At 61.0% G+C, this 114,018-nt stretch carries 103 protein-coding genes and 1 pseudogene (1 of these 104 only partly in view); 34 read left to right on the top strand and 70 right to left on the bottom strand.

Features of this window, described 5'->3' with window-relative positions; genetic code table 11:
- A protein-coding gene (locus KW846_RS15015) for a dermonecrotic toxin domain-containing protein (protein ID WP_218483110.1) crosses the window boundary here: on the top strand, nt 1–2,774 show its 3' portion. The gene continues 2,497 nt to the left of window position 1, outside the view; 2,774 of the gene's 5,271 nt are visible here — the last part of the coding sequence; the start codon falls outside the window, past its left edge; the stop codon is at nt 2,772–2,774.
- A gap of 66 nt (nt 2,775–2,840) precedes the next feature.
- On the opposite strand, the gene ureC is transcribed toward KW846_RS15015, so the two are convergent.
- From ureC to KW846_RS14985, 6 genes are all read right to left on the bottom strand, one after another.
- On the bottom strand, nt 2,841–4,541 hold the full coding sequence (ureC, locus tag KW846_RS15010) for an urease subunit alpha (RefSeq protein WP_218483108.1): 1,701 nt from the start codon (nt 4,539–4,541) through the stop codon (nt 2,841–2,843).
- Nucleotides 4,542–4,701: 160 nt separating this feature from the next.
- Nucleotides 4,702–5,007 carry an urease subunit beta gene (locus KW846_RS15005; RefSeq protein ID WP_007979653.1) on the bottom strand — a complete coding sequence of 102 codons (306 nt, stop codon included), beginning with the start codon at nt 5,005–5,007 and terminating at the stop codon, nt 4,702–4,704.
- Nucleotides 5,007–5,540 (bottom strand): GNAT family N-acetyltransferase, encoded by a 534-nt coding sequence (locus KW846_RS15000; RefSeq protein WP_218483106.1) that lies wholly within the window; start codon nt 5,538–5,540, stop codon nt 5,007–5,009. Before KW846_RS15000 ends, KW846_RS15005 begins: the two co-directional genes overlap by 1 nt.
- Before the next feature lie 6 nt (nt 5,541–5,546).
- Nucleotides 5,547–6,080 carry a GNAT family N-acetyltransferase gene (locus KW846_RS14995; RefSeq protein WP_218483104.1) on the bottom strand — a complete coding sequence of 178 codons (534 nt, stop codon included), beginning with the start codon at nt 6,078–6,080 and terminating at the stop codon, nt 5,547–5,549.
- 9 nt (nt 6,081–6,089) lie between these two features.
- On the bottom strand, nt 6,090–6,392 hold the full coding sequence (locus KW846_RS14990) for an urease subunit gamma (RefSeq protein WP_007979647.1): 303 nt from the start codon (nt 6,390–6,392) through the stop codon (nt 6,090–6,092).
- A gap of 155 nt (nt 6,393–6,547) precedes the next feature.
- Nucleotides 6,548–7,387, bottom strand: coding sequence for an urease accessory protein UreD (locus KW846_RS14985; RefSeq protein ID WP_218483103.1), 840 nt, complete (start codon nt 7,385–7,387; stop codon nt 6,548–6,550).
- Nucleotides 7,388–7,636: 249 nt separating this feature from the next.
- On the opposite strand from KW846_RS14985, the gene KW846_RS14980 reads away from it, so the two are divergent.
- A complete protein-coding gene (locus tag KW846_RS14980; RefSeq protein ID WP_218483101.1) occupies nt 7,637–8,992 on the top strand; it encodes a DUF4329 domain-containing protein in 1,356 nt (451 codons plus the stop codon).
- Here KW846_RS14980 and urtE read toward each other — a convergent pair.
- The 20 genes from urtE to KW846_RS14880 form a co-directional block, all read right to left on the bottom strand.
- Nucleotides 8,982–9,680, bottom strand: a complete 699-nt coding sequence (gene urtE / locus KW846_RS14975) for an urea ABC transporter ATP-binding subunit UrtE (RefSeq protein ID WP_007979642.1) — start codon at nt 9,678–9,680, stop codon at nt 8,982–8,984. The genes KW846_RS14980 and urtE overlap by 11 nt on opposite strands.
- 183 nt (nt 9,681–9,863) lie before the next feature.
- Nucleotides 9,864–10,733, bottom strand: coding sequence for an urea ABC transporter ATP-binding protein UrtD (gene urtD / locus KW846_RS14970; RefSeq protein ID WP_116582464.1), 870 nt, complete (start codon nt 10,731–10,733; stop codon nt 9,864–9,866).
- Nucleotides 10,730–11,809 (bottom strand): urea ABC transporter permease subunit UrtC, encoded by a 1,080-nt coding sequence (urtC, locus tag KW846_RS14965; protein ID WP_007979638.1) that lies wholly within the window; start codon nt 11,807–11,809, stop codon nt 10,730–10,732. The genes urtD and urtC overlap by 4 nt, the downstream gene beginning before the upstream one ends.
- On the bottom strand, nt 11,809–13,311 hold the full coding sequence (gene urtB / locus KW846_RS14960; protein WP_218483099.1) for an urea ABC transporter permease subunit UrtB: 1,503 nt from the start codon (nt 13,309–13,311) through the stop codon (nt 11,809–11,811). The genes urtC and urtB overlap by 1 nt, the downstream gene beginning before the upstream one ends.
- Nucleotides 13,312–13,541: 230 nt before the next feature.
- Complete coding sequence (gene urtA, locus KW846_RS14955; RefSeq protein WP_007979634.1) at nt 13,542–14,807, bottom strand: urea ABC transporter substrate-binding protein; 1,266 nt, start codon at nt 14,805–14,807, stop codon at nt 13,542–13,544.
- Nucleotides 14,808–15,124: 317 nt separating this feature from the next.
- Nucleotides 15,125–15,547, bottom strand: coding sequence for a hypothetical protein (locus KW846_RS14950; protein WP_218483097.1), 423 nt, complete (start codon nt 15,545–15,547; stop codon nt 15,125–15,127).
- A 201-nt stretch (nt 15,548–15,748) separates the two neighbouring features.
- Complete coding sequence (locus tag KW846_RS14945) at nt 15,749–16,759, bottom strand: iron ABC transporter permease (RefSeq protein WP_218483095.1); 1,011 nt, start codon at nt 16,757–16,759, stop codon at nt 15,749–15,751.
- Entirely contained in the window at nt 16,756–17,715 is a 960-nt protein-coding gene (locus KW846_RS14940) for an ABC transporter substrate-binding protein (protein ID WP_218483093.1), read from the bottom strand. Before KW846_RS14940 ends, KW846_RS14945 begins: the two co-directional genes overlap by 4 nt.
- Nucleotides 17,712–18,500, bottom strand: a complete 789-nt coding sequence (locus KW846_RS14935) for an ABC transporter ATP-binding protein (RefSeq protein WP_218483092.1) — start codon at nt 18,498–18,500, stop codon at nt 17,712–17,714. Before KW846_RS14935 ends, KW846_RS14940 begins: the two co-directional genes overlap by 4 nt.
- A 164-nt stretch (nt 18,501–18,664) precedes the next feature.
- Nucleotides 18,665–20,044 carry a PepSY domain-containing protein gene (locus KW846_RS14930; RefSeq protein WP_218483091.1) on the bottom strand — a complete coding sequence of 460 codons (1,380 nt, stop codon included), beginning with the start codon at nt 20,042–20,044 and terminating at the stop codon, nt 18,665–18,667.
- Between the two features lie 129 nt (nt 20,045–20,173).
- On the bottom strand, nt 20,174–22,243 hold the full coding sequence (locus KW846_RS14925) for a TonB-dependent copper receptor (RefSeq protein ID WP_371321751.1): 2,070 nt from the start codon (nt 22,241–22,243) through the stop codon (nt 20,174–20,176).
- Between the two features lie 160 nt (nt 22,244–22,403).
- Entirely contained in the window at nt 22,404–22,865 is a 462-nt protein-coding gene (locus KW846_RS14920) for a DUF2946 domain-containing protein (RefSeq protein ID WP_218483087.1), read from the bottom strand.
- Between the two features lie 21 nt (nt 22,866–22,886).
- Nucleotides 22,887–23,366 carry a copper chaperone PCu(A)C gene (locus KW846_RS14915; RefSeq protein WP_218483084.1) on the bottom strand — a complete coding sequence of 160 codons (480 nt, stop codon included), beginning with the start codon at nt 23,364–23,366 and terminating at the stop codon, nt 22,887–22,889.
- A 47-nt stretch (nt 23,367–23,413) separates the two neighbouring features.
- Nucleotides 23,414–23,812 carry a DUF2946 domain-containing protein gene (locus KW846_RS14910; protein ID WP_102700453.1) on the bottom strand — a complete coding sequence of 133 codons (399 nt, stop codon included), beginning with the start codon at nt 23,810–23,812 and terminating at the stop codon, nt 23,414–23,416.
- A 100-nt stretch (nt 23,813–23,912) separates the two neighbouring features.
- Entirely contained in the window at nt 23,913–24,203 is a 291-nt protein-coding gene (locus tag KW846_RS14905; RefSeq protein WP_007994260.1) for an addiction module antidote protein, read from the bottom strand.
- Between the two features lie 3 nt (nt 24,204–24,206).
- Nucleotides 24,207–24,509, bottom strand: a complete 303-nt coding sequence (locus tag KW846_RS14900) for a type II toxin-antitoxin system RelE/ParE family toxin (protein ID WP_218483082.1) — start codon at nt 24,507–24,509, stop codon at nt 24,207–24,209.
- Nucleotides 24,510–24,710: 201 nt separating this feature from the next.
- Complete coding sequence (locus tag KW846_RS14895) at nt 24,711–25,427, bottom strand: cobalt-precorrin-6A reductase (RefSeq protein ID WP_218483080.1); 717 nt, start codon at nt 25,425–25,427, stop codon at nt 24,711–24,713.
- Entirely contained in the window at nt 25,424–26,521 is a 1,098-nt protein-coding gene (locus KW846_RS14890; RefSeq protein WP_218483079.1) for a cobalt-precorrin-5B (C(1))-methyltransferase, read from the bottom strand. The genes KW846_RS14895 and KW846_RS14890 overlap by 4 nt, the downstream gene beginning before the upstream one ends.
- Nucleotides 26,514–27,725 carry a precorrin-6y C5,15-methyltransferase (decarboxylating) subunit CbiE gene (gene cbiE / locus KW846_RS14885; protein ID WP_218483078.1) on the bottom strand — a complete coding sequence of 404 codons (1,212 nt, stop codon included), beginning with the start codon at nt 27,723–27,725 and terminating at the stop codon, nt 26,514–26,516. The genes KW846_RS14890 and cbiE overlap by 8 nt, the downstream gene beginning before the upstream one ends.
- 158 nt (nt 27,726–27,883) lie before the next feature.
- The gene (locus KW846_RS14880; RefSeq protein WP_218483077.1) at nt 27,884–28,531 is read right to left on the bottom strand and encodes a hypothetical protein; all 648 of its coding nucleotides are present in this window, start codon (nt 28,529–28,531) and stop codon (nt 27,884–27,886) included.
- Between the two features lie 287 nt (nt 28,532–28,818).
- Between KW846_RS14880 and cobG the strand changes: the two genes are divergently transcribed.
- The 6 genes from cobG to KW846_RS14850 all read left to right on the top strand — a co-directional run bounded on the left by cobG (nt 28,819) and on the right by KW846_RS14850 (nt 35,001).
- Nucleotides 28,819–30,141 carry a precorrin-3B synthase gene (cobG, locus tag KW846_RS14875; protein ID WP_218483075.1) on the top strand — a complete coding sequence of 441 codons (1,323 nt, stop codon included), beginning with the start codon at nt 28,819–28,821 and terminating at the stop codon, nt 30,139–30,141.
- Nucleotides 30,134–30,760 carry a precorrin-8X methylmutase gene (locus KW846_RS14870; protein WP_007979603.1) on the top strand — a complete coding sequence of 209 codons (627 nt, stop codon included), beginning with the start codon at nt 30,134–30,136 and terminating at the stop codon, nt 30,758–30,760. The genes cobG and KW846_RS14870 overlap by 8 nt, the downstream gene beginning before the upstream one ends.
- Nucleotides 30,757–31,491, top strand: coding sequence for a precorrin-2 C(20)-methyltransferase (locus tag KW846_RS14865; protein ID WP_015093294.1), 735 nt, complete (start codon nt 30,757–30,759; stop codon nt 31,489–31,491). The genes KW846_RS14870 and KW846_RS14865 overlap by 4 nt, the downstream gene beginning before the upstream one ends.
- Nucleotides 31,491–33,197, top strand: coding sequence for a precorrin-3B C(17)-methyltransferase (gene cobJ / locus KW846_RS14860; RefSeq protein WP_218483073.1), 1,707 nt, complete (start codon nt 31,491–31,493; stop codon nt 33,195–33,197). Before KW846_RS14865 ends, cobJ begins: the two co-directional genes overlap by 1 nt.
- Before the next feature lie 214 nt (nt 33,198–33,411).
- Nucleotides 33,412–34,227, top strand: a complete 816-nt coding sequence (locus tag KW846_RS14855) for a hypothetical protein (protein ID WP_256356740.1) — start codon at nt 33,412–33,414, stop codon at nt 34,225–34,227.
- Between the two features lie 51 nt (nt 34,228–34,278).
- Nucleotides 34,279–35,001 carry a hypothetical protein gene (locus KW846_RS14850; RefSeq protein WP_218483071.1) on the top strand — a complete coding sequence of 241 codons (723 nt, stop codon included), beginning with the start codon at nt 34,279–34,281 and terminating at the stop codon, nt 34,999–35,001.
- A 48-nt stretch (nt 35,002–35,049) separates the two neighbouring features.
- Here the strand turns inward: KW846_RS14850 and KW846_RS14845 are convergent, their stop codons facing one another.
- The 14 genes from KW846_RS14845 to gcbA all read right to left on the bottom strand — a co-directional run bounded on the left by KW846_RS14845 (nt 35,050) and on the right by gcbA (nt 53,635).
- A complete protein-coding gene (locus tag KW846_RS14845; protein ID WP_102700461.1) occupies nt 35,050–35,646 on the bottom strand; it encodes a MarC family protein in 597 nt (198 codons plus the stop codon).
- Between the two features lie 66 nt (nt 35,647–35,712).
- A complete protein-coding gene (locus KW846_RS14840; RefSeq protein WP_218483069.1) occupies nt 35,713–38,490 on the bottom strand; it encodes a hybrid sensor histidine kinase/response regulator in 2,778 nt (925 codons plus the stop codon).
- Nucleotides 38,491–38,590: 100 nt separating this feature from the next.
- Nucleotides 38,591–39,886: a phosphoribosylamine--glycine ligase gene (gene purD / locus KW846_RS14835; protein WP_095964762.1), complete on the bottom strand. Its 1,296-nt coding sequence runs from the start codon at nt 39,884–39,886 to the stop codon at nt 38,591–38,593.
- A gap of 144 nt (nt 39,887–40,030) precedes the next feature.
- Complete coding sequence (gene purH / locus KW846_RS14830) at nt 40,031–41,638, bottom strand: bifunctional phosphoribosylaminoimidazolecarboxamide formyltransferase/IMP cyclohydrolase (protein WP_104451499.1); 1,608 nt, start codon at nt 41,636–41,638, stop codon at nt 40,031–40,033.
- 82 nt (nt 41,639–41,720) lie between these two features.
- Entirely contained in the window at nt 41,721–42,041 is a 321-nt protein-coding gene (gene fis / locus KW846_RS14825) for a DNA-binding transcriptional regulator Fis (protein ID WP_015093301.1), read from the bottom strand.
- Nucleotides 42,038–43,048, bottom strand: a complete 1,011-nt coding sequence (dusB, locus tag KW846_RS14820; RefSeq protein ID WP_218476145.1) for a tRNA dihydrouridine synthase DusB — start codon at nt 43,046–43,048, stop codon at nt 42,038–42,040. The genes fis and dusB overlap by 4 nt, the downstream gene beginning before the upstream one ends.
- Nucleotides 43,049–43,231: 183 nt before the next feature.
- Nucleotides 43,232–44,476, bottom strand: coding sequence for a DUF3426 domain-containing protein (locus tag KW846_RS14815; RefSeq protein ID WP_218483067.1), 1,245 nt, complete (start codon nt 44,474–44,476; stop codon nt 43,232–43,234).
- A gap of 30 nt (nt 44,477–44,506) precedes the next feature.
- A complete protein-coding gene (gene prmA, locus KW846_RS14810; RefSeq protein WP_007971366.1) occupies nt 44,507–45,385 on the bottom strand; it encodes a 50S ribosomal protein L11 methyltransferase in 879 nt (292 codons plus the stop codon).
- A gap of 200 nt (nt 45,386–45,585) precedes the next feature.
- Nucleotides 45,586–46,944 (bottom strand): acetyl-CoA carboxylase biotin carboxylase subunit, encoded by a 1,359-nt coding sequence (gene accC / locus KW846_RS14805; protein WP_007971365.1) that lies wholly within the window; start codon nt 46,942–46,944, stop codon nt 45,586–45,588.
- 17 nt (nt 46,945–46,961) lie between these two features.
- Nucleotides 46,962–47,423, bottom strand: coding sequence for an acetyl-CoA carboxylase biotin carboxyl carrier protein (gene accB, locus KW846_RS14800; protein WP_102700466.1), 462 nt, complete (start codon nt 47,421–47,423; stop codon nt 46,962–46,964).
- A gap of 24 nt (nt 47,424–47,447) precedes the next feature.
- Nucleotides 47,448–47,903 carry a type II 3-dehydroquinate dehydratase gene (gene aroQ / locus KW846_RS14795; protein ID WP_007971361.1) on the bottom strand — a complete coding sequence of 152 codons (456 nt, stop codon included), beginning with the start codon at nt 47,901–47,903 and terminating at the stop codon, nt 47,448–47,450.
- 132 nt (nt 47,904–48,035) lie between these two features.
- Nucleotides 48,036–49,784 carry a protein-disulfide reductase DsbD gene (locus KW846_RS14790; RefSeq protein ID WP_218483065.1) on the bottom strand — a complete coding sequence of 583 codons (1,749 nt, stop codon included), beginning with the start codon at nt 49,782–49,784 and terminating at the stop codon, nt 48,036–48,038.
- Nucleotides 49,785–49,965: 181 nt separating this feature from the next.
- Complete coding sequence (locus KW846_RS30465; protein ID WP_371321754.1) at nt 49,966–51,009, bottom strand: methyl-accepting chemotaxis protein; 1,044 nt, start codon at nt 51,007–51,009, stop codon at nt 49,966–49,968.
- Nucleotides 51,010–51,964: 955 nt separating this feature from the next.
- On the bottom strand, nt 51,965–53,635 hold the full coding sequence (gene gcbA, locus KW846_RS14780; protein ID WP_218483060.1) for a diguanylate cyclase GcbA: 1,671 nt from the start codon (nt 53,633–53,635) through the stop codon (nt 51,965–51,967).
- A 485-nt stretch (nt 53,636–54,120) separates the two neighbouring features.
- Here gcbA and KW846_RS14775 point away from each other — a divergent pair, with 485 nt between their 5' ends.
- The 6 genes from KW846_RS14775 to KW846_RS14750 all read left to right on the top strand — a co-directional run bounded on the left by KW846_RS14775 (nt 54,121) and on the right by KW846_RS14750 (nt 60,889).
- Nucleotides 54,121–55,188 (top strand): DUF2333 family protein, encoded by a 1,068-nt coding sequence (locus tag KW846_RS14775; protein WP_218483058.1) that lies wholly within the window; start codon nt 54,121–54,123, stop codon nt 55,186–55,188.
- Nucleotides 55,189–55,191: 3 nt separating this feature from the next.
- Entirely contained in the window at nt 55,192–55,749 is a 558-nt protein-coding gene (locus tag KW846_RS14770) for an NUDIX hydrolase (protein WP_218483056.1), read from the top strand.
- Nucleotides 55,750–56,035: 286 nt separating this feature from the next.
- A complete protein-coding gene (locus KW846_RS14765) occupies nt 56,036–56,407 on the top strand; it encodes a translation initiation factor Sui1 (protein WP_007991289.1) in 372 nt (123 codons plus the stop codon).
- Between the two features lie 219 nt (nt 56,408–56,626).
- Nucleotides 56,627–58,540, top strand: a complete 1,914-nt coding sequence (gene speA, locus KW846_RS14760; protein WP_007971353.1) for an arginine decarboxylase — start codon at nt 56,627–56,629, stop codon at nt 58,538–58,540.
- A gap of 232 nt (nt 58,541–58,772) precedes the next feature.
- Nucleotides 58,773–60,092, top strand: a complete 1,320-nt coding sequence (locus KW846_RS14755) for a type VI secretion system Vgr family protein (RefSeq protein WP_218483055.1) — start codon at nt 58,773–58,775, stop codon at nt 60,090–60,092.
- Complete coding sequence (locus KW846_RS14750; RefSeq protein ID WP_218483053.1) at nt 60,089–60,889, top strand: DUF4123 domain-containing protein; 801 nt, start codon at nt 60,089–60,091, stop codon at nt 60,887–60,889. The genes KW846_RS14755 and KW846_RS14750 overlap by 4 nt, the downstream gene beginning before the upstream one ends.
- A gap of 11 nt (nt 60,890–60,900) precedes the next feature.
- Here the strand turns inward: KW846_RS14750 and KW846_RS14745 are convergent, their stop codons facing one another.
- Nucleotides 60,901–62,250, bottom strand: coding sequence for an MATE family efflux transporter (locus KW846_RS14745; protein WP_218483050.1), 1,350 nt, complete (start codon nt 62,248–62,250; stop codon nt 60,901–60,903).
- Between the two features lie 65 nt (nt 62,251–62,315).
- On the bottom strand, nt 62,316–62,609 hold the full coding sequence (locus KW846_RS14740; RefSeq protein WP_007971346.1) for a hypothetical protein: 294 nt from the start codon (nt 62,607–62,609) through the stop codon (nt 62,316–62,318).
- 259 nt (nt 62,610–62,868) lie between these two features.
- Between KW846_RS14740 and KW846_RS14735 the strand changes: the two genes are divergently transcribed.
- The 5 genes from KW846_RS14735 to KW846_RS14715 all read left to right on the top strand — a co-directional run bounded on the left by KW846_RS14735 (nt 62,869) and on the right by KW846_RS14715 (nt 67,272).
- Complete coding sequence (locus KW846_RS14735; protein ID WP_126049043.1) at nt 62,869–63,171, top strand: MazG-like family protein; 303 nt, start codon at nt 62,869–62,871, stop codon at nt 63,169–63,171.
- On the top strand, nt 63,171–63,920 hold the full coding sequence (locus tag KW846_RS14730) for a methyltransferase (protein ID WP_218483047.1): 750 nt from the start codon (nt 63,171–63,173) through the stop codon (nt 63,918–63,920). The genes KW846_RS14735 and KW846_RS14730 overlap by 1 nt, the downstream gene beginning before the upstream one ends.
- 12 nt (nt 63,921–63,932) lie before the next feature.
- Entirely contained in the window at nt 63,933–64,541 is a 609-nt protein-coding gene (locus KW846_RS14725; RefSeq protein ID WP_218483044.1) for a DUF4136 domain-containing protein, read from the top strand.
- 37 nt (nt 64,542–64,578) lie between these two features.
- On the top strand, nt 64,579–65,142 hold the full coding sequence (locus KW846_RS14720; RefSeq protein ID WP_102700481.1) for a DUF4136 domain-containing protein: 564 nt from the start codon (nt 64,579–64,581) through the stop codon (nt 65,140–65,142).
- 147 nt (nt 65,143–65,289) lie between these two features.
- Nucleotides 65,290–67,272 (top strand): pilus assembly protein TadG-related protein, encoded by a 1,983-nt coding sequence (locus KW846_RS14715; RefSeq protein WP_218483042.1) that lies wholly within the window; start codon nt 65,290–65,292, stop codon nt 67,270–67,272.
- Here the strand turns inward: KW846_RS14715 and KW846_RS14710 are convergent.
- Both KW846_RS14710 and KW846_RS14705 read right to left on the bottom strand, forming a co-directional pair.
- Nucleotides 67,269–70,010: a PAS domain-containing sensor histidine kinase gene (locus tag KW846_RS14710; protein ID WP_218483040.1), complete on the bottom strand. Its 2,742-nt coding sequence runs from the start codon at nt 70,008–70,010 to the stop codon at nt 67,269–67,271. The two genes, KW846_RS14715 and KW846_RS14710, sit on opposite strands and share 4 nt — an antisense overlap.
- Nucleotides 70,007–70,447, bottom strand: coding sequence for a TadE/TadG family type IV pilus assembly protein (locus tag KW846_RS14705; RefSeq protein ID WP_116582433.1), 441 nt, complete (start codon nt 70,445–70,447; stop codon nt 70,007–70,009). The genes KW846_RS14710 and KW846_RS14705 overlap by 4 nt, the downstream gene beginning before the upstream one ends.
- A 75-nt stretch (nt 70,448–70,522) precedes the next feature.
- Here KW846_RS14705 and KW846_RS14700 point away from each other — a divergent pair, with 75 nt between their 5' ends.
- From KW846_RS14700 to KW846_RS14690, 3 genes are all read left to right on the top strand, one after another.
- Nucleotides 70,523–70,993, top strand: a complete 471-nt coding sequence (locus KW846_RS14700; RefSeq protein WP_218483039.1) for a prepilin peptidase — start codon at nt 70,523–70,525, stop codon at nt 70,991–70,993.
- A 114-nt stretch (nt 70,994–71,107) separates the two neighbouring features.
- Nucleotides 71,108–71,890 carry a response regulator transcription factor gene (locus tag KW846_RS14695; protein ID WP_218483036.1) on the top strand — a complete coding sequence of 261 codons (783 nt, stop codon included), beginning with the start codon at nt 71,108–71,110 and terminating at the stop codon, nt 71,888–71,890.
- Nucleotides 71,891–73,355: 1,465 nt separating this feature from the next.
- The gene (locus KW846_RS14690; protein ID WP_218483034.1) at nt 73,356–73,619 is read left to right on the top strand and encodes a DUF6124 family protein; all 264 of its coding nucleotides are present in this window, start codon (nt 73,356–73,358) and stop codon (nt 73,617–73,619) included.
- On the opposite strand, the gene KW846_RS14685 is transcribed toward KW846_RS14690, so the two are convergent.
- The 5 genes from KW846_RS14685 to cpaB all read right to left on the bottom strand — a co-directional run bounded on the left by KW846_RS14685 (nt 73,616) and on the right by cpaB (nt 78,937).
- Complete coding sequence (locus KW846_RS14685) at nt 73,616–74,506, bottom strand: type II secretion system F family protein (protein ID WP_218483368.1); 891 nt, start codon at nt 74,504–74,506, stop codon at nt 73,616–73,618. The genes KW846_RS14690 and KW846_RS14685 overlap by 4 nt on opposite strands.
- 2 nt (nt 74,507–74,508) lie before the next feature.
- Complete coding sequence (locus tag KW846_RS14680) at nt 74,509–75,393, bottom strand: type II secretion system F family protein (protein ID WP_218483032.1); 885 nt, start codon at nt 75,391–75,393, stop codon at nt 74,509–74,511.
- A gap of 9 nt (nt 75,394–75,402) precedes the next feature.
- Nucleotides 75,403–76,683 (bottom strand): CpaF family protein, encoded by a 1,281-nt coding sequence (locus KW846_RS14675; RefSeq protein WP_007980918.1) that lies wholly within the window; start codon nt 76,681–76,683, stop codon nt 75,403–75,405.
- The gene (locus tag KW846_RS14670) at nt 76,680–77,870 is read right to left on the bottom strand and encodes a pilus assembly protein (protein ID WP_218483031.1); all 1,191 of its coding nucleotides are present in this window, start codon (nt 77,868–77,870) and stop codon (nt 76,680–76,682) included. The genes KW846_RS14675 and KW846_RS14670 overlap by 4 nt, the downstream gene beginning before the upstream one ends.
- A gap of 119 nt (nt 77,871–77,989) precedes the next feature.
- Nucleotides 77,990–78,937 (bottom strand): Flp pilus assembly protein CpaB, encoded by a 948-nt coding sequence (gene cpaB / locus KW846_RS14665; RefSeq protein WP_218483028.1) that lies wholly within the window; start codon nt 78,935–78,937, stop codon nt 77,990–77,992.
- 323 nt (nt 78,938–79,260) lie between these two features.
- Here cpaB and KW846_RS14660 point away from each other — a divergent pair, with 323 nt between their 5' ends.
- Together KW846_RS14660 and KW846_RS14655 are read left to right on the top strand one after the other, a co-directional pair.
- Complete coding sequence (locus tag KW846_RS14660) at nt 79,261–79,470, top strand: Flp family type IVb pilin (RefSeq protein WP_218483027.1); 210 nt, start codon at nt 79,261–79,263, stop codon at nt 79,468–79,470.
- A 67-nt stretch (nt 79,471–79,537) separates the two neighbouring features.
- Entirely contained in the window at nt 79,538–79,951 is a 414-nt protein-coding gene (locus KW846_RS14655) for a response regulator (protein ID WP_007980910.1), read from the top strand.
- A gap of 405 nt (nt 79,952–80,356) precedes the next feature.
- Here KW846_RS14655 and KW846_RS14650 read toward each other — a convergent pair whose 3' ends face one another.
- Both KW846_RS14650 and KW846_RS14645 read right to left on the bottom strand, forming a co-directional pair.
- Nucleotides 80,357–81,211 carry a MaoC/PaaZ C-terminal domain-containing protein gene (locus tag KW846_RS14650; RefSeq protein ID WP_218483025.1) on the bottom strand — a complete coding sequence of 285 codons (855 nt, stop codon included), beginning with the start codon at nt 81,209–81,211 and terminating at the stop codon, nt 80,357–80,359.
- Nucleotides 81,212–81,213: 2 nt separating this feature from the next.
- Complete coding sequence (locus KW846_RS14645; RefSeq protein WP_218483023.1) at nt 81,214–82,566, bottom strand: 3-oxoacyl-ACP reductase; 1,353 nt, start codon at nt 82,564–82,566, stop codon at nt 81,214–81,216.
- A gap of 212 nt (nt 82,567–82,778) precedes the next feature.
- Here KW846_RS14645 and KW846_RS14640 point away from each other — a divergent pair, with 212 nt between their 5' ends.
- Nucleotides 82,779–84,056 (top strand): acetyl-CoA C-acetyltransferase, encoded by a 1,278-nt coding sequence (locus KW846_RS14640; protein WP_218483020.1) that lies wholly within the window; start codon nt 82,779–82,781, stop codon nt 84,054–84,056.
- An 84-nt stretch (nt 84,057–84,140) separates the two neighbouring features.
- Here KW846_RS14640 and KW846_RS30460 read toward each other — a convergent pair whose 3' ends face one another.
- Both KW846_RS30460 and KW846_RS30455 read right to left on the bottom strand, forming a co-directional pair.
- Nucleotides 84,141–84,869 (bottom strand): methyl-accepting chemotaxis protein, encoded by a 729-nt coding sequence (locus KW846_RS30460; RefSeq protein ID WP_371317838.1) that lies wholly within the window; start codon nt 84,867–84,869, stop codon nt 84,141–84,143.
- Between the two features lie 129 nt (nt 84,870–84,998).
- Nucleotides 84,999–86,087, bottom strand: a pseudogene (locus KW846_RS30455) (cache domain-containing protein); the annotation flags it as partial.
- A 446-nt stretch (nt 86,088–86,533) separates the two neighbouring features.
- On the opposite strand from KW846_RS30455, the gene KW846_RS14630 reads away from it, so the two are divergent.
- Nucleotides 86,534–87,427 carry a PA4780 family RIO1-like protein kinase gene (locus KW846_RS14630; protein WP_015093327.1) on the top strand — a complete coding sequence of 298 codons (894 nt, stop codon included), beginning with the start codon at nt 86,534–86,536 and terminating at the stop codon, nt 87,425–87,427.
- Between the two features lie 125 nt (nt 87,428–87,552).
- On the opposite strand, the gene cueR is transcribed toward KW846_RS14630, so the two are convergent.
- The 3 genes from cueR to KW846_RS14615 all read right to left on the bottom strand — a co-directional run bounded on the left by cueR (nt 87,553) and on the right by KW846_RS14615 (nt 90,935).
- Nucleotides 87,553–87,960 (bottom strand): Cu(I)-responsive transcriptional regulator, encoded by a 408-nt coding sequence (gene cueR, locus KW846_RS14625; RefSeq protein ID WP_116582417.1) that lies wholly within the window; start codon nt 87,958–87,960, stop codon nt 87,553–87,555.
- Nucleotides 87,957–90,350 carry a heavy metal translocating P-type ATPase gene (locus KW846_RS14620; protein ID WP_218483015.1) on the bottom strand — a complete coding sequence of 798 codons (2,394 nt, stop codon included), beginning with the start codon at nt 90,348–90,350 and terminating at the stop codon, nt 87,957–87,959. Before KW846_RS14620 ends, cueR begins: the two co-directional genes overlap by 4 nt.
- Nucleotides 90,351–90,551: 201 nt before the next feature.
- Nucleotides 90,552–90,935, bottom strand: coding sequence for a hypothetical protein (locus tag KW846_RS14615; RefSeq protein WP_102702253.1), 384 nt, complete (start codon nt 90,933–90,935; stop codon nt 90,552–90,554).
- Nucleotides 90,936–91,083: 148 nt separating this feature from the next.
- On the opposite strand from KW846_RS14615, the gene KW846_RS14610 reads away from it, so the two are divergent.
- Both KW846_RS14610 and KW846_RS14605 read left to right on the top strand, forming a co-directional pair.
- The gene (locus KW846_RS14610) at nt 91,084–91,281 is read left to right on the top strand and encodes a cation transporter (protein ID WP_007971846.1); all 198 of its coding nucleotides are present in this window, start codon (nt 91,084–91,086) and stop codon (nt 91,279–91,281) included.
- Between the two features lie 90 nt (nt 91,282–91,371).
- Nucleotides 91,372–92,568: a multidrug effflux MFS transporter gene (locus KW846_RS14605; protein WP_218483012.1), complete on the top strand. Its 1,197-nt coding sequence runs from the start codon at nt 91,372–91,374 to the stop codon at nt 92,566–92,568.
- A gap of 8 nt (nt 92,569–92,576) precedes the next feature.
- Here KW846_RS14605 and KW846_RS14600 read toward each other — a convergent pair whose 3' ends face one another.
- Together KW846_RS14600 and KW846_RS14595 are read right to left on the bottom strand one after the other, a co-directional pair.
- Nucleotides 92,577–92,750 (bottom strand): hypothetical protein, encoded by a 174-nt coding sequence (locus KW846_RS14600; RefSeq protein ID WP_007971850.1) that lies wholly within the window; start codon nt 92,748–92,750, stop codon nt 92,577–92,579.
- Between the two features lie 236 nt (nt 92,751–92,986).
- Complete coding sequence (locus KW846_RS14595; protein WP_218480702.1) at nt 92,987–94,000, bottom strand: zinc-binding alcohol dehydrogenase family protein; 1,014 nt, start codon at nt 93,998–94,000, stop codon at nt 92,987–92,989.
- A 127-nt stretch (nt 94,001–94,127) separates the two neighbouring features.
- Here KW846_RS14595 and KW846_RS14590 point away from each other — a divergent pair, with 127 nt between their 5' ends.
- The gene (locus tag KW846_RS14590) at nt 94,128–95,057 is read left to right on the top strand and encodes a LysR family transcriptional regulator (protein WP_218483010.1); all 930 of its coding nucleotides are present in this window, start codon (nt 94,128–94,130) and stop codon (nt 95,055–95,057) included.
- A 315-nt stretch (nt 95,058–95,372) separates the two neighbouring features.
- Nucleotides 95,373–96,107 carry a helix-turn-helix transcriptional regulator gene (locus tag KW846_RS14585; RefSeq protein ID WP_102702258.1) on the top strand — a complete coding sequence of 245 codons (735 nt, stop codon included), beginning with the start codon at nt 95,373–95,375 and terminating at the stop codon, nt 96,105–96,107.
- Between the two features lie 79 nt (nt 96,108–96,186).
- On the opposite strand, the gene KW846_RS14580 is transcribed toward KW846_RS14585, so the two are convergent.
- From KW846_RS14580 to KW846_RS14570, 3 genes are all read right to left on the bottom strand, one after another.
- Nucleotides 96,187–97,140, bottom strand: a complete 954-nt coding sequence (locus KW846_RS14580; protein WP_218483008.1) for an adenosine deaminase — start codon at nt 97,138–97,140, stop codon at nt 96,187–96,189.
- An 82-nt stretch (nt 97,141–97,222) separates the two neighbouring features.
- Nucleotides 97,223–98,188 carry an isopenicillin N synthase family oxygenase gene (locus tag KW846_RS14575; protein ID WP_218483005.1) on the bottom strand — a complete coding sequence of 322 codons (966 nt, stop codon included), beginning with the start codon at nt 98,186–98,188 and terminating at the stop codon, nt 97,223–97,225.
- A gap of 111 nt (nt 98,189–98,299) precedes the next feature.
- Nucleotides 98,300–99,382 carry a BMP family ABC transporter substrate-binding protein gene (locus tag KW846_RS14570; protein ID WP_218483003.1) on the bottom strand — a complete coding sequence of 361 codons (1,083 nt, stop codon included), beginning with the start codon at nt 99,380–99,382 and terminating at the stop codon, nt 98,300–98,302.
- A 278-nt stretch (nt 99,383–99,660) separates the two neighbouring features.
- Here KW846_RS14570 and KW846_RS14565 point away from each other — a divergent pair, with 278 nt between their 5' ends.
- The gene (locus KW846_RS14565; RefSeq protein ID WP_218483000.1) at nt 99,661–100,749 is read left to right on the top strand and encodes a calcium:proton antiporter; all 1,089 of its coding nucleotides are present in this window, start codon (nt 99,661–99,663) and stop codon (nt 100,747–100,749) included.
- A 125-nt stretch (nt 100,750–100,874) separates the two neighbouring features.
- Here the strand turns inward: KW846_RS14565 and KW846_RS14560 are convergent, their stop codons facing one another.
- The 3 genes from KW846_RS14560 to KW846_RS14550 all read right to left on the bottom strand — a co-directional run bounded on the left by KW846_RS14560 (nt 100,875) and on the right by KW846_RS14550 (nt 103,557).
- On the bottom strand, nt 100,875–102,233 hold the full coding sequence (locus tag KW846_RS14560; RefSeq protein WP_007971866.1) for an 8-oxoguanine deaminase: 1,359 nt from the start codon (nt 102,231–102,233) through the stop codon (nt 100,875–100,877).
- A gap of 258 nt (nt 102,234–102,491) precedes the next feature.
- Nucleotides 102,492–103,181: an SDR family oxidoreductase gene (locus KW846_RS14555; RefSeq protein WP_007971868.1), complete on the bottom strand. Its 690-nt coding sequence runs from the start codon at nt 103,179–103,181 to the stop codon at nt 102,492–102,494.
- A gap of 19 nt (nt 103,182–103,200) precedes the next feature.
- Nucleotides 103,201–103,557, bottom strand: a complete 357-nt coding sequence (locus tag KW846_RS14550; RefSeq protein WP_033047544.1) for a MerR family transcriptional regulator — start codon at nt 103,555–103,557, stop codon at nt 103,201–103,203.
- Nucleotides 103,558–103,639: 82 nt separating this feature from the next.
- On the opposite strand from KW846_RS14550, the gene KW846_RS14545 reads away from it, so the two are divergent.
- On the top strand, nt 103,640–104,131 hold the full coding sequence (locus KW846_RS14545; protein WP_218483367.1) for a hypothetical protein: 492 nt from the start codon (nt 103,640–103,642) through the stop codon (nt 104,129–104,131).
- Here KW846_RS14545 and KW846_RS14540 read toward each other — a convergent pair.
- The 6 genes from KW846_RS14540 to KW846_RS14515 all read right to left on the bottom strand — a co-directional run bounded on the left by KW846_RS14540 (nt 104,128) and on the right by KW846_RS14515 (nt 110,639).
- A complete protein-coding gene (locus KW846_RS14540) occupies nt 104,128–105,054 on the bottom strand; it encodes an ABC transporter permease (protein WP_116582405.1) in 927 nt (308 codons plus the stop codon). The genes KW846_RS14545 and KW846_RS14540 overlap by 4 nt on opposite strands.
- Nucleotides 105,054–106,160, bottom strand: coding sequence for an ABC transporter permease (locus KW846_RS14535; protein WP_218482999.1), 1,107 nt, complete (start codon nt 106,158–106,160; stop codon nt 105,054–105,056). The genes KW846_RS14540 and KW846_RS14535 overlap by 1 nt, the downstream gene beginning before the upstream one ends.
- Before the next feature lie 11 nt (nt 106,161–106,171).
- Nucleotides 106,172–107,737, bottom strand: coding sequence for an ABC transporter ATP-binding protein (locus KW846_RS14530; RefSeq protein WP_218482996.1), 1,566 nt, complete (start codon nt 107,735–107,737; stop codon nt 106,172–106,174).
- Nucleotides 107,738–108,318: 581 nt separating this feature from the next.
- Nucleotides 108,319–108,900 carry a YigZ family protein gene (locus KW846_RS14525; RefSeq protein WP_015093345.1) on the bottom strand — a complete coding sequence of 194 codons (582 nt, stop codon included), beginning with the start codon at nt 108,898–108,900 and terminating at the stop codon, nt 108,319–108,321.
- A gap of 6 nt (nt 108,901–108,906) precedes the next feature.
- Nucleotides 108,907–109,557, bottom strand: coding sequence for a TetR/AcrR family transcriptional regulator (locus KW846_RS14520; RefSeq protein WP_116582402.1), 651 nt, complete (start codon nt 109,555–109,557; stop codon nt 108,907–108,909).
- A gap of 161 nt (nt 109,558–109,718) precedes the next feature.
- Nucleotides 109,719–110,639 carry a LysR family transcriptional regulator gene (locus KW846_RS14515; RefSeq protein ID WP_007971880.1) on the bottom strand — a complete coding sequence of 307 codons (921 nt, stop codon included), beginning with the start codon at nt 110,637–110,639 and terminating at the stop codon, nt 109,719–109,721.
- A gap of 139 nt (nt 110,640–110,778) precedes the next feature.
- On the opposite strand from KW846_RS14515, the gene KW846_RS14510 reads away from it, so the two are divergent.
- Together KW846_RS14510 and KW846_RS14505 are read left to right on the top strand one after the other, a co-directional pair.
- Entirely contained in the window at nt 110,779–112,128 is a 1,350-nt protein-coding gene (locus KW846_RS14510) for an aspartate aminotransferase family protein (protein ID WP_218482994.1), read from the top strand.
- Between the two features lie 74 nt (nt 112,129–112,202).
- Entirely contained in the window at nt 112,203–113,696 is a 1,494-nt protein-coding gene (locus KW846_RS14505; protein WP_218482991.1) for a CoA-acylating methylmalonate-semialdehyde dehydrogenase, read from the top strand.
- Nucleotides 113,697–114,018: the final 322 nt, after the last annotated feature.

Below are 114,018 nucleotides of genomic sequence, written 5' to 3'. Positions count from 1 at the left end.
TGCGCGATGTACTCGGACAGCGGTACTCCGGGGACCGGCAGGTGCGTGTCGTAGCAATGCGCGAGCAACTGGCGGGGCAGGCACGCCTGCACAAAAGGCGTTTGTTCGATGGACTGTATGCAAGTCGGACGCGTTCGGCCGACCCCTTGGTGAACCTGCTCAAGAATGATGGTGCAGAACTCGCGACCGCCCAGGCGGAAGAACTGCTGCGTGATGCGCAGCCATCGGACGTGCGACACCTGAGCGAAAAACAGCGCGTTCCCTTGAGATTGACTGAACAAGCCCGGGAGGTTGCATATCAGCTGCGGGTGACGCGAGCTTATGAAGGCTTCTACTTCGACTCATTGCATAACGCCGACACCGCGCGCCTGGAACTGCATTCTCTGGCCAATCTGCCGGGCTGGCCGGCGGATTTGCGTCTGGAAATCCGCGAGTACTCATTTGAAGGTCCGCTGGCTGACAGTCTCGGTCCAGAGGATGCAACGATCCGCAAGGTATTGGTGTTGAATGAGCATGGTCGTTACGAGGCGCGTGATGCGCTCGATCAACATCTGCACGGTGCGGACAATCTGTACGCGGCGGTGCTGCATGCCTTGCCCGACTCTGAGCGCACAGCGCTTGGCTTTGGAAGCCATGAGTCTTCACGCCTTGAGCAAGCGGTCAGGGCGCAGCCGCTGGATCGATCCCGGTTTGAGCCGATTCTGCGGGACAACCCGATCACCAGGCCGGCTTACGACCCGAGCCTCATGCGCTTGCGTGGCGGCATGCGTGGCTATGCCCGACAAGCATCGCAAGGCGTGGGGCTGCGACAACGGGCTCTTGCACTGTATCCGGATTTTACCTCGGAGGAAGTGGAGGCACTGCTGGCGGGTTTCGGTCAGGGCGAAGGAACGGTGCATGCGCGGCTGACCCTGCTGGAGGCCGAGTTCAACCAATTGAACCGTGCCCTGCAACGCTGGATGAATTCGCCGACGCAATCCGCTCGTTTTACCCCGCCGGGCGTTGCGGAGTGGCTTGCGCGAAACAACATCTACAAAGTGCTCAGGCAATGCTGGCAGCGCACCGGGCCGGAGGGCATCGAGGCTTTCGGGGTAGTACGGCCGCAGGCGTTGAGTCTGGACAACATTCCCAGGCTGAGCCGACTGCTGGAAACCCTGCCGAGACTGGAGGCCAACTTCGATCATGTCACCAGCCTGAGCCTGCGCGGTGGGCAGTTGCGTTCTGGGAACCTGTCGTTCCTCGAGCCGTTCCATCAGGTGCGCTACCTCAACCTGCAAGACAATCTGCTGAGCGCTTTTCCGCCGGTACTGAAGGACATGCGTCATCTCACCGACCTGTACCTCAACGACAACCGAATCGAGCTGGATCCAGTGGCAGTTGATCGCCTGAAGAATCTGACACGCCTGAGGTCGTTGGCGCTGCGCGGCAACCCGCTGAAGCTCATTCCTGATGTCAGCCGGATGCCGCATTTGCAGGTATTGGTATTGAGCGATACCGGACTGGACAGTTGGCCTGTCGGTCTGTTTTCCCAGTCGCGACCACGCAGTATTTTCATTGAATTGAGCCGCAATCCGATCAGCCGGATACCGCAAGTCGCGCCCGGATCGTTTCGCGCCGAGCTGCTGGCACGCACGGTGATCAGTCGGGAGCCGCACTGGATATCACCGGAAAACCTCGACACCCTCAGGTTGTACATCGAGTCGGTCGGCATGGACCCGGACCGCCCATACCCACCCCGAGGTCTGCTCGACAGCGCGGATTGGTGGATGGGCATGACTGAGCGGCAATGGCAGGAAAAGCAGGAAGTCTGGAACGACGTTGAAGACGAGTTTGGTTCGGTGCCGTTTTTCAATGAGCTGCGCAAGCTCACCCAATCCGCCGACTTCAAGGACGGCGGTGCCTATCAGACGGAACTGACGACCAAGGTCTGGCGCATGCTCGAAGCCATGGCCAGCGACAGCGAACTGCGAATCAAGCTGTTCAACGAGGCGGCAACGCCCACCGAGTGCGTGGATGGCGGCACGCAACTGTTCAATGCCATGGGCGTGCAGGTGATGGTGCACGAAGCCTACGCCCTGGTGCGTGCGGACCTGATTGAGGCGCAATTGCTGGAGCTGGCCCTTGGCAAGTCCCGGCTCGATGAGCTCGGTGCCATTGCCCGTCAGCGAGTGTCTGCGCGGCTGGCTAACGGCGAACGGTTCCGTCGCTACGACGCCAATGGCGATGTGATCGGCACTATCGATGAAGTGGAAGTGCACCTGGCCTACATGACCGATCTGGCAGAGCGACTGGATTTGCCGTGGCAGGCGCGGGGCATGCAGTTTCGAAAAATCGCCGGTGTGAGCAAGGAGATGACCGAAGCAGCGTTCCAGCGGATCAAGGCGCTGGAGGAAGGTGATCTGCTGATTGATCGCCTCTTCGAGCAACCGCTCTGGCGAACCTGGCTGGAGACTACTTACCGCGAGGAATTGAACGGCTTGAAGCGCAGGATCGACGCGACCACCGATTTGCAGGATGCATTGCAGCGTCGGGCCGATGGTACGCGGCTCACCGCCGAGGGAAAGGCGGCGGTGGAGGCGGAAATCAAGGGGTTGTGCAGTGAGTTGGGCAAAAGTGAAACTGACTTTGCGAACGGCAAGCTGATGACTGACGAGGAGTATGTTCAAGCCTTGGATGACATCGATCTGCAGATTACGCAGTTGCTGAAAAAACTGACACGGGAAGCGATGATTCGGGCCAAGCTGGATCGGCTGCGGATTGAATCCGTTCAGTAATCACGGAAAAAACAAAGGCCTCGACACAGGGTGTGCGAGGCCTTTGCTCGTGTCGTGGTTGTCGGTTCAGAACAGGAAGTAACGCTGGGCCATCGGCAATGTCTCAGCCGGTTCACACCACAGCAGAACCCCATCGGCCTTGACCTGATAGGTTTGCGGATCGACGTCGATTTTCGGCAGGTAGTCGTTGTGGATCAGGTCGGTTTTCTGCACGTCGCGGCAACCTTTGACCACAGCGATTTTCTTCTTCAAACCCAGCGCTTCAGGCAAGCCTGCCTCCTGCGCCGCCTGACTGATGAAGGTCAGGCTGGTGGCGTGCAGTGAACCGCCGAAGCTGGCGAACATCGGGCGGTAGTGCACCGGTTGCGGTGTCGGGATCGAGGCATTGGCGTCTCCCATCAGGCTGGCTGCGATGGCGCCGCCCTTGAGAATCAGCGTCGGTTTCACGCCGAAAAACGCCGGCCGCCAGAGCACCAGGTCTGCCCATTTACCCACTTCGACCGAACCCACTTCATGGCTGATGCCGTGGGTGATCGCCGGGTTGATGGTGTACTTGGCGATGTAGCGCTTGGCGCGGAAGTTGTCGTTGCCGGCGCCATCGCCGGGTAGCGGCCCGCGCTGTTTTTTCATCTTGTCGGCAGTCTGCCAGGTGCGGGTGATGACTTCACCGACCCGCCCCATGGCCTGGCTGTCGGAGCTGATCATCGAGAACGCACCGAGGTCGTGGAGGATGTCTTCGGCGGCAATCGTCTCGCGGCGGATGCGGCTTTCGGCGAAGGCCACATCCTCGGCAATGCTCGGGTCGAGATGATGGCAGACCATCAGCATGTCGAGGTGTTCGTCGATGGTGTTGCGGGTGAACGGCCGGGTCGGGTTGGTCGAACTCGGCAGCACGTTGGCAAAACCGCAGGCCTTGATGATGTCCGGTGCGTGACCGCCACCGGCACCTTCGGTGTGATAGGTGTGAATGGTGCGGCCCTTGAAGGCGGCGAGCGTGGTCTCGACGAAACCGGATTCGTTGAGGGTGTCGGTGTGGATCGCCACCTGCACGTCGAACCGGTCGGCCACGCTCAGACAGTTGTCGATGCTCGCGGGTGTGGTGCCCCAGTCCTCATGCAACTTGAGGCCGATGGCACCGGCCTTGACCTGTTCGATCAACGGCTCCGGCAAGCTGGCGTTGCCCTTGCCGGTGAGACCGATGTTCATGGGAAAGGCGTCGGCAGCCTGAAGCATGCGCGCCAGGTGCCACGGCCCGGAGGTGCAGGTGGTCGCGTTGGTGCCGGTAGCCGGTCCGGTGCCGCCACCGATCATGGTGGTGACACCGCTCATCAATGCCTCTTCGATCTGCTGCGGGCAGATGAAGTGGATATGGGTGTCGATGCCGCCGGCGGTGAGGATCATGCCTTCACCGGCGATGACTTCGGTGCTGGCGCCAATGGCGATGTTGACGTTGGGCTGGATGTCCGGGTTGCCAGCCTTGCCGATCGCCGCAATGCGCCCGTCCTTGAGGCCGACGTCGGCCTTGACGATACCCCAGTGATCGATGATCAGCGCGTTGGTGATCAGGGTGTCGACCACGTCGGCGGCCAGCAACTGGCTCTGACCCTGGCCGTCACGAATGACTTTACCGCCACCGAATTTCACTTCTTCGCCGTAGGTGGTGAAGTCCTGTTCCACTTCGATCCACAACTCGGTATCGGCCAGGCGCACCTTGTCACCAACGGTGGGGCCGAACATGTCGGCGTAGGCTTGTCTTGAGATTTTCATGCGCTTGCCTTGGGATTCAATTGTGTTTGAGACTGTTCGCTTCGCTCACAGATTCGCGAGCAAGCCCGCTCCCACAGTTGCCCGCATTCCAACCGGAGGAACTCGGTCGAATGTGGGAGCGGGCTTGCGCGCGAAGGGGCCGGTGCAGAGATCGCATCAATCAGAGATCGCCCATGATCCTGCCGGCAAACCCGAACACCCGACGATGCCCCGCCAAATCCACCAACTCCACCTCGCGACTCTGTCCCGGTTCGAAACGCACCGCCGTGCCGGCCGGGATGTTCAGGCGCATGCCGCGACTGGCGGCACGGTCGAACGCCAGGGCGTCGTTGGTTTCGAAAAAGTGATAATGCGAGCCGACCTGGATCGGCCGGTCACCGCTGTTGGCCACCTTCAGGCTGATCGTGCGGCGGCCGACGTTGAGTTCGATGTCGCCGGGCTGGATCTGGTATTCACCGGGAATCATCAATGGGCTCCTTGGAGAATCTTGTAATAAAGGGCGGTCGGCTTGTAGCGGCCGCTCGGGTCGCAGGCGTAGTCGGGGATTTCACCGGCGCGGGTATAGCCCAGCGATTGATAGAAGGCTTCGGCGGGCGAACCGGTCTCGGTGTCGAGGTACAACATGCCGCGCTTGTGCTGCAGGGCGGCGGCCTCCAGAGCGTTCATCAGTTGCTGGCCCAGACCGCGACGCCGGGCATGTTCGCGCACCAGCAGCTTTTGCACTTCGGCGCGGTTCAGGCCGTTGGCTTTCTGACACAAACCCAACTGCACGCTGGCCTGCACCTGTTCGTCCTTGACCACCACCCACAGCAACAGATTGCCCTTGTTCAGGTTGTCCTGGACCTCATCGAAATAGGCGTGGGCCTGGGTCGCATCGAGGTCGGCCATGAAGCCGACACTGGCGCCATAGCCGACGGCATCGAGCAGCAGGTCAATCAATCCCTGACGATAGTGCGCAAAGCTTTCAACGTTGACGCGTCGCAGTTGAGCGGCGTTCATCGGGCATTACTCCTGGTTGACGCTCGGCGGTTGCGCGCCGGGGTTGAGGGTCAGTTGCATGAAGGTCAGGTCCAGCCAGCGGCCGAATTTGGTGCCGACCTGAGGCATTTGTCCGGTGGTGATGAAACCGATGCGCTCATGCAAGCGAATGGAGGCGGCGTTACCGCTTTCGATGGCGGCGACCATCACGTGTTTGCCACAGTCTTTGGCGCGCTCGACCAGCGCTTCCATCAGTCGTGGGCCGAGGCCGTTGCCGCGCTGGTCGTTGCGCACATAGACCGAGTGCTCGACGGTGTGGCGGAAACCGTCGAAGGGGCGCCAGTCACCGAATGAGGCATAGCCCAGTACCGAATTTTCACCATCGACGATCACCAGAATCGGGTAAGCCTGGGATTGCCGGGCGCTGAACCAGGCCTGGCGGTTGCCGAGGTCGACCGCCTGTTCATTCCAGATCGCCGTGGTGTTGAGCACGGCGTCGTTGTAAATGTCGCAGATGGCCGGCAAGTCGGCAGGCACGGCATCGCGGATGTGGTAAGTCATGGCGCGGCCTCAGGCGATGGGTTGGTGGACGGTGACCAGTTTGGTGCCGTCGGGAAAGGTGGCCTCGACCTGGATTTCCGGGATCATTTCCGGGATACCTTCCATCACTTGTTCGCGAGTCAGCAGGGTGGTGCCGAAGTGCATCAGGTCGGCCACGCTCTGGCCGTCACGGGCGCCTTCGAGCAGGGCCGCGGAGATGTAGGCCATGGCCTCCGGGTAGTTGAGTTTCACGCCGCGCGCCAAACGCCGCTCGGCCACCAGGCCTGCGGTGAAGATCAGCAGCTTGTCTTTTTCGCGTGGGGTCAGGTCCATCGTAGACATCCATCTGGGCAGATTAAAAAGTTCGGATCTGTGAATACAAACCCTGTGGGAGCGGGCTTGCTCGCGAATACGGAGTGTCATTCAACATCAATGCTGACTGGCCCACCGCATTCGCGAGCAAGCCCGCTCCCACATTCGATCGCATTTCAGGTGCTCCATATTCTGGGTGATACGGCCTCGCGACCCAGAAGGGCGGGGCGTAACAACTTCCAAAGTTCAATCAACCAGCCCCGCGCCAACAACGCCTCACTCGCCAGGCACCGCGCAACCAGCAACCCCGGCAACTGGGTTAAATCCCCGCGCACGTCGTTGGGCAGCGAGCGGCAGTGCTCCAGCAGTTCGCTATCGATCTCACCCGTCACCAATAACGTGGCAAACACCGGATGTCCGTCCAGCCCAATGGGCGAATCAAGTAAACCGTCCGCTCCGACAATGCGCTGACGTTCATGCCAGAGCAACTGGCCGTCGCGGCGCACATCCAGTCGTGCCTGGAAATGCCCAAGGTCGAAGCGCTCGCCACTGGCCGGACGGCCCAGGGCCACGACGTCCCAGTAGAACAGGCGCGCATCGCCTTCAAGGTCGATGGCGGTGCTGAGTTCAGCCTGGGCCGCACTGAAAATGATCGTCTCCTGGGGCAGCCATTCCAGTGTCGCACCGGCCGCCACCTTCAGATTCAGCTGCTGATAGGCGGGACCCGCGGCGCGATACCACTTGGCCGCGCCGGGGCTGGTGATTTGCGCCCAGGCGTTGCCCTCGACGCTGACCGAAATATCCAGACGATCGCCGCCGGCAATGCCGCCGGGTGGGTGGACGATGATGTGCTGGCAGACTTCCGGCCCTTCGGCATACAGGTGTTTTTGTACCCGCAGCGGACCTTTGTGCCGGCGCTGGACCGGGCGTGTGGTGTTGTCGAATCGGGCATAGCCGAGCTCCAGTTCGGCGTGCCAACTGGGGGTGAACAAAACGCCTGAAGCCGGAAGAGTCATAGTCAATGCTTGTCGAGAGGTCATCAGGATGTTTGCAAAGGCTGTGCCGCAAGGATTTGCAGGCAGGAGGCGACTATTGATTGTGCTGATGCACCACTAAGGGGCGAGCCATGAAGTAGGGTGCAACCAATTGGTGCTTCGCGCCTGTTTAGACATATATATCTACCGCCATCGGTGGTCACGAAGAACCCAGGATGCAAGCGCACGCTCCCCCTCCGGCGGGGCGACCGAACATTCTGGAGTTTCTTGATGAGCACTTCTAATGATCCTTTACAACCTGCACCGGCGACCGCGCCGGTGTTGCCACCTGTCAGCCAGTCCTTTATTTGCGAAGACGATGCTGCGTATTGGGTTCACCAACATGATCGCGTGAGCGACAGAGAGTACGGCGCACTCATTTTGCAGCGCCCGGATGGCAAGTTTGTCGCGACAACACCTATCCTGGGCAAGGCGACTTCGTTTGATATGGAGCGTTTGCTGAACTACGACCGGCAGACCCTGACGATCAGCCATCCGGCCGGGTACCTTTGCGTTGGCAAATGGCATAGCCATCCGGACATTCCCGAGGGAATTGCCAAGGCGAACCCATCCTTCAACGATGATCAGGTCAAGTTGTTCAACGCGCTGCCTTCGATGCCTGATGTCCATGGTGCGTTCAGGCATCGGGACTTTTTTAAACATTGTTATGTTTCAGGTCCTTCCGGTTCTCTGGTGGCTTACTCCATTAATCCACCTGACTCAGACTACAGTCCTGTCTACCGAATGGGCCGCACCCCCGAAGACATGGTCAGGAGAATCGCGGTCATCGGTCACATGCGTGTCCTGGAACCCGGCACCCTGTGGGGTGGCCTGCGCGGCCCGATCACGGCTGAATGGATTCCCTACCAAACGGTCATACCCGGGCCTCCCAAACTCCAGCCGTTTTTTACGGGCGTTTTTGAAGACCCGGCCTCGGCGTTAAACGATGCCTTGAGTCGCGTGCCAGCGACAGCGGGGCATCAGCGTGTGGGTTTTATCCTCAAGCATCGCGACCGTGACGAATATGTCGCGACATTGCCGTTCCACCGACCTGATGGATTGTTGGCAATCGAGCAGGCATTCCCCGCGACGCCAGGCGGTTTTCTGTTACCGGAAAATCAGACGCTGGCAGGTGTGTACCTGGGACCCGAGTTGCTGGCGACGTTACTACCGGAAAACGAGGCTGATCTGTATCAGCAGTTTTTCTCACCCCAGTCATTGGTATTCAGTGTCCTGCAGGCTCGGGGATCAGCGTTGGTGGACTCCTCTCTGGGTTATTCGGTGTTCCGCCAGACTCCGGACGGAGCACTGCTGAAGTACCACAGCACGTTTTCCGAAGTTGAGGCCTGGGTAATCAAGACCGAAGGGGCGATGGGCGTCAACATCGATAAGCTCTTGCTGGGTGGACATCTGAGCGCCAGGAATTTTGTCTTGAGTGTTGCAATAACGGGCGTACTGACGGTCGAAAAAAGCAGCCCGCTCTGGGATGTTTGCGGCGTGGTGGGTTCTGAATGGCTGCCCTACGCAGCGGCAAACCCATCACCCCGGATTCTGAATGAGCGCGAGAGTTCACTGCTCAGATCGTAACCAGCCCACGCACGCCCTCGGCTTCCATATTTTCACCGCGACCCTGTTGCACGATTTCGCCCCGGGACATCACCAGGTATTGGTCAGCCAGTTCGGCGGCGAAATCGTAGAACTGCTCCACCAGCAGAATGGCCATGTCGCCCCGGGCCGCGAGCTTTTTGATCACGGCACCGATCTCCTTGATCACCGACGGCTGGATGCCTTCGGTGGGCTCGTCGAGGATCAGCAGGCGAGGGCGGCTGGCCAGCGCGCGGCCGATGGCCAGTTGCTGTTGCTGGCCGCCGGACAGGTCGCCCCCCCGGCGTTGTTTCATTTGCAAGAGCACCGGGAACAGCTCGTAGATAAACGCTGGCACTTCCTTCGCTTCGCTGCCGGGGAAACGCGACAGGCCCATCAGCAGGTTTTCCTCGACGGTCAGGCGACCGAAGATCTCCCGGCCCTGCGGGACATAGGCAATGCCGGCATGCACGCGCTGATGCGGTTTGAACGTGGTGATCGGCTTGCCTTCCCAATTGACCGCGCCTTCTTTGGCCGGCAGCAGGCCCATCAGGCATTTGAGCAGGGTGGTCTTGCCCACGCCGTTACGCCCGAGCAGACAGGTGACTTCGCCGACTTTCACGTCAAACGTCAGGCCGCGCAGGATGTGGCTTCCGCCGTAGTACTGGTGCAGTTTTTCGACTTGGAGCATGTTCAAGTTCCTTGTGTCCGACCCGGCCTGTTCTTGATTTGCCTTTGATTTGTTCTTGTAGGCGCTGTCGAGTGAAACGAGGCTGCGATCTTTGATCTTGATTTTTTCCGGTACCGTTGAAGTTCAAAAGATCGCAGCCTCGTTTCACTCGACAGCTCCTACACAGCTCCTACCAGGGGGGGGTTATCGACCGAGGTAGACCTCGATCACCCGTTCGTTGTCCTGCACCTGTTCCAGTGAGCCCTCGGCCAGCACGCTGCCCTGATGCAACACGGTGACGTGGTCGGCAATCGAGCCGACGAAGCCCATGTCGTGTTCCACCACCATCAGCGAGTGCTTGCCGGCCAGGCGCTTGAACAGCTCGGCGGTGAATTCGGTTTCGGCGTCGGTCATGCCCGCCACCGGTTCATCGAGCAGCAGCAATTGCGGGTCCTGCATCAGCAGCATGCCGATCTCGAGGAACTGCTTCTGGCCGTGGGACAGCAGGCCGGCCGGGCGATTGACCGAGCTGGTCAAGCGAATGGTCTCCAGCACCTCGGCGATGCGGTCTTTCTGCTCGCCATTTAAGCGCGCCCGCAGGCTGGCCCACACCGACTTGTCGGTTTTCTGCGCCAGTTCCAGGTTCTCGAACACGCTCAAGGCTTCGAACACCGTCGGCTTCTGGAACTTGCGCCCGATGCCGGCCTGGGCGATCTGCACTTCGCTCATCTGCGTCAGGTCCAGGGTTTCGCCGAACCAGGCTTTGCCGTGGCTGGGGCGGGTCTTGCCGGTGATCACGTCCATCAGCGTGGTCTTGCCCGCGCCATTGGGGCCGATGATGCAGCGCAGTTCGCCGACGCCGATGTACAGGTTCAAATCGTTCAGCGCCTTGAAGCCGTCGAAGCTGACGCTGATGTCTTCCAGAGTCAGGATGGTGCCGTGGCGTGTATTCAGGCCTTTGCCAGCGCGCTGGCCAAGACCGATGGCGTCACGGCTGCTGCCGGCGTCCTTGTTGGGTTCTACGGGGAAAAACGCCGGTTCGAGCATGAATTCAGCGGTTGCCGTGACTCTCATGATTCACCTCTTTTCTTCAGCAGACCGATCACGCCTTTGGGCAGGTACAGGGTCACGACGATGAACAGCGCGCCGAGGAAGAACAGCCAGTACTCGGGGAAGGCCACGGTGAACCAGCTCTTCATGCCGTTGACCACGCCGGCGCCAAGCAACGGGCCGATCAGCGTGCCACGACCGCCGAGGGCGACCCACACAGCCGCTTCGATCGAGTTGGTCGGCGACATTTCACTCGGGTTGATGATGCCGACTTGTGGCACGTACAGCGCACCGGCCAGGCCACACAACACCGCGCTCAACACCCAGACAAACAACTTGAACCCGCGCGGATCGTAGCCGCAGAACATCAGGCGGTTCTCCGCATCGCGCAGTGCGGTCAGCACCCGCCCGAACTTGCTTTGCGCCAGGCGCCAGCCGATGTACAGGCTCGCCACCAGCAACAACACCGTGGCGAAAAACAGCACCGCGCGGGTGCCCGGTTCGGTGATGCCAAAGCCGAGAATGGTACGGAAGTTGGTGAAGCCGTTGTTGCCGCCAAAACCGGTTTCGTTGCGGAAGAACAACAACATGCCGGCGAAGGTCAGGGCCTGGGTCATGATCGAGAAATAAACACCCTTGATCCGCGAACGAAAGGCGAAGAAGCCGAACACCAACGCCAGCAACCCCGGCGCCAATACCACCAGGCACAGGGTCCAGAGGAAGCTGCTGGTGCCGGTCCAGAACCACGGCATTTCAGTCCATGACAGGAAGGTCATGAACGCCGGCAAGCCATCGCCCGATGCCTGGCGCATCAGGTACATGCCCATGGCATAGCCGCCGAGGGCGAAGAACAGGCCGTGCCCGAGGGACAGCAGGCCGGCGTAACCCCAGACCAGATCGAGCGCCAGGGCGACGATGGCGTAGCAGAGAATCTTGCCCACCAGCGTCAGCGTATAGGCTGAAACATGCAGCATGCTGTCCACTGGTAACAACGACAGCAGCGGTAACGCCAGCAGCACAATGAGGATCACTGCGCCAATGGCAATCGAGACTTTGGGGCCGGCTTTTTGGGTCGCGGTAACGAGCAGGGGCTGGTTCATCAGTCGATCACCCGTCCTTTGAGTGCGAAGAGGCCTTGCGGACGTTTCTGGATGAACAGAATGATCAGCGCGAGGATGAGGATCTTGCCGAGCACCGCACCGATCTGCGGTTCGAGAATCTTGTTGGCTATCCCTAAGCCGAATGCCGCCAGCACGCTACCGGCCAACTGGCCGACACCACCGAGCACCACCACCAGGAACGAGTCGATGATGTAGCTCTGGCCGAGGTCCGGGCCGACGTTGCCGATCTGGCTCAGGGCCACGCCACCGAGGCCGGCGATACCCGAGCCAAGACCGAAGGCGAGCATGTCCACGCGTCCGGTGGGCACGCCGCAGCAGGCGGCCATGTTGCGATTCTGGGTGACCGCTCGCACGTTCAGGCCCAGGCGCGTCTTGTTCAGCAGCAGCCAGGTCAGCACCACCACGAACAGTGCAAAGGCAATGATGACGATGCGGTTGTAGGGCAGCACAAGATTGGGCAGCACCTGAATCCCGCCCGACAGCCAGGCCGGATTGGCCACTTCGACGTTCTGAGCGCCGAACAGCAACCGAACAAGCTGAATCAGCATCAGGCTGATACCCCAGGTGGCGAGCAGGGTTTCCAGCGGGCGACCATAGAGGTGACGAATCACTGTGCGCTCCAGCGCCATGCCGATGGCGGCGGTGACAAAAAAAGCCACCGGCAGTGCAATCAGCGGATAGAACTCGATGGCCTGCGGGGCGAAGCGCTGGAACATCAGTTGCACCACATAGGTCGAGTAGGCGCCGAGCATCAGCATCTCGCCGTGAGCCATGTTGATCACGCCGAGCAGGCCGAAGGTGATCGCAAGGCCCAATGCCGCGAGCAGCAGGATCGAACCGAGGGACATGCCGCTAAACGCCTGGCCCAGCATTTCGCCGACCAGCAGTTTGCGCTTGACCTGGGCGAGGCTGGTTTCAGCGGCGGTGCGCACATTCGTGTCGGTTTCGACGCCCGGCTCCAGCAGGCTTTCGAGGCGGGTGCGGGCCAGCGGGTCACCGGTCTCGCCGAGCAAGCGCACCGCGGCGAGGCGCACGGCCGGATCGCCGTCGACCAGTTGCAGATTGGCCAGGGCCAGGCTGAGGGCGGCGTGGACGCCTTCATCCTTTTCGCCCGCCAGTTGCTGGTCGAGGAATTTCAACTGCGCCGGTTTGGCACTCTTCTGCAATTGCTGCGCGGCGGCCAGACGGATTTTGGCGTCGGCGGCGAGCAACTGATGACTGGCCAGGGCCGAGTCGATCAGCCCCCGCAGGCGGTTGTTCAGGCGCAGGGTTTTCGGTTGCCCGTCGATGGTCAGTTCGCCTTGCTGCAGGGCATCGATCAACTCGATACGGGCCGGATCGGGCTGCGCGGCCCAGGCCTCCAGGAGTTTGGCTTGCTGCACGGGATTGGCGGCGACGAAGTCTTCGGCGTCGCCGGCGTGGGTGGCCATCGGTAATAGCAGCGCGAGGGCGAGGATGAAGCGGTAGAGGGCAGTGGGCATAGAGAGTCGCCTTGCTCGGACTAAATGTGGGAGCGGGCTTGTGTGGCGAGGGGGCTTGCCCCCGTTCGGCTGCGTAGCAGTCGTAAATCGATGCCTCGGATGTACCTGATACACCGCAGTCACAGATTCTGGGGCTGCTTCGCAACCCAACGGGGGCAAGCCCCCTCGCCACACAAGCCCGCTCACACAGGAGTTGTGTTGGGCCTGAACAATCTTCAGGCCCAATGGTTTTAGTTGCTCTTCACCGCATACTCCGGCTTCTTGTCGTTGCCCTGGATGAACGGGCTCCACGGTTGGGCGCGGATCGGTCCTTCGGTCTGCCACACCACGTTGAACTGACCGTCAGACTGGATCTCACCGATCATCACTGGCTTGTGCAGGTGGTGATTGGTCTTGTCCATGGTCAGCGTGTAACCGGACGGCGCGGCAAAGGTCTGGCCGGCCAGGGCTTCGCGGACTTTGTCGACGTCGGTGGATTTGGCTTTTTCGGCGGCTTGCGCCCACATATGGATGCCGACATAGGTGGCTTCCATCGGGTCGTTGGTCACCGCTTTGTCGGCGCCCGGCAGGTTGTGTTTCTTGGCGTAGGCTTTCCAGTCATCGACGAACTTCTTGTTCACCGGGTTCTCGACCGATTCGAAATAGTTCCACGCGGCGAGGTTGCCAACCAGTGGCTTGGTGTCGATGCCGCGCAGTTCCTCTTCGCCGACCGAGAACGCCACGACTGGAACGTCGGTGGCTTTCAGGCCCTGGTTGGCCAGCTCTTTGTAGAACGGCACGTTGGAGTCGCCGTTGACGGTGGAGATGACGGCGGTCTTGCCGCCCGCCGAGAACTTCTTGATGTTGGCGACGATGGTCTGGTAGTCGCTGTGACCGAAGGGGGTGTAGACCTCTTCAATGTCCTTGTCGGCCACACCCTTGGAGTGCAGGAACGAACGCAGGATCTTGTTGGTAGTGCGCGGATAGACGTAGTCGGTGCCGAGCAGGAAGTAGCGCTTGGCGCTGCCGCCTTCTTCGCTCATCAGGTATTCAACGGCAGGGATCGCCTGCTGGTTTGGCGCGGCGCCGGTGTAGAACACGTTCGGCGACATTTCTTCGCCTTCGTACTGCACCGGGTAGAACAGCAGGCCATTGAGTTCTTCGAATACCGGCAGGACCGATTTGCGCGACACCGAAGTCCAGCAACCGAACACCACGGCAACCTTGTCCTGGGTCAGCAACTGACGACCCTTTTCGGCGAACAGCGGCCAGTTCGACGCCGGGTCGACCACCACCGGCTCCAGCATCTTGCCGTTCACGCCGCCCTTGGCGTTGATCTCGTCGATGGTCATCAGCGCCATGTCTTTCAACGACGTTTCGGAGATCGCCATGGTCCCGGACAACGAATGCAGAATACCGACCTTGATGGTCTCGGCGGCCTGGACGGTCCAGGTCATGCCCATAGCGGCAATGGATGCCGAGAGAGTGAAAGCCTTGATCAAACTGCGACGCTTCATTGTGCGATCTCCATGAACTTATGAATTTTCTTGGTTGGCAGATGCGGACTACTGAAGGGTCTTTAGCAAGGGCTGTGCCCGGTCGGGGAAAGGTACGGGAATGGCGTTTTAGAGCGGTTGTGCGGTTTGATGGCGCACCAGGAAGGATCGCGGCAGGCGTGTTGGTGCGAAGAGTTGCGCCAGATTGGGGCGGGCAGCATCGATCAACTGTGGGAGCGGGCTTGCTCGCGAATGCGGTGTTTCAGATGCCATTGATGTTGTCTGACACACCCTCTTCGCGAGCAAGCCCGCTCCCACAAGGTCAGCGGTGCACCAACTCAGCTTTTGATGCAGGTTTCAAAACCATGTCCGCCACCTTTGTACTCCGGGCCGTAGTAGTACTTGGTGAATGAAGTTTTCCCGTCAGGCGTGGAAGCGATGTTTGCTATCCCGACACCGTAATCCTTGTGCGACGGATCCGTATGGGCAAAGTAAATCGCCAGGGAACTCGAGTTGGCGGCGGCAAAGCCGTCATACCGGGAGTTGTCTAGCAACGTCAGGGTAAAGCCATAGGCGCCATGTTCGCCGGTACTTTGTTCGGCATTGAGTTTCATGTCGACCACACCTTCAAACGCACCGATATGGTTGTCCATTCCGGTGCATTGATATCGGCCGCTGTAGTCAACGCCAGTAAAGGAGGGCTTGGCTGCCCATGCAGGCGATGAGACAAGTGCGATGGATATGATGAGTTTTTTGAACATGTTTACCTCTTTCCGCTCTTGTAAGAGTTGTGACGATAAAGGTGTAGGAATAATCGTCATTGAAGTGCGCGAGTATTTTTTATTATTCAACTCGCGGGAGCAGAGTATGAGCGTGATAATGGATTTGTTAAGTGCGAACTCAATACGAGGTTTTTCCAGGCATAGCTGCAGTTTTGAAGTTTGTTTTAATTAAACATGGCGTTAACGACGTCGCATCAAACCGATGAAGAACAACCCGCCAATCGCCGCCGTGGCCACTCCGATGGGTAAGTCTTCGGGCGCGATCATCGTCCGGGCAGCAACGTCGACCCAGACCAGAAACACGCTGCCAAGCAACACGCACACCGGCAGCACTCTTCGGTGTTCAGCCCCGACCAGTCGCCGCGCGATGTGCGGCACCATCAGCCCGACAAAGCCGATCGAACCGCTGATCGACACCAGCATCCCGGTCATCAGCGATGCAATCAGAAATACCCGCAAGCGCACGGTGCGCGCATTCAGGCCCAGGGTCACTGCCGTCTGCTCACCGGCCATCAGCGCATTCAACGGTCGCGCCATGCCCAGCAGCAACACCAGCCCGAACAACACACTGGCCGTCGGTACCGCCAGCAATTCCCAGCGCGCCAGCCCAAGTCCGCCGAGCATCCAGAACATCACCGCCGAACTGGCTCGATGGTCGCCCAGGAACAGCAACAAATTGGCGATCGCCATCATCACGAACGACACCGCCACGCCGCACAACAGCAGACGGTCACTGTCGAGGCGACCGTGGCGGCTGGCGATCATCAGTACCACCAGCATGCTCAGCAATGCACCGATGAAGGCGGCGACCGGCAAGGTCAGCAGGCCAACGATTTCTCCGACATGCAACACCACGATCACCGCGCCCAACGTCGCGCCGGAGGTGACGCCGAGTAAATGCGGATCAGCCAGCGGATTGCGCGTCACCGCTTGCAGCACCGCGCCGATCAAAGCCAACCCGGCGCCCACCAGTGCGCCGAGCAGCATGCGCGGGACGCGGATCAGCCAGACGATATGCTCCTGCCCGGGGCTCCAGTCCGGCACACCGAAGCCGAACAGTTTGTGCAGCAGGATGCGCCACACCACGTCCAGCGGTACCCGCGCCGGGCCGAAACCCAGGGACACTACGCAAGACACCAGCAACAGGGCACCGAGGACGATCAGCAACAAAGCGTAGCGACGGTTGATCATTCGCCGTGGAAGCCCTTGGCCAGGGTGGCGACCGCCAGCACGTTATCGATGCCCGGTGTGGCCTGCACGTACGGGATGACGATGAAGCGCCGCTGCTTGATCGCTTCCACCGATTGCAGGGCCTTGTTGGCCAGCAGGAACTGAATCTTCTGTTCGGCGGTGATTTCGCTGTAGTCGACGATCACGATCACCTGCGGGTTGTGTTCGACCACGCTTTCCCAATTGACCCGGGTCCAGCTTGCGTCGACATCCTCGAGGATGTTGCGCCCGCCAGCGGCGTCGATCAGCGCTTGCGGCATACCCAGGCGGCCTGAGGTCATGGCCCGGTCTTCGCCGCTGTCGTACAGGAAGACCCGCGGTCTTTGCGCGGGCAGGGTTTTGCGAATGTCCGCCACTTGCGCCTGCATGTGGGCGACCAGGGCGTTGGCGCGGTCCTGCACATCGAAGATCCTGCCGAGGTTGCGCAGGTCGTTGTAGGTGTCTTCGAGGCTGGCCGGTGGGCGCTTCATCACGAAGGCGCAGGATTCGCTCAGCTCGTACACATTGATTCCCAGCGGCAGCAGGGTCTGCGGAGTGAGATCGCCGCCGACGCGCATGCCGTAGTCCCAACCGGCGAAGAGGAAGTCGACGTTGGCGTCGAGCAGGGTTTCCACCGACGGGTACTTGGCCGCCAGCTCCGGCAGACCGTCGAGCAGCGACTGCATGTCGGGTGTCACGGCCTTCCAGCCACTGACGCCGCTGTAGCCGGCCATCCGTGGCTTGAGGCCGAGGGCGAGCATCATCTGGGTCATGTTGATGTCGTGGCTGAGGGCGTGTTGCGGTGCTTGCGTGAAGGTCACTTCGCGGTTGCAGCTTTTGACTGTCAGCGGGTAATGGGTGGCTTCGGCCAGGGCCTGGGCGCAGACCGACAGCATCACGAGGCAGAGGCCGGAGCGCAGCAGGGAACGCAAATTCATGGTTGGGTTATCCAGGTGATTCGTGGGTAGCCGTGCAGCGGATGGTCATCTATAAGCGCTTCGACGCCAAACACGTTGCGCAGCAGGGCGGCGGTGAGCACTTCTTGCGGCGTGCCGCTGGCGACGATGCGGCCATGGTTGATCACGTACAGCCGATCACAAAAAGCCGCCGCCAGGTTGAGGTCGTGGATGCTCGCCAGGGTGCCGATGTTCAAGCGCCTGACCAACTTCAACAGCTCAAGCTGATAGCGTGGGTCGAGGTGGTTGGTCGGCTCGTCGAGGATCAGCAGTTGCGGTTGCTGGGCCAGGGCGCGGGCGAGGATTACCCGCTGTTTTTCACCGCCTGAGAGGGTGGCGAACTCATGGTCGTCGAAGCCCTTGAGTCCGACGGACTCCAGTGCCTGATGAATGAGTGTCGAGTCCTCGAGCGTGTCGCCATCGAACAGTCCTTTGTGCGGCGTGCGGCCCATGGCGACCACTTCCTCGACGGTCAGGCCGAAGGCGTCGGGGAACTCCTGCAAGACCACGGCGATGCGTTGTGCACACCAGCGTGAAGACTGTTTCCAGATATTCTGGTGATCGAGCCTGACCTCGCCGTGCTCCGGTTTACTGAAGCGCCAGGCACAACGCAACAGGCTGGTCTTGCCACTGCCGTTGGGGCCGATCAACCCGACGAATTCACCCGCGGCCACGTGCACGGAGGCATCACGCAGCTGGAATTGGTGATGGCAATGGCCGTGGCCCAGGGGCGTCCAGGAAATGTTTGCGAGGTTCAACGAGGTCATGCAAATGCTCTTGGTACATCGGTGGTGCGGCTGGCCCCATCGCGAGCAGGCTCGCTCCCACATTGGAACGCGGTCAAATGTGGGAGCGAGCCTGCTCGCGAAAAGAGCCGAGGTGACATGCGGGGGAGTTTACAGCCCCTTGAGCCCCGCGCATCTCAGCTGTTTCATGATGAAGATGAGGCGCTCTCAGTCTGCCGGGTAAAACGCGACAGCAGCACACGATCCAGCACCCACACCACCACCAGCGAAGCGCCCACCAACGGGAAGGCCACCGCGAGGGCGAACATGATCACAATGGCGGTTTTCCATTTCGGCAAGTCGTGGCGCAGCGGCGGTACGCCGAGTTTTCCTTGCGGACGACGCTTCCACCAGATCACCACGCCGCTGACCGCGCTGAGCAGGATCATCAGGCAGATCAGCAACACAATGAGCTGATTGAGCGTGCCGAACATCTTGCCTTCGTGGAGCATCACGCCGATTTCCGTGGCGCGGGCGACGGCGCCATATTGCTCGTAACGCACATCGGCAAGGACCTTGCCGGTGTACTGGTCGATGTGCAACGTGGCGTCATTGCGCGGGTCATCGGCGAACACGGCGATGGTGAACACACCGGTGGCCGTCGTTGGCAAGGTGATGCTGTAGCCAGGCTCGACCTTGCTTTGGGTGGCGATGTTTTGCACGTCTTGCAGGCTGATGGTCGGTGCAGCCGGGCCGGCCTGCGCGCCATCGTGGGCCATGTGTTCGGCGTGGTCACCGGACATGGGCATCGGCGTGTTTTCCATGGCCCAGGGCACGGTCTGGCGGGTGGCGCTGTTGAGGCTGCGCGCCTCGGCGTCGGACTTCGGTACGTTGTCCCACATTGCCGCCGGAAAGACGTTCCACACGGCTGCGTATTGCTGGCCCCAGAAGCCGGTCCAGGTCATGCCGCTGAGCAGCATCATCAGCAGCAGGGAGGCGCCCCAGAACCCGGTGACGGCATGTAAGTCACGCCAAAGCACCCGCCCGCGACTGCTCAGGCGTGGCCACAGAATGCCGGCGGCCTGACCGCGCGGCCACCACAGGAATACCCCGGAAACCACTAGCACCACACCCCAACCGGCGGCCAGTTCGATCAGCCGATCGCCGACGGTGCCGATCATCAGCTCGCCGTGAATCGCGCGCGCAATGGCTTGCAGGTTCTTCTTGGCGTCTTGCTCGCCGAGGATGTCGCCGTGGTACGGATCGACAAAAACGTTCAGCTCGTTGCCACCGTTGAGCACGACAAACTGGGCGCTGCGTTCGGCATTAACGGGTGGCAGGTACTGTTTGATCGTTGCCTGGGGATACGCATCTTTCACCCGCTTGAGCAGGTCGTCGGCCGGGACGGTGTGATGACCGGCCGGCACGTTGAGCAGGCTGCCGTACATCAGCGAATCGAGTTGTGGCTTGAACAGGTAAAGGGTGCCGGTCAGGGCCAGCATCACCATGAATGGCGCAACGAACAATCCGGCATAGAAATGCCAGCGCCAGGCCAGGTTGTAGAAATTCACTTTGGGCTGTTTCATCACGTGTGCTCCGCATTGGCTGGATTTTTTAGTTGTTTGTTTTACGGTTGCTGCGCAACCGATCGCGGGCAAGCCCGCTCCCACAGGTTCAACATTTTCCATTTGGGAGCGGGCTTGCCCGCGATGCTCTTAAAAGCTCATATCCACCTTGGTCCAGAGCGTGCGCCCCGGCTCCTTGATGGCCTGCGGGTCATTGGCCGGGTAGCCGAAGCCGGCGTTCCCAGCCAGGTTCAAGTGCTCGGCGTAAGCCTTGCCGAACAGGTTGTCGACGCCGCTGCTGACCTTCCAGTGGCTGTTGATCCGATAGGCACCGTTGAGGGAGAACACGCCGAACCCCGGCGTCTTGCCGAAGTCCTTGCCGACCACGTTGCCCTTGTTCTGGTCGATGCGGTTTTGTGCGGCGACCACTCTCCACAGTGCGCCGGCACTCCAGTTGTCTTCGCTGTAGGTCAGGCCGAAACGGGTATCCAGCGGCGGCATCTGCGGCAATGCAGTGCCATCGCTGCTGTTCTTGCCCCAGGCGTAGGCCAGGGTCGCGTCGGCTTTCCAGTGTTCAGTGAGGCTGTACGCGGCGCCCAGTTCGCCGCCCATGATTCGTGCGTCGATGTTCTCGGCTTGCGAGGTCGTGCCCATCATCGTCGGGGTGTAGTTGAACAGGATGTAATCGCGCACCTGCCCGACGTAACCCGAGGCCCAGGCTTCGAGTGTTTCGGTCTTGTATTGCAGGCCGAAATCGAGCTGGGTGGTTTTTTCCGGTTTGATCGAATCGAAGGCATTCACCGAACCGGCGGGGCCCGACTTGGGTGAAAACAGCTCCCAGTAGTCCGGGAACCGCTGGGTGTGACCGAGGCCCGCGTACAAGGTGGTCGGGCTGTCGGCCAGGTCATGCTCGTAGCGGATGAAGCCGCTTGGCAGGGTGTCGGCGCGGGTGTCGTCGGCGGTCGGATTCGGCCGGGTCATCATTCCCGAGCCGATAGTCTGCCGGAAATCCTTGGCCGAGGCGCGGTCCAGGCGTGCGCCACTGATCAAGCGGTCGCGGTCGGCGGTGTACCAGGTCAGTTCGCCGAACACACCGTAGTTATGGAAGTCGGCATCCTTTGTGTAGGGCAGGTCCTTGTAGGTGTCGATGCCCATGGCGCTGCGCTGGCGATGTTCGTTGGTCTGTGCGTCGATGCCGCTGATCAGCTGCACATCAGCCCAGCGCCAGGTGGCCTTGATCCGCGCGCCGAGGGTGCGGCGGTCGACGTTGGAGGCCATGGGGCCGGCCATCATGCCGGTACCGGACGGCGTGCGCAGGGTGTAGTTGTCCATCACGTGGTCGGCATAGTTGTAGTAGACCTGCGCCTCGACCGTATCCAGCACATCGCCGATGTTGGATTTCTCGAAGCGCAGGCCGAGGCTTTCGCGCAGAAACTGCGAACCGTCCATGCTGCGCCCGGCGTAGCGCGCCTCACCGTCACCCTTTCCGGCGGTCAGCTCCAGCAGGGTATCGGCATCCGGGGTCCAGCCGAGTGCGACGTCGCCGTTCCATTTGTCGTAGCGCGATGGGACGGTGTCGTTGTTGCCATCCTGATAGTCGTCTGCATGTGCGGTGTTGCCGATTACCCGCACGTAGCCCAGTGGTCCGCCGGCAGCGGCGTCCACCAGTTTGTCGAAGCGCCCGTTGGAGCCGGCCAGCACACTGGCGTTGACCCGTGTGCCGAGCTCGCCGAAGTGTTCCGGCTCGCGCTCGAACAGGATGGTGCCGGCCGACGCGCCCGGTCCCCAGAGCACGGTTTGCGGGCCTTTGATCACGGTCAGCTTGTCGTAGGTTTCCGGCGAAATGTAGGAGGTCGGCGCGTCCATCCGCCCAGGACAGGCGCCAAGCATCATGCCGCCGTTGGTGAGGATGTTCAGGCGCGAGCCGAACATGCCGCGCAGCACCGGGTCGCCGTTGGTGCCGCCGTTGCGCACTTGGGCGAAGCCCGGAATGGTTTTGAGATAATCCGAGCCGTCGCTGGCCGGCACCGGTTGGCGCGGGTCCTTGGGGTTGGTGACGATGGTCAATGGCGAGCTGGGGGCAACGGCGGTAATCACCGTCGGGCTCAGTTCTTCAGTGTGACCGGCGTGTTCATCGGCCAGCGCGGAAGGCGCCAGCAATGCACTGCACAAAATTGCAGTGGCGTGCCTGAAACGAATGCCGGATTCGTTTTGGGCCATGGAGACTTGAACTGGGCTCAAGCCTGTGTCAGCAGAAAACCTGGACATGAAATTTCCATCGAACAGTCGTAAACGACACGGCCGGCAGCCTGAAGCTGTCCCTGTGGGAGCGGGCTTGCTTGGGTTGTCTTGCGGACCGTGTGAGATCGGAGGTGGGTGTTTACGCGACGGCAGGCGGGGCGCGGGTGCGGGCGCCGGGGAAGAAGGTTTGCCGGGCGTGGCCCAGGCGCGGAGAAGGCGTGGTGAAGGTGTTGACGGGTGGAATGACGAAGTTGGCGAAGGACACGCCGCCGGTCAGCGCCGGGCAATTGAACAGCAGGCTGCAATAGCCGCACTTTTCCCACAGCACATGGTGCCCCGGGGCAGGCGGGCAATGTTCGGCGGAGGTTTGCTTGCCGTGGTCGGCATGCTCCATTGCCGACATGTCCATGCCCATCGACATGTCCATGCTCATACCCGCCGGCATGCTCATCGACATGGCGCGCGAATCCATCGGCATCGACTGGGAAATCAGCGGACCGATAAAAATCATCAGCATGGCGAACAGGCTGATCCAGCTGCCGCGTGTCAGGCTCAATACCTGACTGCGTGGCCTGGATGACCTGGCGCTAAGCGGGCGCATGGGCGTTTTCAGCTCAGGCGATTACGGATTGTGCGCGTGCGCCTGCATGCCGTCCGGCGCCTGCTTCTGCACCGCGACTTCGACCGTCACGTCACCGGCCTTCTCGAAGTGCAGCGTCATGGGAAAGCGCTTGCCGTCAACCAGCAGGCTGCGGTCCTTGAGACCCAGCAACATCACGTGATAGGCCATCGGTGCGAAAGTGACCTCGCCACCGGCGGGCACTTCCACGCTCGGTACGTGCTGCATTTTCATCATGTCGCCTTGCATCACGTGCTCATGCAATTGCGCTTCGCCGGCAATGGGGGTGTCGACGCTGAGCAGGCGGTCGGCGGTCTTGCCTTCGTTTTCGATCACGAAATACGCCGCAACGGTGGGCGCATTGGGTGGCAACTCCTGAGACCACGGATGGGCGATTTCCAGCGTGCCGACCTTGTATTCGTGGGCATTGGCAAAGCAGGCAGGCAGCAACAACGCGGCCAGAACGATGAGTTTGTTCAACATGGCAGTTCTCCGGGACGATTTAAACGCAGGTCAATTGCGAGAAAAAATCACACCAGAGGTGAAGCGCGGGGGTTGAGACTCGGCCATTGCTGGCGCGGTGACGGGCTGTCGAGCGAGGTGGCAGGCAGGCTTCGGTTGGATTCGAAGTGCGCGAAATACAGCTGTGGCGCATGCCCCGGCAACGCCACCAATGGCGCAGACCCCGAACAGCACCAGCAATGCTGCATGTTGGAATGATCGTCGTTTTGCGGGGCTTTCTGTTCAAGGTCGCCGATGGAAATCGCCACCATCCTGGTGCCGCTGGCGCTGCAGAAGCTGCCCCACAACAACTGTTCGGCAGGTGACTTCGACGTTTGCGCCATCGCTCCGGACATCGGCATGGCGAGCAAATTGAACAGCACTGCGAAGCAGGCTATCCAGGCAATTGCGAGCCGTTGTCGGGACATGGGACAAAATCCGTTTGGGTGGGCGATCAGGCGCGGGCTATTTAGCCTGATCAGGGCCGATAAGTAAAAACGCGGCGTGCGGTTTGGTGTCGCAGTGCAATCAGACAGCGATGGCGTGCAAACGCAGACCCAAGGCTTTCATAACCTTCATGATAGTCGCGAATTCAGGATTGCCACTACTGCTCAGCGCCTTGTAAAGACTCTCGCGTCCCAGGCCGGCATCACGGGCAATTTGTGTCATGCCCTTTGCTCGGGCGATATCGTTGAGCGCTGCACGTATCAACACGCCGTCACCGGCATCCTCTTCAAAGCAGGCATCCAGATAAGCTGCCATTTCCTCCGGTGTCTTGAGAAACTCGACGGCATCAAAACGGGTAAATTGTTCGGCCATGATTTACTCCTCATTACCGATATTGTGTGCCATTTGAATAGCACGTTTGATATCTCGTTTTTGAGTCGACTTGTCACCCCCAATCAGCAGCAAGTAAATCACCTCATCTCTGCGAGTGAAGTACAGCCTGTAGCCTGGGCCGTAGTGAACGCGCATTTCATAAACTGCAGCACCTACAAACTCACAATCACCAAAATTTCCATACTCGGCTGCCCGGAGTCTGGCGATTATTCGAGCTTTGCCGATGGTGTCCCTCAACGAGTTGAGCCAGTCGGCAAATACTCGGGATCGCTCAAATTCGATCATGTTGAATCGTATTCCTTGGGATACAAAGTGGCAAGCGTCACTTTCTTTTGGGCGAGGCGATACATCCCAGTGGATGTTGGGTGCGCTTGATTGGTTCAGGAGGAGGTGAACTATAGAATTGAGGAGGTAGAGTAGATAGCCAGCGTCGTCTGAGATTATTGCCAGCAGAATCACAAGATCTGGCAGCTTTCAGGAATAGTCCTACATCGATAGGGCATCCAGCATTTCTGCCACCGAGCCAAACTCCCGATCAACCTCCGGCAACTCCGGTCGTTTCAATACAATCACCGGCACCCCACGCTCACGCGCCACTTCCAGCTTCGGCTCGGTCGCCGTGCTGCCGCTGTTCTTGCTGATCAATACGTCGATCTGTCGACGCTCGAACAACGCACGTTCATCCTCAATCAGGAAGGGCCCACGTGCGCCGATCACTTCGCAGCGCGCGTTGCCCGGAAAGACGTCCAGCGCGCGCAGGGTCCAGAATTGCTCCGCAGGAATTTCATCCAGATGTTGCAGGGGCTCGCGACCGAGGGTGAACAGCGGTCGGCGGAAGGGTTTCAGGGCTTCGATCAGTTCGGCCCAATCGGCAACTTCCCGCCAGTCATCACCCGCCCGGGCTTGCCAGGCCGGACGCCGTAGCGCCCAGCAGGGAACACCGCTCAAGCGCGCGGCGGCCGCAGCGTTCTGGCTGATCTGGGCGGCGTAGGGGTGGGTGGCGTCGACCAGCAGTTCGATACCTTCATCACGAATGAATTGCACCAGACCCTCGGCACCGCCGTAACCTCCCACGCGGATCTGGCATTGCAGGTCCGTCGGCACCCGGCCGATACCGGCCAGGCTGTAAATGTGCTGCGGCCCCAGCGTGCGGGCAATGGCCAGGGCTTCGGTTACACCGCCGAGCAACAGGATGCGCTTCATTGCAAAGCACCTGCATGGCCGACAATCCCGCCCTGGCGATCGATGGCAAAGACTTCCACTTGAACCTGCGCCGGCACCACGCTGCGGGCAAAATCCAGGGCGTGCTGGCAGACTGCATCGCCCAGGGCTACTCCGGCCGCAGCGGCCATGGCCAGTGCCTGCTGGCTGGTGTTGGCCTCGCGGATGCTTTGCTGCAATGCCGTATCGGCGCCGACCTGTGCGGCCCATTGCGCCAGTTGCGGCAGGTCGATGCTCGAATGACGACTGTGCAAATCCATATGCCCGGCCGCCAGTTTGCTGATCTTGCCGAAACCACCGCACAGGCTGAGCTTGTCCACGGGCACTTTGCGCAGGTGTTTGAGTACGGCACCGACGAAGTCGCCCATTTCGATCAGGGCAATTTCCGGCAAGTTGTAGACCCGGCGCATGGTGTCTTCGCTGGCGTTGCCGGTACAGGCGGCGATGTGCAGGTAACCGTTGGTTTTCGCCACGTCGATGCCCTGGTGGATCGAGGCAATGTAGGCCGCGCATGAAAACGGCCGGACGATGCCGCTGGTGCCGAGGATCGACAGTCCGCCAAGAATGCCCAGGCGTGGGTTCATGGTTTTCAATGCCAGTGCCTCGCCATTCTCGACATTGACTGTAACGTCGAAACCGCCGGCATAACCGAGTTCGTCGGCCAGCCCGGCCAGGTGGTCGCCGATCATTTTGCGTGGCACCGGGTTGATCGCCGGTTCGCCGACACCCAGCACCAGCCCGGGCCGGGTCACGGTGCCGACGCCGCGACCGGCATGGAAGCGAATCCCCGGCTCGGCGCTCAGGCGCACTTGCGAGTAGAGCAGGGCGCCATGGGTCACGTCGGGATCGTCTCCGGCGTCCTTGAGGGTTCCCGCTTCGGCGCCGTCCTCGGTGAGGCGGCAGAACTCCAGGCGCATCTGCACGTGCTTGCCTTTGGGCAGCACGATGTCCACCGCGTCGGCTGTTACACCGGCCAACAGCAGACGTGCGGCAGCGAGGCTGGTAGCGGTGGCACAACTGCCGGTGGTCAGGCCACTGCGCAGCGGTGCGGGTTGTTCGGCGGTTTCGTCACGCATCGAAAGGCTTCGTCACGTCCAGCAAGGTAATCGGCAGGGCTTGGCGCCAGGTGTCGAAGTCGCCCAGCGGTTGAGCCTGCGCGATATGAATCCGCGTCAACTCTCCGCCGTGTTGCTCGCGCCAGGCCATCAGGGTCATTTCACTTTGCAGGGTGACCGCGTTGGCAATCAGCCGGCCACCGGGCTTGAGTTCGGCCCAGCAGGTATCCAGCACGCCTTCACGGGTAACACCGCCGCCGATGAAAATCGCGTCGGGTCGCTCCAGGCCGGCCAAGGCCTGCGGCGCACTGCCACGAACCAGCTGCAGGCCAGGAACGCCGAGGGCATCGCGGTTGTGCTCGATCAGCGCCTGGCGGCCGTCATCCGCCTCGATGGCCAGTGCGCGACAACCGGGGTGGGTGCGCATCCATTCGATGCCGATCGAGCCACTGCCGGCACCGACATCCCACAACAGTTCGCCGGGGATCGGGGCCAGACGTGCGAGGGTGATGGCGCGCACATCGCGTTTAGTCAATTGGCCATCGTGTTTGAAGGCGGAGTCCGGCAGTCCGGCCAGTCGGGACAGCTGCAACGTGTTCGGCTCGGCGATGCACTCGATGGCGACCAGGTTCAGGTCGGCGATCAGCGGGTCGTTCCAGTCGCTGGCGATACCGTCGACACGCCGCTCGGATTCGCCGCCCAGGTGCTCCAGTACGGTGAGACGACTGGGACCGAAGCCTCGTTCGCGCAACAGCGCAGCGATGGCGGCGGGGCTGCGGCCGTCGTTGCTCAATACCAGCAAGCGCACGCCGCTGGATAGCTGGGCGTTGAGTGCGACGACCGGCCGGGCCACCACCGAAAGGGTGACCACGTCCTGCAAGGGCCAACCCATTCGCGCTGCGGCCAGTGAGCAGGAGGAGGGCGCGGGAAGCGTCAGCATCTCGGCGGCGGGGAGTTGCCTGGCCAGGCTGGCGCCGACGCCGAAGAACATCGGATCGCCACTGGCCAGGACGCAGACGGGCTCGCCACGTCTGGCCAGTACCGGATCAAGGGAAAAAGGACTTGGCCACAATTGCCGTTCGCCACGGATGCAGGCTGGCAGCAGGTCCAGTTGTCGTTGACCGCCAATGATCCGCGAAGCCTTCAGCAGTGCATGTCGGGCATTTTTTCCAAGCCCCTTGAAGCCTTCCTCTCCGATGCCTACTACTGTCAGCCAGGGGGTCATGCTGTTCCTCGTCTATCAATCGAAGCCAGATCACGGAGCCGGTCCGTGCCGGGCTGGCGGTTGCGCATCATACCGCGGCGCGGCATTTGCCTGTCGTCATCAGGTGAGGGCGTGTTTTTGACCACGGTGACACCTTTCAAATGTCAGGATATTCAATCTTATGATGGCTTGCGCAGTTCGAATCTCTTCATGGTGATCTCGCGAAGCTTTTTTTCAATCAGCGGTTTTTTATTTTCGAGTTTGTATCTGTCCAGTTTAAGGCTGGCCCGTCTCTGGGTGATGTGGGCATCCTGATCTTCCCAGTTCCAGAACAAAAAACCATTTTTTCTTGTGGTTACTACCAATTCAAGATTAAAGACGGCTATTTCAAGGAACCCCCTTGAATCGTAGCGTGCAGGTATTACCTGAAAACCTTCTCCCATAAGACTCTCTTTATCCAGTGAAAACAGCGCCGATTTGTCGGGCTTCAGCGCGTCGAGCGTGTCTATCATGGCATTGCCTTGTCGGGAGTCCCGCATGCCTTCAGCGCTTTGCACCAGAAAGTGCGCAACGCTTTGTGAAATGACGCTACGGGTGCGGGTGAAAATCGCGTCTTCAAAGACAGACCAACCCAGGAAATCCAGCGTATTTACATACTCATGCAGCCACGTTGACGAATCAGTGAAGCGACTACAAAGCATGTCAGCGGATTTTGTGGCTATTTGTGTGCAATCGGTAAGATCTTTGTGATCTTGCAGTGAAAGTTCGTCTATGCATGAAGTAAGGCTGTGTCCGGTTAATGCTCCAGACAGGCTGTTTTTGCTCATGGGTTGCTCCTGATAGTTGGCTATTTGATATGTTTGCTATTGTTGTTTGCGAATTAAAAGTACAGGAGTCGATATGGGGTTGAAATAAGAGCGGGTTGTGAAGTTGTTTTTTGTTGTCAGTGTTTTTTACGGCGTTTTATGCCTGACATGAACAAGTACGACTCGTGTGCCAGAACAAACACTCTGACGCCGAAGCCAGGCGCTTTTCGTCGTCCATCTGCCTGGACTTTTCATCCCGCCTGACAAAGCAGGCATAATGCTGCCCTTCGCCCCGTACCGGTCATCCAGTGAATTCTCGTCAGAAATCCAACCCTTTACGCCCTTCGGCCTGTCCCGGATTACTGCGTATCGTCCAGGCGTTGGACGGCGGCATTTGCCGAATCAAACTCGGCAGTGGTTCCATCCGCGCACAGCAGGCCGTCGCGGTGGCCTATGCAGCCGAGCGATATGCCGGTGGTGTGATCGAGGCGACCAACCGCGGCAACTTGCAGATTCGTGGCATCGGCAACGAACAGGCCGCCTTGATCGACTGCCTGCTTGCCGCAGGATTGGGCCCGAGCCATGTGGCGGGTGACGATGTTCGCAATCTGATGCTCAGCCCAGCCGCCGGGTTCGATTGGCAGATGCTGTTCGATACCCGTGCGCTGGCCGAACGGATTTTGGCCTCGGTGCAACAGCACGAACGCTTTCACAATCTCAGCGCCAAGTTCGCCGTGCAACTCGATGGTGGCGAGGCTTTGGCGATGCTTGAGCATCCCCACGACCTGTGGCTCGCAGCCTTCGAGCGAAGCGGTGAGCGACGGCTGGCGTTTGGGTTGGCAGGCTGCCCAACAGACACACCGGCGGGTTCGGTCGCGCTCGACGATGGCCATGCCCTGGTAGTCGCGGTGCTGGATTTGTTCCTTGAATGGGCGCGCCCAGAGCAGACGCGGATGCGTCATTTGCTGGCCGAGTACTCGATCGAGCACGTTCTGCTTCGGCTGGCTGAGCATTTGTCGATGCAAGCGGTTGTCGATTGGCAGCGGGTTTCGGCTGGCGGCGATTTGCACATCGGCGCTCATCCCCAGGTCGAGTCCGGCGTTGTCTATGTGGGGGCTGTTCCGCCACTGGGGCGGCTCGATCCGACGATGCTGCGGGGCGTGGCGCAAGTGGCCTGCGAGCTCGGTGATTCGAGTCTGCGTTTCACACCCTGGCAAAGTCTGCTGGTGCCCAATGTCCGCGCGGAAAATGCCGCTGAGGTCATTCGGCGACTGCAGTGTCTGGGTCTGCAATGCGAAGCCGATCAGCCATTGTCCCGGCTGATCGCCTGCACCGGCTCAAACGGTTGCGCCAAAGGCCTGGCCGAGACCAAGGGCGATGCCCTGCAATTGGCCGCATTGCTGCACCGCCACGGACCGGCGCTGAACATACACCTGAGCGGCTGTCCGCGCTCCTGCGCCGCCGCGCATATCGCGCCCGTCACGTTGCTGGCCGTCGCCCCCGGTCACTACGATCTATATTTTCGCGATGCAGCGCAGCCGGGTTTCGGCGCGCTGCACGCACACAACCTTACTATTGAAGCGGTCGCGGCCTTGCTCGACGCCCGCTCACGGAGCCCCCTTGATGCTTGATTACATCCGCGACGGTCAGGAGATCTATCGCAACTCCTTCGCGATCATTCGCGCCGAGGCCAACCTCGACCGAATTCCGGCCGATCTGGAGAAACTCGCAGTCCGTGTGATTCACGCCTGCGGCATGGTCGAGGCCATCGACGGTTTGCAGTTTTCCGAAGGGGCGGGCAAGGCCGGGCGTGATGCGCTGGCGGCCGGCGCGCCGATTTTGTGCGATGCGCGAATGGTCTCCGAAGGCGTGACCCGCGCGCGGTTGCCGGCGAACAATCCGGTGATCTGCACCTTGCGCGACGAAAGCGTTCCGGAACTGGCCCGTGAATTGGGCAACACCCGTTCAGCCGCTGCGCTGGAACTGTGGCGTCCCCATCTGGAGGGGAGCGTGGTGGTCATCGGCAACGCCCCGACGGCGCTGTTCTATTTGCTGGAAATGCTCGACGCCGGTGCGCCGAAACCGGCGCTGATCCTCGGCTTCCCTGTCGGTTTCGTCGGCGCCGCCGAATCCAAGGCAGCGCTGGCGGCTGACAGCCGTGGCGTGCCGTTTGTCATCATGCAGGGTCGCCTGGGCGGTAGCGCCATGGCTGCCGCCGCCGTCAATGCCCTCGCCACGGAGATCGAATGATGCAGCAACCTGGACGTTTGATCGGCCTCGGTGTCGGTCCCGGTGACCCGGAACTGATTACCGTCAAGGCGCTGCGGTTGCTGCGCGAGTCGCCTGTAGTGGCGTACTTCGTCGCCAAGGGCAAGAAGGGCAACGCCTTCGGTATCATCGAAGCGCACCTGCAGGACGCACAGAATTTGTTGCCACTGGTGTACCCGGTGACCACTGAAGCCTTGCCGGCGCCGTTGTCCTACGAGCAAGTGATCAGCGACTTCTATGATGACGCTGCCGCAGAGCTGGCCGCGCATCTCGACGCAGGCCGCGATGTGGCAGTGATCTGCGAGGGCGATCCGTTCTTCTACGGCTCCTACATGTACCTGCACGACCGGCTCGCCCAGCGTTATCAGGCTGAAGTCGTGCCTGGCGTGTGTTCGATGCTCGGCGGAGCCTCGGTGCTCGGTGCGCCGCTGGTGTATCGCAATCAGAGTCTGTCGGTGTTGTCCGGTGTGCTGCCGCACGACGAACTCAAGCGTCGCCTGGCCGATGCCGATGCGGCGGTGATCATGAAACTGGGACGCAACTTTCCCAAGGTCCGCCAGGTGCTCGGAGAGCTCGGCCTGGCCGAGCGTGCGCTGTACGTCGAACGCGCAACCATGGCCAATCAGAAGATCGTGCCGCTGGATCAGGTCGAGCCGATGTCTTCGCCGTACTTCTCGTTGATCATCGTTCCCGGTGAAAGGTGGCAAGGCTGATGACCCGTCCAGTTCCGGCGATTGTCATTCTCGGCAATGGCAGCCTCGCGACCGCACAGAAAATTCAGCAGTTTTATCCGGGGGCGTTGATCCACGGCCTGACCGGGCGGGTTGAGGGCGCTGACCGCGTCTACCGTGAATTCGGTGCGACCCTGCGTGAGCTTTATCAACAGGACACGCCGATCATAGCCTTGTGCGCAGCCGGGATCGTGATCCGAACGCTGGCGCCATTGCTGCTGGAAAAAGGCGCAGAGCCGCCAGTGCTGGCCGTGGCCGAAGACGGCAGCGCGGTGGTGCCTCTGCTTGGTGGTCTTGGCGGCGTGAATGTGATGGCGCGCGAGATTGCCGCCGCACTGGAAGTCTCGGCAGCGATCACCACCAGCGGTGAACTGCGTTTCGGCACCTGCCTGCTCAATCCGCCCAGTGGGTATGTCTTGGGCGATCTGGAATTGGGCAAGCGTTTCGTGTCCGATTTGCTGGCGGGTGAAACGGTGCGTATCGAAGGTTCTGCACCGTGGTTGGCGCAAGCGCAATTGCCTGAGAATGAACACGCGCGACTGACCGTTCACGTCGGTCATGCCGAGCGAGCGCCTGCGGCCCACGAATTGCGGATCTATCCACGCAACGTGCTTGTTGCCGTGGCGGGTGAAGTGGCCGATGCATCGGCCGCCATTCGCCAGGCTTTGCGTCAGGCCGGAATCGCAGTGCAATCGGTGGCTTGTCTGTTGGCAGCCGACAGTGAAATGGCCGGCTCCACGTTGCGCGAAGCGGCACTCGAGCTGAGTGTGCCATTGCGTTTTGTCAGCGCTGCAGGTGCGGCGAGTGAGCTGGTGCATCATGCCATCAGGCCTGTATCCATCGTCGGCGATGACGTGGTTGCCATTGCAGTCGCCGAGCAGCCGTTGGAGCCATCGCAGATCGGCCGACCGCGCGGACGGCTGGCGGTGATTGGCCTCGGGCCAGGCGCTGCCGACTTGATGGTGCCGGCGGTGAAGGCAGAACTGGCTCGCGCCAACGATGTGCTCGGCTACGAAACCTACGTACGCATGGCCGGGCCATTCCGGGCTGACCAGGTGCTGCACTGCACGGATAACCGCGAAGAAATGCAGCGTGCCCGTCACGCCTTCGAACTGGCGGCTCAAGGGCGTTCGGTGGTGGTGGTGTCGTCCGGTGATCCGGGGGTCTTTGCCATGGCCGCGGCTGTGCTGGAGGCGCTTCACGAGTCCAGCGATGCCGCCTGGCACAACGTCGATCTCGAAATCCTGCCAGGTGTCTCAGCCTCGCTGGCGACGGCCGCCCAGGCCGGTGCGCCGTTGGGTCATGACTTCTGTGTGCTGTCGCTGTCAGACAACCTCAAGCCCTGGTCGATCATTGAAAAACGTCTGGACCTGGCCGCGCAAGCCGATCTTGCGCTGGCTTTCTACAATCCGATCTCTCGTTCACGTCCTTGGCAACTGGGCCGGGCGCTGGAGATTGTCAGCCAGCACCGTGAGCCGGGAACTCCCGTCGTATTGGGGCGGGATATTGGCCGTCCGGGTCAGACGTTACGGGTGACCACGCTGGGTCAACTGGGTGTCGATCAGGTGGACATGCGGACGATGGTACTCATCGGGTCGTCGACAACTCGTGTGTTCCCTCGCCTGGACGGTAATGCTTGGGTGTACACACCACGGAGTTATGGCGACAAGCTTAACCCCATTCAATAGTTACTATTCCGGCTGCCGAATAAGGCCAGGTCATTATTAATTAATAATGACCTGGCTGGTGGTGCCTGTTTGTTGTTGAGTGCACGTCTCGTTAGTTTGTAGTGGTCGATATACATATGTTGTATTTGGTTGCGGTTGATGGTTGGGGTGGGCTGAGTTAGTTTTAAGGCGCTTCTGGATGGAGCGCTTGTGAATAAATAAAGGAGTGTTACTTATGAGTGGTGTTGAAAGTTCTGTAAGTTTTTCGAAAAGTGCTGATTTTGTAAGGGCGTGCATTAAGAAGCGTAAAAGTGTCATGACCAGACAGCCGAGCACAATGTCGTTGATGTCGTCGGCCGCTTCGAATCCTACCAAGGAGCTGGATGCGCTGGTGCTGGGCAACAGTCTGATTGGTTACGGTGACAAAATCTCCATCGAAAACATGGCGATTATTGAAAATCTGATTACCATGTCGAAAATGGAGGCGAATTACGAAGTTCCCGGAAATAAGGACCCCAAAGCCTGGTACCAGGCGTTTACCAAGTGCATGGAGGACTTGGGGTGTTTTGTCCCAGATAAAGGTTACTCAAAATACAATGCCACTTCGCTAAAGATTACAATGGATAATGTCATGGTTGATATTATTCAGGCTGCCGTTGAGGTCGCAAAGGCAGCAATTCCTGGCGCTACTGTGCTCAGTGCAATAACCAGCTCTACGTTGGATGCATTGAAGAAAGAGCCTGATGCAATAAAACTGTTCAATTTTGAGGCGAAGAATACTGAAGGCGTGCGTTTGTCCACTATTCCCTGCGAACAAATGGCCAACGGAATTATCCTTATCGCGGTAGGAGCAGTTGATCATCAGGGTGGAGGTAATGATGGCGGTCTCCTGTTCGTTGACTGGAAGACTTCTTCCCTGAATATTTTCCACGGTAAGTCGTACGTTACGTTCAATCCTGCCCGTTATGCGGAAATCAAGTCGGAAATTGAGGAGTACCTCGGCGTTCACCGGAAGGAAGTTTTGGTCAAGCGTTTCAGCCGGCGCAAGTGAAGGGAAGGTCAGAGGCTTTAGGTCTCTGGCTTCCTCAAATAAGGAAAGCGTATGGCGTACTCCGTATTAATAAACTCAGGCAGCATTCTGTTGTTGTCGACGGTGTTGCCGCCTGCAGTCAGGCAGGACACCCTTGACACTATGTTGTTTGCACAACTTGCGGCTGAGGAAGATTTCCCGAACGGTAAGGACCACGCTCAGTGGTCCGACGTATTTGCAGACACTCTGACTGCTTGTGGTTGGAAGGTCCATGATCAAGGGGCTACCTCGGGGATGTTCCCTTCTACCGGCGTTACGGCCTTTTCAATACATGACGCTGTTCATGCGGCTTTCCAATCACGGCTATCCGCTAAGCAGGTCATTCTGCTGGCAACTGCTTTGCGTATGGTTGCGCAACTGCCTCTACAGTCGCTGGGGGCCAAGGTTTTTCGTGAGCGCTCGATAATGGGGCATGGGAATCAATCAGTCAGCATGGAAGGAAATTTCAACCGTATACATCGTTTGAGAGTGCTGACAGGTATTGTTGAGGCTGATGGTTTTCTGACTTTGGCCACAGTGTTCTTTGAAACGGATCACCCGATTGAAGGACAGTTTATCGGGCAGGATTTTGCGTTGAGTAGCGTAGTGGGAGGGGTGAAGACTTCATTTCTTCACGCCCGATTTTTCGTCGACGAATACAAGGCATTCAGAGGCGACACAGTGCTGTGGTTAGGGCAGCAACGACAGGCACTGTGTATCAAGGTCGGCGAGCATGACGTTCATCTGTCTCGTTGATTGGTGGGGGGGCACCGGTCAAGGGGTAACATTGAGAGACGTGGCGGGCTAAGGAACCAGATACCCCTTCACCCCGGTAAAGATGATCTGTGCCGCCAGTGCGCACACAAACAACCCCATCAACCGGCTGACGATCTGTAACCCCTGGTCGCCAAGAATTCGCTCGATTCGACTGGACAAAAACAGCACCACGCCCACGGTAAAGCTGGCCATGGCGATGCCGACAATGGCCGTGAGTTTGTCGTCCCAGTGCGGCTGACTCACGCCCATCACTAGCAAGGCACCGATGGTGCCGGGGCCGACGGTCAGTGGAATGGTCAACGGGACGATGGTCACATCCTGCTGCACGTTGTCGGTCTGTACCGCCGATTTGCCTTGTGCCATCCCCAGCGCCGAGATGAACAGGACGCTACCGGCGCCGATACGGAATGCGTCCACGGTAATGCCGAAGACACTGAAAATCACTCGGCCGAACAAGTACAGCAGCACACTGGAGACCAGTGTGGCGACTGCAACTTTCCAGGCCAGTCGACGCTGTTCCTTGCGCGAATAACCACGGGTCAGGCTGATGAAGCAGGACAATACGAAGAATGGGCTGTAGAGCACCAGCATCTTCAGGTAAACGCTGAACAACACATGGAGCATGGTGCCGGGCTCACTGGCGAGGGAAGTCGAGGGGGGAGTCTATCAGGGGTTGCGCAGTCTGTCGGCTCAGGACGTTTGGGTCGTTGCGCGATTCTGCTGGTCACGCTGGGCGACCCAGTGTTCGATCAATTCACGCAGTTGTGACAGTTCGACCGGTTTGGCCATGTGTCCGTCCATGCCGGCCTGGCGCGCACGCTCTTTGTGTTCGGCCAGGATGTGGGCGGTCAATGCCACCACGGGGGTGCGGACCCGCTGGTTGCCGACTTCCCAGGCACGCAATTGCTGGGTGGCCGAGAAGCCGTCGAGGATCGGCATTTCGCAGTCCATCAGCACCAGGTCGTAACGCTGGGCTTTCATCGCCTGCAAGGCTTCTTCGCCGTTGCAGGCGGTATCCGGTTGCAGGTTGAGCTTGCTCAGCATGCCGCGGATCACCTTGGTCGAAATGCTGTTGTCTTCGGCCACCAGAATGCGGAAATCGCTGGGGACCTTGACCGGCGGGGGCGGGCCGCTTTGCATTGATTGCGTGATGACCAGGCCTTTGTTGCGTTGGGTCAGTTCGTCGGCCAGGGTGGTCTTGAGGGTATAGCCGGCCACCGGTTTGGCGAGGATGCGCTTGATCCCGGAGTTGCGCGCAATGATCTTGCTCGGCGCATTGCTGATGCCGGTGAGCATGATCAGCAGGATGTCATGGTTCAGGCTCGGGTCTTCCTTGATCTTGGCCGCCAGTTGCATGCCGGTCATGCCGGGCATGTTCTGGTCCAGCAGGACCACATCGAAGTAATCGCGCAAATGCGCCTTGGTGCGCAGCAGTGCCAGCGCTTCCTTGCCGGAAGGCGCAGCGCTGACGTTCAGGCCCCAGGCGCTGCATTGCTGCACCAGCACCTTGCGACAGGTGTCGTTGTCGTCCACCACCAATACCCGCGCACCTTGCAACGGGCCGTCGAGGTCGGAGGTCGGGTGCTCGAGGCGATCCGGATCCAGCGGCAGGGTCAGCCACAGGGTGCTGCCCTGGTTGCTGCCACTCTTGATGCCGAATTCCCCTTGCATCAAGCGTATCAGTTGCCGGGCAATCACCAGGCCCAGATTGCCGCCCAGGTGGGTGGCCGACAGAAAGTGCCGGCTGTGCAGTTCGGCGTGCATCAGGGCGTCGCGTTCTTCGGCATCCATCGGCTCGCCGCTGTCCTGCACGGCGATACGCAGGCGCGGTTTGGCGTTGCGTTCGTCGAGCGCCACGACGATCAGGATTTCGCCTTCATCGGTTTTTTTCAGGGCGTTTTCAAGCAGGCTCAACAGGGTCTGGCGCAGGCGTGTCGGGTCACCGCTGATCACTCGAGGCACTTGCGGCTGGATGAAGCTGATCAACTCGACGTTTTGCTGCTCGGCCTTGGCGCGGAAGATGCTCAGGCAGTCTTCGATCAGCGCGTTGAGGTCGAACTGCACATCGTCCAGTTCGATCTGCCCGGACTCGAGTTTGGAAATGTCGAGAATTTCGTTGATCAGTGTCAGCAGCTCGTTGCCGGCGCTGTGGATCGTCTGCACATAGTCGCGTTGCTTGACCGACAGCGGGGTGCCCAACAGCAGCTCGGTCATGCCGAGAACGCCGTTCATCGGGGTGCGGATTTCATGGCTGATCTTCGCCAGGAACTCGGCCTTGGCATTGATCTCGGCATTGCTGGCTGCCAGGTCGCGGCTGATGCTGAAGCGGTCTTCGGTGATGCGGCGCTGGCGCTCGCTCAACGCGATGCTCATCAGCAGGCCGCTGATGCAGATGAACACCAACAATGTGGTGATCAGGCCATGGGGTTCGACCAGGGTCAGCCCCAACAGCGCAGGCAGGATGACGAGGGTGCCGAGGTTGAACACCACCATGGCCGCCACGAAGAGACGGGCCGGGCGATAGCCTTTTTGCCAGTGATAGGCGCTGATGAACAGCATGGTCAGGCCAGCCAAGGCTACCAGGCCGTAGGTAATGAAGTTCAGCGGCAAGGTATTGACGAACAGCAGCATCAGGCCGCAGGCGGTGATCAGCAGGACCTCGCCGAGCAGCAACCGGTTCAGCGGGTGCGGCCCGAGCGGGGAGAAGAAACGATAGGCAAGCATCAGGCCGCAGGGCGCCGTCAGCAGCAATGCCAGGTAAGCCCCCGGCGTTTGCAGTGCGTGCCAGTCCGGTAGCCAGGGGCCGGCGAGGTTCAGCAACAGCAGCAGGCTGAGCATCAATAGCCCTTCGCACGCTGCCAGCCAGAGGGCGCTGTGCGAGCGGGTGTAGGCGTAGCGGATGAGGTTGTGCAGGATCAGCATGGCGATACAACCGAACAGCAGGCCATAGATCAGCGTCTGGTTCTGGTTGGCTGCCGCGATGACCGCCGATTGCAGGGTGATGTAGGGGCGTAACTGGTGATCGGAGGCCAGTCGCAGGTAGATGTCCAGGGGGCTGTCGCTTTGCGGCAGGGGCAGCATGAAGTCGCTGCTGGGCAATGGACGCTCGGATTGGGGTTGTTCGTTGCCTGTGCTGGATTGGTCGATCAGCTTGTCACCGTCCAGTACGTACATGTTGAACTGGCGCAGGTCAGGCGCGAACAATCGCAGCACCTGTTCGTGCTTGCCCGGTGCAAGCTTGAATCGCAACCATAGCGCTCCATCGGGTTCAGCCGCGGTAATGCGGTCGAGTTCGATGGGGCTGAACTGATTGGTGTAGCGTGCGGAACGGATGTCGCTCAGTTGCAGGTCGCCTTGTTCGTCGAGCAATACCGCCCAGCCACTGCCTTGCGCGGCGTGGGCCGGTAGCATGCAGAGCAGGGTCAGCAATGTGACGGTTAAGCTTATGGCAATCCTGAGCCAGCGCACGGCGAAATCCCTTCGTAAGGTTGATGCCAGAATATAACGATGCGCGGCGCCGGAATAGCCAGGCAATGAACCGTGTTCATTGCCTGGCGCGGTGTCTACCTTATTCCTGGCTTTCGCCACGCTCGCGGGCAATGGCGCGGTAGCCAATGTCCTTGCGATAGAAACAGCCTTCCCAGTCAATCGTTGCCGCCAGCTTGTAGGCCTGCTGCTGTGCAGCGTCGACGCTGGCACCCATGGCTGTGGCGCACAACACACGACCACCGGCGGTGACTACCTGACCGTCCTTGAGCGCCGTACCTGCGTGGAAAACCTTGCCTTCCAGTGCGGCAGCTGCATCCAGCCCCTTGATGGCTGTGCCCTTGGCGTAGTCACCAGGATAGCCACCAGCGGCCAGAACGATGCCGACGCTCGGACGTGGATCCCATTGCGCTTCCACTTTATCCAGCGCCTGGGCCAGGGCGGCTTCTACCAACAATACCAGGCTCGACTGCAGACGCAGCATCACCGGCTGGGTTTCAGGGTCGCCGAAACGGCAGTTGAATTCGATGACTTTTGGGTTACCAGCCTTGTCGATCATCAGGCCGGCGTACAGGAAGCCAGTGTAGACGTTGCCTTCCTCGGCCATGCCGCGCACGGTCGGCCAGATCACCAGGTCCATGACGCGCTTGTGCACGTCGGCGGTGACCACTGGCGCCGGGGAGTAAGCACCCATGCCGCCGGTGTTCGGACCGGTGTCGCCGTCACCGACGCGTTTGTGGTCCTGGCTGGTGGCCATCGGCAGTACGTTCTTGCCGTCGACCATGACGATGAAGCTGGCTTCTTCGCCGTCCAGGAACTCTTCGATGACCACGCGCGAACCAGCATCGCCAAAGGCATTGCCCGCCAGCATGTCGCGCACGGCGTCTTCGGCTTCGGCCAGGGTCATGGCGACGATCACGCCTTTACCGGCGGCCAGGCCGTCGGCCTTGATCACGATCGGAGCGCCTTTTTCACGCAGGTAGGCGAGGGCCGGCTCGATTTCGGTGAAGTTCTGGTAGTCGGCAGTCGGGATCTTGTGGCGAGCCAGGAAGTCCTTGGTGAAGGCTTTCGAACCTTCCAGCTGCGCAGCGCCAGCGGTCGGGCCGAAGCAGTCGAGGCCGCGGCTGCGGAACAGGTCCACAACACCGGCAACCAGCGGCACTTCAGGGCCGACGATGGTCAGGGAAACGTTTTTCTCGGCAAAATCCGCCAGTTGCTCAAGCGCCAGTACGTCGATGGCGACGTTCTCGCACTTGGCTTCGATGGCGGTACCGGCGTTGCCCGGCGCCACGAACACTTTCTGCACGCGCGGATCCTGAGCCACTTTCCAGGCCAGGGCGTGTTCACGGCCACCGCTGCCAATGATCAAAACATTCATTTCAAAAACCTCAAGATTCTGTGGGGCGCTGCTAAACCGCTGTGCACCGTGTAGGAACTGCCGAAGGCTGCGATCTTTTGATCTTTAAAAGCAAGATCAAAAGATCGCAGCCTTCGGCAGCTCCTACACAGAGGGAGCGGTGTATCAGTGGCGGAAGTGGCGCATGCCGGTGAAGACCATGGCGATGCCGGCTTCGTCAGCGGCTGCAATCACTTCGTTGTCACGCATCGAGCCGCCAGGCTGGATCACCGCAGTGATGCCGACCTTGGCTGCGTTGTCGATGCCGTCGCGGAACGGGAAGAACGCGTCCGAGGCCATGACCGCACCCTGCACCTGCAAGCCGGCATGTTCAGCCTTGATGGCAGCAATGCGCGCGGAGTTCACGCGGCTCATCTGGCCGGCGCCGACACCGATAGTCTGGCGATTCTTGGCGTAGACGATGGCGTTGGATTTCACGTACTTGGCGACTTTCCAGGCGAAGATCAGGTCGTTGATTTCCTGTTCGGTCGGTGCGCGCTTGGTCACCACTTTCAGGTCGTCGGCGCCGATCATGCCGATGTCGCGGCTCTGCACCAGCAGGCCACCGTTGACGCGTTTGTAGTCCCAGGCAGCGGCGCGGTCAGCCGACCACTCGCCGCAGGCCAGCAGGCGTACGTTGGCTTTGGCGGCGACAATGGCGCGGGCTTCTTCGCTGACGCTCGGGGCAATGATCACTTCGACGAACTGGCGCTCGACGATGGCCTTGGCGGTCTCGGCGTCCAGTTCGCGGTTGAAGGCGATGATCCCGCCGAAGGCGGATTCGGTGTCGGTGGCGTAGGCCAGGTCGTAGGCCTTGCGGATGCCGCCTTCGGCGTCAGGGCTGACAGCCACGCCGCACGGGTTGGCGTGCTTGACGATCACGCAAGCCGGCTTGACGAAGCTCTTCACGCATTCCAGCGCGGCGTCTGTGTCGGCCACGTTGTTGTACGACAGTTCCTTGCCTTGCAACTGGGTTGCGGTGGCGATGCCGACTTCGGCAGGCTTGGCTTCCACGTAGAACGCCGCGCTCTGGTGCGGGTTCTCGCCGTAGCGCATTTCCTGGGCCTTGATGAACTGACTGTTGAAGGTGCGCGGGAATTCGCTGCGGCCTTCTGTGCTCAGGGTGTCGGCCGCCTGGTTCACGGTGCCCATGTAGTTGGCGATCATGCCGTCGTAGGCGGCGGTGTGTTCGAATGCCTTGAGCATCAGGTCGAAGCGCTGAGCGTAGGTCAGGCCGCCGGCCTTGAGGTTTTCCAGGACGCTGGCGTAATCGCTGGCATTCACCACGATCGCTACGTCTTTATGGTTTTTCGCGGCCGAACGAACCATGGTCGGGCCGCCGATGTCGATGTTCTCGATGGCGGTCGGCAGGTCGCAGCCTGGCTTGTTGATGGTGGCTTCGAACGGGTACAGGTTGACCGCGACCAGATCGATCGGCTTGATGCCGTGTTCGTTCATGATCGCGTCGTCGATGCCGCGACGACCGAGGATCCCGCCGTGGATTTTCGGGTGCAGGGTTTTCACCCGGCCGTCCATCATTTCGGCGAAACCGGTGTAATCCGCGACTTCCACTGCGGCAACGCCGTTGTCCTGCAGCAGCTTGAACGTCCCGCCGGTGGAGAGGATCTCGACGCCCAGGGCTTCAAGCTCCTTGGCGAATTCGAGGATCCCGGTCTTGTCGGAAACGCTGATCAAGGCGCGGCGGATCGGCAGGCGGGTAGTCTGGTCGGTCATCTCAATTTCCATCAAAAGCAAAGGAAGTCAGCAAAAAAGGCGACCGGTTTTACGCGGGCGCCTTTCTGGTTTGATTGAATGCTTACAGCAAATCGTACTGCTTGAGTTTCTTGCGCAGCGTGCCCCGGTTCAGTCCGAGCATCTCGCTGGCCTTGGTCTGGTTGCCCTTGACGTAGTTCATCACGCACTCGAGCAGGGGAGCCTCGACTTCGGAGAGCACCAGGTTGTACACATCAGTGACGGCAGCGCCCTCAAGGTGGGCGAAATAATTGTGCAGCGCCTTCTCGACACTCCCGCGAAGGGTCTGGCCCTCTTCGCTCGGTGTATTGAGGTGCTGTTTCAAATTCACGTTGTCGCTCACGGGTGTTGTTCCACTCACTAAAGTCTCGGTCATCATCGTCATGCGGCCACCCACTCTCCGTCCCCTGTCAGGCTCTTGTAACGCTCGGCGAAAAACGCCCGAACGTTGGCGCATTGTGTATCCGTACCATCCAAACGATTGAAGTGGGCGCGAAACTCCCTGGCGCCCGGCAGGGTTGCGAGATACCAGCCCACATGCTTTCGAGCAATGCGTACACCCATGACATCGCCATAAAAGGCGTGCAGGGCAGCCAGATGCTCTAGCAGGATGCGTTCCACCTCGATCAGTTCCAGCGCCGGGAGTTTCTCGCCGGTACGCAGGAAATGGTCGATCTCGCGAAAAATCCATGGCCGCCCCTGGGCAGCCCGGCCAATCAACAAACCATCGGCACCGGTCGCGTCGAGCACGTACCGGGCTTTTTCCGGCGAATCGATATCGCCGTTGGCGAAGACCGGAATCGACACCGCCTGCTTGATCGCGGCAATGGTGTCGTACTCGGCCTCACCGGTATACAGGTCGGCACGGGTGCGGCCATGCACTGCCAGCGCCGTAATGCCTGCCTGCTCGGCGATCTTCGCCACCGTCAGGCCGTTCTTGTTGTCCCGGTCCCAGCCGGTCCGGATCTTCAGGGTAACCGGCACATCGACCGCAGCCACGACGGCCTGCAGGATCTCGGTTACCAGGGCTTCATCCTTCAACAGTGCGGAACCGGCAGCCTTGTTGCAGACTTTCTTGGCCGGGCAGCCCATGTTGATATCAATAATCTGCGCGCCCATTTCAACGTTGGCACGGGCAGCGTCCGCCAGCATCTGCGCGTCCCCACCGGCGATCTGTACCGAGCGTGGCTCGGGATCGCCTGTGTGGATCATGCGCATGCGCGATTTGCGGGTGTTCCACAAACTCATGTCGCTGGTGACCATTTCCGAGACGACCAGTCCCGCGCCCAAGCGCTTGCACAGCTGACGAAAGGGCTGGTCGGTGACACCCGCCATGGGGGCGAGAATCAAGCTGTTATGTAATGTGTATGGGCCGATGCGTACCGCCGACATAGGACTTCCCTGTTGTGGGGCCGGATCATGAGAGTTCGAAAAAGGGTTGGCATGATACCCGCTCTCGATGACTGGATAAAGGCTGAATTGAACAAAATCTGAACAGTTATTCTGTTATTCCCCGTGGTTTGGTTGGCCAGGGGGAGTCAGAAAGCCGACGTCATCGGGGAGCGATGACGCGCTTCACTCCGGAGAGTGAAAGCTCAGACTGTAGTTCACGGCCTTGGCGCCGGGGTCGAGAATGTCCAGGGCGATGTGGATCGGCGTCTGCGGAGGCATTTCCGCCATGCCTTCGAGATCGCCATTGAGGTACTCGCCGGGTTTGAAACGGCGACTGGCGATCAGATGGCCATTGAGGTCGGCGAAGCGCAATTCCAGCAGCGGGAAGGGCTGGGAAAAGGGAGCGCGGTTATAGATGATCGCATCGACCACCAGCGCGCCATTGAATTCGGGATGGCTGCGCACCACCAGGTTGCTGCTTTTGATTTTTGCAATGTCGACCTTGGAGGGCACGGTGCAGCCGATTTGCGGGCACAGTTGCTGGAACCACGGGCGATATTGATCCTGTCGCGCCAGTTCGTCGAAATGATAGGCAATGTACTGGCCGGCGAGCGCGCCAGCGGCGATCAGCACCAGCAGCAACCACAACAGCCTTCGGCCCCAGGGCGAGCGGCGTTTTTGCCAGTCCAGTTGCAGCGGGTCGTCGGTCAGGTCTTGCAACACTTCGGCACGCGGGCCCGTCTCGCGGCGCTTGCGCAGTGGTTCGATCGAGGGCAGGTTGTCGTCGAGTTCGTTCTCGTCGGCGGCCGACAGGCGTTCGTGGTGCAGCGGCGCATCGAGTGGGTCGTGCAAGCGCAATTGGGGTGGCTGCAGTTCGTCGTCGAGATCGACCGGTTCCAGGGACAGCGAAGGTTCGGTGCGTGAGGCTTTGCCCGGTTCGACCGTCGGCTCTGGCGTTTCTAGGTGGTCGAACGGTTCGTCGACTTGCGCACGATCGGCCGCCGACTCACTGAACAGGCTGTCGGACCACGGCTCCTCGTCATCCTGCCCGGTGCCATCGCGACGGGCGCTCAGCGAGTCGTCGCGATGGCGGCCGAGCTCGGTGGCCGGCTGGATTTCCCGCTGTTCGAGCCGGGCGAGTTCTTCGTCGAGGTCGAGACTGTCCAGGTCCAGTTCGGTCGCGCTCCATTGCTTTTGGCTGATGGCGCGCGGTGCCGATGGCTCAAGCGGTTCGGCAGGCTGCACAGGCGGTAGCGGCGCCGCTACCGGTGGCTCCTTGCCGGCCTGCTCAAGCAACTGCCTGGCGGCATTGAACACCTGCAGGCAGGAGCCGCAGCGAACCACGCCGCGAGCCACGCTCAATTGGGCATGGCTGACGCGGAAGCTGGTTTGGCAATGCGGGCACTGAGTGACGAAGCTATCGGTCATGCGGCGTTCCGGATTATGCAGGCGGCCATTCTAGCGCCGACGGCCAGTGATGCGCACCCAGCCATCGCGATTGGCGATCGGATCCAGATCGAAGTCCTTGGCGTAGGCGGCAGCGACTTCGTCGCCTTGTTCGGCGAGGATGCCCGACAGCGCCAGGCGACCGCCCGACTTGACCAGGCCGGACAGCTGCGGCGCCAGGGAAACCAGCGGGCCGGCGAGGATATTGGCCACCAGCACGTCGGCCTGCACTTGTGGCAGGTCTTGCGGCAGGTACAGCGGGAACAGGTGATCGGCGATGTTGTTGCGCCCGGCGTTGTCGCGGGACGCTTCCAGCGCCTGCACGTCGATGTCGGTGCCCACGGCTTCCCTGGCGCCCAGCAACAGCGCGGCGATCGCCAGGATCCCCGAACCGCAGCCGAAGTCCAGCACGTTGCAGTCCTTCAGGTCCTGACCGTCGAGCCATTCCAGGCACAGTGCGGTGGTCGGGTGGGTGCCGGTGCCGAACGCCAGGCCCGGATCAAGCAATAGGTTCACTGCGTCAGGTTCCGGTGCGGCGTGCCAGCTCGGCACGATCCACAGGCGCTGGCCGAAACGCATCGGCTGGAATCCGTCCATCCAGCTGCGTTCCCAATCCTGGTCTTCGATGACTTCGCTGTGGTGTTCAGGCAGCGGGCTGCCGGTCAGCAGCTCCAGGTGGGCCAGTACCGGGCCGGGCTCGGTGCCACCTTCGAACAGAGCCAGCAGGTGCGTGTGCGACCACAGTGGCGTGGTATTGAGTTCCGGCTCGAAGATCGGCTGGTCTTCGGCGTCCATGAAGGTCACCGATACGGCGCCCACTTCAAGGAAAGCGTCTTCATAGGTTTCGGCTTGTTCTGGGCTGATGGCGAGACGTACTTGCAGCCAAGGCATGGCGGGCACCTTTGAAAAATGTTGATTGCAGCCTGGCGGGCTGCGAGAAGGACGCAAGTTTACGCGAGAGCGGGGCCGATGACGACCATGGAGAAAAATCAAAGGATCGCTGTAGGAGCTGCCGAAGGCTGCGATCTTTTGATCTTGCTTAAAAACAACAAAACCGCCCGAAGGCGGCTTTGTCGTGTACCAGCTGAAGCTTAGTGCTTCTCGCCAGCCAGCTTGTGCTCGAGGTAGTGAATGTTCACGCCCCCTTTGCAGAAGCCTTCGTCGCGGGTCAGGTCGCGGTGCAGCGGGATGTTGGTCTTGATCCCGTCAACCACGATCTCGTCCAGCGCATTGCGCATGCGCGCCATGGCTTCGTCACGGGTTGCGCCGTAGGTGATCAGCTTGCCGATCAACGAATCGTAGTTCGGCGGAACGGCATAACCACTGTACAGGTGCGAGTCGACGCGAACGCCGTTGCCGCCTGGAGCGTGGAAATGCTTGACCGTGCCAGGGCTCGGCATGAAGGTTTTCGGGTCTTCGGCGTTGATCCGGCATTCCAGCGCGTGACCGCGGATGACCACGTCATCCTGGGTGAACGACAGCTTGTTGCCGGCGGCGATGCTGAGCATCTCCTTGACGATGTCGATGCCGGTGACCATTTCCGAAACCGGGTGCTCTACCTGGACACGAGTGTTCATCTCGATGAAGTAGAAACGACCGTTTTCGTACAGGAACTCGAAAGTGCCCGCGCCACGGTAACCGATGTCGATGCACGCCTTGACGCAGCGAGCCAGAACTTCCTGGCGGGCCTGTTCGTCGATGCCCGGTGCCGGCGCTTCTTCAAGAACCTTCTGGTGACGGCGTTGCAGCGAGCAATCGCGGTCGCCCAGATGGATAGCCTGGCCCTGGCCGTCGGAAAGAACCTGGACTTCCACGTGGCGTGGGTTGGTCAGGAATTTTTCCAGATAGACCATCGGGTTGCCGAACGCCGCACCTGCTTCGGAGCGGGTCAGTTTCGCCGAGGAAATCAGGTCTTCTTCCTTGTGCACAACGCGCATGCCGCGACCACCACCGCCGCCAGCGGCCTTGATGATCACCGGGTAACCCACTTCGCGACCAATGCGCAGAGCGGTTTCTTCGTCTTCCGGCAGCGGGCCGTCTGAACCCGGAACGGTCGGTACGCCAGCTGCGATCATGGCGTGCTTGGCCGATACCTTGTCGCCCATCAGGCGAATGGTTTCGGCTTTCGGGCCAATGAACGCAAAGCCGGAATTCTCGACCTGCTCGGCGAAGTCGGCGTTTTCCGCAAGGAAGCCGTAGCCCGGGTGAATGGCGGTGGCGCCCGTCACTTCGGCTGCGGCAATGATTGCCGGAATGTGCAGGTAGGAGTGGGCGGCCGATGCCGGTCCGATGCAGACGGATTCGTCTGCCAGGCCCAGGTGCATCAGTTCCTTGTCAGCCTTGGAGTAAACGGCGACGGTCTTGATGCCCATCTCTTTGCAGGCGCGCAGGATCCGCAGGGCGATCTCACCGCGGTTGGCGATCAGAACTTTTTCCAACTTCGCAGTCATCAAAGGCTCTCCGCGGTTCAAACGATGGTGAACAGCGGTTGGTCGTACTCAACCGGCTGGCCGTCTTCGACGAGGATGGATTCGATCACACCGCTGGTTTCAGCTTCGATGTGGTTCATCATCTTCATGGCTTCAACGATGCACAGGGTGTCGCCTTTCTTCACGGTCTGGCCGACTTCAACGAAGGACGGCGAGGTTGGCGAAGATTTGCGGTAGAACGTACCGACCATCGGCGAACGGGCAACGGTGCCGTTCAGCGCTGGTGCGGCGGCAGCAGGTGCAGCAGCGGCAGCCGGAGCGGCGGCAGCGACAGGCGCGGCAGCCGGAGCAGGCATTGGAGCCGGTGCGTAGTACTGCTGAGCCGGGGTCTTGCTATGACGGCTGATGCGTACGGACTCTTCGCCTTCCTTGATCTCGAGCTCGTCGATGCCGGACTCTTCCAGCAATTCGATCAGTTTCTTAACTTTACGGATATCCATGAATCATCAACTCCCAAGGGTCGGTCAGGGGCGGTTAACTTGTTGTTCAAGCTGTTCCAGGGCGGCCTCCAGGGCCAGTCGGTAACCGCTGGCGCCAAGGCCGCAGATCACTCCCACCGCTACGTCGGAGAAGTAAGAGTGATGGCGGAAAGGTTCGCGTTTGTGCACGTTGGACAAATGCACTTCGATGAATGGGATGCTCACCGCCAGCAGCGCGTCACGTAATGCGACACTTGTATGTGTAAAAGCTGCCGGGTTAATCAAAATGAAGTCCACGCCTTCGCTGCGGGCAGCGTGAATACGGTCGATCAATTCGTACTCGGCATTGCTTTGCAGGTGCAGCAGGTGGTGACCGGCTTCGCGGGCACGGCGTTCCAGGTCCTGGTTGATCTGCGCCAGGGTCGTGGCGCCGTAGGTGCCCGGTTCACGAGTACCGAGCAAGTTCAGGTTGGGTCCGTGCAGAACCAGTAGGGTCGCCATCGGCTGTTCCTTTATTTTCCGTGAGCAATTGTCAGAACCCGGCGACTATGCCGCAAAGCCTTTGTGACTGTCCAGTTCTCTGCAATAGGCAGCACGATGACCGATGTTTGCGCGAAATATATGACTGCTTGATTAAATGTGGTCATTCGCCCTGGCAACACGTTCGGCGAAGTCTTTGGCGTTGATCTCGCCGATCACCCGCACATCGGCGCGTTCGACACCGTCCTTGCCGAAAAACATCAGGGCCGGGGGGCCGAACAACTGGTAGCGGTCGAGCAGGGCGCGTTGCTCGGCGTTGCTGGCGGTGATGTCGAAGCGGATCAGCCGGTAACCCTTGAGGCGTTCGATGACGACAGGGTCGTCCAGCACCTCACGCTCGATGACTTTGCAACTGATGCACCAGTCCGCATACCAGTCGAGCAGCAGCGGTGTGCCGGAGGAGCGTGCGTCGGCGAGTGCGCGATCAAGATCGGCCGGCGTGCTGACGGTTTGCCAGGCGCTGGAGATTTGCTCCTGGCCGCGGTTGTCGACGATGCGAGGCTGGCCTATCGGGTTGAACGGGTCGGTCTGGCCGCTGAACGCGCCGTACCAGCAGGCCAGCGCGTAAAACACCAGGAACATGCCGAGCAACTGTCCGAGGCGTTTGCGTGGTGGTTTATAGACGAATTCCAGCGCCCCCATGAACAGGCCGACACCGCCGGCCAGCAAACCGATCAGCAGCAAGGTGACCTGACCCGGCAGGACGCGACTGAGCAGGCCGACGGCCAATCCGAGCAACAACACGCCAATCGCGTTTTTCACGTAGACCAGCCACGGACCGCTTTTTGGCAACCAGGCTGCGCCACCGGTGGCTACCAGCAACAGGGGTGCGCCCATGCCGAGGCCGAGCATGAACAGTTTCAGGCCGCCGCCCAGCGCATCGCCACTGGCGCTGATGTACAGCAGCGCGCCGGCCAGTGGTGCCGAAACACAGGGTGAAACCAGCAAGCTGGAGACCACGCCCAACACCGCGGCGCCCCACAGTGACCCGCCTTCGGTGCGACCGGCGATGCGGTCCAGGCGACTGCTGATGGCGTGCGGCAGTTTCAGTTCGAAGACGCCGAACATCGCCAGCGCGAACAGCGCAAAAAACATCGCAAAAGGCACCAGCACCCAGGCCGATTGCAGCCGCGCCTGCAGATTGAGCTGGGCACCGAACAGGCCCATCAGCGCACCGAGCAGGGCAAAGCACGCGGCCATTGGCAGCACATACGCCAGTGACAGATTGAAGCCGCGCCAGCCGCCGACCTGGCCGCGCAGCACCACCCCGGACAGGATCGGCAGCATGGGCAGCACGCAGGGTGTGAAGGTCAGGCCCAGGCCCGCGAGGAAAAACAATGCCAGTTCGCGCCAGCCCCATTGAGATGCTGTCGTCGTCGCCGCGCCGCTGCCGTCGATGCTCAGGCGCTCGGTCTCGGGCGGGTAGCACAGGCCTTTATCGGCGCAACCCTGATAGGTCACGGCCAGGGTGAAGGCCCGCTGATCGGTGCGTGGTAGTTCGACGTCGAGAATGCCGTGGTAGACCTCGACGTCGCCGAAGTACTCGTCGTGCTTTTTCTGGCCATCGGGCAGTTTCGCCGCGCCGAGCACGACTTCGGCCGGATCGGCGCGAAACTGGAAGCGGTGACGGTAGAGGTAATAGCCTTCAGTGGCGACGAAGCGCAACTTGATCGATTGCGGCGTGCTTTCTACCAGGCTCAACTGGAAGGCTTCGCGCACGGGCAGGAAGTCGGCGCTGTTGTTGATCGAGCCCAGGCTGGCGCTGGGACGATTTTCCAGCAAGCCGGTGGCGCTGGCCGGCAGGGTGAATACTAAAAGCAGCAGGCAGAGCAAACGGCGCATGACGATCTCGCGTATCGGAATTGGGGGGATGATAGCTGAGAGCGCACTACAACGCCGACCCGCCTTCCGCATCTGCCCCCCCCCCCCCTGTAGGAGCTGCCGAAGGCTGCGATCTTTTGACTTTGATTTTAAAGATCAAGATCAAAAGATCGCAGCCTTCGGCAGCTCCTACAGGGGGTGGTCAGACGCGGAAGGCTTGAACGGCGGTGTGCAGTCGTCCACCCAGCACCAGCAAATTCTCCCCCTGCTCACGCCCTTCGCCAATGCGCAGCAAGTTATCCCCACCCAACTGATGAATCCGCTCGCTGTGATCACGGATCTCGCTGACCGCACCGCTTTGCTGGGCGGTGACATCGGCGATGCGCACCGCCGTGTCGGAAATGGTCTGGATCGCCGCGACGATTTTATCCAGCGCGCCGTCGGCGGCCTGGGCCTGGCTGGCCGTGGCTTCGGCGTGTTCGACCTGGGCACGCATGCCTTCCACCGAATGCCGCGCGGCGGTTTGCAGACCGGCGATCAGCGTCTGGATTTCTGCCGTGGCCCCGGCGGTACGTTGCGCCAGTGAGCGCACCTCTTCGGCCACCACGGCAAAGCCGCGGCCCATTTCCCCGGCCCGGGCCGCCTCGATTGCCGCGTTCAAGGCCAGCAGGTTGGTCTGGTCGGCGATCGAGCGGATCACTGTCAACACGCCGCCGATGGTGGCCGACTCCTCGGCCAGGTGTTCGATCATTTGCGCATTGCCTTGCACTTCATCCACCAGCGCATGCAGACCGGTGAGGCTCAGACCGATGACTTTCTGTCCGTGCTCCACGGCCAGGCCGGCGTGGCGGCTGGCGTCGGCAGCCTGGCTGGCATCGCCGGCAACTTGCTGGATGGTCGCTTCCAGCTCGCTGAGGGAGTCGCGGATCAACGCCGTATCGCCGGCCTGATGTTGCGCGCCGTCATGCAAATCGTTGCTCAGGTCGGCCAGGGTGCGGCTGCTGCCGGCCACTTGCTCGGCATTGAGGCGAATGGTTCCCACCAGGTCCACCAGATAAGCGCGCAGGCGGTTGAGCGAGGCTTCAATGTCATGCAGTTCACGGTTGGTGTTGCCCAGTTGAATGTCGCGGCTGAAGTCGCCTTCGGCCCAGGTCGACAGGGCCGGGGCGAGGTTGGTCAGGGTCCGGGCCAGTTTGCGCTGCAGGGTGTCGATCAGCAGCGCGATCAACAGGATCAAGCCGATCATCACGCCTTGCATCAGCCGCACTTCACCCTGAATCTGCCCGTGCTGGGCGCGTACCACCGGCTCCAGCCCGGCAATGGCCTGTTGCACGTCGGCGATTTTCAGGTGAGTCGCGGTGCTCAGGTCAGCGCGTTTGCCGATTTGATCACGGGTGCGCGCGAGCTCGGCCGGGTAGCGGGTGAGCAGGCTGTTGAGTTCACGCTTGAGGCCGACGCCGGCATCTTCGGCGACGGTTTTTTCCTGATTCTCAAGGCCCATCATCGCGGCGAAATCATCGGTGTTCGATTCGCTGCTGGAGGTCACGCCCAGCAAGGGCAGGGCATCGAGTTTCTCCGCCTGGGTGCGGATGTTGGTCACTTCGCGTTCGACGTCGGCGGCCAGCTCGCTGCGGCCGCTGCTGACCAGCTTTTCCCGCGCCAGGGACAACTTGCCCAGGTGCTGCGATGCGCTGAGCAGCGGTGTCAGATAGGCGGCATTGCCACTGGCGTACTGGCTCAGCTGATCGAGACTGGCACCCAGTTCCCGTTCGGCCTGCAGCAGCAGGGCCTGCGGATCGCCGGCCAGTTTGCCGGCTGCCAGCAGGTCGGTCTTGCTGAACTCTTCAAGGGTCGACAGGCTCGGGCGCAAGGTCTCGGCCAGGGCGGGTGGCAATTCGCCGAGTTGTTTTTGCAGGCTGTCGATGCCTTGGGCGGCACTGCTCAGGCGCAGGGCATCGCCGCTGCCAAGGTAATCCTCGACGCTGCGGGCGACTTCATTCTGAAACTGCTGCGACAGGCCCAGGTAGCGCTCCATTAATAGGTACGGACGCTCAAGGGCTTTTTGCGACCACCACAGCGTGGCGCCGAGGGCCACGCACACGGCCACCAAAAGGAGGGTATTGAGATTGGTCAGCAGCTTCAGGCGCATTAAGGACTACCAACGACAGAAATGGTAAGCGCCTGAAGTTATTGCGTTTCTGTTACAGGGTTATGACTGTGTCGGTCGATTCCGATGAAAAAGTGGCACTTTGCTTTGGTGTGCGAGCGGCCTGTACGCGATTGCGTCCGCCGCCCTTGGCACGGTACAGCGCCTCGTCTGCCAGGCTGGCCATCATCAGGCTGTCGGAGCTTTCGCAGAACTCAACCACCCCGGCACTGAAGGTGCACCACAGGTCCTGGGGTTGGGCGGGGTAGTGAATCTCGGCAAAACGCTGACGGATTTCATCGAGCACGTTGTAGGCCGCTTCGATATCGGTGTCCGGCATGACGATGGCGAACTCTTCGCCACCGTAGCGGCCGATGAAGTCGGTTTTGCGCAGGCGTTGCTTGAGAAACAGCGCCAGGCTCTTGATCACCCGGTCGCCCATGGGGTGGCCGTGGCTGTCGTTGACCCGTTTGAAGTGGTCGATGTCGAGCATGGCAAAACTCAGCGGCTTGTTCTCGCGGCGGGCACGGAACGAGCAGTCTTCAAGCAATTGCAGGATGTGCGTGTGGTTGTACAGGCCGGTGAGGCTGTCGCGGACCATCCGTGCCTTGAGGTTGCGGGCCCTTGCTGCACGGTTGCGCACAGTGGTGATCAGGTGCCGGGGCTTGATCGGTTTGGTCAGGAAGTCATCGCCGCCCTCGCTCATGGCGTCGAGTTGCTTGTCCAGGTCGTCTTCGGCCGACAGGTAAATGATCGGCACGCTGACATAACGGTCGTTGTGACGGATCACCTTGGCCAGTTCCGTACCGGTGCAGGCCGGCATGTACATGTCGAGGATGATCAGGTCCGGCTGGAAGTCCGCCAGTTCGGCCATGGCCTGGATCGGCTCGATCAACGTCCGGGTGACGATCCCGGCACTGTTGAGCAGGCGCTCGGTGTGCAGGGCCTGGGCGCGGGAGTCGTCGATGATCAACACTTTATAAGGTTCGTATTGGGCGACGCAGGTCAGGACTTCGATTTTCTCCAGCAGGCTCGACGCTTCGAGGGTGCCGGTGAGGAACTCCTGGCCGCCGGCACGCACGGCGGCGAGGCGGGTTGGTGTGTCGGTTTCGTGCAGGCTGAAGAACAGCAGCGGCAAGCGATGGTCCAGGCCTTCCTGGGCTTCGGCGGCCAGCTTCAGGCCGACACCGGGGCCGCTGAAGTCCACGTCCATGACAATCGCCGCCGGCAGGCGCTCGACCATCGAGGAGCGAAACGCGTCTACGCTGTCCAGCGACTGGGCGCTGAGCCCGAAGAATTCCAGTTGTTTGGCCAGGCGCTCGGCGCGGTCGTGATCCTGCAGCATCACATAGATGGGCTTGCGCAGTGGCGGCAGGAAGGTTTGATCGAGTTGGTCGCCATGGCGCAGGCCGGTGCGTGACAGGCGCTGCATCAAGCGATTGAGGTCGGTGATCAGGCCGCTGCTCAGGCGTCCGCGGTTGGCGTCGACAGCCTCCAGGGATTGACCGATATGACGCGCCAGTTGCGTGTGTTCCGGTTGCTCGAAGCGCTCGGCGAAACGCAGCAGGCGCAGATTGGCCTCGCTCAGTTCCGACAGGTCGGCGGTGGACCACTCGCTGCGTTGCAGGCGCTGCCATATCTCAAGAATCTGACGAGCCTGATGAATTACCCGCTGGGCAAAGTGGTGCTTGAGGCGCTCGCGGCTCGGGTCTTCTGGCTCGGTCATATCCTGACTACTAGTTAGGGTGCACACTGAGGTCGACTGGTGGCTCTATGCTAGCATCACTTTCCCATTACACGAGTGCTGTACGTCAATAATCTGCAATGCGACCTTATTCAGTTTGTGACCTGGTAGTCTGGTTCGAGCCTTTAAAGTCGCGGTGTGTGGGGGGGAAGTGCTTTATTCAGGGCACTTGGTGGGCGCGGGCCGGCAATTGGCGCGTGACTGATAGTTGATCATTCATGATCTTTGGCCCGTGCTGATCTGGCTGTTTTCTTTGGCTTCAGGGGATCAGGGATTCCCTTAGAGAGGACAATGCAAACCCTCAGGGGGATTTCGACGGCCGCCGCATCGTTGCGTGGGTAGAAATACTTTTCATCCACAAGCCCGGTAATTTCCCCCATTGATGCAATGGCGGGTGCCGGGCCAAGGCACGTTGTTGTATGGTTGTGGTCGAATCGTTGAACTCAAGAGATTGAAAGGATACCGCCATGCTGGACTGGAAGAACCGCACAGGCAGTGCGCCTGAACGTACCGCTGAACCGAAGTCGGAGGCCCGCAGTTACCTGGGGGGTCTGTTTTTCAGCCGGGCGCTGGCCACTCTACTGGGCATCTACCTGTTGGTGGCGAGTGTCCTGGGCTGGTACTGGAGCCAGGAGCCGGCGCTCTTCCCGGTCCAGCAAACCGCACAACTGGCGGCCGAGAAAGAAGGCAAGCAGATGGTCGTCGGCTACACCACGGTGGAAACCCTCAAGACCGTCGCCGGCACCTTGCTGACCAAGCCGGGCGGCTATATATCCAACGACCGTTTCCCGCCAGGCCTGTGGATGGACAACATGCCGAGCTGGGAATATGGCGTGCTGGTGCAGGTCCGCGACCTGAGCCGGGCGTTGCGCAAAGACTTCGCCCGTTCGCAGTCGCAGTCCGCCGAAGACGCCGACCTGGCCAAGGCCGAACCGCGTTTCAACTTCGACAACAAGAGCTGGGTGCTGCCGTCCAGTGAGTCCGAGTACCAGGAAGGCATCAACTCCCTGAGTCGCTATCAGGCGCGCCTGTCCGATCCGAACCAGAAGAGCGCGCTGTTCTATGCTCGTGCCGACAACCTGAACAACTGGCTGGGTGATGTCGGTACCCGCCTGGGTTCGCTGTCGCAACGGCTGTCGGCCAGTGTGGGACGGGTCAAGCTCAACACCGCATTGAAAACCGAAGTCGTGGCACCGGGCGAGGTGCCGCAGGTCGACGAAGAAATCGTCGAGACACCGTGGATGCAGATCGACAACGTGTTCTACGAAGCCCGCGGCCAGGCCTGGGCGCTGTCGCACCTATTGCGCGCCATCGAAGTCGACTTCGCCGATGTGCTGGCCAAGAAAAACGCCACGGTCAGCGTGCGCCAGATCATTCGTGAGCTGGAAGCCTCGCAGGAGCCGGTATGGAGCCCGATGATTCTTAACGGCAGTGGCTTCGGCGTATTGGCCAACCACTCGCTGGTCATGGCCAACTACATTTCCCGGGCCAACGCCGCGGTGATCGATTTGCGTCAACTGCTCAATCAGGGCTGAGTCATGGTCGAAAACACCAGGGAAGCCGCACACCGTGCGGCTTCCGATGCCGAACACATCGCCTGGGTCGACGAGCAGGACAACCTGCTGGGCGCCCTGGTCCGTTCCGATTTGCGCGAGCGCGGGCTGATCGGGCGCGGTACCTACATCATGTTGTTCAATTCCGCTGGCGAGTTGTGCGTGCATCGCCGCACCCTGAGCAAGGCGATCTATCCCGGTTACTGGGACGTGGCAGCGGGGGGCATGGTGCTCGCTACCGAAACCTACGCCGAATCGGCAGCCCGGGAACTGGAAGAAGAACTGGGCGTGAGTGGCGTGGAGCTGACCGCCCATGACCATTTCTTCTTCGAGGACACGGGCAATCGCCTGTGGTGCTCGGCGTTCTCGGCGGTGTGGGACGGCCCGTTGACCCTGCAACCGGAAGAGGTGCTCGAAGCACGCTTTATCCCCATCGATCAGGTCATGCGGGAGATCGAGCAAAAGCCTTACTGTCCGGACTCTCTGGCAGCGTTGAAGCGCTATCTGAAGGCTCAACAAAGCAACGTCGCAAAACAGCTATAAATTGGCGCCGATTGGCTCTTAGCAATCGGCGTTTTTGCCGTTACACTGCGCGACCTTTTCAAACTGAACCGGTATTGCTTCCTGTAGGAGCTGTCGAGTGCAACGAGGCTGCGATCTTTTAATCAAGATCAAAAGATCGCAGCCTCGTTGCACTCGACAGCTCCTACACAAGGTCGTAATTGGGTTGTACCGTTTCAGTAGCGCTGCCCCTGCCTGAGTGGGGCTTCGCGGTCGATAGCCTTCCCAAGTGCTGCGACCAGTCTTTGTCCTCCGAAGAGGATTGCCGGTGGCCAAAAAAGCCGCATCCTTCGCCGCCTTGGGCGGCCTGGTATTTTCCACCGACGCAGGTCGTCATTGCCCGGAATGCAGTAAACCGGTGGACGCCTGCATCTGCAAACAGACCGTTATCCCGGCCGGCGACGGCATTGCGCGCGTGCGTCGCGAAAGCAAGGGCCGTGGCGGCAAGACGGTGACCACCATCACCGGCGTGCCGTTGGCTGAAGATGCGCTCAAGGAACTGGCCACGACGTTGAAGAAGCGTTGCGGTACGGGTGGGGCGTTGAAAGACGGTGTCATCGAAATCCAGGGCGATCATGTCGAGCTACTCTTGGCAGAACTGATCAAGCTCGGTTTCAAGGCGAAGAAGTCCGGCGGCTAGCAGCCTCTGTGAAAACCACCCTCGGCTTGATCCGGTCCTGATGGCATTCAGGTCTGGCGCCGTCCACATGGTTTTCACAGAGCCTGTTCATGACCGGTTTCTAAACTCACTGCGGTCGGCGGGGTCTATTGCCTCGTTGACGAACCGTCATTTTCATTCTTTAGACTGCGCCGGCCTGAATCCAGGCGACGCACTATGACTTCTTTATAGGGGACTTCGATGTCCGTACGACGCACACGCAAAGACGATGGCAGCCAATGGACAGTTGCGGACAGCCGCAGTGTTTACGGGATTCGCCATTGGGGGGCCGGGTATTTCGCGATCAATGACGCCGGTCGCGTCGAAGTTCGTCCGAACGGTCCGAGCAGCTCGCCTATCGACCTGTTCGAGCAAGTCGACCAGCTGCGCAAAAGCGGCCTGTCCTTGCCGTTGCTGGTCCGTTTCCCGGACATTCTGCAAGACCGCGTGCGTCAGCTGACCGGCGCGTTCGATGCCAACATCGAGCGTCTGGAATACCAGAGCAAGTACACCGCGCTGTATCCGATCAAGGTGAACCAGCAGGAAGCGGTGATTGAAAACATCATCGCCACCCAGAACGTTTCCATCGGTCTGGAAGCCGGTTCCAAGCCTGAACTTCTGGCCGTGCTGGCGCTGGCGCCGAAGGGCGGGACCATCGTCTGCAACGGTTACAAGGACCGTGAGTTCATCCGCCTGGCGCTGATGGGCCAGAAGCTCGGCCACAACGTGTTCATCGTGATCGAGAAAGAATCCGAAGTCGGCCTGGTGATCGAAGAAGCGACCTCGCTCAAGGTCAAGCCTCAGGTCGGCCTGCGCGTGCGCCTGTCATCCCTGGCGTCGAGCAAGTGGGCAGATACTGGCGGCGAGAAATCCAAGTTCGGCCTGTCGGCGGCGCAACTGCTGTCGGTGGTCGAGCGTTTCCGCGCGGCCGGCCTGGACCAGGGCATTCGCCTGCTGCACTTCCACATGGGCTCGCAGATCGCCAACCTGGCGGACTACCAGCACGGCTTCAAGGAAGCGATCCGCTACTACGGCGAGTTGCGCAACCTCGGCCTGCCGGTTGACCACATCGATGTCGGTGGCGGCCTGGGCGTGGACTACGACGGCACGCACTCGCGTAACGCCAGTTCGATCAACTACGACATGGACGATTACGCCGGCGTCGTGGTCGGGATGCTCAAGGAGTTCTGCGATGCGCAGAGCCTGCCGCACCCGAATATCTTCTCCGAAAGCGGCCGCTCCCTGACCGCGCACCACGCCATGCTGGTGATCCAGGTGACCGACGTCGAAAAACACAACGACGACGTGCCACAGATCGAGAACAAGGAAGCGCTGCCGGAAACCGTGCAGTGGCTGGTGGACCTGCTGGGTCCGACCGACATCGAGATGGTCACCGAAACCTACTGGCGCGCCACGCACTACATGAGCGATGTTGCCTCCCAGTACGCCGACGGCAAGCTGACCCTGGCTGAGAAAGCGCTGGCCGAGCAATGCTACTTCGCGGTGTGCCGTCGCCTGCACAACTCGCTGAAGGCGCGTCAGCGTTCCCACCGTCAGGTGCTGGACGAGCTCAACGACAAACTGGCCGACAAGTACATCTGCAACTTCTCGGTGTTCCAGAGCCTGCCGGACACCTGGGCCATCGACCAGGTCCTGCCGATCATCCCGCTGCACCGTCTCGACGAAGAGCCGCTGCGTCGTGCGGTGCTGCAAGACCTGACCTGTGACTCCGACGGCAAGATCAACCAGTACGTCGACGAGCAGAGCATCGAAACCAGTTTGCCGGTGCACGCGCTGAACGAAGGTGAAGACTACTTGCTGGGTGTGTTCCTGGTCGGTGCCTACCAGGAAATTCTTGGCGATATGCACAACCTGTTCGGTGACACCGACTCGGTGAACATCTACCAGAACGCCGATGGCAGCGTGTACCACGCCGGTATCGAAACCCACGACACCATCGAAGACATGCTGCGTTACGTGCACTTGTCGCCGGAGGAGTTGATGACTCACTACCGCGACAAGTGCGCCAGTGCCCGCATCAGCGCCACCGAGCGCACGCAGTTCCTCGATGCCTTGCGTCTGGGGCTGACCCGTTCGTCTTACCTGTCTTCCTGAGGTAAGCACCACGCTCATCAGGTTGTCTGAAAATTTTCCTTTTGCCTCGGAAATTTCAGATGACCTGGTGCGGCAATTCTCCTATTCCACGGGAAACTCCCTGCCTTTTCGACTACCCAACTCATTTGGTCTTCTTTTCGCGTAGGTTATTTCCTAATTTGTATTTCGGCACTCTACTCGGCCATGTCTCTCAGCGAGAATCCCCGGCCGCCCCTCCCGTAGAGAAACGCCGATGTTCAATCCAGTCAGCGAACCGCCATTTCGTCTGGATGTTGCAGGTTTGCCCGACGCCTTTGAGGTCCTGGCCTTTACCGGTAGAGAAGCCATCAGCGAGCCGTTCGTGTTCGATCTGGAGCTGCTGATCGATGACCCGGTGCTTGATCTTGCCAGTTTGCTGTACCGCCCGGCCTCCTTGCATTTCGGGCCAGCCGGAAACCATGTGCATGGGCAATTGCATGAACTCGTCCAGCGTGAGCATGCCTCGGGGCCCCGACTCTGCCAGGTGCGCCTGGGACCAGGACTGGCTTGTCTGGCCCAGCGTTTCAGCCAACGAATTTTCAGCGCCCGCTCGGTGCCGCAAATCCTCGATCAGGTTCTCAAGGAGCACGGTATTACTGGTAAAGATCGACACCTGGCGCTGAGCGGCGACCACCCGCCCCGAGATTTCTGCACGCAATATCGAGAGTCGGACCTGCAATTTGTCCAGCGACTCTGCGCCCAGGAAGGATTGCATTACCACTTCGAAAACCGGGTCGGGGGGCACTGCGTGGTGTTCAGCGACGATCAGCAACATTTTCGAACCGCAGAGCCTGCGGTTTTGCGCTGCGAGGGCGATCAGCCGGGAGTGCGGCAGCTCGAACGCCAGCGTAGCGCTGCGACAAAGGCGCAATGTGTCGATTGCCGGACAGACCTGGCGACCTTGCGCAGCGGTCGGGTGATGCCACTGTCCGGTCATCCGGTTGCCGATTGCAATCGGCTCTGGCTGGTGACCCACGTTGAACATTGGGGCAGCCAGGATACGGCGACGCCGTACCACAACCAGGCCCGTGCCCTGCAATGGCCGACCCGCTTCGACCCACCCAGTGCGACGAGCAAACCACAGATGCACAGCCTGCAGCGGGCGTGGGTCGTGGAGGTCGATGAGCAAGCCCCCGATCCGGCAAGGCCGGTCCCGGTGCAATTCGACTGGCTCTATCAGGGCGAAGGGGCAGCGCCCAGTCACTGTTGGCTGCCATTGGCCGGGCCGTTGCAGGCCGAGACATACTCGCCATTGCGCGAAGGAACCGAGTTGGTCGTGAGTTTCATCGAAGGTGATCCCGACCAGCCGCAGATAACCGGAGTGTTGCATGCGCCGGCAACGATCGAGGAGACGAGCGCGGGCACCCCCCAGGCCATTTGCACCCCTGATGAGGGCCTGGAGCAATGGTTGCACTCGGCAGAGCCGCTGCTGATGCTGTGCCTGCTGCCCGGCGGTGGCAGTTTCAATCATTGCGCACAGGCGTTGTGCACCTGTCGTCTGGCGACGCAGCTTGGCCAGAGCTCTGGAGCATGATCGTCACACGCACGCCCGAGGCGCCCCCGCAGTGGTTGTTGCTGGATGTGCCGGGCACGCCGCAGGCGGGTGTCATGCTTCGGCAGATGTTTGCACAAGCCCGGTGGTCCGGGTTGTTCGAAGGTACGGAGTGGCATGCGCTGCGCGAGCAGGGGCCGCTCCTGGTCGATCTGCGCAGCTGCCCGGCACTGGCCGATCTGTGCATCGTCGACGGCCAACGCTGGCCCGGATTGCTGATGGTCAGCGAGGCCGGCGTTGAGTCGTTGCTGGCACATTTACGGCGCATGCTCACGGTGACGCTTGGCTTGCACCGGGCCCTTTTGAACTACTACAACCCGATCACGGCCAGCTATTTTTTCGATGCCTGCGATGCCGCTGAACTGAGTCGCTGGCTAGGACCGATCCAGCAGTTGCGCTGGTTCGGCGGCAGTTGGGCCGATCGCGCAACGGGATGTGAGGGGTGGCAGCGCTTGTCCAACCCCGGGTTGGCGGTCAGCCCGTTGGCAGTCGAGGAGAGCCTCAGTGCCGGGCAACAGGGAAAACTGCAAACCTGCCTGCTTGAACAACTTGCCTGGCGCTGGAACCGATCCACCGGTGCCGATTTCTCCCGCCTGTGGGCCCATGTGCAGGAAGGGCTGGCGCTGGGTTTCAGCGAGCGCCCGGTGCTTGATGGCTGGATATGGCTACGTTTGCAGTATCCCGACGCCGTGCCCGTGCAGCCACTGCCGGGCAGGACGCAGCAGGAGCGCCTCGATAGCCTGCGCCACCTGTGGCAGAACGACCGCCCCTGGCCATGAGCTCGATCCGCTCAGTGAGTGCTGCCGGCAAACCAGCCATCGTGACGGCGCAGGCGCCAGGCGATCACGCCGAGGGTCAGGCTGCGCAGCAGCATGAACAACAAAAAGGTTATCCACAGGCCATGGTTGCCCCAGCCTTGCAGTGCCCCGCCGAAAGGCAGCACCAACACCACGGTAAGCACCATGCCGTTGCGCATTTCCCTGGCGCGGGTGGCGCCGATGAAAAGGCCGTCGAGCAGGTAGCTCCAGACGGCAATCAGCGGCAGTACGGCGAGGTAGGGCAGGTAGATGAACGCGGTGTCGCGCACACTTTGAATGTCGGTCTGCATCTCGATGAACAAATGCCCGGCGAACAGAAACAGTGCGGCAAAGCCCAGGCTTGCCAGCAACGACCAGCCGCCCGCCACCACCAATGAACGTCGCAGGGCATCACGGTCGCGGGCGCCGAGGGCATGCCCGCACAGCGCTTCCACGGCGTGGGCCAGGCCATCGAGGGCGTGGGCGGTCAGCAGCAAACCGTTGAGCAGCAGGGCATTGGCCGCGACCGTGGCGTCGCCCAGCCGCGTGCCCTGCACCGTGATCAGGAAAAACACCGATTGCAGCGCCAGGCTGCGGATGAAGATGTCGCGGTTGACCGCCAGCAATGGCCGCCAACTGTGCCACAGCGCCAATGCCGCCCAGACGATATGCCCGGGATAGGCGCGCAGGGCCTTGCGGGTCATCAGCAAGCCGATCAGCGCCCCTGTCCATTCGGCAATCACCGAGGCCCGGGCCGCACCGACCACGCCCCATTCGAGGCCGAGGACGAACCACAGGTTCAGGGCGATATTGATCAGGTTGGTACTCAGCAGAATCGCCAGCGGCGCCCGGGCATTCTGGGTGCCGAGAAACCAGCCGACCAGTGCATAACTGGCCAGCGCCGCGGGCAGCCCGAACAGACGGGTGTGGAAAAACTCGCGGGTCAGCTGATCAAGCTCCGCCGAGGGTTGCATGAAGTGCAGCGCCACCGTACTCAATGGCACGCCCACCGCACCTAGGACCAGGGCCAGGCCAAAGGCGAGCAACAGTCCTTGCAACAGAATCTGCCGCAAGGCCGCACCATCCCCGCGCCCGGCCGCCTGGGCGGCGAACCCGGTGGAACCCATGCGCAGAAAACCCATGGCCCAGGCAAGGAAGGTATACAGACTGGCCCCGACCGCGACGGCGCCAAGTTGATGGGCATGGGGCAGGTGACCTATGACGGTGCTGTCGACCAGTGCCACCAGCGGTACGGAAATGTTCGAAAGAATCATCGGCGCGGCGAGTGCCCAGACCCGGCGATGGGTAGGGCGGTCGCGCCAGTCGGCGGTCAGGTTGGACATGCAGGCTCCTTGGGGAGTCGGCATTGTAGCGGCACATTTGAAATCTTCCGCGATCCAATGTGGGATCAGTGGATGATCCAGCTGAGCAGCCAAAGCCCCAGCATCAACCAGATGATCCCCATGATGAAGGACGCATTGAGAAAGGCGCGGATCGCCGTCCACAGCAGAATCAGCCCGAGGATCAAGGTCACGATGCTGACGACCGAAGTCTCCATGCCCAGCGCCTGGGACAAGCCTTCGACAAAATTGCTGCTGGCGTTGCTCAACAGATTGAACAGCCCACTGAGGCCATCAACGATGAAGCGGATGATCGAGCCGAGTACCTGGCCGAGCCATTCGGAAAAGCCTTCTACCTGCATGGAGTGAACGTCCTGATTAAAGAGAATTGAGCCTTGGGCTGTCGATCATGCTGCCGAGTTCCCACAAGCATAGAGGGTTGCACCGCAACTGTGGGAGCGGGCTTGCTCGCGAAGGCATTGAATCAGACACATCAATGTTGGATGTGCCGCCGCCTTCGCAAGCAGGCTCGCTCCCTCAAAAAACAAACGGGACACTCAACCGTTGTCACTTGCCATCCTCGGCCATCCCCCCGAAGCTATACGCCTTCAGGAGAGCCCGATGAACCTTGTTGAACTGACCGAACGCCTGCACGCCATCCGTGACCGCAATGACTGGCGGCAATTTCACAGCCCGAAAAACCTGGCCATGGCCGCGAGCGTGGAAATGTCCGAGCTGGTGGAGATTTTCCAGTGGCTGAGCGAAGACCAGTCACGCCAGTTGCCGGCGGACAAACTCGCCCATGCCGGGCAGGAGGTCGGTGACATCGTGCTTTATCTGTTGCTGTTGTGCAGCGAACTGGGCCTGGATATGGAGGCCGTGGTGCGCAGCAAACTGGCGGACAGCGAGCGGAGGTTCAGCTGATGAGCGACCGTCATTTCGATCAACTGGCGACCCGTTTCGCTGAAAAAATCTACGGCGGTGCCAAAGGTGCGATCCGTCTGGCGGTGTTGCAGGCCGATCTGGCCGAAACCTTGCCTGACCGGCCGCTGCGCGTGCTGGACATCGGCGCTGGTCTTGGCCACATGTCGTTGTGGTTGGCCCAGCGCGGCCATCAGGTGACCCTCGCCGAGCCTGCCGAGCCGATGCTCGAAGGCGCCCGCCAACGTTTTGCCGAAGCCGGGCAGAGCGCCACCTTCATTCAGGTACCCTGGCAAGAACTGCTCGGGCAGCTCACCGAGCCTTACGACCTGGTGCTGTGCCACGCCGTGCTGGAATGGCTGGCCGAACCGCACGCCATCCTGCCGGTGCTGCATCAGCTGACCAAGGCGGACGGCTGGCTGTCCCTGGCGTTCTATAACCGTGATGCGCTGATTTACCGCAACTTGCTCAAGGGCCATTTCCGCAAGATGCGCAAGAACGACATGGCCGGTGAAAAACAGAGTCTGACCCCGCAGCAGCCCCTTGATCCGCGCGAACTGGCGGCGCAACTTGAAGGTCTGTGGCGGGTCGAAACCCAGAGTGGCGTGCGGGTTTTTCACGATTACATGCCGGTGGAATTCCAGGCCCGCGCCGAGCTGGTGGACCTGTTGGAAATGGAACTGGCCCACCGCCGTCATCCAGCCTATGCCGGGCTTGGGCGTTACTTGCACTGGATCTGTCGGCCTGTCTGATCGGAGCACGCAATGAAAAGTCATTCAGGTGTACTGCTGTTCTGCCTGGGGCTGGCGGCCTGTCAGGGCAGCAATCCCTATGTCGCCACGTCCAACCCCTTGCCGCCGGCACCGCCCCAGGCCGCCAAGACCTTCGACCGCAGCGCTTACCCGGCAGCACCCCGTGACTATGGGCGCTACCGCAGTTGGGCCTGGCTCGACGGGCACCTGCCACCGGGTACGGCCTGGGCTGATTCGGCGCAGGTTGCCGAAGCGGTCAGCAATGCGCTGGATCAGCGGGGTTTGCGTCCGCTGCATGACAATCGTCCAGCGGACCTGTTTGTCAGCGCAGACCTGCGGATGGAAACCCGCTTGCGTCAGGTTCAGGACGACTATTACGGCGGCGGTTATGGCGGCTACAACGGCTACGGCCCTGGATATGGCGCGTACGCCACCGTGCCGATCATCCGGACCTATCAGGAACAGGTCGTGGTGGTTCAGGTGGATATGTATGACGCCCAAAGCGGTCAACCGATATGGAGTTCCAGTGCTGAAACCGGCAACCGGGGCAGCGAAAGCGAGCGCGCCGATGCCATACGGCAGGCTGTGGAAAAGGCGATGTCGGCGTATCCTCCCAGTTAGCTTCTGTAGATAAGAAGCATTTCGCAGGAGAACCATCATGTTCCGCCGTTTCATTCTACTGGCCATGGTCGCGCTGCTCAGTGCCTGCGCCGCCAACCAGGTCAATCATGATTTTGACGCCAGCCGCGATTTTGCTGCCTATCGCAGCTGGGCGTGGAAAGAACCCGCCGTGCAATATCGTCCCGATGATCCACGGATCAAGAGCGACCTGACCGACCAGCGCATCCGTCAGGCGGTTGCCGATCAACTGGACCAGCGCGGTCTGCGCCCGGCCGCCGCGGGTGCCAAGGGTGACTTGAATGTGCAGACCTACCTGATTGTCGAAGAGCGGCAACAGCAGGTGACCACCAACTACGGCGGCGGGTGGGGGTACCCGTGGTATGGCTACTACGGCGCGCCCATGTATAACGAAACCCGCAACGTCAGCTACAAGGTAGCGACCATCCAGATCGACCTGCTGGACGGCAAGGACGGCAAACTGGTGTGGCGCGGCAGTGACGAACAGATACTGAGCCGCACACCGAACCCGTCGGATCGTCGTGATGCCATCCTGGAAACAGTCACGCGGATATTGGCCAACTATCCACCGCACGCCTCCTAGAATCAGCCAGTCTCTCAACCCCTGTGCCTCACAGGGGTTTTTTATTGTCTGCGCTGGCGAGTTGCCAGCAGTCTCGGCCACCCTTGTCTACACTGCTTTTCACCAACGGAGGTCGCGCCCGGCAGTGCGCCGGCAAAGGAGTGCGCCATGTCTCCCCGCATGCAGTTTCGCGGCCCGGTCCGGCAACGGGGGGCGATCGGCTTGATGGCCGCTTTGACCCTGACCTTGGCTTTGGCATTCATGTTGTTGGTGGTCGATACCGGCAGGCTGTACCTGGAAAAACGCAGTTTGCAACGCGTGGCTGACATGGCCGCCCTTGAGGCGGCCACAAGGGGAGGAGACTGTTCCGCCGGCTCAACCGCGAACACCTATGCCACGGCCAGCGCGCAACGAAATGGTTTCGCCATTCCCTCCACTGGACGCGCACTGGCAGTGGTGTGTGGTGCGCTGACCCTGGATGCCAACAACCTTCGGGTATTCAGTGCAGACCCAAGCAAAAGCGAGGCTATCCGGGTTATCGCCAGCCATGTCGTGCAACAGAGCATTGCCGGTGGCATCGGTGCCTTGGCCGGCGGTGCACCGGCGGGCTCGACGCTGACGCTGAGCGCTACGGCGGTCGCTGCGCTGCCGCCCCCCGTGGCTTCATTGACGATCCGCAGTGCGACCCTGACCTTCGATACCAGCAAGGCGGCCATTACCAGTCTGCTGTTCGGGGGATTGCTGGGCGGCAATGTCAGTATCAGTGCGGCGGGCTGGAACGGCTTGGTCAACACCGACATCAGCCTGCTCAGCTACCTTAATCGGTTGAAAGTTGACCTCGGCCTGATCGCTGGCGGCTACGACCAGGTGCTCGGTAGTACGGTCAATGTCAGCCAGTTGATCCAGACCGCCATCAACGTACTGGACCCCAACGGCACACTGGGAGCCTCCGCAACCATTGTCAGCCTGCAAGCGTTGAAGGTGGCAGCGGGTACGACGTCCGTTGTGCTGGGTAATATGTTGCATGTTGAAAGTGGCACCGACATCTCGACTCTTGCCGTGAATCTCAAAGCCTTTGATCTGATCGAAGGGTTTGTGCAACTGGCCAACAAGAAAAATGCCTTGGTCGCGACTTTGCCGATCAACCTCGCGGGCCTGGCGCAGATCACTGCACGGGTGCAGGTGATGGAGCCGCCGCAACTGTCGGCCATCGGCAATCCGAAAAACGCGGCATTGGCCCCTTTGGGACCTAATCGCATCTATGTACGCACGGCTCAGGTCAAGACATTGTTGTCGATCAACCTGCCCGTGCTGGACGCCATCACCCCTCTGGTCAACGCCGTCATCGATCTCGCTGCGCCCTTGGCCAACACGTTGAACGCTTTGCTTGATCTGGACCTGGTGGGCGTCGTCAACTCATTGACCTGCGCGTTGCTCGTGCCGTGCGACACGCCGGACATCAAGCTCTTGCCACCTCCGATACGCATCGACGTGGCGCTGGAGGCAGCCGGGGCCTGGAGTTATGTCACGGCTTACAGTTGTGTGAGTGCGACGAACAAAAGCCTGACGACCAACACCACCACCACACTGATCGGATTGAAGATCGGGCAGATCAACCCTGCCGATGTGTTTGGCTCGCCCACTGTTCCACCCAGCAACAACGTCAATCCCTTGAAGGTCATCGATATCGGCGTGAAGACCTGCCAGCGGCTGCTGATCTTGCCGCCAACCTGTTACAACCATCAGCCTGGCGTTGGCGGTAGCGTCGATATCATGGTCAACACCGCGGTTGCCCAGAATGCCAACATGCCCCACGTCTATTCCGCGCCGGCGGCCACCAACCTGCCGGAGATCAATCAGCCACCGTTTTACTACGCCTACACCACGACCAACATCGTCAACAGTCTGAGCACCACCGTGAGTAACCTTGGCGTGAACATGTATGGGCCGTCGGGCAGTATCGTCGGTGGTCTGGGCAGTATTTTGAGTGAGGTGACGACTGCATTGGTCAATGCGATCAATACGGTACTCAGTCCGTTACTGGATACGCTGATCAATACGTTGCTGGCGAGCCTGGGGATCGACCTGAACAAAGTCGAGGTGGGCGCCAACCTCAGTTGTCACTCGGGACGAGCGGCGCTGGTGATCTAGTCCGGCGTCACGATCGGCAGTTCAATGCAGAAACGCGCACCCTCGGTGGCGTTTTGCACGCTCAGTTTTCCGCCCATGTTCTCGACGATGCCATAGCTCACCGAGAGCCCCAGACCGGTGCCGACACCCACCGGTTTGGTGGTGAAGAACGGCTCGAAAATCCGCTCCAGCAAACGCGGGTCGATACCGCCGCCGTTGTCCTCGACCCACAGGCGTACCGTGCGTGTATCCCGTTCGGCGTACACCGAAATCCACGGTTTGAAATCGGGGTTGGCCTCGCGCTTGCCGAGCAATGCATCCCGGGCGTTGACCATCAGGTTGATCAGCACCTGCTCAAGCTGATCGACGTAGCCGCGCACCAGCACTTCAAAACCGGTCTCGCTGATGCGCAGGTCGACACCTTTGCCGCGCATCCCTTCGGACAACAGCGCCAGCGTGCCTTCGATGGCCTGGGCCGGGTTGAACGGTTGCTGCTCGATTTCCGAGCGACGGCCGAACACCCGCATGTGGTCCACCACCCGCGCGGCGCGTTGCACCTGGGTGTCGATACGGCTGAGCTTGTCGATCAGGTAATCGACCTGTACGTCGCCGTTGTTGAGGCGCTTGAGGACATTGACGATGGCCATGCGCATCACGTTCAACGGCTGGTTGATCTCATGGGCCAGGCCGGTGGCCATTTCACCGAGGGTGGCCATTTTCGCGCTTTGTGTGAGCTGCTGCTGCGAGCGTCGTACCTCGGTGTTGTCGCGCCCCACGGCCTGGACCTCGAGCAAACGGCCCTGTTCGTCGAACACCCCGCGATCGGACCAGACCCACCAGGCGTGCTCGCGGCCGGGCAGTTGCAGGTTGATCTCGGCGGTGCTCACCGGAAACTCCGGGCTCAACTGGTTCAGCCGCCGGGTGAATGCCTCGCGCTGTTCCCCGGACATCCAGTTGCCCAGATTCACCCCCGGCAATTGCTCGGGCGCCAATTCCAGATAGGTGGCCAGCGGGCGATTGCCGAAGGTCAGGGTCAGGTCCGGCTGGTAGCGGCAGATCATCGCCGGCGAGTCTTCCACCAGAATCCGGTAGCGCTCCTCACTCTGCCTGACCTGCTCGGTCGCCAGGGTCGCTTCGGTGACGTCCAGCCACAGGCCCACGGCTTCCACCGGCAAGCCGAGGTCGTCGCGCAGCAACTTCGCTTCATCGAGCAGCCAGTGATAGTCACCGTGACTGTCGCGCAACCGATAGCGGGCGCGCACCGAGCCTTCACGCAGCAACAGCCGCGTGCGCTCGAAATACTGCAGGCGGTCGTCGGGATGCACCCGCTCCACCAGTGTTCCGGGTGCGCAGTCGGCCAGGGTCCAGCCGAGCAACGGGAACAGGCTGTCGCTGAAGAACACCGGTTGCAGAGCGCCTTCGTCATAGCGCTGTACATAAATCACCGCCGGTGAACTGGCGATCAGGTTGTCCAGGCGTGCATGGGCGGCGGCGGCGCTCTGCTGCTGATTCTTGATGTCGCTGATGTCGTGCATGAAGCCCACCAGCCGACGGTTTTTGCCCACGCCCAGCGCCTGGCCTTGCAGGCGGTACCAGACGGGTTCGAGTGCATCGTCGGGGCGATACAGGCGCACGCACAACAGCAGCGGCATTCCCGACGCCTGCAAGTCCTGCAGGCGGATGCGCAGCTCTTCACGGTCGGCGGGATACACCTGGTTGAGCCAGTCCTGTACGGATAAACGCGATGTTCCAAGGTTCAGGGTTGTCGTCAGCGAAGGTGCCAACTGCACCTCTTCGCTGTCGCTGAAGATTTCCCACCAGCCTGTGCCCAGCAACGCTTGCAGCGATTCCAGGCGTTCCAGTTGCAGGTGATGCCGGTGCTCGCGCAGGCGTTCGAGCAAGGGGCTGGCGAGCGCGCCGGTGATTTGCAGCCAGTCGCGTTCGGTGACATCGGGGGCGCGTTGTTGTGGCGTGTAGAAACCGCACAGCAACCAGGCGACCACCCCTTGCGCATCGTGGTAGGGCACGGCGAAGCCATCGGTATTGCCGAACGTGCCTTGCAGGCGCGGGTGCTCGCGCGGGGTCAGGTACTGGGGTGCCGAGCCGCTCAAACTGTCCAGCCCCGTGCCCAGGCGCTGGTCGTTATGCCATAGCTGCGGTGCATCGAAAGCCGTGTAGTGCTGGTGAATCTGCCAACCCTGTTCCTGCTCATCGAGCAAGGCCAGGGCAATGCAGGGAATCTGAAAGCGCTGGGCCAGGCTTTGCAGTTGTTCACCCAGCACTTCGGGCAGGCGTGTCAGGCTGCACAGGCGCAACTGTTCGGCGATTTGCAGCGTCAATACCTGGCATTGCTCGCGGTTGCGCGATTGCCGGCGCTCGAGCAACAAGTCGCCGATGTCGAGCATCTGCAACAACCAGGCATCGGCCAAGGGTTGCACCCAGCCGCGCAAATGCAGGGGCGGACCATTGAGACTGTAGAAGTCCAGGTCCAGGGTTTGTCCCTGCCATTGCGCCGGCGCGCCTTCGATGACGAGGCCGTTGTGGGGCAACAGGAAGTCGAGCAGGTGCGGTGCCTGTGCGCCGGGGGGTTGCTGGGCCAGCAAGTGCCGCAGCGGACCGCTCAATTGAACGACACGCCCATCGGCATTGAGCTGCATCTGCAAGCCGAAGCTGGGCACCCGCAGTGCCTCTGGCGGCTCAGGTGGGGGTGGTGGGTGGCGGTGGAGCAGGCGCCCGAACAGTTTGTCCCCGGCACTCAAAATTGCAGGCTCGCACTGGCCGTGAGGGTGGCCGGCAGATTGGGTACCCGACCGATCCCGGGCAGATTCAGGAACGGGATGACGGCGCTGATTTTATTGGTGGGGTAACTGATGCGGACTGTCAGCAGCCCGCCCACATAAGTGATGTTGGCGTCGGTGGCGACATTGAAGTTCAGGGCCGGCGCAATCCAGGCCGTTTGCGTGGTCAGCTCCGTCGTGGCGCGGGCGATCAGCGCGGCGCTGTAGCCGGGGGTGGCCGGGTCAAGCGCTACGCTGCGGCGCACGGCTTCGGCGGTCGACTGATTGAATGACTGCATCAACAGCAGCGGCAGGCTATAGCTGACGATGCCGTAGAACACGCCAAAAAAAATGATGAACACCAGGCCGAACTCAATCGCGGCGGCACCTTTTTGTTTGTGGGGGAGGCTGGCTTTCATGAGTGCGTCTACCCTGACCAACACTGAGTAATGTCAGCATAGAATCATTCAGCCAAAACGGACGTTTTTTACCGAATGCAGAGCTTTGTCCTATTGATCTGGCTGGCGCTTTGCGCCGCACAGGATGCCCGGCAACGGCACATCGCCAATGGCCTGACCCTGGGCGCCGGCGCCCTGGCCCTGGTGTGGTTGCTGTGGAGCGGCACGACCTGGCTAGGGGCCGAGGCGCAACAGGGCGGCTGGGCTTTTTTGTTGGCCGTGGGCTTCACGCTACCGGGTTACGCCATGAAGCGAATGGGCGGCGGGGATGTGAAACTCATGGCCGCCCTGGGTCTTGCGACGGACGGTATGCACGTGCTCGGCACGTTTATTGGCGCCGGATTGGCCAGTGTTTTCTGGCTGCTGCTGGCGCCAAGAGTCTGGCTCCATATGAGTCAAGGGCTTAGAACCCATCTTTTGTATATGGCGCCTGAAATGTCAAAGAGGCAGCCATTTGCACCCTTTGTGCTGGCGGGGCTGATGCTGACATTGGCCTGGCTCCACTAGTCGACCCTTTTGTGTACATAGCCGGAAACTGCGTCTACTTTTCAGACAGACGTTGTACAGCCGCTGGCTGTTGGTGTGGGACGGGTCAACCTTTGACCTGACAGGGAGTTACTCGTGAGCAAGTTTACTTCGGCAGTAAAAGTCCTTGTGGTCGACGATGCGCCATTGATCGTTGAAGAGCTTTGCGAATTTCTGGAGGGCAAAGGTTACCGCTGTGTTCCCTGCGAATCGGGCTATCAGGCGATCAAGCGTTTCAGCGAAGACCTCGATATCGGCCTGGTGTTGCTGGACTTTCACATGCCCGGCATGGACGGCATCGAGCTGATGCAGGAATTGCAACGGCTGTCGGGCAAGCACCGGGTGTTCGAGGCGATCATGCTCACCGGGTGTGCCGACAAGCAGGATGTGATCAAGGCCCTGCGTGCCGGCGTGTCTGACTATTACCAGAAACCGATCGATCTGAATGAGTTGTTCGAAGGTTTGCAGCGCCAGGAAGTGGCCTTGCAGGAAAGGCACAAGAACCTGCAGTTGGGGCATTTGAACCAGAAGCTGCAGTATTTGTCCGAGTCGATCGATGATCTGTACCAGGACCTGGACAAGGTTCGGCGCGGGCCGCAGGCGGCAGACACGGGTGGTCGGGGCGTCGCTGATACTGATGCGGTGGAGGTTCCGGCGATTTTCAATCAGCTGTCACCGCGGCAACTGGAGGTGGCGCGGTTGGTGGGCAAGGGGCAGACCAACTATCAGATTGCCTGTGAATTGGGTATTACCGAGAACACGGTGAAGTTGTATGTGTCGCAGGTGTTGCGGTTGACGCATATGCATAATCGGACGCAGTTGGCGCTGGCTTTGTCGCCCAATGGTTCCGGGGGGCGGCAGCGGGTTTCGGCGCACTGAGGCTTGGCGGCCTCTGGGCCGACCATGCTGGTGGTTTGAGTTGAGTACATATCCATTCCTGCGGTAACGGCGGCTTACGGTTCCGCTCTTACAGCGGGTCACTTTTGGCAAACGCCCCAAAAGTAACCAAAAGGTCTCGCCCCTTACGTACGGCCCCTCGCTTAGGCTCGGGGTTCCTTCGCTCCGGTATTCATCCGGGGGCATTGCCCTCCGGTCGGCTTCGCTTCGACCTACATGCAATGAGTTCGACTGCGTCGAACGGCGCTGCGCGCCTGTCCCCGGATGAACACCTGCGCTCAGCCTTCCGAGGGGGCGGGTGGATCAAGATCAAGAGCTGCAGGCGAGCTAACGCTCGGCCTGATGAGTGGTGAAGAGCGTTTGTGTACGCCGACCTGCCTTTGCTCTTCTGTGGGAGCGAGCCTGCTCGCGAAGACGGCCTGCCAGCCGACCTGAATCTGGCGGATGTACCTCGACCGTGTGGGAGCGGGCTTGCTCGCGAAGGCGGCCTACCGGCCGACCTGAATCTGGCGGATGTACCTCGACCGTGTGGGAGCGGGCTTGCTCGCGAAGGCGGCCTACCGGCCGACCTGAATCTGGCGGATGTACCTCGACCCTGTGGGAGCGAGCCTGCTCGCGAAGACGGCCTGCCAGCCGACCTGAATCTGGCGGATGTACCTCGACCGTGTGGGAGCGGGCTTGCTCGCGAAGGCGGCCTACCGGCCGACCTGAATCTGGCGGATGTACCTCGACCCTGTGGGAGCGGGCTTGCTCGCGAAGGCGGCCTACCGGCCGACCTGAATCTGGCAGTTGTACCTCGACCCTGTGGGAGCGGGCTTGCTCGCGAAGGCGGCCTGCCGGCCGACCTGAATCTGGCGGATGTACCTCGACCCTGTGGGAGCGGGCTTGCTCGCGAAGGCGGCCTGCCGGCCGACCTGAATCTGGCGGATGTACCTCGACCCTGTGGGAGCGAGCTTGCTCGCGAAGGCGGCCTGCCGGCCGACCTGAATCTGGCGGATGTACCTCGACCCTGTGGGAGCGGGCTTGCCCGCGATGACGGCCTGCCGGCCGACCTGAATCTGGCGGATGTACCTCGACCCTGTGGGAGCGAGCTTGCTCGCGATGACGTCCTTCCAGCCAACACATTCCTGTGTAGTTTTCCTCAAATCCCCAGGAAATCTCCGACACGCTTTTCAGGTTGTCCGTCGGAAGCGCGATCTCTAGCCTTTGTCGGTCGCTGAAAATTCAGCGTCCGGGCGTCGCGGCTCGATTCCTAAGGCATAATCGCTCCACCTGACGACAACACTTTCTTGTGTCTGTCGTTCTGTGTCATGGCGACTGTGCGCGGGATACCTTCGGGTATGCCGAGCTGCCTCTGGGATCGGTCCGCGAACCCGCGTACAGCTGCCACCCCAATTTGTTTCGCGGCAATTTGGACGTGGCTCCATTTCATCCCAGAGGTGCAACGATGATCAAACCCACCCCAAATCCCCCCAAACAATCTGTCCCCCGCAAACCCAGCACGATGTTCGTCATCGCCCCGGACATCAACACCGAAACCCTGCTGGCCCACGCCTGTGAATCACTGGCGTCGGCGAGTGTGATGGCGAGTGATTTCGCGGGGTTTCTGCAGGGCTCGCAGCGCAATACGATGCTGGGGATTGCGCAGGTGATCATGCTGGGTGAGCTGGCGGTGAATCGGGCGCTGGATAATCTCGATCCGCAGGATTAGTGGACAAAGGCCCGACCCAGGGCCGTGAAGCCTGGGCCGGCCAGGACGATCAACAACGCCGGGAAGAGAAACAGCATCATCACGACGGACATCTTGGCGGACATCTTGGAGATGTATTCCTGCAGGCGCGTCAGGCGCCGGTCGTCGAGCAGCTGTTTGAGCGCCAGCAGGGACTTCATCGCGCCGCCACCCTGATGGATCAATTGTTGAAGGATCACACAGGTGTCGGTGAACTCGTCTACCGCAAGCAAGCGGGTGGTCTTGTTCAGCTCTTCGCCCAGTTCCAGGCCTGAATCGACACGGGTCAGAATCAGGCGCAGTTCATGGGTCAGGGCGGGCAACAACTGTCTGCCCTCCTGGCTCAGCACTCGCAGGGATTGCTCCACCGCCATGCCCGATTCGAACAGGGTGCGCAGCAGTGCAATGAAGGTCGAGGTTTCAGTGGCCAGTTGTTTTTGCCGACGCTGTGCCGCGGCAGCCAGCCAGCGCTTGGGCAACAGGTAGCCCATGCTGGTGGCGAGCATTGGGGCGATCCAGTGGTTCTCCACATTCGGGTAGAACAGCCCCTGGACCAACAGGCACAAGGACAGCGCCAGCACCGGCACGCCCACCTGCAAGGCGGCGAACAGTGAGCGTTGGCGTACGCTGCGCCAGCCCAGGCGGTTGAGCAGGGTCTGGGTTTCGTTGTCCATTTTGACCGACTGTTGCCCCAGGCGGCTGGCACCCAGGGCTTGCAGCAGTTGGGTGAGATGGCTATCACCCGACGCCTTGCCATCCAGTCGCTGGGCCACCTGGCGTGCCCGTCGGCTTTGCTCCAGCAAAGCGCTGAGCAACAACAGCGCAGCCCCGAAAAGCAGCAGCGCGCTCACCAGCAAGAGCATCTTCATAGTCATAGGCTACGCAACATGCGCCAAAGCGCCAGGCAACCGATCACCTGAAATCCGAAGGCACTCGCCAGCATGGTTTGCCCCGAGCTGTCGTGCCACATGGAAAGCAGGTAGGTCGGATTGGTGAGTAGAAAGTAGCCAGCAACCGAGACCGGCAGCAGGGCCAGGACCACGGCAGTGATACGGGTTTCGCCGGTCATGGCCTTCAACTGGCGTGCCGCTTGCTCGCGTTCGCGGATCATCTTGATCAGGTTTTCCAGCAGCTCACTGGCGTTGCCGCCGTAGCGGTGGTTGACCTTCAAGCCGAGTGCGAGCAAGCGCAGTTCGTCTTTCTCGTACAACTCGGCGAAGTCTGAAGCGGCGTCTGCCAGGTTGACCCCCAGTTGGACATTGCGTTGAATTCGGCCCATGGCATTTTTCAGTGGGTCTTCGGCCGCATCGATGGCGCCGAGCACGGCATCGGCCAGGGTCCGCCCGGACTTCAGGCTGCGCACGGCATGGTCGAGCACCATCGGCAGCTGTTCGATCATGCGACTGAGGCGACGCTGGTAACGCCAGCTGACGAACAGTCGTACCGCCACCGGAGGCACCAGCAGCACCAGCAGCGCGCCGATCCAGCCACCCAGGGCAACTCCCAGCAGCACGCCGAGTATCCAGAACACCAGCCATTGACCCAGGCGTTCGGTGGGGCGTCCGAGTCCGGCACGCAGGAACGCCCGCTCAAGGCCCGCCCATGACGACTTGTGCTCGACCCGCAGCGGTTGCCCCTGGCTCAGGCGTCCCAGAATCCGTTCGTTGCCGGTCTGGCGCAAGCCGTTATAGAGCAGGTGCAGCGCCAGGCCGAGAAAGATCAGGCAAACGAGGATGAGCAGCGCTGGTTTGAGCATGCCGTGACCTCAGTACGCCGAGGGAGACAGCGCCGAGTCCCGGCGCAATTTGTCGCCAGCCGGGTTCACGGCTTCGCGCAGGAAACCAAACCCGGTGTGGCGGTCGAAACGGAACAGCGTGTTGGTGACATACACGTCGTCGCGCACACCCACGACTTCCACCACTTCGCTGACACAGCGGCGGCCGTCGGGCATGCGCGTGAGCTGGATGACCACGTCGAGCGCTGCGCAGATCATCTGCCGCAGGGTGCGCTCGGCGATGCTGCGGCCGGTCAGGCCCACCAGGGTCTCCAGGCGCAGCAGCGCATCCTGGGCGTTGTTGGCGTGTACGGTACTCATCGAGCCATCGTGGCCGGTGTTCATCGCCGTCAACACATCGACCACTTCGACGCCGCGAATCTCGCCGAGGATGATCCGGTCCGGGCGCATCCGCAGGGCGTTGCGAATAAGGTCGCTGGCTTTTACTTCGCCATGGCCTTCGGCATTCGGTGGACGGGTTTCCAGGCGCACGACGTGAGGGTGGCCCAGTTGCAGTTCGGCGACATCTTCGATGGTGACCAGGCGTTCCTGAGGGTTGATCAACTGGCTGAGAATGTTCAGCAGCGTGGTCTTGCCGGTGCCGGTGCCGCCGCTGATCAGGATGTTGCAACGTTTGCCCACGGCTTCCTGAATGAATTCGAAGATCGCGTGATCGATGGTTTGCATCGCCACCAGGTCAGAGCTTTTGAGCATGTCTTGGCGGAACTTGCGGATCGACAGGCACGGACCATCGAGGGCTATCGGCGGAATGATGGCGTTGACCCGGCTGCCGTCCGGCAGGCGCGCGTCGACCATGGGCGAAGACTCGTCGAGCCGTCGGCCCAGGGGCGCGAGAATTCGTTGCATGACACGTTCGACGTGGTGCGAATCGATAAAACGCAAGTCACTCAGATGCAGCAAGCCTTCGCGTTCGACAAATACCCGGTGTGGACCGTTGACCAGAATCTCGGTCACCGCCGGGTCGCGCAGCAGTACTTCCAACGGGCCGAAACCGGTGAGCTCGTCGACGATCTCCTCGGCCAGACGCTCCATCTCATAGCGGGAAATCGCCAGGTGCAAGCGCGCGATGTACTCGGCCACCTTGTCGATCACGAATTGCGACAGCGCCTGGCGCGTGCCCTCCAGCAGGTTTTTCCCCGACTCTTCGATAGCGTCGATGATGTAGCGGTGCAGCACCAGTTTCAGGCCTTCGTGGTCGGTATTGCCGACCGCGCCGCGATGGGGGGAGCCGAAGAGTTTTTCACTGCTCATTGTGCGCCCCTCAAACGGTTGAACCAGCCGGTCTTGGGTTTGACCAGGCCTTCGGAGTGCCTGGCCAGGCGCTCGCCGAGTGCGCGCAGACTCTGGGTGAGTCCCTCGCGCGGGGCCAGTTCGAACAAGGTCAGGCCCTGGTTCTTGGCGTTGAGCCGCACTTCCGGGCTGTAGGCGAGGGTGGCGATGATCTCCAGGCCGAAGGTCTTGCCCAGGGTATCGGAGTCCGGTGCGACGTTGCGCAGGTAGCGGTCCACGAGCAGTTTGGCGTGATCGAGCTTCATGCCTTTTTCGCGCCACAAGTTGAGCACCGTGAGGTTGCGACGGCAGTCGAGCACGTTCTGATCGGTGTACCACAGCAGTTTGTCGCAATGGCTGACGAAGGTGCGCAGCGCTTCACTGTCGGGTTGGCCGGTGAGGTTTACCACGATGTGCTGGAAGTGTTGGCGCAGGGCGCTGAGCAACATGTACAGCTCGGCGGCACTGGTGTGCTCCAGCGGTTCATCGCCACTGGCGTAGGCAAGGATGCGCAGTCCGGCTTCGCAACTGGTGAAGGCGCTGTCGATCAGCGTTGCGTCCAGGCGTCGCAAGTGGCGCAATGCGTCGCCGAAATGAAACGAGCTTTCCAGGCCCAGCAGCGCCAGGCTATCGCCCCGGGGCAGTCCAAGGTCCAACAGCAGCGTGTGCTGTCCGCTTTTTTGCACCACTTGCGCCATGTGCGTGGCCAGCAACGCGCCGTCGGCGCTGCTCTGCACGCCATACAGCACGGTCAGGCGGCCCAGGTGCGTGTTCGGCGCGACAGCGGGCAGGCGTTTGCTCAGGCGTCGCACCAGCCCCGCGACTTCACTTGAGCGTGAACCATAGGCCACGAAATCCCTGGCTCCGGCGCGCATCGCATTGAGTACAAGCTGGTTGTCCATGCCGTCGCCCAGCGCGACGATCGCCAGCATCGGCTTGGCTTCCAGCGCGCTTTCGATCAGCGCGCTTTGGGTGACCACGTGGTCGCGGTCCAGGCCGATGAACACCAGGCTGGCGCAGGTCACGTCCACCAGTGCCAACAGTTCGTCGAGACTGCCGCCACCGGCGCTGACCACCTGGCCCAAGGGCGCAAGGGCGCCTTGCAGCCATTCCAGGTCGGTGCTGTTACGCGTGATCGCGAGGAAGGTTTGACTCAGGTTCTGGCTCATTGCGATAACTCGCTACGTGATATCGCACTTGCCGGCAGGCCGCCGGGCAAAGTGGCCCGGATCAAGCCGTTGAACAATGGCGTAAGAGGTCTGCGCATGGAAAGGCATCCTTGCTCGACTCAGGGTGTTTGTTGAGTGATCTCGTTACCGCGAATGACTTCTACGCTCTGCTTGCGCGGCGCGGCGCCAGGGCTGGTGGTGACAGGTTTGGGTGGGCCGGTCATGGCCAGCTGGCTGAATTGCAACAACTCGCGGTTGGCATTGGCCAGGTTGGCGGCAGAGTTGCTTTCGCCGGCCCAGTAGCGCGCCAGGCGTTTCTCATCGGCGCTGCGCACAGCCAGGCGCAGCACGCCGGCCTGGGTCGCGAGCATCAGGCGGCTCACCAGTTGTTCAGGAACGGCTAGCAACACGGTCCTGGCTGCGGCGCGCGATTGATCCTGTTTGAGTTTTTCCTCGGCGTTGCGTGCCGGGCTGGAAGGCTGGCCGTCGTTGGTCAACCCCAACTGCTCGCCGACCCCGAGCACCCGCAAGGCCGGCACCACGAGTTGGGCCGTTGGCTGCGGATTGAGGGTGTCCATGCGCAGGAACAGCAGCACATCCACATAGTCGCCCGGCGTCAGTTGCCCGCCGACAATGACCACTTCGTCCGTGGCGACCGCCAGGGCGCGTTCATTGGGGCGGATCATCCGCGACAGCTTGCTGCCGGCTTCGAAGCTTTCGTCGTTGAGCCAGCTGCCGGCGCTGAGGGCGCGCCACGGGGTGCGGCCAATCGCCTGGTCGAGGTTGGTGAGGCTGCCGGCCGGGGCGGTGTGCAACTGTTCCAGCACGACATCGGCGGCGGTGATCGGCGTATAGGGCGCGACATCGTTGACCAGCACGACCACGGGATGGCGGGTCGGGTCATTTGTCGACAGTGGCGCCTGTGCGATGGCCAGCGGTGCATTGACGGTGGATTGGGCAACGACCTCGGGGGCCGGTTGACGACTCAATGTGAGTCCCCAGTAACCGGTAATGATGGCACCGACCAGAAACAATCCGGCGAGACCCAGAGTGACACGGCTGTTCATGAAGGCTCTCCCTTTCCTGCTGCGCAAACCCCGTCAAGTCCGACGAGACAACTTCGCAATCAGGCAGCTATGAACATGGAACTATTTCGCTATTTGACCGTAGCGCAGGTAGAGCAAAATGCCATTAGCGCGGGGGGAAATATCTAACGAAAGTGCAAAGTTGCGATAAAACGACCCGTTTTTGACGTCAACGAAACGGTTAATACTTTAGTGTTAATGCGTATTTACAGTTGTTGGGCCGGGGAATGCCGACAATGCTGGTGCTGGCACTGGGGAATCATGTTGCGTCCGTGCAACACCCGTCGTCGTCCAGGAGAAATGTCATGTCTTTTTCCAAGCTTGTTGAGAAGGTCAAATCCGGGATCGTTTTTTACAAGGGCCTGGCAAGGGATACCGAGGGTGCGTCCGGTATCGAGTACGCGATCATTGCCGCCATGGTCGCGGTGGTGCTCGCCGGGCTCAGTTCGGGAATTGGGGATGATATTACGACGGTGTTCGGCAATATCTCGACGGCACTGGTCCCTGGTTCCTGATTAAGGCATCGGAAATGCTGAAATCGGGTACTAACGTCAGCGCTTCGTCCCTTGCAGGTGTCACCTCATGAACGCTCACGCACAGCCACGCCAACAGTTGCTTCTGGTGGATGACGAAGAGGACGCATTGCTTGAGTTGGCGGAGTTGCTGGAGGGTGAGGGGTTCAATTGTTTTACCGCCACTTCGGTCAAGCTTGCGCTGCAGCATCTGACCCGGCACCCCGATATCGCTTTGGTGATCACTGATTTGCGCATGCCGGAGGAGAGCGGCATGTCGTTGATCAGGCGGTTGCGCGAGCATACGTCTCGCGAGCATTTGCCGGTGATTGTGATGTCGGGGCATGCGGGCATGGATGATGTCAGTGATATGTTGCGTTTGCAGGTGCTGGATCTTTTTCGCAAGCCGATTTATCACGTGCGGTTGTTGGAGACGTTGAATAATCTGTTTCCGTTGCCGCAGGTTTATTTGGTCAAGGGGTGAGTTGAGTACATATCCATTTCTGCGGTAACGGCGGCTTACGGTTTCGCCCTTACGGCGAGTCCCTTTTGGCAAACGCCCCAAAAGTAACCAAAAGGTCTCGCCCCTGACGTACGGCCCCTCGCTTAGGCTCGGGGTTCCTTCGCTCCGGTATTCATCCGGGGGCATTGCCCTCCGGTCGGCTTCGCTTCGACCTACATGCAATGAGTTCGACTGCGTCGAACGGCGCTGCGCGCCCATCCCCGGATGAACACCTGCGCTCAGCCTGCCGAGGGGGCGGGTGGATCAAGATCAAAAGCTGCAGGCGAGCTAACGCTCGGCCTGTAGGAGCTGCCGCAGGCTGCGATCTTTTGATCTTGATCTTCCACCCTTTCGACATGGCCAAAATCAAAGGTAGGAGCAAGCTTATCAGGCCACCGGCCGCCAATGCCCGACCATGTGCTCCAGCTCTCCGACACCCACCAACTGAAAGTCCCCGCTCGCCCCCGCCTCGCTGGCCAGCAACGTCACCTCACTGGGCAGCCGTACCGGCTTCTTGAACTGCACCGCGATCTCGACCTTCGCCACAGGCAGATGCCCGGCCAGTGCCGCCAGTGTGCGCGCCTTGTTCCACAAGCCATGGGCGATGGCGGTCGGGAAACCGAAGAGTCGGGCGCTGGCCGCGCTCAGGTGGATCGGGTTGTAGTCGCCGGACACCTTGGCGTATTGCCGGCCGATGTCCGAGGGCGCTTTCCAGTGCTCGACTTCTTTCATGTCCAGACTCGTTACCAGGTTCTCCTCAAGCGGTTCGCCCTCGAGTTTGACGCCGCGGCAGAGCATCCGGCTTTGTGCCTCCCACAACGGCCCCAGTTGATCGTTGAGGGTGGTCAGCAAGTCGAACGTCGCGCCTTTGGCGTGGGGTTGCAGGTTCTGCACCTGCACGTTGACTCGCGCCCGATTCACCCCGCCCATGGGGCGTAGCAGACGAATTTGATTGCTCAGGTGAATCAGGCCCAGCAGCGGGAACGGGAAGTCCCTGGCTGTGAGCAATCGCATCTGCAAGGCAAAGCCGAGGATATGCGGATAGGTCGGCGGCAGCAGGCCGTTGTCAGCGAAGCCACAGACCTTGCGATAGGCCGCCAGGCGTTCGAGATCGACGTCGACCCAGCAGCGTAAACCCGAATCGGGCAGGGTAGTGCCGGTGATTTTTCGCCGTGTCGCCGCTCGTGCATACAACCCCGGGAGGCTGGGTTCGCGGTTGAGAGTGTGCCAGTCGGTGATCATCCTCAAGCCCCCAGAACGCTTTGCCCGCATACGCGCAACGCTTGCCCGGTGAATGCGCCAGTGCCGGGTTGCGCGAGCCAGGCCACGGCTTCGGCGACGTCCTGTGGCAGACCTCCTTGGCCGAGGGAACTCATGCGCCGTCCGGCTTCGCGCAGGCCGAAGGGTATGTGCGCGGTCATTTGTGTTTCGATGAATCCGGGTGCCACGGCGTTGATGCTGATGCCACGTTCGGTGAGCAGCGGGGCCCAGGCTTGTGCCAGGCCAATGAGTCCGGCCTTGCTCGCTGCGTAGTTGGTTTGCCCGCGATTGCCGGCGATGCCGCTGATGGAGGCCAGCAGAATCACCCGGGCGTTGTCGTGCAGGGCGCCGCTATCGAGCAGAGCTTTGGTCAGCACTTGCGGTGCGTTGAGGTTGACGGCCAGTACGGCGTCCCAGAAGTCCGGGGTCATGTTGGCCAGGGTTTTATCGCGGGTGATGCCGGCGTTGTGCACCACGATGTCGAGGCCTTCGGGCAATTGTTCGATCAACTGCGCGGCGGCGTCTTCGGCGCAGATGTCGAGGCTGATGCTGCGCCCGCCGAGGCGTGCGGCGAGGGCATCGAGGTCGGTTTTGGCCGCCGGCACATCGAGCAGGATGACGTCGGCACCGTCACGGGCCAGGGTTTCGGCGATGGCGGCACCAATGCCGCGTGCTGCGCCGGTAACCAGTGCCTTGCGCCCGGCGAGCGGGCGCGTCCAGTCGCTGACGGGCGTCGAGCACGGATTCAGGCGAATGACCTGCCCGGACACGAAGGCGCTTTTCGGCGAGAGGAAAAACCGCAGCGGGCCTTCCAGTTGCGCCTCGGCCCCTTCGCCGACGTAGATCAATTGCAGGGTGCCACCGCTGCGCAATTCCTTGGCCAGGGAACGGCTGAAACCTTCCAGGGCACGCTGCGCGCTGGCGGCGAACGGGTCACGCAGGGTTTGCGGATCGCGTCCGAGAATCACCAGGTGCGCACAGTGATCCAGGTTCTTCATCAGCGGCTGGAAAAACTCGCGCAGTTGCTTGAGCTGATCGGTGTGCAGCAGGTCACTGGCGTCGAACACCACGGCCTTGAGTTTCGGTCCATGGCCGGGAATCCAGGCCGTGGCCATCGAAGGCTCGGTGCCGTAGCTGTAGATCGCGTCGGTCAGGCGGTTGGCGAAGGCGCTGACGTGTTCCGCCAATGGCCCGCCGCCGATCAGCAACGCACCTTCCACGGGCCGCAGCCGGCCTGCCTGCCAGCGCTCCAGTCGAGTCGGTGTCGGCAACCCCAGGGCACCGACCAGGCGATGGCCGATGGATGAATTGGCGAAGTCGATATAGCGGTCAGACATGGAACGCGCTCCGAAAGCTGGGGTTCAAAGTGTGGACCATGAATGGCGATCAGTCGTTCGATCCACGAGATAAGGCCTACGCTTGGTCATTGTAGGAGCTGCCGAAGGCTGCGATCTTTTGATCTTGATTCCAAAAAGCCAAGTCAAAAGATCGCAGCCTTCGGCAGCTCCTACAGGGGTAGTTTCAATTTCCTTTTTCATCAGGAGTTCTTATGACCCAGCTGCGCCGCGTCGCGATCATCGGCGGTAACCGGATTCCTTTCGCCCGCTCCAACGGCCCCTACGCCACGGCCAGTAACCAGGTGATGCTCACCGCTGCCCTCGAAGGCCTGATCGAGCGCTACAACCTGCATGGCCAGCGCATCGGCGAAGTGGTCGCCGGGGCCGTGCTCAAGTTGGCGCGGGACATGAACCTCACACGCGAGTGCGTGCTCGGCTCGCGGTTGTCGCCCGCTACCCCGGCCTATGACATCCAGCAGGCGTGCGGCACCGGGCTGGAAGCGGCGTTGCTGGTGGCGAACAAGATTGCCCTGGGCCAGATCGATTGCGGCATCGCCGGTGGCGTGGACACCACCTCGGATGCACCGATCAGCGTCAGCGAAGGACTGCGCAAAATCCTCCTGCAAGCCAATCGCGCGAAAACCACCGGCGACAAACTGAAGACCTTCCTGCAATTGCGCCCCAAACATCTGATCCCCGAGTTCCCGCGCAACGGTGAGCCGCGCACGGGGTTGTCCATGGGGCAGCACTGCGAACTGATGGCCCAGACCTGGAACATCCCTCGCGAAGCCCAGGATCAATTGGCGCTTGAGAGCCATCAGAAGCTGGCGGCGTCCTACGCCGAAGGCTGGCACAACGATCTGATGACGCCGTTCCTGGGACTCACCCGAGACAACAACCTGCGCCCGGATTCGACCCTGGAAAAGCTCGCCGCACTCAAGCCGGCCTACGAGAAAAGCGCCAAGGGCACCCTGACCGCGGGCAACTCCACGCCGCTGACCGACGGGGCGTCACTGGTGCTGCTGGGCAGCGAGGAATGGGCGCAGGCGCGAGGGTTGCCGATTCTTGCCTACTGGCGTGACGGCGAGGCGGCGGCGGTGGATTTCGTCAACGGTGCCGAAGGGTTGTTGATGGCGCCGGTCTACGCCGTGCCGCGCTTGCTCGCGCGCAATGGCCTGACCCTGCAGGACTTCGACTACTACGAAATCCACGAAGCCTTCGCCGCGCAGGTGCTGTGCACATTGAAGGCCTGGGAAGATCCGCAGTACTGCAAAACCCGTCTCGGGCTCGATGCACCCTTGGGCTCGATTGACCGCAGTCGGCTCAACGTCAAGGGCAGTTCACTGGCGGCAGGGCATCCGTTTGCCGCCACCGGTGGGCGCATCGTCGCCAACCTGGCGAAGTTGCTGGATGCGGCGGGCAAGGGGCGAGGGCTGATTTCGATTTGCGCGGCGGGCGGGCAGGGGGTTACAGCGATTATCGAGCGTTGATGCACAAAAGATCGCAGCCTGCGGCAGCTCCTACAGGGTAGGTGTAGGAGCTGCCGCAGGCTGCGATCTTTTATCTTTTGATTTTCAGGTCCGGAACCTGCGCACCAGCCCGTCCAGCTCGTTCGACAGCCCGGCCAGGCTCTGGGAGTCCAGGCGTGCCGAGTTGGCCAGTTCCGCCACCAGTTGCGCATCGCCATGGATCTGGCTGATGTGCCGGTTGATGTCTTCGGCCACTTGATGCTGTTGTTCCGCCGCCGTGGCGATCTGGGTGTTCATGTCACGGATCACGTCCACCGACTCGCGAATCTGCCCGAAGCTGTTGCGCGCCTCACCGATGCGCGTCACCGATTGCTGGGACACTTCCAGGCTGGCGTGCATCTGTTGGGTCACCTGGCTGGTGCGTTTGGCCAGGTTGCCCAGCAGCCCGTCGATTTCCGCCGTGGAGTCGGCCGTGCGCTTGGCCAGGGCCCGTACTTCGTCGGCCACCACGGCAAAGCCGCGACCCTGTTCACCGGCCCGTGCCGCTTCGATCGCGGCGTTCAGCGCCAGCAGGTTGGTCTGTTCGGCGATCGAACGGATGGTCCCGAGGATCGACTGAATGTCATTGCTGTCGCGCTCCAGTTGTTGCATCGACTGGGCCGACTGTTCGATTTCCTGGCTCAGGCGATCCACGCTGTTCACGGCCGCATCGATCTGTTGCTGACCTTCGCGTGCCTGGCGCTGGCCACTGTCGGCGGATTCCGCCGCCTGGCTGCAAGAGCGTGCGACTTCGTTGGCGGTGGCGACCATTTCGTGGAACGCCGTGGACACCATGTCCACCGCTTCACGCTGGCGTCCGGCGGCTTCGGCCATGTCGCTGGAGACCTGGGTCGAACTCTTGGACGTGGCGAGGATCTTGCCCGCTGCGCCGCCGATGTTCTGGATCAGGTTGCGAATCGCGGTCAGGAACTGGTTGAACCAGTTGGCCAACTGCGCGGTTTCGTCGTTGCCACGGATTTGCAGGTTCTGGGTCAGGTCGCCTTCACCTTGGGCGATGCCTTCCAGGCCGCTGGCCACGCTGCGGATCGGACGCACGATGAGGCTGGCAAAACTGGCGCCGACGATGGCGAAGATGACGGCCAGGACGGCGGCGATGATGGCGATCAACCAGGTCAACTGGGTCGCGGAGCTCATCACGTCGTTCTGTTTGATCAGGCCGATGAAGGTCCAGCCCAGTTGCTCCGACGGCCAGACGTTGGCCATGTAGCGCTCGCCGTTCAACTCCACTTCCACCAGGCCCTTGCCGGCCTTGGCCAGTTGCGCGTAGCCCTCGCCCAGGCTGTTCAGCGGTTTGAAGTTGTGTTCCGGTTGTTTCGGATCCACCAGGACCGTGCCGGTGTTTTCCAGCAGCATCAGGTAGCCGGTTTCGCCGAGCTTGATCTGTTTCACGATTTCAGTGAGCTGCTTGAGCGTCACGTCGATGCTGACCACGCCACCGTTGGTGCCCAGCTTGTTGTCGATGGTGCGCACGGTGCTGACGTAGGTCGCGTCGTCCTGGGCCCAGTAGTAGGCCTCGGTGCGGAACGGCTTGCCCGGTTTGGCCTGGGCGGCCTTGTACCAGGGGCGCTGGCGCGGGTCGTAGTTGCTCAGTTTCGGATCATCCGGCCACGACACGTAGCCGCCCGCCGCCGTGCCGAGGATGGCATAGGCGTAGGCCGGGTGGCTGTTGCCCAGGTCCTGGAGCAAGGTGAAGACTTTCTTGTCCATCTCGCCCTGGGGAACGCTCTCGGCGTTGGCAGCCATGTAAGTCTTGAGGCTGTCGTCGGAGTTTCGGATCAACGGCTGCTTGGCCAGGTAATCGACGTTCTGGCTGATGCCGTCAAAGAACAATTGCATGGCGTTGCTGACCTGACGAATCTCGCGGGCACTGCCGTCGATAAATTCGTCTCTGGCATCACTGCGCAGGTTCAGCACAACGAGGGTGGCGACCAGCACCACGGGCAGGCAGGCGATGATTGCAAACGCCCAGGTCAACTTCTGTTTGATGTTCATCCGCGCTCCAGATTTTCTTGTAGGCCCACGCAGTGCAGATGACTCGCGGTTTATTGGCAGCCGTAATCGTTCTTGGTCAACCCGGGTCCCTGAGTGCGGCATCGCTTTTGTTGTGGCAGCGATTGTCGGACAAATCACTTTGTCACTAAGGACTTCGGCTGTTGTCGGCGGAAATTGAGGCCTGTTGAGAAAAATCCTACGGAAGGCTTGAGAGGTGGTGTCAGCTTCTGTCGCAATTGCCCTCAATGTCCTTGCACAACAAGTGGTGCAGGCTCGGCTATGATCCGGAGCGGCCCGTGGCGGTCGTCGGTTTTACCTGTGGAAATCGGCACATTGTGTGCTTGTGCAATGTTCATAAGTCGGCAACCCCTCCCCCCCGTGAGTGGATTGCCGTATAACGAATGACTTTCGCGTGTTTGGTAATAAAGGACCCACAATAAAAGCTGATGAAGACTCCAAAACGCATTGAACCCCTGATCGAGGACGGTCTGGTCGACGAGGTGCTGCGCCCACTCATGAGTGGTAAAGAAGCAGCTGTTTATGTGGTGCGCTGCGGTAACCAGTTACGTTGCGCGAAAGTCTACAAGGAGGCGAATAAACGCAGTTTCCGTCAGGCGGCCGAGTATCAGGAAGGCCGCAAGGTGCGCAACAGCCGTCAGGCCCGGGCGATGGCCAAGGGCTCCAAGTTTGGCCGCAAGGAAACCGAAGACGCCTGGCAGAACGCCGAAGTGGCGGCGCTGTTCCGTCTGGCCAATGCCGGCGTGCGGGTGCCCAAGCCGTTCGACTTCCTTGAAGGCGTGCTGCTCATGGAATTGGTGGCCGACGAGTACGGTGATGCCGCGCCGCGTCTGAACGATGTGGTGCTGGAACCGGACCAGGCACGCGAATATCACGCGTTCCTGATTTCGCAGATCGTGCTGATGCTGTGTACCGGTCTGGTGCACGGCGACCTGTCCGAGTTCAACGTGTTGCTGACGCCGACCGGCCCGGTGATCATCGACCTGCCACAAGCGGTGGATGCGGCGGGCAACAACCATGCGTTCAGCATGCTGGAGCGCGACGTGGGCAACATGGCGTCCTACTTCGGGCGGTTTGCGCCGGAATTGAAAAAGACCAAATACGCCAAGGAAATGTGGGCCTTGTACGAGGCTGGCACCTTGCACCCGGCCAGCGTCCTGACCGGCGAGTTCGCCGACACGGAGGAGCTGGCCGACGTGGGCGGCATCATGCGCGAAATCGAGGCCGCACGCCTGGATGAAGAGCGCAAGCAGGCGGCACGCGCGGCGGACGATGCACCGCCGGGCAAGACCGAAGAACCGCCTCCACCGTGGATGCAGTGATCGGCTAAAGAAAAACCCGGCTTCGGCCGGGTTTTTTATGCCCTCTGTAGGAGCTGCCGCAGGCTGCGATCTTTTGATTTTGTTTTTTAGAAGCAAGATCAAGAGATCGCAGCCTGCGGCAGCTCCTACAGGGTGGGAGTGCAGCAGCCGGATTCCAGATTCTTGAGGATCGGGCAGTCCGGCCGATGGTCGCCATGGCAGTGCTCAACCAGATCCTGCAACGTATCGCGCAACTGCCCCAGTTCGCGGATCTTCCGGTTCAGCTCATCGATATGCTGACGGGCCAAAGCCTTCACATCGGCGCTGGCGCGCTGGCGGTCTTGCCAGAGGGTCAGCAACTTGCCGACTTCCTCCAGGGAAAACCCCAGGTCCCGCGAGCGCTTGATGAACGCCAGCGTGTGCAGATCGTCATCGCCATACACCCGATAACCGCTGTCGGTGCGATGGGCAGCCTTGAGCAGGCCGATGGATTCGTAATAACGGATCATCTTTGCGCTAAGGCCGCTGTGTCGGGCCGCTTGGCCGATGTTCATCGGTTGTCCTCCAGGTCCTTGGGTTTCCAGGTTTTCAACAGTAGCGCATTGCTCACCACGCTGACGCTCGACAACGCCATGGCTGCACCGGCCAGCACTGGATTGAGGAAGCCAAACGCCGCCAGCGGAATGCCGATCAGGTTATAGACGAAGGCCCAGAACAGGTTCTGCCGAATCTTGGCGTAGGTCTTGCGGCTGATCTCCAATGCAGCTGGTACCAGTCGCGGATCGCCGCGCATCAGGGTGATGCCGGCCGCGTGCATGGCGACGTCGGTGCCGCCACCCATGGCGATGCCGATGTCGGCGGCGGCCAGTGCCGGGGCGTCATTGATGCCGTCGCCGACCATCGCCACCACTCCGGTTTCTTTCAGTGCGGCGACGGTGGCGGCTTTGTCCGCCGGCAACACTTCGGCATGCACGTCCTGGATGCCCAGCGCCTCGGCCACCACCTTGGCGCTACCGCGATTGTCGCCGGTCAGCAGGTGGCTGCTGATGTTCCGTGTGCTCAGTTGCTGCACCGCTTGCAGCGCGCCGGGTTTGAGGGTGTCACCGAAGGCGAACAGGCCCAGCACCTGTGGTTCGGGGGATTGTTCGATCAGCCAGGACAGGGTCCGGCCTTCTTTTTCCCACGCGATCGCCGAGTCTGCCAACGGTCCGGCGTTCAAGCCGCTGTCCTCCAGCAGGCGACGATTACCCAGGGCCAGGTGACGACCCTCCAGTGTGCCGGCAATGCCTCGGCCGGTCAGGGACTGGCTGTCGCTGACGTCGGCCACCTTCAAGTGGCGGTCGGCGCAGGCATCCAGAACGGCCTTGGCCAGCGGATGCTCACTGCCGCGTTGCAGGGCGCCGGCCAGTTGCAGCAGGCTCGCTTCATTGCCGTCGATGGCACTCAGATGAGCAATGCGCGGGGCGCCGGAGGTCAGGGTGCCGGTCTTGTCGAACACCACCGAGCTGACTTCATGGGCGCGCTCCAGGGCTTCGGCGTCCTTGATCAGAATCCCGTAGCGTGCCGCCACGCCGGTGCCGGCCATGATCGCCGTCGGCGTGGCCAGGCCCAGTGCGCAAGGGCAGGCGATCACCAGCACCGCGACGGCGTTGATCAGCGCGGTTTCCATCGGTGCGCCATACAGCCACCAGCCGATCAGGGTTGCCAGGGCAATCAACAGCACGGTGGGCACGAACACCTGGCTGACTTTATCCACCAGTTTCTGGATCGGCGCCTTTGCGGCCTGGGCGTCTTCCACCAGGCGGATGATCCGTGCCAGTACGGTTTCCGCACCGAGGGCCTGGGTGCGCACCAGCAACCGGCCTTCACCGTTGATCGCGCCGCCCGTGACTTTGTCGCCGGGCTGCTTGGGCACCGGCAGGCTCTCGCCACTGATCAGGGCTTCATCGGCGTGGCTCTGGCCTTCTATCACTTCGCCATCGACCGGGAAGCGCTCTCCGGGTTTGACCATCACCAGGTCATTAAGGCGCAGGGCGCTGATGGCGACTTCCTGCTCGCGGCCATCGAGCACCTGAATCGCCCGTTCCGGGCGCAAGGCTTCGAGGGCGCGGATGGCGCTGGCGGTCTGGCGCTTGGCGCGGCTTTCCAGGTACTTGCCCAGCAATACCAGGGCGATCACCACCGCCGAGGCTTCGAAATACAGGTGCGGCATGCGCCCGGCGGCGGTGGCCCATTCATACACACTCAAGCCATAACCGGCGCTGGTGCCCAGGGCCACCAGCAAATCCATGTTGCCGGCCCCGGCGCGTACGGCTTTCCAGGCAGCGACGTAAAACCGTGCACCGAAGATGAATTGCACCGGCGTGGCCAAGGCGAATTGCACCCAGGCCGGGAGCATCCAGTGCACGCCGAACGGTTGCAGCAGCATCGGCAAGACCAGCGGCAAGGCGAGGACGATGGCCATGATCAAGGCCAGACGTTCGCGATGCAGGCGCCTTTGCTGATTGTTGATCGGCGGGTGTTCGGCTTCCCATACGCTGGCGGTGTAACCGGCCTTGGTCACGGCCGCGATCAAGGTTTGCGGATCGACCTGGCCGAGCAGTTCAAGGTGGGCGCGTTCGTTGGCCAGGTTGACGCTGACGCCTTTGACGCCCGCCACCTTGCCCAGCGCCCGCTCGACACGACCGACGCAGGACGCGCAGGTCATGCCGTCGATGCTCAGTTCCAGGCTTTGCTGCGGCACGCTGTAGCCGGCCTTGGCCACGGCATCCATCAGGGCCGGCAGGCTGTCGCTGGGTGCCTGGACCCGGGCCTGTTCAGTGGCGAGGTTGACGCTGACAGCACTGGCGCCAATGACTTTGCTCAAGGCGCGCTCGACACGCCCGGCGCAACTGGCGCAGGTCATGCCGGCAATCGGCAGGTCGAACGTGGTGGATTCGGACATCGGTCGCACTCCCTGTAGTAGATGACCACAGGATCAACCTTGCCATGCTGGCAAGGTCAAGTGCCAATCTTATACCCACCGCTGATCCCCTGTAGGAGCGAGCTTGCTCGCGAAAAACGTCCAGACAACGCGTACATTCAGAAACCCAGCGTTACCGTTGGCGTTCATCGCGAGCAGGCTCGCTCCTACAAGTACAGTGGGTCAGTAGCCGAGTCCGGCGCGCTTGAGGTACATCCCTTCCTGCGTCATCGCGATCCGGTACTTGAGCACATCGCCGGCCTTGAGCTGGATGTCCTGCGACCCCGGCGCGAGCATGCCCGGATTGCAACCCGGCATCTGCCCCGGGAGCAACTTGAGGCGCAGCGAGACGATGCCGGGCGGCAGGTTGAACGAGGTGCTTTGTTCCTGAAACAGCCGTGCCGCCAATTGGTCCTGGATGTACACACCGATCTCGCAGCTGGTCGCGACTTCCAGGCGCTCGCGGGAAATTATCAGCACGCCATAATCCTGACCGGCAGCATTGACCGAAGGCACGGCGGCGAAAAGGCTGAGAAAGCCAAACAGGCTGAAAACCGACCAGCGCATGGCTGAATCTCCTGAGTTCGAGTCATTGATGGACGCAGCTTGGCCGAGCGTAGCGCCGATTGCCAGCCCGGCAGCTAACTTCAGAACTTGACCTTGCCATGGTGGCAAGCTCGAAACTGGACTCAACCCTCGGAAAAGGAGTCATCCCATGCAAGTGTTCAACGTTGAAGGCATGTCCTGTGGCCACTGCGTCAAGGCCATCACTCAGGCCGTGCAGGCCAGGGACCCGGCAGCCAGTGTGCGGGTCGATCTGGCGGCTAAAGAAGTCGGTGTCGAAAGTGCGCTGACTGCCCAGCAAGTGATCGAGGCGATCAGCGAAGAGGGGTATGGCGTCAAACTGGCCTGATTTTGATAGTTAGCGAGCTACCGGAATGTTCAAGGCGTCCATGCGCGGCTAGACTGTCGGGCTGCCGACTCCTGCCTCACTGGATGCCTGATGAACTTCCGTACCATTCTGATTCTCGGCGCCTTGAGCGCTTTCGGTCCGCTGGCGATCGATTTCTACCTGCCGGCGTTCCCGGCCATGGCGCTGGCTTTTGGCACGGACGAAAATCACGTCCAGATGACGTTGGCGGCCTACTTCCTCGGCTTGTCCATCGGTCAGTTAGCCTATGGCCCGGTGGCGGATCGTTTCGGGCGACGCATTCCGTTGCTCACCGGTGTCGGCCTGTTCACCGCCGCTTCGGTGGCGTGCGCCTATGCGCCGAATCTGGAGTGGCTGATCGGTGCGCGTTTCGTCCAGGCGTTGGGTGGCTGCGCGGGCATGGTGATTTCCCGGGCGGTGGTCAGCGACAAGTGTGATGCAGTGGGCTCGGCGAAAGTTTTTTCCCAGTTAATGCTGGTGATGGGGCTCGCGCCTATCCTTGCACCATTACTGGGTGGGTTGCTGGTCAACACCACAGGCTGGCAGTCGATCTTCCTGGCCTTGACCGGGTTCAGTGCGTTGGCGGGGCTGGCGGTGGCGACGGGATTGCCGGAAAGCTTGCCGGCCCACATACCGCGCCAACCGCTGTCGGGCGCGCTGCGCCAGTACGGTCGGCTGCTGGCCGACCCGATATTTCTTGGCCACGCCTTGACCGGGGGCATCGCCATCGCCGGGATGTTTGCCTACATCGCCGGTTCACCGTTCATCATCATCAAGCTCTACGGCGTTCCGGCCGAGCATTTCGGCTGGTTGTTCGGCACCAATGCGGCGGGCTTCATTCTGGTGGCGCAGGTCAACGCGCGGCTGCTGGCCAAACGTGGCCCGACCTTCTTGCTGGCGCGCGCGGTGTGGGTTTATCTCGCGGCCGGTCTGACCCTGCTCGCTGTCAGCGCTCTGCATCCGGCCCAGCTGTGGCCGCTGCTGATTCCATTGTTCATCTGTATTTCCAGCCTCGGTTGCATCAGCCCCAACGCCGCCGCCTGTGCGATGAGCGGGCAGGGCGCACGGGCCGGCAGCGCGTCGGCGCTGCTCGGTTGCCTGCAGTTCAGTGTGGCGGCCGGCGCCTCCGCGCTGGTGGGTATTTTGCACGATGGCAGCGCCGTGCCGATGGCCATGGTCATCAGCCTGTGCGGAATTCTGGTGGTGAGCGCTGCAGTGCTCACCCGGCGTTTGCAAAATGCCCGGGCGCTGGCGCAAGCCCAGGCTTGAGGCCGGAATCAGCCGGCAGCACGCTGCGGGTGGAGGATGGGAATCTGGTGAGGAGCCTGGATGCGGGCTTCGAGGGTACGCGTGAAAGCGCGAGCTTCTGCTTCGCTGCGGAACGTCACCGCATGCTGGTCAAGACGGACTTGCCACTGGGATTTTGCCAATTCTTTTATCAGGATCTTCACAACGGATCACCTCTCGTAAAAGACGTTACGCAAAAGACTGCCTCGCAGGAGATTCGATTGTAGTCCTGAATACGAGCATCATTGTGACAAGGATCAACTGTCGGACTGACGGTTTGTAACTAAAGAAAACACGACTTTTCGAGGGCGCCCACAGGGATTGTCTGCGACCGGAACGCTCCGGTCGCAGACGAAAAAACGCAGAAACAATGAAATCAGGAAGGTTTTTTTTCAGCGTTTCAAAACCCTTCCAGCACAATCTTGCCCTTGGCCTTGCCGCTTTCCAGCAGGGCATGGGCACGGCGCAAATTGGCCGCATTGATCGTGCCGAAGTGTTCGCCCACCGTGGTTTTCAGTGTCCCGGCATCGATCAGCCAGGCGACGCGATTGAGCAGGTTGTGCTGCTCGATCATGTCCGCGGTTTCAAACAGCGAACGGGTGTACATGAACTCCCAGTGCAGCGACAGGCTCTTGCGCTTGAGCTTGGTCACGTCCAGCGACTTGGGGTCATCGATCAGCGCCAGTTTGCCTTGGGGCGCCAACGCCTCGACCAGTTGGTCCAGGTGCTGGTCGGTCTGGGTCAGGCTGGCGACGTGGGTGACCTGATCCACACCGGCGCGCTTGAGTGCTTCGCTCAGTGGCTGTCCATGGTCGATCACCAGGTCGGCTCCCAGCTCCTTCACCCAGCTTTGGGTCTGCGCACGCGAAGCGGTGCCGATGACTTTCAGGGCCGTCAGCTGGTGAGCCAGCTGAGTAAGAATCGAGCCCACGCCACCTGCCGCGCCGACAATCAACAGGCTCTGGCCTTCATCGGTTTTGCCTTCGCGCACTTGCAGGCGTTCGAACAGCAATTCCCACGCCGTGATCGCGGTCAACGGCAGGGCGGCGGCCTCGGCGAAACCAAGGGTCTTGGGCATGTGGCCGACGATGCGTTCATCCACCACATGCAATTCGCTGTTGCCGCCCGCCCGGGCGATGGAACCGGCGTAAAACACCTTGTCACCGACCGAGAACAGCGTCACGTCACTGCCCACGGCCTTGACCACGCCAGCCACGTCCCAGCCCAGCACCTTGGCCGCACCGCCTTCGGGTTGGACGTTCTGGCGCACCTTGGTGTCCACCGGGTTGACCGAGATGGCTTTGACTTCCACCAGCAAGTCGCGAGGTCCGGCAACCGGCTCCGGCAGCTCGATGTCTTGCAGGGCTTTGTCGTCACTGATCGGTAACGAGGCGTAGTAGGCAATGGCTTTCATGGGCGACTCCTGAACACTAATAAAAGAAGTGATTCGATGGGGGGAGATGATTGGCTATTTCTCCTGAAGATAAAACCGGCTAAAAGAGCAGTCTCTTTCAATATTTTTTTGATAATCGGTGCTCTTGATGCTGCGTTTCGATGACTTGCAGTTGTTTGTCCGGGCGGCGGACCTGGGCAGTCTGTCCGCCGCCGCGCGGGGCATGGACATGTCGGCGGCGGTGGCCAGTGCAGCGCTCAAGCGCATCGAACGGCAACTCGGCGCCCGTCTATTGGCCCGTTCGACCCGCAGCTTGCGCCTGACCGCCGAAGGCGAGGGCTTTCTCGAATACGCCCGCGCGGCCCTGAGCAATCTCGACGAGGGCCGGCGATTACTGGCCAGCGGTCAGGACCAGGTCAGCGGGGTTCTGCAACTGTCGGCGCCGTCGGACTTTGGCCGCCATCTGCTGTTGCCCTGGCTTGACCAGTTTCAGCGCGAGCATCCGAAACTGACCGTGCGCCTGCTGCTGGGGGATCGCATCGCCGACCTGTTCCGCCAGCCGGTAGACATTGCCTTGCGCTACGGTGAACCGGAGGACTCCAGTCTGGTGGCGCTGCCCATCGCCCCGCAGAACCGCCGGGTGTTGTGCGCCGCTCCCGACTATCTGACACGCCACGGCGAACCGCGCCATCTGGAGCAACTGGCACAGCACAACTGTCTGTTGTACATGCTCGGCAGCAGGGTCCACGATCACTGGAGTTTTCACGACGGCAAACGCGAAGTCAGCCTGACCGTTAGCGGCGATCGCTTCAGTGACGATGCCGATGTCGTTCGCCTTTGGGCCGTGGCCGGTGCCGGGATCGCCTACAAATCCTGGCTCGATGTCGCCGCCGATGTACTGGCCGGCCGCTTGAAGGTGCTGATGCCGGAACTGCTCTGCGAGCGCGCACCGTTGAATCTGTTGTGCGCCCATCGCGCGCAATTGAGTAAGCCGGTGAACCTGTTGCGCGAAATGCTTGTCAGCCGATGCGCCCTGTTGAGCAGTCAATTTCCGGGCTTTTCGGATACCGATCATTAGTCGCACAAAAAAAGAGAAATTTCCCTCAGGAACGATCACCACCTAAGCCGGGCATCGGGCAGGAACCTCCGACCAACCCGCATATACTAGCGCTCTCATCATGTAAGTAGCGTCGATCCCCAATGGCGGGTCAACGTTCGAGTCGGCCCGGCAGCACGGTCATCCTTCTGACCTTCGCGGCATCGGCCAGGCAGCGCTAATGAGTGAGTAAGGCGTTGCCGGATTCATGGCAGTTTCCACGGATTGGCCGACGACACATTACTGGTCAAGATGTTTCTGGTCAGAAGACGAAACGATTCAACAGGGAGTGAATACATGGAACATGCACCTTGCATCAGCCAGATCGCCACATTGCTGGCTGACCCAAAGCGCAGCGCAATGATGTGGGCCTTGATGGATGGTTCGGCGCGAGCAACCGAAGAGTTGGCATTGCTGGCCGGCCTGTCACCGTCTTCGGCCAGTGCACACCTGGGACGTTTGTCCGCTGGAGGTCTGTTAAGGGTTGAAAGCCGCGGCCGCAAACGCTTCTTCCGCCTGGCTGCCCCGGAGGTCGGGGCGGCAATCGAAGCGCTGGCCAGCGCGACCTTCGCCAGCGCGCCCCAGGATATTCCGGAGGTGTTCAAGCGCAATGCGCCACTCGTCAAACCCCGGGCAGTGCGCTCGTCATTGCTGAGTGCCCGGCTGTGCGACGATCACTTGGGGGGTACCCTGTCCGCCGACCTGTATCAGCGACTGCTGGAAGCGGGTTGGATCGAACATTCGGATCAGCGGGTCACGGTCACGCTCAAGGGCGCGACGGAGTTGGCGGCACGGGGTGTGTTCATCCAGGCGCTGGCCCATCACAACGGCAGGGTTGCCTGCGCGTGCCCTGACTGGAGCGAAAGACGCCCGCACATGGGCGGCTCGCTGGGGGCCGCCTTGTTGCAACTGTTCATGCAGTCGGGGTGGCTGAGCCTGCCCAACGATTCCCGGGCCTTGCAGGTGACGGCCTCCGGGCAACGCGAAATTCATCGCTTTGCCCTGGAAACCGAGCTGGAAATGGCGTTGTAGGCGCCGGCTTGCCAGCGATGGCGGCCTCCCATCCAGCATCGCTGGCAAGCCATCCAATTACACGGTTTGCGTTTGCCCCTTAGGGTTTCACCAACCGCGCATCGAGACTGTTCTGTGCCAGGCGTCTGGCCTGGTCCTGGGTCATGCCCAGGTGGGTGTGCAGGGCATGGAAGTTCTCCGTGACATAACCGCCGAAGTACGCCGGGTCATCGGAGTTCACGGTCACTTTCACACCGCGTTCCAGCATGTCGAGAATGTTGTGCTGCGACATGTGATCGAACACACACAGTTTGGTGTTCGACAGAGGGCACACGGTCAGCGGGATCTGCTCGTCAATGATCCGCTGCATCAGGCGCTCGTCTTCGATGGCGCGTACGCCATGGTCGATGCGCTGGATTTTCAGCAGGTCGATGGCTTCCCAGATGTACTCGGGCGGGCCTTCTTCCCCGGCGTGGGCGACGGTCAGGAAGCCTTCGTGACGGGCACGGTCGAACACGCGCTGGAACTTGCTCGGCGGGTGGCCCATCTCGGAACTGTCCAGACCCACGGCGACGAACGCATCGCGGAACGGCAGTGCCTGGTCGAGGGTTTTATGTGCTTCATCTTCGCTCAGATGGCGCAGGAAGCTTAGGATCAAACCGCTGGTGATACCTAGCTGCTGCTCGCCATCCTTCAGCGCGGCGGCGATACCGTTGAGCACCACTTCGAAGGGGATGCCGCGGTCGGTGTGGGTCTGCGGGTCGAAGAACGGTTCGGTGTGAATCACGTTCTGCTCTTTGCAGCGCAGCAGGTATGCCCAGGTCAGGTCATAGAAATCCTGGGAGGTGCGCAGTACATCGGCACCCCGGTAATACAGGTCGAGGAACTCCTGCAGGTTGTTGAAGGCATACGCCTTGCGCAAGGTTTCGACGTCGCTCCATGGCAAGGCAATCTTGTTGCGCTCAGCCAGGGCGAACAACAGCTCGGGCTCCAGCGAGCCTTCCAGGTGCAGGTGCAATTCTGCCTTGGGCAGGGCGTTCAGCCAGTCATACATGATTCTTTTCTCATCAGGTGCAATGGTCGCCATTCTACAGAGGGTTGCCGCAACAATTGGTAAAACCTGACCAGGCGGTTCATCACACCTCTTCCTGTTCCCGTCGATAAGCGTAGGTATCGGCGAAGCGCGAGAGCAGGAACCTGGAGCAGGTCGTGGCCGGGTATTTAGCCGGGTGCAATGCATCCTGACACCCGGGCAGGCATTCGATGCGGGTATCCGGGTGCGGCTCGGCAAAGAACGGCATCGAATAACGATCCACGCCGAGCGGGCTGATCACCCGGTGCGGCGTCGACAGGTAACGATCGTTGCTCCAGCGCGCCATCATGTCGCCGAGGTTGACCACGAACGTACCGTCGATCGGTGGCGCGTCGATCCATTCGCCTTTGACGTTGCGTACCTGCAAGCCACCGGCGGCGTCCTGATAGAGCAGGGTGATGCAGCCGTAGTCGGTATGGGCGCCAGCGCCTTGCTGCTCGATGGAGCTGGCCGTGTGACGCGGCGGGTAGTGGATCAGGCGCAACACGCTGACCGGGTCATTGAAGCGAGTGTCGAAGAAGTCGCGCTCAATCCCCAGCGCAATGGTCATTGCCCGCAACAGCGTTTGTGCGAGGGCCTGCATGTCGATGTAGTGTTGCTCCATCAGCGCTTGCCAACCGGGCAGGGACGGATGGCGATTGGGGCCGCGCAAGGGTTTTTCCGCCAGTACGTCAGGGTGGTCGGCCGGCAGGTGCAGGCCCATGTCGAAGGTTTCCTTGAGGTCGCTGGGTTTGCTCGGGTCCAACTGTTCGGTGGAGATGGCGCCGTAGCCGCGATGATGACGGGTCTGGGTGATGTCGATCTTGAGTTTTTCGGCAGTGGGTTGGGCGAAGAAGCGTTTGGCGTGGTCGAGCAGGGCGTCGATGCGCGCGGCACTGATTGGATGGCCCTTGATGTAGAAAAACCCCCACTCGCGGCAGGCGTGGTCGATGTGTGCGGCCACGGCTGGCCAGGCGTTCTGGTCGTCGCTGTAGAGCGGGGCGATGTCGATGATGGGAAGTGGGTTCATGCGCAGTCCTTGAAAACGCTGAATTTCCAATGTAGGAGCTGCCGCAGGCTGCGATCTTTTAAAAGCAAGATCAAAAGATCGCAGCCTGCGGCAGCTCCTACAAAGTGTGTGTTACTTCGGTATTTCCGCCTTCATGCCTTCCACGTAGTAGTTCATCGACGCCAGTTCCGCCGTGGTCGCGCTCACGCCCGCCGGGATTTTTTCGACGCCGGCCTGATCCTTGATCGGCCCGGTGAACGGCTGCAGCGTACCGCTCTTGATATTGGCGATGAGCTGTTCGGCTTCGCTTTTCACCGCTGCCGGCACCAGGTCGCTGATCGGTAGCTCAACCGTGCCTTCTTTCAAACCGCCCCAGTAGTCCTGGGACTTCCAGTCATGATCGATCAGGCTTTGGGCTGCCTGAATGTAGTGCGGGCCCCAGTCGTTGACGATGGAGGTCAGCACCGCCTTCGGTCCGAAGTGCGCCATGTCCGAAGCATAGCCCACCGCATACACGCCGCGACGTTCGGCGGCCTGGATCGGCGCCGGGCTGTCGGTGTGCTGGAACACCACGTCCACGCCCTGATCGATCAGGGCGTTGGCGGCATCCGCTTCCTTGCCCGGATCGAACCAGGAGTTGACCCACACCACCTTGATCTCAGTGCCAGGGTTGTACTTGTTCAGGGCCAGCTGGATGGCGTTGATGTCGCGGATCACCTCCGGGATCGGGAACGAGGCGACATAGCCGATCTTCCTGGTCTTGGTCATCTTCGCCGCGAGGAAGCCGCCGACGTAGCGACCTTCATAGGTGCGCGCCAGGTAGGTGCCGAGGTTCTTGTCTTGCTTGTAGCCGGTGGCGTGTTCGAAGGTCACCTGGGGAAACTGCCTGGCGACTTTCACGGTCGGGTTCATGTAGCCGAAGGAGGTGGTGAAGATCAGGTCGTATTTGTCCTTGGCCATGTTGCGGATCACCCGCTCGGCGTCGGCCCCTTCGGCGACGTTCTCCACGTAGTTGGTGGTGATCTGCGGGCCGAATTTTGCCGCGAGCTCCTTGCGTCCCTGTTCATGCTGATAGGTCCAGCCGTGGTCGCCGATCGGGCCGATGTAAACGAAGCCGACTTTCAGCGGGTCGTTGGCGCTGGCACTCAGGCTGGCGCCGAGGCCGATGGCGGCGGTAACGGCGCAAAGCAGCTTCTTCAACGGACGGTTGTGCATGAATTGGAGCTCCATTTTGTTCTGTGGTTGGCAGGGGCAATGCAAATGGCTGACCAACCGGACAACAAAATCAAAAGATCGCAGCCTTCGGCCGCTCCTGCATGGCTTCGCGTACCTCTGTAGGAGCTGCCGAAGGCTGCGATCTTTTTCAACACCGGAACCAACGCAGTGCATCTGCCCAACCTCACGCCACCCTCTGGTGCGCTAAGGTAAAACGAAACGTTAACGCCACCCCGCAGTCAGTAGCTCATCGGCACCACTCGGCAAAAAGGCTCGCCATGCTCACCACCCTCAAGCAAGAAGGCTTCCTGCTGTTGGCGTTGATCGCCGCGTGCGTGGCCTATCCGCTGGAGCACTGGATGCTGCACAGCGGCCAGGGCATCGCATTGATCAGCGGGCTGGTGCTGATCGCCTTCATCGTCGCCGCCTCCATGCGCGTTGCCCATCAGGCCGAGTTGCTGGCGGAGAAGGTTGGTGATCCCTACGGCACGATGATCCTGACCCTGGCCGCCGTGCTGGTGGAAGTGGTGATCCTGGCGATCATGATGAGCAACGAAGCCTCGGCCACGCTGGTGCGCGATACGATCTACTCGGCGGTGATGCTCGACATCAATGGCATCCTGGGCCTCGCGGCGTTGATGGGCGGGCTCAAGCATGGCGAACAGTCCTATAACGACGATTCGGCGCGCAGTTACAGCGTGATGATTCTCACCGCCATGGGGGTCTCGATGGTGGTGCCGGAGTTCATTCCCGAAGCGAGATGGAAGCTCTTTTCGGCCTTTACCATCGGCACGATGGTGGTGCTCTACGCCTTGTTCCTGCGCATGCAGGTCGGGCCGCACAGTTATTTTTTCAGCTACAGCTACCCGGACAAGCGCCGCAGGAAGGAGCCTGGCGCGGAACGGCAGCCGGTCAATCTGGTGCTGAGTATCGGCACGCTGGTGTTCGGGGTGGTGGTGATTGGCGCGCTGGCCGAAGTGATGTCCAGGACCCTCGATCTGGGACTGGAAGGAACGGGGGCACCGCCGGTGATTACGGCGATCCTGGTGGCGGCGATCTCTGCGGCGCCGGAGATCTTGACCGCATTACGCGCGGCACTGGCCAACCGCATGCAGTCGGTGGTCAACATCGCCATGGGCGCGTCACTGTCGACGGTGATCCTGACGGTGCCGGTGATGGAGGCGATGGCGCTCTATACCGGCCAGCCATTCCAGATGGCCATGACCCCGGTGCAGACCGTGATGGTGTTTCTCACCCTGATCGTCAGCGCGATCAATCTCAACGACGGCGAAACCAACGCCATCGAAGGGATGACGCATTTCGTGTTGTTTGCGACGTTTATCATGTTGTCGCTGCTGGGACTCTGAAGGCCCCCACAAAACCAATGTGGGAGCGGGCTTGCTCCAGAAGGCGTCGTACCAGTCAATACTCATGTGACTGACACTCCGCTTTCGCGAGCAAGCCCGCTCCCACAGTTTTAAACGGTGTTGTGTCAGGTCCCGGCAATCAACTGTCGCGCCGCCTGGCTGTGATCGGCAATCAAGCCTTTCAGATCCAGCCCCTCGACCTGTCCGTCAATCACCCGCCACTTACCGCCGACCATCACCCGGTCCGCGCGATCGGCACCGCACAGCAGCAGGGCCGAGACCGGATCATGGCTACCGGAGAAGCGCAGTTCATCCAGTTTGAACAGCGCCAGGTCGGCCTGCTTGCCCACCGCCAGTTCACCGATATCGGTACGCCCCAACAGGCTGGCCGAGCCTTTGGTCGCCCAGCCGAGCACGCGTTCCGGGGTGATCTTCTCGGCGCCGTAGCGCAGGCGCTGGATGTACAGGGCCTGGCGCGCTTCGAGCATCATGTTCGAGGCATCGTTGGAGGCCGAACCGTCCACGCCCAGACCCAGCAGGGCGCCGGCGTCAGTCAATTCGATGCTCGGGCAGATGCCCGAGGCCAGGCGCATGTTCGAACTCGGGCAATGGCAGATACCGGTTCCGGCGGCGCCGAGGCGGGCGATCTCGTCCGGGTTGAAGTGGATGCCATGGGCCAGCCAGGTACGCGGGCCGAGCCAGCCGACGCTGTCCAGATAATCCACGGTGCGCAGGCCGAAGCGTTGCAGGCAGAAATCTTCTTCGTCGAGGGTTTCTGCCAGGTGGGTGTGCAGGCGCACGTCGAGTTTGTTTGCCAGTTCGGCACTGGCCGACATGATTTCCGGGGTCACCGAGAACGGCGAGCAGGGTGCCAGGGCGATCTGGATTTGCGCGCCGTCACCGCGCTCGTGGTATTCGGCGATCAGCCGCTGGCTGTCGGCGAGGATCACTTCGCCTTCCTGCACGGTCTGTTGCGGCGGCAGGCCACCGTCCTTTTCACCGAGGCTCATGGAGCCGCGGGTGAGCATGGCGCGCATGCCCAGTTCGCGAACGCTCTCGACTTGCACGTCGATGGCATTTTCCAGACCTTCCGGGAACAGGTAGTGATGGTCGGCGGCGGTGGTGCAGCCGGACAGCAGCAATTCAGCCAGTGCGACCTTGGTGGCGAGGGCGAGCTTTTCCGGGGTCAGGCGTGCCCAGACCGGGTACAGGGTTTTCAGCCACGGGAACAGCGGCTGATTGACCACCGGTGCCCAGGCGCGGGTCAGGGTTTGATAGAAGTGGTGATGGGTGTTGATCAGGCCCGGCAGGATCACATGCTCGCGGGCATCGAACACTTCATTGCACGGCGCGCAAGGTTGCTGGCCGGCGCCGAGCACTTCGACGATCAAACCGTCTTGCAGCACCAGGCCGCCACGGGCATCGAGACCGTTGGAGGTGAAAATAGCGAGGGGATTTTTTAACCAGGTACGGGTCGCAGGCATGTTGGCCGGCTCCTCTGAAAATTGGGTTCAGGGTTGCCAGCTCAGTGTTGCCCTGTCTGCTGATCCAGGTTCGCCGGGGAGGCGAGGTGGGCAGTTTCGATCAAAACGCCGTTATGGGCAAGCCCGGTCCGACAGGACAACAAAACTCCTGTGGGAGCGAGCTTGCTCGCGATAGCGGTGTGTCAGTCAAATCGTTGTTGGTTGTGCCGCCGTCATCGCGGGCAAGCCCGCTCCCACAGGGTAGTGTGTTGGCAGTGATTACCAGGGAATGGTCTCACCCCGGTAATTGATGAAGTGATGCCCGCCCTTGCCGACATACGCATTCACCTGATCAACCAGGCCGCGGGTGCTGGTTTCGACATCGATGTCCGCGCCTTCACCGCCCATGTCGGTCTTCACCCAGCCCGGGTGCAGCGACAGGACCGTGAGCGTTGTATCGCCCAACTGAGTGACGAAGCTGTTGGTCATGGAATTCAGTGCTGCCTTGCTGGCCTTGTACAGCGCCAGCTCCGGCGCATCGGGCATGGTCACGCTGCCCAGCACCGAACTCATGAACGCCAGCACGCCGCTGTCCGGGCGGATCTGTTCGACAAAACGCTGGGCCAGGTTGATCGGCGCCACGGCGTTGGTGAAAAACAACTGACCGACGTCGGCCATCGTCGCGCCACCGTTGGGTGTCTGGACATCCGGCCCCTTGACCCCGGCATTGACGAACAACAGGTCAAACACCTCGCCCTTGAGTTGTTGGCTCAGGGCGGACACCGCGGGCTGATCGTCCATGTCGAGTTTTTCGATCCGCACCTTGCCCAGGGCCTGCAAGGCCTCGGCCTTTTGCGGGTCGCGCACGGTGGCAGTGACTTGCCAGCCATCGGCCAGCAGGGTTTTCACCAGCCCGAGGCCGAGCCCTCGGGAGGCGCCGATGATGAGTGCGGTTTTTGCCTTGGACATGAGTGGCTTCCTTGAGAGTTCAGGATCGTGGATTCAATGGACACTGTTGCCCGAGCCGTTGTTGCAACTCTTCGCGTAGCGCGCCGAGTTCGGCCATGCGGGCTTCGATCAGTTTGAGTTTGTCTTGCAGCAGTTGCGTGACGGCGCTGTCCGGGTCGGGCGACTGCCAGATTGCCGTGACGCTGTTGCCGATCTCGCCGAGGGTAAAGCCCAGCCGTTGAGCGGTCTTGATGTACTGCACCAGTTGCACCATGTCTGGCGGATAGTCGCGATACCCGTTGGCGCTGCGTTGCGCCGCGATCAATCCGCGTTGCTCGTAGAAGCGCAGCGTGTCGCGGCTGACGGCGCTGGCCCGGGCTAATTCACCGATGCGCATCATGACGTCTCGAAGGGGCTTGACCCTGGAGCATACTCCAGGCTTTAGCCTTGTTGCTCCCTGAATTGATGGAGCAATGACGATGTGGACTGCAGCGCAATATCGCCGGTTGGTGCAAGGCAGTGCCTGGTATGACTTGTTGGTGACGATGGCGTTTGTCACGCCGTGGAGTTTTGCAGCGTTGCATGGGGTTTTGACTGCGCTGAGCCAGGCGTTGAGTTTGCCTGGTGAGTTGCCGCCGTTCGAACCGGTGCACATGTTGATGGCGAATCTGTTGGGCTCGATCGTCTGCGTATGGTCGGTGCTGCGGATTCGCGATCCGCAGCAGGCTTTCGGGCGGTATGACGCCGTGGCCAGATTTCTGTTCTCGGCCTGGCAGGCTTATGCCCTGATCCAGGGGGCGAGTTCGATTCTGGTGGTTTTTCTGGTGTTTGAATTGGCGTGGGGCGTGGCTCAGGTGTTGCCTGTTCGGGCGCCTTCGCGAGCAAGCCCGCTCCCACATGGGATGGGTGTGAACCCGGTCAAATGTGGGAGCGAGCCTGCTCGCGAAGAGGCCGGCCCGGTCACCACCTAATGCCCAGCCTGCCACGGTTGCCCCAACGACACCGGCGCATACAACCGTGTCCGCAGCGCATCCCGTGACAAAAGCACCAGTACCACAATGGTCGCGACATACGGCAGCATCGCCAGCAGGCTCGACGGAATCGCCAGCCCCAATCCCTGCGCCACCAGGTGCAGGATGCTGGCGAGCCCGAACAGGTACGCGCCGAGCAGCAGGCGCCACACCCGCCAACTGGCAAACACCACCAGCGCCAGGGCAATCCAGCCGCGCCCGGCGCTCATGTTTTCCGCCCACATCGGCGTGTACGCCAGGGACAGATAGGCCCCGGCCAATCCGGCCATGGCGCCACCAAACAACACCGCCAACGTACGCACTGACAACACCGGCAAACCCATGGCACTGGCGGCAGCGGGATTTTCCCCGACGGCTTGAATGATCAGCCCGACACGGCTTTTCAGAATGACCCAGGCCACCAGCGCAAACAGTGTGAACGACAGATAGACCAACAGGTCCTGGGCAAACAGCATCCGCCCGATCAGCGGGATCTCGCTCAGATAGGGAATCGCCAAGGGTTCGAAACCCGCCAGCGGCTTGCCGACCCAGGCCGCACCGACAAAAGTCGACAGGCCCACGCCGAAAATCGTCAGGGCCAGACCGGTGGCCACCTGATTGGCATTGAACACCAGCGCCACCAGAGCAAACAGCGATGACAGCAGCATCCCGGCGAACATCGCCAGCACTACGCCGAGCCACAGGTGCCCGGTGTTGAACGCGACGATGAAACCGATCACCGCGCCAAACAGCATCATGCCTTCCTGGCCCAGGTTGAGGACGCCGCTTTTCTCGCAGATCAGTTCCCCCAGCGCCACCAACAGTAACGGCGTACCGCAGCGGACCATGGCGTAGAAAATATTGCTCAGCAGATCGATATCCATCACAACGCTCCTGCGTGTACGGCGGTGGCTTGGGCGCGGCGGGTCCAGCGCAGGTTCAGGCGCGGCCGGTAGAGAATCAGCACGTCACTGGCCAGCAGGAAAAACAGCATCATGCCCTGGAACAATTGGGTGATCGCTTGCGGCAGGTTCAGGCTCATTTGTGCACTTTCGCCGCCGATGTACAGCAGCGCCATCAACAGGCTGGAAAGCAGGATGCCAAGCGGATTCAGGCGCCCGAGAAACGCTACGGTGATCGCCGCATAGCCGTAGCCCGGCGAGACCTGCGGCACCAACTGACCGATCGGCCCGGTGACTTCGCACACACCGGCAAGGCCGGCCAGACCGCCGCTGATCAACAGCGCGAGCCAGATCAAACGTTTCTCGCGAAAGCCGACGAATCCGGCGGCCCGCTTGTCCAGCCCGAGCACCTTGATCTGGAAACCGACGAAGCTTTTCTGCAACAGCACCCACACCGCCACCAAGGCGAGCAGGGCGAAATACACCCCGGCATGAACCCGTCCATCCTCCATCAGGAGCGGCAAGCGGCTGGCATCCCCGAACATCGCTGACTCGGGGAAATTGAACCCGGCGGGATCCTTCAACGGACCGTGAACGCAAAACTGCAACAGGTTCAGCGCGATGTAGTTGAGCATGATGCTGGTCAGGATTTCATTGGCGTTGAAGCGCGTGCTCAACCATGCGGTCAGGCCGGCCCAGGCGGCACCGGCCAGGGTGCCGGTGAGCAGAATCGCCACCAGCGCCCAGCGGCTTTGCATATCGATGATATTGACCGCCAGCGCACTGCCGGCCAATGCACCGAGCAGCAGCTGACCCTCGGCACCGATGTTCCAGATGCGCGCCTGGTAGGCGACGGCCAGGCCCAATGCGCACAGCAGGATCGGCAGGGCTTTGACCAACAATTCAGAGACGCCATACAGGTCGCTGACCGGAGCGATCAGCAGCGTGTGCAAGGTCAGCAGCGGGTCATGCCCGAGCGCGATGAACAACAACGATCCACAGCCCAGGGTCAGCGCAGCCGCCAGCAACGGCGAGCACCACAGCATCAGCCGCGATTGCTGGCCACGGGGTTCAAGAGAAAGCAGCATGTGACACTCCGTTAGCGCGTGGCGGATGCGAGTGATTGAGGGGCTGCGAACTGACCGGCCATCCAGCCGCCGACATCGCTCAGGCGCGTATCGACCGTGGCGTGGAGCGCCGACAGGCGACCGTCGCACAGGGCGCCGAGGCGGTCGCTGATCTGGAACAGTTCGTCGAGGTCTTCGGAAATCACCAGGATCGCCGCGCCGGCATCGCGCAAGGCAATCAAGGCGCGGTGAATGGTGGCAGCCGCGCCGACGTCCACCCCCCAGGTCGGGTGCGCGGCGACCAGCAGCCTGGGTTGCTGAAGGATTTCCCGGCCGAGGATGAATTTCTGCAGGTTGCCGCCGGACAGGCTGCGGGCCGGGGTCTGGCTATCGGGTGTCTTGACCCCGAAACGGCGGATGATTTCCTCGGCCAGCGTTTCGACTCTGCTGCGCCGGATCAGACCCTTGCTCACCAGCCCTTGCTGGAAAGCGGTCAGTAGCGCGTTGTCTGCAAGGCTCAACTCTGGCACTGCGCCATGGCCCAGGCGTTCGGCAGGGACGAAGCTCAGGCCAAGTCTGCGACGTGCGTCGGGGTGTAAATGGGCAACCGGTTCCTGGCCAAAGCGCAGGGTTGCGCCTTCGTTGCGATTGAGGCGTTGTTCGCCGCTGAGCAAAGCCAGCAGCTCGTCCTGGCCATTGCCCGCGACCCCGGCGATACCGACGATTTCGCCGCTGCGCACTTCAAGGTTGATGTCCTTGAGCGAGCACCCGAACGGGTCCGGGTTGTGCCAGGACAATCCGCGTACCTCAAGGAACGCATCACCCCCGGCCACCTTCGGGTAGTTCGCGTTCAGCTCGGCCGCCTCACCGACCATCAGGCGCGCCAGTTGCTGATCCGTACAGTCGGCTGGCACGCAATGTCCGGTCACGCGCCCGCCGCGCAGTACCGTCGCGCTCTGGCACAACGCGCGGACTTCCCCGAGCTTGTGGCTGATGAACAAAATGCTGCAGCCCTCGGCGGCGAGCCGGCGCAGGGTGACGAACAAGTCGTCGGCCTCTTGCGGCGTCAGCACCGAAGTCGGTTCATCGAGAATCAGCAGGCGAATGTCCTGCATCAGGCAGCGAATGATTTCCACCCGTTGCCGTTCCCCGATCGACAGGCTGTGGACAAGTCGCTCCGGTTCCAGCGCCATGCCATAGCGTCGCGACACCTCGCGAATCTTCGGCTCAAGTTGTCTGGGTGTGCCTGCCGCCGCGCCCATGGCCAGGGCGATGTTCTGCGCCACGCTCAAGGTTTCGAACAGCGAGAAATGCTGGAACACCATGCCAATGCCCAGGCCTCGCGCCTGGGCCGGGTTGCGCAGGCTCACCCGCTGACCCTGCCAGATCACCTCGCCCGAATCGGCCTGTGTGACGCCGTAGATGATTTTCATCAGCGTGCTTTTGCCCGCGCCGTTTTCGCCAAGCAGGGCATGGATCTCGCCAGGGGCAATGGTCAGGTCGATGGCATCGTTGGCCAGGCAACCGGGGTAGCGTTTTGTGATTGCGCGCAGTTGCAGGCGCGGAACCGGATCCGGGATTGGAGCGTGATTGGGCATGACAGGCTCGGTGCTGTTGGACTTGTGCCTGTGGATAAAGCAATTTTCTGGCCATCAGGTCAGGAAAATCTTCAGGTCCTGTGAGCCGAGGTGTTGAGCCCGCGGCTTTCAAATGAGCCACGCAGAGCCCGGCACCACATAGGGGCAACAGCGCAAATCAAGCCCCGATTTTGCTCGTGGGCTTTTGCTTAAAAAATGATCAATCGACCACAAGCCATACCGTGCAGGGTGCCGAGACGGCCATGAACGGGTTATCCACAGATTGCTCCACAGTATTTGTGCGCAAGCTCAAGGCATGGGCATAAGCACTGGGTGGCTTTCTTCTAAAGGTGATAAATCGTTGTAACTGTTTGTTTTTACTTGAATTTGATGCGCTTGATGGCAGATTGGACGAAAATTGAGCAAAGTCCGCAAAGCCGCATGACAGAAGGGTTACAGCGGTATGTGCTCAGGTTATCCACAGCCGGGTGCACAGCAGATGTGGGCAAATATGGAATAAGTGGAAAAGCGGTGTGCCCCAAAAGATCGCAGCACGATTCCCTGTAGGAGCTGCCGAAGGCTGCGATCTTTTGCTCTTGTTTTCAGCGCTGCAAAAGAATACGTCCACGACTCAAATCGGCCAGCTGTGACTGCAAGGTATCGATCTGCGCATCGCCTACCGCCAACTGCAACTCGACCCCATTGGCGGTGAAGCTTTCATCCACAACCAGTCCACCTGCCTCCGCCACCCGCAGCTTGACCAACGCCAGTTCGGCAAACCCGCAAGCGCAACGCAACGGCACCCGGCTGATCAACTCAACCTTTGGCGCCGCTTGCAGGCATTTGTTCGCACCGCCGCCATAGGCCCGGGCGAGACCGCCGGTGCCCAGCTGGATGCCGCCGTACCAGCGAATCACCAGCACCGCGACCTGATCACAATCCTGTGCCTCTATCGCCGCCAGAATAGGCCGACCTGCCGTGCCGCCGGGCTCGCCATCATCGGTGCTGCGATATTGATCGCCGAGCTTCCATGCCCAGCAGTTGTGCGAGGCATTCAAGTCACTGTGCTGTTCAATGAACGCCTGGGCCTCGGCCGGGCTGGAGATCGGCGCGGCGAAGGTAATGAAGCGGCTCTTGCGAATCTCTTCGCGGTATTCGCAAAAACCGCTGAGGGTAAAAGGCATATGTATTTAGATGGCAGGTTGCAGGCCGCAGCCCTTGAGAATGATGCGGATCAGGTTGTCCCCGGCGTCTTCCATGTCTTGCTTGGTCAACTTGGTGCGCCCGGTGACGCGGCAGATCTGCGTGGCGAAGTCGGCGTAATGCTGGGTGCTGCCCCACAACAGGAAGATCAGGTGCACCGGGTCGACCGGGTCCATTTTACCGGCGTCGATCCAGGCCTGGAACACGCCCGCACGACCCTGGAACCAGGCGCGATAGTCCTGGTTGAAATACTCGGTCAGGCATTCACCGCCACTGATGACTTCCATGGCGAATATTCGCGAGGCTTGCGGCTGGCGGCGGGAGAACTCCATTTTGGCGCGAATGTAACGGGTCAAGGCCTCGGTCGGATCATCCTCGGCGGTGAGGGTGTTGAAGGTGCTGTCCCACAACTCGATGATGTTGCTCAGCACCGCCACGTACAAACCGAGCTTGTTGGTGAAGTAGTAATGCAGGTTTGCCTTGGGCAGCCCGGCGTTCTGGGCGATGGTGTTCATGCTCGTGCCTTTGTACCCGTGACGGGCGAACTCGTCTTCGGCGGCTTTGATGATGGTCTCTTCGTTCTTCTGACGAATGCGGCTGACGGGTTTTCCGCCGTGGGCTGGGACTTCAAAGGTCATAGGCACTTCCGAACAGGTAGGTGGGTGCAGCCAGTGCGTTGATAGCGTAAAACCGAAACCGCCACAACCCTGTAGGAGCTGCCGAAGGCTGCGATCTTTTGATCTTGATTTCAAGGATCAAAGGATCGCAGCCTTCGGCAGCTCCTACAGGGGGGGATTGTTCAACGCGTCGCGGCCAGGCTCTCGAGAAAACTCTCCAGCACCAGATGCGGTCGACGGCCCTTGCGTGTGACCGACGCCAGGCTCAGGTCATAGAAGCGCGTTTTGGCTTTCAACGCTCGCAACCGGCCCTGCTGCACCCAAAGACTTGCATAGTGATCCGGCAGATAACCGATATAGCGTCCGGTCAGGATCAGGAACGCCATACCCTCGCGGTCCGAGGCGCTGGCGGTGCAATTGAGCGCCTGGTAGTGAGCCTGGATCTCCGCCGGCAAGCGGAAGGTGGGGGCGATGGCGTCCTGACTGTTCAGGCGCTCGTCGTCCAGTTGTTTGTCGTCGACATAAAACAGCGGGTGGCCGACCGCGCAGTACAACAGCGATCGCTCGCTATACAGCGGTTGATATTCCAGTCCGGAAAGCGCGCTGGCCTGCGGCACCACGCCGACGTGCAGGCGGCCGTCGAGTACACCTTGTTCGACCTCGTTGGGCGCGATCATGCGGATCTGGATCTGCACGTCCGGGCCGCGCTCTTTCAACTGCGCGAGGGCATGGGTGATGCGCATGTGGGGCAGGGTGACCAGGTTGTCCGTCAGGCCAATGATCAATTCGCCACGCAAGTGCTGGTGCAGGCCGTTGACCTCGGTGCGGAAGCTTTCCAGCGCACTCAACAGTTGCAACGCTGATTGATAGACCTCGCGGCCTTCTTCGGTCAGGGAAAAACCGGCGCGTCCACGTTGGCACAGGCGCAGGCCGAGGCGTTGCTCCAGATCGCTCATCTGCTGGCTGATCGCCGAACGACCGATGCCCAGCACGGTTTCCGCTGCGGAGAAGCCGCCGCATTCCACCACGCTGCGAAAGATCCTCAGCAGGCGAATATCAAAGTCGCTGACCTGGGCCAGCGGATCGGGACGGCGAGTGCTCATGCGGGTTACTCGAAAGTTTAGTGATTGTCTGACTGAACATTAGAAGAGTTGCATTTCACCGACTTTATCCCCGTGGCAATTTAGCTGCAACAACGGTTTTCAATCATTACGCCGCTTATTGCCTTGCGAGGTTTTGCCCATGAACTTGCCTGAAAACGCCCCGACTTCGCTGGCCAGCCAGCTCAAGCTCGATGCTCACTGGATGCCTTACACCGCCAACCGCAACTTCCAGCGCGACCCGCGCCTGATCGTTGGCGCCGAAGGCAGCTGGCTGATCGACGACAAGGGCCGCAAGGTGTATGACTCGCTGTCGGGTCTATGGACCTGTGGCGCCGGCCACACCCGCAAGGAAATCCAGGAAGCGGTTGCCAGGCAACTGGGCACGCTCGATTACTCGCCAGGCTTCCAGTACGGTCATCCGCTGTCGTTCCAGCTGGCCGAGAAAATCACCGACCTGACCCCGGGCAACCTGAACCACGTGTTCTTCACCGACTCGGGCTCCGAGTGTGCTGACACTGCTGTGAAGATGGTCCGTGCCTACTGGCGCCTGAAAGGCCAATCGACCAAAACCAAGATGATCGGCCGTGCCCGTGGCTACCACGGTGTGAACATCGCCGGCACTAGCCTTGGCGGCGTGAACGGCAACCGCAAACTGTTCGGTCAGGCGATGATGGACGTCGACCACCTGCCCCACACTCTGCTGGCAAGCAACGCCTATTCCCGTGGCATGCCGGAGCAGGGTGGCATTGCCCTGGCTGACGAACTGCTCAAGCTGATCGAACTGCACGATGCGTCGAACATCGCGGCGGTGTTCGTCGAGCCATTGGCCGGTTCCGCTGGCGTGCTGGTTCCGCCACAGGGCTACCTCAAGCGTCTGCGTGAAATCTGCGACCAGCACAACATCCTGCTGGTATTCGACGAAGTGATCACCGGTTTCGGCCGTACCGGCACCATGTTCGGCGCCACCACCTTCGGCGTGACCCCGGACCTGATGTGCATTGCCAAGCAGGTCACCAACGGCGCGATCCCGATGGGCGCGGTGATTGCCAGCTCCGAGATCTACCAGACCTTCATGAATCAGCCGACGCCTGAATACGCGGTTGAGTTCCCCCATGGCTACACCTATTCGGCACACCCGGTGGCTTGCGCGGCGGGCCTGGCAGCACTCGACCTGCTGCAAAAGGAAAACCTGGTACAGAGCGTGGCCGAAGTCGCACCGCATTTCGAAAATGCGCTGCACGGCCTCAAAGGCACCAAGAACATTATCGACATCCGCAACTTCGGCCTGGCCGGTGCGATCCAGATCGCTCCACGTGACGGCGACGCGATCGTGCGTCCGTTCGAAGCCGGCATGGCGCTGTGGAAAGCCGGGTTCTACGTACGCTTCGGCGGCGACACCCTGCAGTTCGGCCCAACCTTCAATAGCAAGCCGCAGGATCTTGACCGCCTGTTTGACGCGGTCGGCGAAGTGCTGGGCAAGATCGACTGATTTCTCCTTCTATATACCTATAAACAACGGGCGTCCGGGAACGGGCGCCTGTGGACAACTTTTCAGGAGCTTCCATGAGCGTTATTCCGCATTTGATCAATGGCGAACTGGTGACCGAGAACGGTCGCGCGGTTGATGTGTTCAACCCGTCTACCGGCCAGGCTATTCACAAGTTGCCGCTGGCGACCCGCGAAACCATCCAGAGCGCCATCGACGCGGCCAAGGCTGCATTCCCGGCCTGGCGCAACACGCCGCCGGCCAAGCGTGCCCAGGTGATGTTCCGCTTCAAGCAACTGCTGGAGCAGAACGAAGCACGTATCGCGCAACTGATCAGCGAAGAGCACGGCAAGACCCTGGAAGATGCTGCCGGTGAACTGAAGCGCGGCATCGAGAACGTCGAGTTCGCTTGCGCGGCTCCGGAAATCCTCAAGGGCGAGTACAGCCGCAACGTCGGCCCGAACATCGATGCCTGGTCTGACTTCCAGCCATTGGGCGTTGTCGCCGGTATCACGCCGTTCAACTTCCCGGCCATGGTGCCGCTGTGGATGTACCCACTGGCGATCGTCTGCGGCAACTGCTTCATCCTCAAGCCATCCGAGCGTGACCCGAGCTCGACGCTGCTGATTGCCCAGCTGCTGCTGGAAGCCGGTTTGCCTAAAGGCGTACTGAGCGTGGTGCACGGCGACAAGACTGCAGTGGATGCGTTGATCGAGGCGCCGGAAGTCAAGGCGCTCAGCTTTGTCGGTTCGACGCCGATTGCCGAATACATCTACTCCGAAGGCACCAAGCGCGGCAAACGCGTTCAGGCCCTGGGTGGTGCGAAGAACCACGCCGTGCTGATGCCGGATGCTGATCTGGACAACGCTGTCAGCGCACTGATGGGCGCGGCTTACGGTTCTTGCGGTGAGCGCTGCATGGCGATCTCCGTGACCGTGTGTGTCGGTGACCAGGTCGCAGACGCCCTGGTGGCCAAACTGGTTCCGCAAATCCAGGCGCTGAAAATCGGTGCCGGTACTTCCTGCGGCCTGGACATGGGCCCACTGGTGACTGGCCAGGCTCGCGACAAAGTCAGCGGTTATGTAGAAGACGGCGTAGCCGCCGGCGCGACGCTGGTGGTGGATGGTCGTGGCCTGACCGTGGCCGGTCATGAAGAAGGCTTCTTCCTGGGTGGTTGCCTGTTCGACAACGTCACGCCAGAGATGCGTATCTATAAAGAAGAGATCTTCGGGCCGGTGTTGTGCGTTGTTCGGGTCAACAGCCTGGAAGAAGCCATGCAACTGATCAACGATCACGAGTATGGCAACGGCACCTGCATCTTCACCCGTGACGGCGAAGCGGCGCGGTTGTTCTGCGACGAGATCGAAGTCGGCATGGTCGGCGTCAACGTACCGTTGCCGGTGCCGGTCGCCTATCACAGCTTCGGCGGCTGGAAGCGTTCGCTGTTCGGCGACCTGCATGCCTACGGCCCGGATGGCGTGCGTTTCTACACCCGCCGCAAGGCCATCACCCAGCGCTGGCCGCAGCGTGCGAGCCATGAAGCTTCGCAGTTCGCGTTCCCTAGCTTGTAAGTAGAAGGGCGTAGAAGGCCGACCCATTGGGTCGGCCTTTTTGTTTTAGAGGCTTTTTTGATCTATATGACAGATTTGTGAAAATCAGTGCTTGACGACAGATTCTGGAGGCCTATAATTCGCCCCACTTCCGGCGCAGTCGAAACGGAAAACTCCTTGGTAAACAAAGAGTTACGCAGTTTTCGGCAGCAGGTTGCTTCAGGTCATCGAAGCGCCAAGGAAGTTGAAAAAGAGGTGTTGACAGCAGCGAGTAACGCTGTAGAATTCGCCTCCCGCTGACGAGAGATCGAAAGCGCAAGTGGTTGAAGTTGTTAAGGATTCC

It is taken from the genome of Pseudomonas sp. PDM32 (assembly GCF_019219225.1).
Taxonomy (GTDB): Bacteria; Pseudomonadota; Gammaproteobacteria; order Pseudomonadales; family Pseudomonadaceae; genus Aquipseudomonas; species Aquipseudomonas laurylsulfatiphila.
Note: the sequence above shows the minus strand (reverse complement) of the source record. Positions and strands in the feature narration are given on the sequence as shown.

Coding starts and splice junctions, on each gene's coding strand:
- ureC (WP_218483108.1), bottom strand. CDS start 4,541: ATGAAAATCTCAAGACAAGCCTACGCCGACATGTTCGGCCCCACCGTT.
- KW846_RS15005 (WP_007979653.1), bottom strand. CDS start 5,007: ATGATTCCCGGTGAATACCAGATCCAGCCCGGCGACATCGAACTCAAC.
- KW846_RS15000 (WP_218483106.1), bottom strand. CDS start 5,540: ATGAACGCCGCTCAACTGCGACGCGTCAACGTTGAAAGCTTTGCGCAC.
- KW846_RS14995 (WP_218483104.1), bottom strand. CDS start 6,080: ATGACTTACCACATCCGCGATGCCGTGCCTGCCGACTTGCCGGCCATC.
- KW846_RS14990 (WP_007979647.1), bottom strand. CDS start 6,392: ATGGACCTGACCCCACGCGAAAAAGACAAGCTGCTGATCTTCACCGCA.
- KW846_RS14985 (WP_218483103.1), bottom strand. CDS start 7,387: ATGACTCTTCCGGCTTCAGGCGTTTTGTTCACCCCCAGTTGGCACGCC.
- KW846_RS14980 (WP_218483101.1), top strand. CDS start 7,637: ATGAGCACTTCTAATGATCCTTTACAACCTGCACCGGCGACCGCGCCG.
- urtE (WP_007979642.1), bottom strand. CDS start 9,680: ATGCTCCAAGTCGAAAAACTGCACCAGTACTACGGCGGAAGCCACATC.
- urtD (WP_116582464.1), bottom strand. CDS start 10,733: ATGAGAGTCACGGCAACCGCTGAATTCATGCTCGAACCGGCGTTTTTC.
- urtC (WP_007979638.1), bottom strand. CDS start 11,809: ATGAACCAGCCCCTGCTCGTTACCGCGACCCAAAAAGCCGGCCCCAAA.
- urtB (WP_218483099.1), bottom strand. CDS start 13,311: ATGCCCACTGCCCTCTACCGCTTCATCCTCGCCCTCGCGCTGCTATTA.
- urtA (WP_007979634.1), bottom strand. CDS start 14,807: ATGAAGCGTCGCAGTTTGATCAAGGCTTTCACTCTCTCGGCATCCATT.
- KW846_RS14950 (WP_218483097.1), bottom strand. CDS start 15,547: ATGTTCAAAAAACTCATCATATCCATCGCACTTGTCTCATCGCCTGCA.
- KW846_RS14945 (WP_218483095.1), bottom strand. CDS start 16,759: ATGATCAACCGTCGCTACGCTTTGTTGCTGATCGTCCTCGGTGCCCTG.
- KW846_RS14940 (WP_218483093.1), bottom strand. CDS start 17,715: ATGAATTTGCGTTCCCTGCTGCGCTCCGGCCTCTGCCTCGTGATGCTG.
- KW846_RS14935 (WP_218483092.1), bottom strand. CDS start 18,500: ATGACCTCGTTGAACCTCGCAAACATTTCCTGGACGCCCCTGGGCCAC.
- KW846_RS14930 (WP_218483091.1), bottom strand. CDS start 20,044: ATGAAACAGCCCAAAGTGAATTTCTACAACCTGGCCTGGCGCTGGCAT.
- KW846_RS14925 (WP_371321751.1), bottom strand. CDS start 22,243: ATGGCCCAAAACGAATCCGGCATTCGTTTCAGGCACGCCACTGCAATT.
- KW846_RS14920 (WP_218483087.1), bottom strand. CDS start 22,865: ATGCGCCCGCTTAGCGCCAGGTCATCCAGGCCACGCAGTCAGGTATTG.
- KW846_RS14915 (WP_218483084.1), bottom strand. CDS start 23,366: ATGTTGAACAAACTCATCGTTCTGGCCGCGTTGTTGCTGCCTGCCTGC.
- KW846_RS14910 (WP_102700453.1), bottom strand. CDS start 23,812: ATGTCCCGACAACGGCTCGCAATTGCCTGGATAGCCTGCTTCGCAGTG.
- KW846_RS14905 (WP_007994260.1), bottom strand. CDS start 24,203: ATGGCCGAACAATTTACCCGTTTTGATGCCGTCGAGTTTCTCAAGACA.
- KW846_RS14900 (WP_218483082.1), bottom strand. CDS start 24,509: ATGATCGAATTTGAGCGATCCCGAGTATTTGCCGACTGGCTCAACTCG.
- KW846_RS14895 (WP_218483080.1), bottom strand. CDS start 25,427: ATGAAGCGCATCCTGTTGCTCGGCGGTGTAACCGAAGCCCTGGCCATT.
- KW846_RS14890 (WP_218483079.1), bottom strand. CDS start 26,521: ATGCGTGACGAAACCGCCGAACAACCCGCACCGCTGCGCAGTGGCCTG.
- cbiE (WP_218483078.1), bottom strand. CDS start 27,725: ATGACCCCCTGGCTGACAGTAGTAGGCATCGGAGAGGAAGGCTTCAAG.
- KW846_RS14880 (WP_218483077.1), bottom strand. CDS start 28,531: ATGAGCAAAAACAGCCTGTCTGGAGCATTAACCGGACACAGCCTTACT.
- KW846_RS14870 (WP_007979603.1), top strand. CDS start 30,134: ATGCTTGATTACATCCGCGACGGTCAGGAGATCTATCGCAACTCCTTC.
- KW846_RS14865 (WP_015093294.1), top strand. CDS start 30,757: ATGATGCAGCAACCTGGACGTTTGATCGGCCTCGGTGTCGGTCCCGGT.
- cobJ (WP_218483073.1), top strand. CDS start 31,491: ATGACCCGTCCAGTTCCGGCGATTGTCATTCTCGGCAATGGCAGCCTC.
- KW846_RS14855 (WP_256356740.1), top strand. CDS start 33,412: ATGAGTGGTGTTGAAAGTTCTGTAAGTTTTTCGAAAAGTGCTGATTTT.
- KW846_RS14850 (WP_218483071.1), top strand. CDS start 34,279: ATGGCGTACTCCGTATTAATAAACTCAGGCAGCATTCTGTTGTTGTCG.
- KW846_RS14845 (WP_102700461.1), bottom strand. CDS start 35,646: ATGCTCCATGTGTTGTTCAGCGTTTACCTGAAGATGCTGGTGCTCTAC.
- purD (WP_095964762.1), bottom strand. CDS start 39,886: ATGAATGTTTTGATCATTGGCAGCGGTGGCCGTGAACACGCCCTGGCC.
- purH (WP_104451499.1), bottom strand. CDS start 41,638: ATGACCGACCAGACTACCCGCCTGCCGATCCGCCGCGCCTTGATCAGC.
- fis (WP_015093301.1), bottom strand. CDS start 42,041: ATGACGATGATGACCGAGACTTTAGTGAGTGGAACAACACCCGTGAGC.
- dusB (WP_218476145.1), bottom strand. CDS start 43,048: ATGTCGGCGGTACGCATCGGCCCATACACATTACATAACAGCTTGATT.
- KW846_RS14815 (WP_218483067.1), bottom strand. CDS start 44,476: ATGACCGATAGCTTCGTCACTCAGTGCCCGCATTGCCAAACCAGCTTC.
- prmA (WP_007971366.1), bottom strand. CDS start 45,385: ATGCCTTGGCTGCAAGTACGTCTCGCCATCAGCCCAGAACAAGCCGAA.
- accC (WP_007971365.1), bottom strand. CDS start 46,944: ATGACTGCGAAGTTGGAAAAAGTTCTGATCGCCAACCGCGGTGAGATC.
- accB (WP_102700466.1), bottom strand. CDS start 47,423: ATGGATATCCGTAAAGTTAAGAAACTGATCGAATTGCTGGAAGAGTCC.
- aroQ (WP_007971361.1), bottom strand. CDS start 47,903: ATGGCGACCCTACTGGTTCTGCACGGACCCAACCTGAACTTGCTCGGT.
- KW846_RS14790 (WP_218483065.1), bottom strand. CDS start 49,784: ATGCGCCGTTTGCTCTGCCTGCTGCTTTTAGTATTCACCCTGCCGGCC.
- KW846_RS30465 (WP_371321754.1), bottom strand. CDS start 51,009: ATGATCGGCTTGATCCTGTTGATCGCGCTGCTGATCGACACCCTGCAG.
- gcbA (WP_218483060.1), bottom strand. CDS start 53,635: ATGACCGAGCCAGAAGACCCGAGCCGCGAGCGCCTCAAGCACCACTTT.
- KW846_RS14775 (WP_218483058.1), top strand. CDS start 54,121: ATGCTGGACTGGAAGAACCGCACAGGCAGTGCGCCTGAACGTACCGCT.
- KW846_RS14770 (WP_218483056.1), top strand. CDS start 55,192: ATGGTCGAAAACACCAGGGAAGCCGCACACCGTGCGGCTTCCGATGCC.
- speA (WP_007971353.1), top strand. CDS start 56,627: ATGTCCGTACGACGCACACGCAAAGACGATGGCAGCCAATGGACAGTT.
- KW846_RS14755 (WP_218483055.1), top strand. CDS start 58,773: ATGTTCAATCCAGTCAGCGAACCGCCATTTCGTCTGGATGTTGCAGGT.
- KW846_RS14750 (WP_218483053.1), top strand. CDS start 60,089: ATGATCGTCACACGCACGCCCGAGGCGCCCCCGCAGTGGTTGTTGCTG.
- KW846_RS14745 (WP_218483050.1), bottom strand. CDS start 62,250: ATGTCCAACCTGACCGCCGACTGGCGCGACCGCCCTACCCATCGCCGG.
- KW846_RS14740 (WP_007971346.1), bottom strand. CDS start 62,609: ATGCAGGTAGAAGGCTTTTCCGAATGGCTCGGCCAGGTACTCGGCTCG.
- KW846_RS14735 (WP_126049043.1), top strand. CDS start 62,869: ATGAACCTTGTTGAACTGACCGAACGCCTGCACGCCATCCGTGACCGC.
- KW846_RS14730 (WP_218483047.1), top strand. CDS start 63,171: ATGAGCGACCGTCATTTCGATCAACTGGCGACCCGTTTCGCTGAAAAA.
- KW846_RS14725 (WP_218483044.1), top strand. CDS start 63,933: ATGAAAAGTCATTCAGGTGTACTGCTGTTCTGCCTGGGGCTGGCGGCC.
- KW846_RS14720 (WP_102700481.1), top strand. CDS start 64,579: ATGTTCCGCCGTTTCATTCTACTGGCCATGGTCGCGCTGCTCAGTGCC.
- KW846_RS14715 (WP_218483042.1), top strand. CDS start 65,290: ATGTCTCCCCGCATGCAGTTTCGCGGCCCGGTCCGGCAACGGGGGGCG.
- KW846_RS14705 (WP_116582433.1), bottom strand. CDS start 70,447: ATGAAAGCCAGCCTCCCCCACAAACAAAAAGGTGCCGCCGCGATTGAG.
- KW846_RS14700 (WP_218483039.1), top strand. CDS start 70,523: ATGCAGAGCTTTGTCCTATTGATCTGGCTGGCGCTTTGCGCCGCACAG.
- KW846_RS14690 (WP_218483034.1), top strand. CDS start 73,356: ATGATCAAACCCACCCCAAATCCCCCCAAACAATCTGTCCCCCGCAAA.
- KW846_RS14685 (WP_218483368.1), bottom strand. CDS start 74,506: ATGAAGATGCTCTTGCTGGTGAGCGCGCTGCTGCTTTTCGGGGCTGCG.
- KW846_RS14680 (WP_218483032.1), bottom strand. CDS start 75,393: ATGCTCAAACCAGCGCTGCTCATCCTCGTTTGCCTGATCTTTCTCGGC.
- KW846_RS14675 (WP_007980918.1), bottom strand. CDS start 76,683: ATGAGCAGTGAAAAACTCTTCGGCTCCCCCCATCGCGGCGCGGTCGGC.
- KW846_RS14670 (WP_218483031.1), bottom strand. CDS start 77,870: ATGAGCCAGAACCTGAGTCAAACCTTCCTCGCGATCACGCGTAACAGC.
- cpaB (WP_218483028.1), bottom strand. CDS start 78,937: ATGAACAGCCGTGTCACTCTGGGTCTCGCCGGATTGTTTCTGGTCGGT.
- KW846_RS14660 (WP_218483027.1), top strand. CDS start 79,261: ATGTCTTTTTCCAAGCTTGTTGAGAAGGTCAAATCCGGGATCGTTTTT.
- KW846_RS14655 (WP_007980910.1), top strand. CDS start 79,538: ATGAACGCTCACGCACAGCCACGCCAACAGTTGCTTCTGGTGGATGAC.
- KW846_RS14650 (WP_218483025.1), bottom strand. CDS start 81,211: ATGATCACCGACTGGCACACTCTCAACCGCGAACCCAGCCTCCCGGGG.
- KW846_RS14645 (WP_218483023.1), bottom strand. CDS start 82,566: ATGTCTGACCGCTATATCGACTTCGCCAATTCATCCATCGGCCATCGC.
- KW846_RS14640 (WP_218483020.1), top strand. CDS start 82,779: ATGACCCAGCTGCGCCGCGTCGCGATCATCGGCGGTAACCGGATTCCT.
- KW846_RS30460 (WP_371317838.1), bottom strand. CDS start 84,869: ATGGTGTCCACGGCGTTCCACGAAATGGTCGCCACCGCCAACGAAGTC.
- KW846_RS14630 (WP_015093327.1), top strand. CDS start 86,534: ATGAAGACTCCAAAACGCATTGAACCCCTGATCGAGGACGGTCTGGTC.
- cueR (WP_116582417.1), bottom strand. CDS start 87,960: ATGAACATCGGCCAAGCGGCCCGACACAGCGGCCTTAGCGCAAAGATG.
- KW846_RS14620 (WP_218483015.1), bottom strand. CDS start 90,350: ATGTCCGAATCCACCACGTTCGACCTGCCGATTGCCGGCATGACCTGC.
- KW846_RS14615 (WP_102702253.1), bottom strand. CDS start 90,935: ATGCGCTGGTCGGTTTTCAGCCTGTTTGGCTTTCTCAGCCTTTTCGCC.
- KW846_RS14610 (WP_007971846.1), top strand. CDS start 91,084: ATGCAAGTGTTCAACGTTGAAGGCATGTCCTGTGGCCACTGCGTCAAG.
- KW846_RS14605 (WP_218483012.1), top strand. CDS start 91,372: ATGAACTTCCGTACCATTCTGATTCTCGGCGCCTTGAGCGCTTTCGGT.
- KW846_RS14595 (WP_218480702.1), bottom strand. CDS start 94,000: ATGAAAGCCATTGCCTACTACGCCTCGTTACCGATCAGTGACGACAAA.
- KW846_RS14590 (WP_218483010.1), top strand. CDS start 94,128: ATGCTGCGTTTCGATGACTTGCAGTTGTTTGTCCGGGCGGCGGACCTG.
- KW846_RS14585 (WP_102702258.1), top strand. CDS start 95,373: ATGGAACATGCACCTTGCATCAGCCAGATCGCCACATTGCTGGCTGAC.
- KW846_RS14580 (WP_218483008.1), bottom strand. CDS start 97,140: ATGTATGACTGGCTGAACGCCCTGCCCAAGGCAGAATTGCACCTGCAC.
- KW846_RS14575 (WP_218483005.1), bottom strand. CDS start 98,188: ATGAACCCACTTCCCATCATCGACATCGCCCCGCTCTACAGCGACGAC.
- KW846_RS14570 (WP_218483003.1), bottom strand. CDS start 99,382: ATGCACAACCGTCCGTTGAAGAAGCTGCTTTGCGCCGTTACCGCCGCC.
- KW846_RS14565 (WP_218483000.1), top strand. CDS start 99,661: ATGCTCACCACCCTCAAGCAAGAAGGCTTCCTGCTGTTGGCGTTGATC.
- KW846_RS14560 (WP_007971866.1), bottom strand. CDS start 102,233: ATGCCTGCGACCCGTACCTGGTTAAAAAATCCCCTCGCTATTTTCACC.
- KW846_RS14555 (WP_007971868.1), bottom strand. CDS start 103,181: ATGTCCAAGGCAAAAACCGCACTCATCATCGGCGCCTCCCGAGGGCTC.
- KW846_RS14550 (WP_033047544.1), bottom strand. CDS start 103,557: ATGCGCATCGGTGAATTAGCCCGGGCCAGCGCCGTCAGCCGCGACACG.
- KW846_RS14545 (WP_218483367.1), top strand. CDS start 103,640: ATGTGGACTGCAGCGCAATATCGCCGGTTGGTGCAAGGCAGTGCCTGG.
- KW846_RS14540 (WP_116582405.1), bottom strand. CDS start 105,054: ATGGATATCGATCTGCTGAGCAATATTTTCTACGCCATGGTCCGCTGC.
- KW846_RS14535 (WP_218482999.1), bottom strand. CDS start 106,160: ATGCTGCTTTCTCTTGAACCCCGTGGCCAGCAATCGCGGCTGATGCTG.
- KW846_RS14530 (WP_218482996.1), bottom strand. CDS start 107,737: ATGCCCAATCACGCTCCAATCCCGGATCCGGTTCCGCGCCTGCAACTG.
- KW846_RS14525 (WP_015093345.1), bottom strand. CDS start 108,900: ATGCCTTTTACCCTCAGCGGTTTTTGCGAATACCGCGAAGAGATTCGC.
- KW846_RS14520 (WP_116582402.1), bottom strand. CDS start 109,557: ATGACCTTTGAAGTCCCAGCCCACGGCGGAAAACCCGTCAGCCGCATT.
- KW846_RS14515 (WP_007971880.1), bottom strand. CDS start 110,639: ATGAGCACTCGCCGTCCCGATCCGCTGGCCCAGGTCAGCGACTTTGAT.
- KW846_RS14510 (WP_218482994.1), top strand. CDS start 110,779: ATGAACTTGCCTGAAAACGCCCCGACTTCGCTGGCCAGCCAGCTCAAG.
- KW846_RS14505 (WP_218482991.1), top strand. CDS start 112,203: ATGAGCGTTATTCCGCATTTGATCAATGGCGAACTGGTGACCGAGAAC.